General features: G+C 60.3%; 77 protein-coding genes and 8 pseudogenes. 41 read left to right on the forward strand and 44 right to left on the reverse strand.

Annotated elements, in window-relative coordinates; genetic code table 11:
- Positions 1–142: 142 nt before the first annotated feature.
- The 11 genes and pseudogenes from NKH49_RS22475 to NKH49_RS22525 all read right to left on the reverse strand — a co-directional run bounded on the left by NKH49_RS22475 (position 143) and on the right by NKH49_RS22525 (position 24,089).
- Entirely contained in the window at positions 143–793 is a 651-nt protein-coding gene (locus NKH49_RS22475) for a hypothetical protein (RefSeq protein WP_352502906.1), read from the reverse strand.
- Positions 794–825: 32 nt separating this feature from the next.
- Entirely contained in the window at positions 826–7,287 is a 6,462-nt protein-coding gene (locus NKH49_RS22480) for an RHS repeat-associated core domain-containing protein (protein ID WP_352870998.1), read from the reverse strand.
- A 25-nt stretch (positions 7,288–7,312) separates the two neighbouring features.
- Entirely contained in the window at positions 7,313–10,150 is a 2,838-nt protein-coding gene (locus NKH49_RS22485) for a leucine-rich repeat domain-containing protein (RefSeq protein ID WP_352685414.1), read from the reverse strand.
- Positions 10,151–10,215: 65 nt separating this feature from the next.
- Entirely contained in the window at positions 10,216–12,333 is a 2,118-nt protein-coding gene (locus NKH49_RS22490; protein ID WP_352871000.1) for an RICIN domain-containing protein, read from the reverse strand.
- A 19-nt stretch (positions 12,334–12,352) separates the two neighbouring features.
- Entirely contained in the window at positions 12,353–14,398 is a 2,046-nt protein-coding gene (locus NKH49_RS22495) for a hypothetical protein (protein ID WP_352612577.1), read from the reverse strand.
- Positions 14,395–15,735 carry a hypothetical protein gene (locus NKH49_RS22500; RefSeq protein ID WP_352502901.1) on the reverse strand — a complete coding sequence of 447 codons (1,341 nt, stop codon included), beginning with the start codon at positions 15,733–15,735 and terminating at the stop codon, positions 14,395–14,397. The genes NKH49_RS22495 and NKH49_RS22500 overlap by 4 nt, the downstream gene beginning before the upstream one ends.
- On the reverse strand, positions 15,732–19,580 hold the full coding sequence (locus NKH49_RS22505; protein WP_352871002.1) for a coiled-coil domain-containing protein: 3,849 nt from the start codon (positions 19,578–19,580) through the stop codon (positions 15,732–15,734). The genes NKH49_RS22500 and NKH49_RS22505 overlap by 4 nt, the downstream gene beginning before the upstream one ends.
- Entirely contained in the window at positions 19,577–20,905 is a 1,329-nt protein-coding gene (locus tag NKH49_RS22510; RefSeq protein WP_352927927.1) for a hypothetical protein, read from the reverse strand. The genes NKH49_RS22505 and NKH49_RS22510 overlap by 4 nt, the downstream gene beginning before the upstream one ends.
- Positions 20,902–22,032 (reverse strand): hypothetical protein, encoded by a 1,131-nt coding sequence (locus NKH49_RS22515; RefSeq protein WP_352502898.1) that lies wholly within the window; start codon positions 22,030–22,032, stop codon positions 20,902–20,904. Before NKH49_RS22515 ends, NKH49_RS22510 begins: the two co-directional genes overlap by 4 nt.
- A 374-nt stretch (positions 22,033–22,406) precedes the next feature.
- Positions 22,407–23,042, reverse strand: a complete 636-nt coding sequence (locus NKH49_RS22520; protein WP_352927930.1) for an Lcl C-terminal domain-containing protein — start codon at positions 23,040–23,042, stop codon at positions 22,407–22,409.
- A gap of 225 nt (positions 23,043–23,267) precedes the next feature.
- A pseudogene (locus NKH49_RS22525) lies at positions 23,268–24,089 on the reverse strand (IS5 family transposase).
- Between the two features lie 363 nt (positions 24,090–24,452).
- On the opposite strand from NKH49_RS22525, the gene NKH49_RS22530 reads away from it, so the two are divergent.
- Positions 24,453–24,623 carry a hypothetical protein gene (locus tag NKH49_RS22530; protein ID WP_352612588.1) on the forward strand — a complete coding sequence of 57 codons (171 nt, stop codon included), beginning with the start codon at positions 24,453–24,455 and terminating at the stop codon, positions 24,621–24,623.
- Between the two features lie 713 nt (positions 24,624–25,336).
- Here the strand turns inward: NKH49_RS22530 and NKH49_RS22535 are convergent.
- Together NKH49_RS22535 and NKH49_RS22540 are read right to left on the reverse strand one after the other, a co-directional pair.
- Positions 25,337–25,642, reverse strand: a complete 306-nt coding sequence (locus NKH49_RS22535) for a hypothetical protein (RefSeq protein ID WP_352612590.1) — start codon at positions 25,640–25,642, stop codon at positions 25,337–25,339.
- 669 nt (positions 25,643–26,311) lie between these two features.
- Positions 26,312–27,205 carry a hypothetical protein gene (locus NKH49_RS22540; RefSeq protein ID WP_352685419.1) on the reverse strand — a complete coding sequence of 298 codons (894 nt, stop codon included), beginning with the start codon at positions 27,203–27,205 and terminating at the stop codon, positions 26,312–26,314.
- 652 nt (positions 27,206–27,857) lie between these two features.
- Here NKH49_RS22540 and NKH49_RS22545 point away from each other — a divergent pair.
- Positions 27,858–27,983 carry a hypothetical protein gene (locus NKH49_RS22545; RefSeq protein ID WP_352927935.1) on the forward strand — a complete coding sequence of 42 codons (126 nt, stop codon included), beginning with the start codon at positions 27,858–27,860 and terminating at the stop codon, positions 27,981–27,983.
- Positions 27,984–28,215: 232 nt separating this feature from the next.
- On the opposite strand, the gene NKH49_RS22550 is transcribed toward NKH49_RS22545, so the two are convergent.
- The 3 genes from NKH49_RS22550 to NKH49_RS22560 form a co-directional block, all read right to left on the reverse strand.
- Positions 28,216–28,434, reverse strand: coding sequence for a DUF3072 domain-containing protein (locus NKH49_RS22550; protein ID WP_352502879.1), 219 nt, complete (start codon positions 28,432–28,434; stop codon positions 28,216–28,218).
- Between the two features lie 425 nt (positions 28,435–28,859).
- Positions 28,860–29,108, reverse strand: a complete 249-nt coding sequence (locus NKH49_RS22555; protein ID WP_352927938.1) for a helix-turn-helix domain-containing protein — start codon at positions 29,106–29,108, stop codon at positions 28,860–28,862.
- A complete protein-coding gene (locus NKH49_RS22560; RefSeq protein WP_352927941.1) occupies positions 29,062–29,649 on the reverse strand; it encodes a cyclic nucleotide-binding domain-containing protein in 588 nt (195 codons plus the stop codon). The genes NKH49_RS22555 and NKH49_RS22560 overlap by 47 nt, the downstream gene beginning before the upstream one ends.
- A gap of 503 nt (positions 29,650–30,152) precedes the next feature.
- Here NKH49_RS22560 and NKH49_RS22565 point away from each other — a divergent pair.
- A pseudogene (locus NKH49_RS22565) lies at positions 30,153–30,445 on the forward strand (GSU2403 family nucleotidyltransferase fold protein).
- Between the two features lie 218 nt (positions 30,446–30,663).
- On the opposite strand, the gene NKH49_RS22570 reads toward NKH49_RS22565, so the two are convergent.
- Together NKH49_RS22570 and NKH49_RS22575 are read right to left on the reverse strand one after the other, a co-directional pair.
- Positions 30,664–31,050 carry a type II toxin-antitoxin system VapC family toxin gene (locus NKH49_RS22570; protein ID WP_352612595.1) on the reverse strand — a complete coding sequence of 129 codons (387 nt, stop codon included), beginning with the start codon at positions 31,048–31,050 and terminating at the stop codon, positions 30,664–30,666.
- Positions 31,050–31,307 carry a type II toxin-antitoxin system VapB family antitoxin gene (locus tag NKH49_RS22575; protein WP_031195575.1) on the reverse strand — a complete coding sequence of 86 codons (258 nt, stop codon included), beginning with the start codon at positions 31,305–31,307 and terminating at the stop codon, positions 31,050–31,052. The genes NKH49_RS22570 and NKH49_RS22575 overlap by 1 nt, the downstream gene beginning before the upstream one ends.
- A gap of 517 nt (positions 31,308–31,824) precedes the next feature.
- Between NKH49_RS22575 and trbB the strand changes: the two genes are divergently transcribed.
- The 16 genes and pseudogenes from trbB to NKH49_RS22655 all read left to right on the forward strand — a co-directional run bounded on the left by trbB (position 31,825) and on the right by NKH49_RS22655 (position 47,650).
- The gene (gene trbB, locus NKH49_RS22580) at positions 31,825–32,841 is read left to right on the forward strand and encodes a P-type conjugative transfer ATPase TrbB (protein ID WP_352502876.1); all 1,017 of its coding nucleotides are present in this window, start codon (positions 31,825–31,827) and stop codon (positions 32,839–32,841) included.
- Positions 32,842–32,915: 74 nt separating this feature from the next.
- Positions 32,916–33,179, forward strand: a complete 264-nt coding sequence (locus tag NKH49_RS22585) for a TrbC/VirB2 family type IV secretion system protein (RefSeq protein ID WP_352612738.1) — start codon at positions 32,916–32,918, stop codon at positions 33,177–33,179.
- Entirely contained in the window at positions 33,179–33,442 is a 264-nt protein-coding gene (locus NKH49_RS22590) for a VirB3 family type IV secretion system protein (protein WP_352685422.1), read from the forward strand. Before NKH49_RS22585 ends, NKH49_RS22590 begins: the two co-directional genes overlap by 1 nt.
- A gap of 11 nt (positions 33,443–33,453) precedes the next feature.
- On the forward strand, positions 33,454–35,961 hold the full coding sequence (gene trbE, locus NKH49_RS22595) for a conjugal transfer protein TrbE (protein WP_352927946.1): 2,508 nt from the start codon (positions 33,454–33,456) through the stop codon (positions 35,959–35,961).
- A complete protein-coding gene (trbJ, locus tag NKH49_RS22600) occupies positions 35,958–36,707 on the forward strand; it encodes a P-type conjugative transfer protein TrbJ (RefSeq protein WP_502901235.1) in 750 nt (249 codons plus the stop codon). The genes trbE and trbJ overlap by 4 nt, the downstream gene beginning before the upstream one ends.
- Positions 36,708–36,719: 12 nt before the next feature.
- Positions 36,720–37,088, forward strand: a complete 369-nt coding sequence (trbK-alt, locus tag NKH49_RS22605) for a putative entry exclusion protein TrbK-alt (protein ID WP_352685424.1) — start codon at positions 36,720–36,722, stop codon at positions 37,086–37,088.
- Positions 37,085–38,455, forward strand: a complete 1,371-nt coding sequence (gene trbL, locus NKH49_RS22610; RefSeq protein ID WP_352772991.1) for a P-type conjugative transfer protein TrbL — start codon at positions 37,085–37,087, stop codon at positions 38,453–38,455. Before trbK-alt ends, trbL begins: the two co-directional genes overlap by 4 nt.
- A complete protein-coding gene (gene trbF / locus NKH49_RS22615; protein ID WP_352612605.1) occupies positions 38,452–39,138 on the forward strand; it encodes a conjugal transfer protein TrbF in 687 nt (228 codons plus the stop codon). The genes trbL and trbF overlap by 4 nt, the downstream gene beginning before the upstream one ends.
- Positions 39,135–40,199, forward strand: coding sequence for a P-type conjugative transfer protein TrbG (trbG, locus tag NKH49_RS22620; RefSeq protein WP_502907918.1), 1,065 nt, complete (start codon positions 39,135–39,137; stop codon positions 40,197–40,199). Before trbF ends, trbG begins: the two co-directional genes overlap by 4 nt.
- Positions 40,196–41,410 carry a TraB/TrbI/VirB10 family type IV secretion system protein gene (locus NKH49_RS22625; RefSeq protein ID WP_352502870.1) on the forward strand — a complete coding sequence of 405 codons (1,215 nt, stop codon included), beginning with the start codon at positions 40,196–40,198 and terminating at the stop codon, positions 41,408–41,410. Before trbG ends, NKH49_RS22625 begins: the two co-directional genes overlap by 4 nt.
- Positions 41,407–41,514, forward strand: a pseudogene (locus NKH49_RS22630) (DUF2274 domain-containing protein); the annotation flags it as partial. The gene NKH49_RS22625 and the pseudogene NKH49_RS22630, both read left to right, overlap by 4 nt.
- A gap of 41 nt (positions 41,515–41,555) precedes the next feature.
- On the forward strand, positions 41,556–41,843 hold the full coding sequence (locus NKH49_RS22635; protein ID WP_352502869.1) for a DUF2274 domain-containing protein: 288 nt from the start codon (positions 41,556–41,558) through the stop codon (positions 41,841–41,843).
- 303 nt (positions 41,844–42,146) lie between these two features.
- Positions 42,147–42,905 carry a Tll0287-like domain-containing protein gene (locus NKH49_RS22640; RefSeq protein ID WP_352502868.1) on the forward strand — a complete coding sequence of 253 codons (759 nt, stop codon included), beginning with the start codon at positions 42,147–42,149 and terminating at the stop codon, positions 42,903–42,905.
- Complete coding sequence (locus tag NKH49_RS22645) at positions 42,902–45,679, forward strand: ATP-binding response regulator (RefSeq protein WP_352927955.1); 2,778 nt, start codon at positions 42,902–42,904, stop codon at positions 45,677–45,679. Before NKH49_RS22640 ends, NKH49_RS22645 begins: the two co-directional genes overlap by 4 nt.
- A gap of 12 nt (positions 45,680–45,691) precedes the next feature.
- A complete protein-coding gene (locus tag NKH49_RS22650) occupies positions 45,692–46,063 on the forward strand; it encodes a response regulator (protein WP_352502866.1) in 372 nt (123 codons plus the stop codon).
- Positions 46,064–46,087: 24 nt separating this feature from the next.
- Positions 46,088–47,650: an adenylate/guanylate cyclase domain-containing protein gene (locus NKH49_RS22655; RefSeq protein WP_352685429.1), complete on the forward strand. Its 1,563-nt coding sequence runs from the start codon at positions 46,088–46,090 to the stop codon at positions 47,648–47,650.
- A gap of 446 nt (positions 47,651–48,096) precedes the next feature.
- Here the strand turns inward: NKH49_RS22655 and NKH49_RS22660 are convergent, their stop codons facing one another.
- The 13 genes from NKH49_RS22660 to NKH49_RS22720 form a co-directional block, all read right to left on the reverse strand.
- On the reverse strand, positions 48,097–48,489 hold the full coding sequence (locus NKH49_RS22660) for a hypothetical protein (RefSeq protein ID WP_352473010.1): 393 nt from the start codon (positions 48,487–48,489) through the stop codon (positions 48,097–48,099).
- Positions 48,490–48,720: 231 nt separating this feature from the next.
- The gene (locus NKH49_RS22665) at positions 48,721–49,359 is read right to left on the reverse strand and encodes a ribbon-helix-helix domain-containing protein (RefSeq protein ID WP_352473009.1); all 639 of its coding nucleotides are present in this window, start codon (positions 49,357–49,359) and stop codon (positions 48,721–48,723) included.
- Entirely contained in the window at positions 49,356–49,658 is a 303-nt protein-coding gene (locus NKH49_RS22670; RefSeq protein WP_352473008.1) for a beta-barrel domain-containing protein, read from the reverse strand. The genes NKH49_RS22665 and NKH49_RS22670 overlap by 4 nt, the downstream gene beginning before the upstream one ends.
- Positions 49,659–49,852: 194 nt before the next feature.
- Positions 49,853–50,431 carry a hypothetical protein gene (locus NKH49_RS22675; RefSeq protein ID WP_352473006.1) on the reverse strand — a complete coding sequence of 193 codons (579 nt, stop codon included), beginning with the start codon at positions 50,429–50,431 and terminating at the stop codon, positions 49,853–49,855.
- Complete coding sequence (locus NKH49_RS22680; protein ID WP_352473004.1) at positions 50,428–51,018, reverse strand: L,D-transpeptidase; 591 nt, start codon at positions 51,016–51,018, stop codon at positions 50,428–50,430. Before NKH49_RS22680 ends, NKH49_RS22675 begins: the two co-directional genes overlap by 4 nt.
- Positions 51,002–52,165, reverse strand: a complete 1,164-nt coding sequence (locus NKH49_RS22685) for a CpaE/TadZ family protein (protein ID WP_352502863.1) — start codon at positions 52,163–52,165, stop codon at positions 51,002–51,004. Before NKH49_RS22685 ends, NKH49_RS22680 begins: the two co-directional genes overlap by 17 nt.
- The gene (locus NKH49_RS22690) at positions 52,162–52,797 is read right to left on the reverse strand and encodes a TadE/TadG family type IV pilus assembly protein (protein WP_352473002.1); all 636 of its coding nucleotides are present in this window, start codon (positions 52,795–52,797) and stop codon (positions 52,162–52,164) included. Before NKH49_RS22690 ends, NKH49_RS22685 begins: the two co-directional genes overlap by 4 nt.
- 2 nt (positions 52,798–52,799) lie before the next feature.
- Positions 52,800–53,333, reverse strand: coding sequence for a TadE/TadG family type IV pilus assembly protein (locus tag NKH49_RS22695; RefSeq protein WP_352685437.1), 534 nt, complete (start codon positions 53,331–53,333; stop codon positions 52,800–52,802).
- Complete coding sequence (locus NKH49_RS22700) at positions 53,333–54,886, reverse strand: TadE/TadG family type IV pilus assembly protein (protein ID WP_352473001.1); 1,554 nt, start codon at positions 54,884–54,886, stop codon at positions 53,333–53,335. Before NKH49_RS22700 ends, NKH49_RS22695 begins: the two co-directional genes overlap by 1 nt.
- Positions 54,883–55,149, reverse strand: a complete 267-nt coding sequence (locus NKH49_RS22705; protein ID WP_352472999.1) for a hypothetical protein — start codon at positions 55,147–55,149, stop codon at positions 54,883–54,885. Before NKH49_RS22705 ends, NKH49_RS22700 begins: the two co-directional genes overlap by 4 nt.
- A 10-nt stretch (positions 55,150–55,159) precedes the next feature.
- Positions 55,160–56,605: a type II and III secretion system protein family protein gene (locus tag NKH49_RS22710; protein WP_352472998.1), complete on the reverse strand. Its 1,446-nt coding sequence runs from the start codon at positions 56,603–56,605 to the stop codon at positions 55,160–55,162.
- 55 nt (positions 56,606–56,660) lie between these two features.
- The gene (gene cpaB, locus NKH49_RS22715) at positions 56,661–57,698 is read right to left on the reverse strand and encodes a Flp pilus assembly protein CpaB (RefSeq protein WP_352502861.1); all 1,038 of its coding nucleotides are present in this window, start codon (positions 57,696–57,698) and stop codon (positions 56,661–56,663) included.
- 83 nt (positions 57,699–57,781) lie between these two features.
- Complete coding sequence (locus tag NKH49_RS22720; RefSeq protein WP_352472996.1) at positions 57,782–57,955, reverse strand: Flp family type IVb pilin; 174 nt, start codon at positions 57,953–57,955, stop codon at positions 57,782–57,784.
- A gap of 531 nt (positions 57,956–58,486) precedes the next feature.
- Here NKH49_RS22720 and NKH49_RS22725 point away from each other — a divergent pair.
- From NKH49_RS22725 to NKH49_RS22775, 12 genes and pseudogenes are all read left to right on the forward strand, one after another.
- Positions 58,487–59,869: a TadA family conjugal transfer-associated ATPase gene (locus NKH49_RS22725; RefSeq protein ID WP_352472994.1), complete on the forward strand. Its 1,383-nt coding sequence runs from the start codon at positions 58,487–58,489 to the stop codon at positions 59,867–59,869.
- Entirely contained in the window at positions 59,869–60,840 is a 972-nt protein-coding gene (locus NKH49_RS22730; RefSeq protein WP_352472993.1) for a type II secretion system F family protein, read from the forward strand. The genes NKH49_RS22725 and NKH49_RS22730 overlap by 1 nt, the downstream gene beginning before the upstream one ends.
- A gap of 21 nt (positions 60,841–60,861) precedes the next feature.
- A complete protein-coding gene (locus NKH49_RS22735) occupies positions 60,862–61,803 on the forward strand; it encodes a type II secretion system F family protein (RefSeq protein ID WP_502902738.1) in 942 nt (313 codons plus the stop codon).
- Between the two features lie 54 nt (positions 61,804–61,857).
- A complete protein-coding gene (locus tag NKH49_RS22740; RefSeq protein WP_352472992.1) occupies positions 61,858–62,409 on the forward strand; it encodes a tetratricopeptide repeat protein in 552 nt (183 codons plus the stop codon).
- A 9-nt stretch (positions 62,410–62,418) separates the two neighbouring features.
- Positions 62,419–62,925 (forward strand): prepilin peptidase, encoded by a 507-nt coding sequence (locus NKH49_RS22745; RefSeq protein WP_352472991.1) that lies wholly within the window; start codon positions 62,419–62,421, stop codon positions 62,923–62,925.
- Between the two features lie 147 nt (positions 62,926–63,072).
- Positions 63,073–63,948: an MBL fold metallo-hydrolase gene (locus NKH49_RS22750; protein WP_352472990.1), complete on the forward strand. Its 876-nt coding sequence runs from the start codon at positions 63,073–63,075 to the stop codon at positions 63,946–63,948.
- 23 nt (positions 63,949–63,971) lie between these two features.
- Positions 63,972–64,483: pseudogene (locus tag NKH49_RS22755) on the forward strand (IS630 family transposase); the annotation flags it as partial.
- Positions 64,484–64,604: 121 nt separating this feature from the next.
- The gene (locus NKH49_RS22760; protein ID WP_352472989.1) at positions 64,605–65,402 is read left to right on the forward strand and encodes a sterol desaturase family protein; all 798 of its coding nucleotides are present in this window, start codon (positions 64,605–64,607) and stop codon (positions 65,400–65,402) included.
- A 19-nt stretch (positions 65,403–65,421) separates the two neighbouring features.
- The gene (locus tag NKH49_RS22765) at positions 65,422–66,051 is read left to right on the forward strand and encodes a methyltransferase family protein (RefSeq protein ID WP_352502859.1); all 630 of its coding nucleotides are present in this window, start codon (positions 65,422–65,424) and stop codon (positions 66,049–66,051) included.
- 53 nt (positions 66,052–66,104) lie between these two features.
- Positions 66,105–67,058, forward strand: a complete 954-nt coding sequence (locus NKH49_RS22770) for a phosphatase PAP2 family protein (protein ID WP_352927965.1) — start codon at positions 66,105–66,107, stop codon at positions 67,056–67,058.
- 79 nt (positions 67,059–67,137) lie between these two features.
- Positions 67,138–67,337: pseudogene (locus tag NKH49_RS34950) on the forward strand (hypothetical protein); the annotation flags it as partial.
- Positions 67,338–67,838: 501 nt separating this feature from the next.
- Positions 67,839–68,094, forward strand: a pseudogene (locus NKH49_RS22775) (helix-turn-helix transcriptional regulator).
- A 173-nt stretch (positions 68,095–68,267) separates the two neighbouring features.
- Here NKH49_RS22775 and NKH49_RS22780 read toward each other — a convergent pair.
- From NKH49_RS22780 to rhuM (NKH49_RS22800), 5 genes and pseudogenes are all read right to left on the reverse strand, one after another.
- Positions 68,268–69,074: a methyltransferase domain-containing protein gene (locus tag NKH49_RS22780; RefSeq protein WP_352472985.1), complete on the reverse strand. Its 807-nt coding sequence runs from the start codon at positions 69,072–69,074 to the stop codon at positions 68,268–68,270.
- A 77-nt stretch (positions 69,075–69,151) separates the two neighbouring features.
- A pseudogene (locus tag NKH49_RS22785) lies at positions 69,152–69,643 on the reverse strand (RNA polymerase sigma factor); the annotation flags it as partial.
- A gap of 1,526 nt (positions 69,644–71,169) precedes the next feature.
- Positions 71,170–71,490, reverse strand: coding sequence for a sunset domain-containing protein (locus NKH49_RS22790; RefSeq protein ID WP_352503919.1), 321 nt, complete (start codon positions 71,488–71,490; stop codon positions 71,170–71,172).
- 168 nt (positions 71,491–71,658) lie between these two features.
- Positions 71,659–71,946, reverse strand: coding sequence for a RhuM family protein (gene rhuM, locus NKH49_RS22795; protein ID WP_352503918.1), 288 nt, complete (start codon positions 71,944–71,946; stop codon positions 71,659–71,661).
- A complete protein-coding gene (gene rhuM, locus NKH49_RS22800; protein WP_352927969.1) occupies positions 71,888–72,463 on the reverse strand; it encodes a RhuM family protein in 576 nt (191 codons plus the stop codon). The genes rhuM (NKH49_RS22795) and rhuM (NKH49_RS22800) overlap by 59 nt, the downstream gene beginning before the upstream one ends.
- Positions 72,464–72,634: 171 nt before the next feature.
- Here rhuM (NKH49_RS22800) and NKH49_RS22805 point away from each other — a divergent pair, with 171 nt between their 5' ends.
- The 3 genes from NKH49_RS22805 to NKH49_RS22815 all read left to right on the forward strand — a co-directional run bounded on the left by NKH49_RS22805 (position 72,635) and on the right by NKH49_RS22815 (position 75,265).
- Positions 72,635–72,874, forward strand: coding sequence for a hypothetical protein (locus NKH49_RS22805; RefSeq protein WP_352503479.1), 240 nt, complete (start codon positions 72,635–72,637; stop codon positions 72,872–72,874).
- 439 nt (positions 72,875–73,313) lie between these two features.
- A complete protein-coding gene (locus NKH49_RS22810) occupies positions 73,314–74,213 on the forward strand; it encodes a GHMP family kinase ATP-binding protein (RefSeq protein WP_502901248.1) in 900 nt (299 codons plus the stop codon).
- On the forward strand, positions 74,210–75,265 hold the full coding sequence (locus NKH49_RS22815; RefSeq protein ID WP_352472983.1) for a cysteine synthase family protein: 1,056 nt from the start codon (positions 74,210–74,212) through the stop codon (positions 75,263–75,265). The genes NKH49_RS22810 and NKH49_RS22815 overlap by 4 nt, the downstream gene beginning before the upstream one ends.
- Positions 75,266–75,305: 40 nt before the next feature.
- Here NKH49_RS22815 and NKH49_RS22820 read toward each other — a convergent pair whose 3' ends face one another.
- The 6 genes from NKH49_RS22820 to NKH49_RS22845 form a co-directional block, all read right to left on the reverse strand.
- Positions 75,306–76,037 (reverse strand): amino acid ABC transporter ATP-binding protein, encoded by a 732-nt coding sequence (locus NKH49_RS22820; RefSeq protein ID WP_352927973.1) that lies wholly within the window; start codon positions 76,035–76,037, stop codon positions 75,306–75,308.
- The gene (locus tag NKH49_RS22825) at positions 76,034–76,690 is read right to left on the reverse strand and encodes an amino acid ABC transporter permease (RefSeq protein ID WP_352472982.1); all 657 of its coding nucleotides are present in this window, start codon (positions 76,688–76,690) and stop codon (positions 76,034–76,036) included. Before NKH49_RS22825 ends, NKH49_RS22820 begins: the two co-directional genes overlap by 4 nt.
- Positions 76,691–76,797: 107 nt before the next feature.
- Entirely contained in the window at positions 76,798–77,544 is a 747-nt protein-coding gene (locus NKH49_RS22830) for a substrate-binding periplasmic protein (RefSeq protein WP_352472981.1), read from the reverse strand.
- A gap of 167 nt (positions 77,545–77,711) precedes the next feature.
- Positions 77,712–79,004, reverse strand: a complete 1,293-nt coding sequence (locus tag NKH49_RS22835) for a threonine synthase (protein WP_352472980.1) — start codon at positions 79,002–79,004, stop codon at positions 77,712–77,714.
- On the reverse strand, positions 79,001–80,194 hold the full coding sequence (locus tag NKH49_RS22840; protein WP_352503482.1) for a M24 family metallopeptidase: 1,194 nt from the start codon (positions 80,192–80,194) through the stop codon (positions 79,001–79,003). The genes NKH49_RS22835 and NKH49_RS22840 overlap by 4 nt, the downstream gene beginning before the upstream one ends.
- Positions 80,184–80,975: an IclR family transcriptional regulator gene (locus NKH49_RS22845; protein WP_352685962.1), complete on the reverse strand. Its 792-nt coding sequence runs from the start codon at positions 80,973–80,975 to the stop codon at positions 80,184–80,186. Before NKH49_RS22845 ends, NKH49_RS22840 begins: the two co-directional genes overlap by 11 nt.
- A 140-nt stretch (positions 80,976–81,115) precedes the next feature.
- Here NKH49_RS22845 and NKH49_RS22850 point away from each other — a divergent pair, with 140 nt between their 5' ends.
- The gene (locus NKH49_RS22850; RefSeq protein ID WP_352472977.1) at positions 81,116–81,382 is read left to right on the forward strand and encodes a helix-turn-helix domain-containing protein; all 267 of its coding nucleotides are present in this window, start codon (positions 81,116–81,118) and stop codon (positions 81,380–81,382) included.
- 28 nt (positions 81,383–81,410) lie between these two features.
- Here the strand turns inward: NKH49_RS22850 and NKH49_RS22855 are convergent, their stop codons facing one another.
- Positions 81,411–81,626, reverse strand: coding sequence for a helix-turn-helix domain-containing protein (locus NKH49_RS22855; RefSeq protein WP_292654544.1), 216 nt, complete (start codon positions 81,624–81,626; stop codon positions 81,411–81,413).
- Positions 81,627–81,756: 130 nt separating this feature from the next.
- Here NKH49_RS22855 and NKH49_RS22860 point away from each other — a divergent pair, with 130 nt between their 5' ends.
- The 6 genes from NKH49_RS22860 to NKH49_RS22885 all read left to right on the forward strand — a co-directional run bounded on the left by NKH49_RS22860 (position 81,757) and on the right by NKH49_RS22885 (position 86,416).
- The gene (locus NKH49_RS22860) at positions 81,757–82,506 is read left to right on the forward strand and encodes an autoinducer binding domain-containing protein (protein ID WP_352685964.1); all 750 of its coding nucleotides are present in this window, start codon (positions 81,757–81,759) and stop codon (positions 82,504–82,506) included.
- Positions 82,507–82,579: 73 nt separating this feature from the next.
- Entirely contained in the window at positions 82,580–83,212 is a 633-nt protein-coding gene (locus NKH49_RS22865) for an acyl-homoserine-lactone synthase (RefSeq protein ID WP_352503485.1), read from the forward strand.
- A 699-nt stretch (positions 83,213–83,911) separates the two neighbouring features.
- Positions 83,912–84,118 (forward strand): hypothetical protein, encoded by a 207-nt coding sequence (locus tag NKH49_RS22870; protein ID WP_352503486.1) that lies wholly within the window; start codon positions 83,912–83,914, stop codon positions 84,116–84,118.
- 406 nt (positions 84,119–84,524) lie between these two features.
- A complete protein-coding gene (locus tag NKH49_RS22875; protein ID WP_502907919.1) occupies positions 84,525–85,199 on the forward strand; it encodes an RHE_PE00001 family protein in 675 nt (224 codons plus the stop codon).
- A gap of 84 nt (positions 85,200–85,283) precedes the next feature.
- Entirely contained in the window at positions 85,284–85,967 is a 684-nt protein-coding gene (locus tag NKH49_RS22880; protein WP_352927978.1) for an XRE family transcriptional regulator, read from the forward strand.
- Positions 85,968–86,077: 110 nt separating this feature from the next.
- Positions 86,078–86,416 (forward strand): RES family NAD+ phosphorylase, encoded by a 339-nt coding sequence (locus NKH49_RS22885; RefSeq protein ID WP_352927981.1) that lies wholly within the window; start codon positions 86,078–86,080, stop codon positions 86,414–86,416.
- Positions 86,417–86,862: 446 nt separating this feature from the next.
- On the opposite strand, the pseudogene NKH49_RS22890 reads toward NKH49_RS22885, so the two are convergent.
- Positions 86,863–87,047, reverse strand: a pseudogene (locus NKH49_RS22890) (serine hydrolase); the annotation flags it as partial.

The following is an 87,047-nucleotide window of genomic DNA, read 5'->3' on the forward strand; positions in this document are numbered from 1 at the left end:
GCCACATCGGCCACCTCGTTGAAACGATCGAGGCAACCGAATGCAACAACTACTTCGCAAACGCCGGCTACGCTTCCATCAAAACGTGAAAGGCTCTAGCCCTTCGTCGGCGCCAGATGTTGCTTGCTACCTCGCGGCTAGCCTACCGCAGGTCCAGCTGCAACAGGCCGCTATAATCCTCCGTCGCCAGGAAGAAGCCCTCGTCGATCGCCTTGGCTCTGAAAGCGGGATCGTCGCCGAGGTTGCGAAATTCCGGCTTCAATGTGCCTGATGCATCGAAGTAGCGATCTCGAAAGGTCGCCCGGTCAAGCCCGGCATAGTCTTTACCCTGACCTGCGACCGTGCAGGATTTCAGTTCGGTTTGGTCGGCAGCGTCCGCCGGGAAACTCTTCCTTGCAAAATCCATGGGACCGATGCCTGGAGCAATGCTGCGGGGGAATTGCGTGACGCACCGCTTCGTCGCGTCACCCGCAGCGATCGTCAGATCGAAATAGGGAGGCCTCAGCCCCTTGGTCGCGAGGTAGGCAAAGGCACGAATGCGATTGGCTGCCTTCAACGTATCAAGGTCGGTCGTCTCCAGAATGCCGCCATCGATGGTGAGCTTTCCCGACCCGCCAAGTGCGGCAATTTGCTTCTGCAGCCAGTCTGCGTCACGATCGATCCAGGTCAGGAAATCGAGTGGCATCGCTTGCGGCTCCTTCATCTGCGGGTTCATGGATTGAGCGAGGGCCGCCGCAGTGATGAGCATCGCCAGCCCGGCCAGCGCTGCCGTAGAGAGAGGGAAGTTACGCATGTCATGCCTCCGTCCTTCTGCGTTGCCGCGAATCAGTTGTAGTGGTTGCGCGGCTTGATACCGAGCATGTCGCGCAATTGGTTCTCCGTTATGTCGTCAGGCCGCGGCGTTCCGCCGACACCGACGGTCCGCGCTTCCTCGTCCATGGAGGTATGTGGCTTTCCATCAAGCCCGTTGTAGGTGGCTGGACCCATGCCGGAAATCTGTCCCGCCTGGATGTGGGAGGCGTGGATTTGCTCATGGGCGAGCACGATGCCGGGATCGGCCGGGTTTGTCGCGACCGTGCCGGTCGATTTGTCGAACTCGCTCGACGTGCGGATACGGGCTGCCGCCGGATCGTAAGAGATGACCGCTCCTCCCGGTGTCGTCGTCGGATCCTTCGTGTGATCGGCGAGATCGGTTCCGGTGCGGCCGGCCACGTTCTGGATCGTCACCGTTTCTGGGCTGTCGACAATCCTCTTGGTGAGTTCGCGCCCTGTATCCATCCCGGTACCGGGTACGAAGAAGTCCTTGACGTCGAGCCAGGCGCCGTGGAGCCAGCTTTGCGAAACCTCGCCGGTCTTGCTGTCGACTCGGGCAGTCGGGTCTGTGCGTTGGATATCCTCCTCAACTTGCCGCCGATAGGCGGCATCGCCGGCCACGATCTCCTTGAGACCTGTCGGGTCGATATAGGCCATCGGATTATTGTTGGCATATGCGAAGAGATTGCATGATGTGGGGTTGCCGGTGCAGCGCTCAGGATCGCCGACATACAGCGGGTCGGGTGAGACGAAGCGGCCAAGGGCCGGATCGTAGTAGCGGGCACCGAAGTAGTAGAGCCCGGTATCGTCGTCGAGATATTTGCCGGTGAACCGATGGTGGGTTTTTTCGCGCGGCAACTCGCCCGAAATATCCGTCAAGTGATCGGCCCAGGCAGGAGCCAGTACTTCCGGCTTGTGCTCGGTTCCGTATGCGCGATAGAGCATTTGCTCGACCGGGGCGCCGCCCGAGGCGATCACATAGTCGCTGCTCTCGATATGATCCTTGAGGTAATAGAACCATTTACCGGTGCCGTGCTCGAGCCGCACCAACTTGGTCGAGGCAATGTTGACATAGCTCTCTTCGCCCTTTGGGCCGACCTCGAATGTCTCCACTGGATAGAGATAAAGCTGGTCTGGCTTCGATCCGTCCGGAGTAACGATCTTCTTGTATAGGCGTCGACCGGTCTGGTCGTAGCCGTAGAAGACGTCGTTGGTCACGGTTTGCGCTCGGATGAGCCGGCCGTTGATGTCAAAGACAGTGCCGGTAAGGTTCGGCGACGTCGCCAGCTGGCCGAAGCCATCGAAACCATATGGCTTGGACGCGCTGCCGGCCGGAATGAGGCCGGTCGCGCTGGCTGCCGCCGGGACAATCCGTGCTCCGGGATCGAGCTCGTCATTGCGGGCGAAGGTGCCGGCAGGCGAATAGCCGAATTCGGCATGTTTGCCATAGCGATCGATACTCACGAGCTCGTTCTTGAAGTCATAGTGAAAGGTGCCGGAACGGTCGACATGGGTCGCGTCGCCGGCGCCACTGCCCAGCGCATCGACGATCTGTGTGATGGAGCCGTTCGAGTTGAAAGCCATGGTCAAGTCCTGCAGCGGAACGCCTCCCGCTTGCGAGACGATATGCGTCAGGAACAGCGTCGTCGGATCGTAGGTCATCTGCGTGAAGGCGCCGAGCCGGTAGTTGACGCGCTCGACCCGTCCTTCCGGATTGTACGTGATGTTCTCGATCACTTTCTGCGGGCCGGCGAAGTCCGGATGGGATACCGTCACGGAGCGGAGATTCTTGTCCGGTCCGAGCGCGAATTTCGACGTCAGGCCGCGTGGGCCGATCGATGAATCGATCCGGCCATCAAGCGTGTGATGGAAGCGATCGGCATACTTTGCGTGGTTGATCTCCACCTCGTTGGCGGTCATGCGGCCGTTCGCGTTGTAGGCGTAGCGTTCGGCCGCATCGAACAGGCCGTTGGGATCGTGGATGATGACCTCGGTTATTTTATCGAGCGGCAACGCGATCGGCACTTCGAACCCGGCCGCAGAGGCTATCTCGACGCCCCGGTCGTAGCGGTATTCGAGATGGAGGACACCGTCGTCAACCTCTGTGAGCTTGCGGTTAAGGAAGTCGTAGGTGGACGTCTGCACGGAAGCTTCGCCGTTCACGCCGACGCGCGCGATCGCTGATTGCCGCCCGCGCGCGTCGTAGAAGGCGTACCGGTCGCCCATTCCGGGGATCGACTGGAATTCGATGTCGCCGACCGAATTGTAGATCAACCGTCGAGGCGCAGTTTCGCCCGGCAGCCAAATCTCGCTCAAATAGCCGAAGGAATCGCGCACGAAGCGGGAAATTTGCATCACGCCGTCGCCATTGGCGGCGATGAAGCCGGTCACCCCGTTCTCGTTGCTGAGCGAATATTCCTCGCTCCGCACCGTACCATCGAACTGATCGGCATAGGTCGTTATTGTGTGCGTGCCCCAAGGCCCGAAGGTCATCTCGGAAACCTTGCCCGACGGGTAAGACTCACGCACCATGCGGCCCGTTGCGTCGTAGGTATATGTGTTGCCGATTTCGTGATCCGGACGCGGAACGTCGCCCAGCTCGAAGACCTTCTGCAGGTTCAGATCGTCGATACCGCCGAAGCTCCTGACGACGAATGGGGTCCAGCGGAAGACCAGTTTCTCGTTGCGATTGTAGAGCGCGAAGTTGCGGACCCGCACGCCCCCCTCGGCAACGCTTTCCAGGTCGGCGATCTGGTTGCCGCGGGCGTTGTAGGCGGCGAGCTCGGCAATGAATTCGCTTTCGCTTTCCGGAGTTTGGGCAGCGCTTGCGTAACGGCGCTTCGATGTCAAGATCAGTGAGGGCAGGCCGCTCTCGCCGATCTTGTAGCTGTAGAATTTCTCCGCACCGTCGGCTGCCACCTCATGGATCCTACGGCCGAGCGCGTCATAGTCGTTGGTGACGACCATGCCGAGGGGAGTCGTCATCGTTCGCACAGCTCCGGCCCGTGGCCCGTCGTAGGTCATTGACGTGATCTGGTTGAGCTCAGGCGCACCACCCGCCATCTTGGTGTGGCTCATCGGCGAGGTGCCGGTCTGTTCGTAGAGAACGGCCTCTGTCTGCCCAAGGTCGTCCGACAGCGCGGTGGTGTTGCCAAAGACGTCATAGCCCATTCTCTTGGTGAGGGTGCGGGTGGCGTTGCGGAACTGCTCGAGCGACGCCGGCAAGTTGCTGAGGCCGGAAAAGACTTCGAGTGTCCGGGTGCCCATGCGACCGCCCGCGTCGGCTAGATAGGTGAAGCTTTCACGGCTGAGCAGTCGCGTTCCGGTTAGGATACGGCGCTCGGATGCGGCGTTGACAATGCTGAGCGCGGCGAGATCGGCACGCGACTGCGCATACCCGGTCTGGGTGGTGCGGCTAAAGCCCTGAATGGTCAAATCCGCGGGTCCCGGGATATCGCGAACCTGCACAGTTTCCGAGGCGGGCATATTGAATTCGTCGAAATCGGCATACGTCTGGACCTTCACCGGGTCCTTACATTCGGGATCGGCCGGGTCCTGCTGTTCGGCGTCGCCGGCGGAACCGGTCAGCGTCTCCTTGACCTTTCTGAGATAGGACGAGCCGTCGCCACGCGAAAACGTCTCCCACACCGACGACTCACACTTCAACATCATCCCGGTCGTCGGCAGCTTCTGGGTGCGCGTGGCGGTCGACAGCGAGTGCAGCGCCGCCGCCGACGGATCGAGCGTCTCGGTCGTCTCCGCGCTCGCGACGAGCGTCGCCTCGGGCTTCACTTCATAGGTCTTGCGGATCTTCAGTTTGCCGGCGAGGTTCAGGTCAGCCGCCGTTTCCGCGAAGGTGTAATACTGTTCGCGATCGAGGCTTGAGCGCTGCGTGACCCGCTGGCCGGCCGCGTTCTCGTCGCCGTACGCGATCCTCTCGACGTCCGAGAAGCCGATAAAACGGCGATTGATCACATCGTAAAATGGATTGTGGTAGAAATATTCGTCCGTCTGCACTTGGGCGCGAACCTGGCCGGGTATGCCCTGCGACGTGACGAGTTGCTTGGCAACGACAACGGGAAAATGCAGGTTGCGCGTCGGCTGGCCGTTGGCGCGGTCGCGCAGCATCTCGTCGATCGAAGTCGCATAGCGAATGTCGTGCCGGCGGCCGGAATCGAAGTCGACGACCGTGAGCAGGTTGGCCTTGACCAACTGCACCGTGTCGGTGCGGTTGAAGTCAATCACGACGACGGGCTTCACCTCGTCGCCGGACGGCTTCTGGAACACGATGATTTCGCTCTGGCCGTCGCCGTCGATGTCTGCGACGCGCGAAGCGAAGGTCTGCGTCGACGCGCCCAGTTGAACCCGCAGATTGAGCGCGATGCTGAGCGGATCCTTCAGGTAGGTCCCGTCGCCGAAGCCGAGCCAGACGCGCATCTGGTCAGTGCGCTCGCCCATCGACGCGAAATCGATGATGCCGTCGCCGTTGGCGTCGATGTACCACATTGTGGCGAGGTTATCGCCGGGCTGCATGCCGCCAATCTTCGAGAAGCTGCCGTGACCGCAGACCGGATCGTTGATCGCGGCGTCGCCAAACAGCAGCGCATTCGGGTCCTTCGAGAACATGTCGCCCTGGTTCTCATAGAGGCAGAAGCCCTGGTCAGCCGGGCGGATGACGACGAGATCGGGCAGCCGGTCGCCATTGATGTCGACCATCCGCACATTGTTGCGGCCGAGTATCTGGCCGTCCTGACTGTTGAATGGGAACGCTTTGGTAAGCGCTCCGAAATTGACGTTGTAACCCCCATCGGCCTGCCGCCGGGTGAGATTGAGAAATATCCGCCATTCCGTGCGGCCATCAGCATTGAGGCGCGTCGTGACGATGTCGGACAGGCTGTCCATATTAACGTCGGCGAAGCGGCCGTTGCCGCCCGCGAATGTCGTTGGCGAGACGCCGGGCAGCGGGATCGAGCGGCCGAGATAAGGGAAGGTCCCGTCGGCTTTGCCGTCATAGACGTGCATCAGCCCGTCTTCGATTTCGACGATATCGACGAAGCTGTCGCCCAGGATGTCGGCAAAAGCGAAGCGATTGTCGGTGAGCCGGGGGGCGATCTGGCGCATTAGTCCAGCCTCGGTCGGACGCGACAGCACGAGTTGGCTGGTGTCGCCGAAGGCGCTGTTCAGGTCGCCGCTTCCGAGATGCACCGTCGCGCCGTCATCCTTGGTCTGCACGATGTCGACCAGTGCATCCATGTTGAGGTCGGCCAATTCGAAATTCTGCGGCGGGATGTCGCCGGCGAACGCCATTTTCGGCGCTTCGAACACGACGGGGCGCGACGCCAGTTCGGCGCTTGTCCACGACGAATAGCCGAAATGGATGTCCGGGAACTTCAGCGTCGATTGCGCCAGCGCCTCGCCGCCGGTGTCACCATACCGGTAGAGCACGCGCAGCTGGTCGAGCACATTGACCGACTGCGCGTCGATGAGCGGCGTGAGGTCGGCCTGAGCCTTCGCCAGGCAGTCCGGATGCGCCCGGACGACGAACTTCGACGTGTCACTGGTATCACGGCCGACATATCCCATGCACCATTGGGCGTAGACGGTGTCTTTGAACTTGGCCGTCACCTTGCCGTAGAGCCGGGCGTTCTCCTGTTTGCTGCCATTGGTGTGGCTTACGAGCGTCGATTGCGTCTCGATCAGCTCGAACTGATAGCTGCTCTGACCGCCGGCGAAGCTGGCCTTTGTCAGGTAGCTGCGTCCACCGAAACGCTGGTACTCGTAGCGGATGGCTTCGCGGTTGGCATTGAGCTGCAGCACCAGGGGCCATTTCGTGACATAGGGCGCGGCTACATCGAAATTGCCCTCTGCCACGGAGGAATCGCCGCTGAAGATCAGCCGTGTTCCGTTGGCGTTGATCACCTCGAAACCGGAGGAGATGGTGTCGGTGTGTAGGCCGCCCGTCAGGTCGAGCGAAAGGACGTCGAACGCGCCAGTGTGGTAGAGGATCTTGACGAAATCCTCGGCATATTCGGGCTTGTACTCCCAGACGCCGTTCTGGTTGCCGAGGAAGATGAGCCGCGCGCCCATATACGACAGGCGGGAGAAGAAATCGCCGCCTGGCTTGGTGCCGGGCACGGCCGTGCCGAGATCGTCATTGACGGCGATCGCCTGGGTATTGAACTGCCAGCCGATACCGAGCCCGTTGCCGGTATCGCCCGCGAACTGGCTGTAGGTGAGGCTCAGTTGCGGCCCGAACTGGCCGCGCGTCGGCAGGGTGGGTAGCGGCACGGTGAAGTTCGCCGATCCCGTATTGTTGTTCAGCGTGAAGCTGCCTTCCTCCTGCGTGACAGTGCCGCCCGCAGCGGGCAACTGCACAATCGACGTCGCAGATTTGTCTTCGGCGCGGGCCGGTGAGCCGAGTACTGCGGCGCCAGCGGCCAGGGCTGCGAGGGCGGTAAGGGTCTTTATGAACATGGGACTACCTCTCCGGATGCAGGCACTACTGATGAATTTGCGGACCCACGATGATGAGCTGTAAGCAGTTCGGGCGCGGACAGATGACCGAGGGCTGGACGGCGATCGCGTCGTGCAAGTGAATGTTTCCATCGAAGATGCGCCACGGCTCGCGGTTGCAGGCTTCGGCGACTTGAGGGAGGAGCGGCTGCGGGAAGGAGCAGACCGGATTGTTGCCCAGATAGGTCTTTCCGATCACCGGATGGACGCTAGCGAAGTTCTCGATCCGATTGCCTCTCAGATCGACGACTGACAGCGCCGGAAGCGAGCCAAGCGGCAGCGCATCGAAGACCCGGTTGTTGCGCAGATCGATATCCGACAGTGCCGGCATGTTCGATAGATTGCCGACATTGGTGATCTGGTTGTCGTTCAGGTAGATGTATTTGAGCCCGCTCGATCCGAAGCGCGGGATCGCGGATAGCCGGTTGGTGGCGAGGTTCAGTTTCTGAAGTCCTGTCAGCGAAGCGATCGGCGACGCGTCGGTGATCACATTGTCGAAGAGGTTAAGTTCGCCCAGCGCCCGGAAATGGACCACCGGGTTGACGGCGATGATCGATTTCTTGTTCAGAGTCAGGCTGGTCAGTGACTGCGCCCAGTTCTGCGCTGCACTGCAATCTGCGCTGTCGACGTGGTCGGCCTGCATGCGGCTGTCGAGCGCCGCCATGAAGCCGCGGGCGTCGCCGAGCGCAATAGAATCGAACCGGTAGACGATGCAGTATTCAGCGAAGCTGGCGTATTGCAGTGGCAGATTGCGCATGCCGGCATCCTCGAGCAGCGGCAGGTCTGCCAACGGCGTCACGGATTGTACGTGTGTGTTCGAGAAATAGAGCTTTGTCAGCTTGTTGAGCATTCCGATGCCGATCAGGTTCGACAGGGGATTGCCGTCGATGTTCAGTTGTTCGAGGCGGCGCAGCTGGAGGATGCCCTGGATCGAGGGGATCTGGTTGTTGCGGATCCAAAGCTTCGTCAGCCCCGGTACCGCCGACAGCGCCGAGACGTCGGACAACTGGTTGTCGGACAGGTCGATGGAGGTCAGATTTCCCATCACCGGGAAGAGCGAGACGCTGGTCAACCCGCGGTTCTTCGCATCGGCGAACTGGCGCGAACTGAGATCGTCATAGGCTCTGCCGCAAACAGTCTTGCCCGAGATCGATAGCAGCGCGTTCACTTCCGCGGTTTGCGCGGGCGTTAGAAAGTCGGTCTGGTTCCGCATCAGGCATGCCGACAGGAAGTCGCTCGCCTGCACGGGATTGTCGGAAAGATCGAGACTGATCAGGCCCGACAGCGCTGCCAGCGGTCTGACATTGGCGATCGAATTCTTCGACAGGTTGAGTGTGCCGAGATTGGTCAGGCCGGCAAGCGGCGAGACGTCCGTGATGGCATTGTTGGACAGGTTGAGCGAGGTGAGTTGCGGTAAGGTGGCGAGCGGACGCAGATCGCTGACGATCTTCGACGACAAATCGAGTGCGGTGGTCGCCAGCAGCTTGTTGCCGACCACCAAGCACGTCCCGCCACCCTCCAGTTCGACCATGGCTCGTATGGTTTGCCCAAGCGGGGTCGCCGCGTCGCGGTGCAGCACGCACAGGTCAACGAAGCTCTGCCCGCCATTCGCCACGATTGGATTGCCGCTGAGATTGATGGCCAGCGTCGAGGGGAAGCTGCCGAGATTGGCGAAGGTTTCGATCTTGTTGTTGGCGAGGTTGAGACTGGTCAGGCCGCCGAGCGCGCTGAGCGGATCGAGCATGTCGCCCGTGAGGCCATTGTTGGCGATGGACAGGATCGAGAGCGCCTGCAGGAATTGCAGCGGCTCAAGGCTGGCGATCTTGTTGTCGTCGAGTGTGAGGTTCGTCAGCAACGCCAGCGCCGACAGCGCGCGGATGTCGGTGATGTCGTTGTCGGAGACGTCGGCCCGCGTCAGCGCGATCAGTGGCGCCAGGGCGTTGATGTTGCTGACGTGATTGCCGGAAATATCAAGAAAGGTCAGTGTCTTGAGCTTGGCCAGCGGCCCGAGTTCGGCGATCGAGTTGTTGCCGGCGATCGACAGGCTGGTGAGGTTCGTCAGCACCGCAATCGGCTCGAGTGATTGCACGCCCTTGCCGCTCAGGTTCAGCGTCGTGATCGATTCCAGGAAGGTCTGTGCGGTGGCGCAGGCGGCCGGGTTGCCGAGCGCGGAGACTCCGCCGGGCGTTGAATCGAGCACCGCCATCACGGTCGCCGTTTCAGCCGGCGTGCGGTCGCCCTTGATGCACCATTTCGCGAAGGTGGTCGGCTTGTTGACCAGCGGCGCGCCCGAGAGGCACGTGATGGTGTGGATCTTGCCGGCGAAGAACGGCGTGGGGTCGGCGTTCAGCGCCTGGTCGAGATTGAGCTTCAACTCGGTGACCAGCGGTGCGCAGGATGGAATGTAGAGCCGGTCGGAAAATGTCGTCGCGCCGAAGTCTGAGGGAAATTGCAAGTAGTAGATGAGGCCGCCGCCATTATCGTACGCGAACACCTTTATTGGGTATGTCTCGCCCGAGGGGCACAGCAGCGGATTGGCGGCCGGATCCGCGGCGACGATCGCGCTGTCGACGGCGGTCAACACCTCCGAGGGAACCGTCGCGAAGCCAAGTCCGCGGATCACTGCTTCCTCGTCCGCCTGGTCCTTGCAGCGGATGCGGTAGCCGCGCCCGTCGGAGATAAGCAACGGATAATGCAGCCGGTTCGCCTCCAGCGCCGGATCCTCGAACAGCACAACCTTCGGCTCGTCCGCGCGGGCCGGGCCGGCGGCGGCGGCCACGAGCATGACCAGAACAAGGAGCAGCGATTGGCCGATGCGGTTCATCTGGTTTCTCCTTTCGAGGCTCAGGCTGATCGATGCGGCTCAATCAGCCCGAACCAATGGCAGCGCTACATCTCGTCCGCGGTCTTGATGGTCCAAAAGCTCGACGGCTCGCGATCGCAAGTGAACTGAAGGGCCGGGATGTTGTTCAAGTTGCTAACCCCGCCGGCAATGATCAGGCACTTGCCTGTCTGGACGTTTTCCGCCTGAACTCCGTCGCGCGTCTCGACAAGGTTCCAACGACGCGAAGGATCGCTGTCACAGTTGAACTGCAAGGCCGGGATGTTGTCTTCGGTACTGAGTCCGCCGGCAATCGTCAGGCACTTGCTTGTCCGGACGTTGGCCACCTGGAAGCCATCGCCCGTCTCGACCAGCCTCCAGCGCTGCCATTGACTGCCGTCGCAGTCGAATTGCACCGTCGGTGCATTGTTGTCGGTTCGTCCTTCCGCGACCGAAAGGCACCTTTCGGTTTGCCGGTTCACCAGCAACACTTCCGGGTCGGCCGCCCGGATGCTCCAGAACCGCGACGGATCGCGGTCGCAATTGAATTGGAGGGCAGGGACGTTGTCATCGGTGCTCACCCCGCCGGCAATGGTCAGGCATTTGCTCGTCTGCATGTTTTCAGCCTGGAAGCCGTCGCCGGTTGCGGTCAGCTTCCAGCGCCGCGACGGATCTCGGTCGCAGTCGAATTGAAGGGCCGGGATGTTGTTGTCGGTGCTGACACCGCCGGCAATCGTCAGGCATTTTCCGGTCCGCACGTTCTGTAACTGAAAACCGTCATTCGTCTCGACCAGCTTCCAGCGGCGCCACTGGTCGCCGTCGCAGTTGAACTGTACGGCCGGCGCGTTGTTGTCGAGGCGCCCCTCGGAAACTGCCAGGCATTTGCCGGTCTGCATGTTTGCCAGCACCACGTCTCCCTCCTTGATCGCCGTGATGCAGGCTTCGAAAATTTTCCCGGTGGCCGCGGTCGATTGCTCCGGTCGACTGATGCAGACCGGATTGCCGTCCAGCGAAGGCTTGAATGGCAGGATGGCGCTGACGGACTGCACCGTGGCCAGACGGTTCGCGCGCAGGTTAAGAGAGGTGAGTTCGGTAAGGCCCATCAAGGCGCGCGCATCCGTGACGCGGTTTTTCGACAGGTCGAGCGCCGTGAGCTCTTGCAGAAACCGCAACGGCGACACGTCGTCGATCTTGTTGCTGGCCAGAACCAGTCGCGTCAGCGCCCGCGCCGAGGCGAGCGGCCGCAGGTCGGCGATCTGGTTGGAACTGAGGTCGGCGTCGGCCAAATCCTTCATCACGCCAGTCACGTTGATGTTGCTGATCCTGTTTCGCGACAGATCGAGAAAGGTAAGCTTGGTCAGCTTTTCCAGATCGCGCGTGTCGGCTATTTCATTGCCGGACAAGGTCAGGCGCGTCAGATGGGTAAGTGTCGCCAGCGGCTCGAGATTTGTCAGCCGTCGCCCGGCAAGGTCGAGCGTCGTGCTCGACGCGAGAAAGTCCTGCGCGCTTGCGCACGCCGCCGGATTGCCCAACGCGGAGGCACCGCCGGGTGTCAGCTCGAGCAGCTCCTCGACCGTCGTCTGCTGGGCAGGATCAAGGTCGTTCTTGATGCACCAACTGGCAAAGGTCGTCGGCCGTCCGACAAGCGGCGGGCCCGCCAGGCATGCGATGGTATGGACCTTTCCGGCAAAGAAAGGGGTGGGGTCGGCCTCGATCGCCTGATTGAGGTTGAGCTTTAACCCTTCGACCAACGGCGCGCAGCCGGGAATGTAGAGTTGGTCGGAAAAGGACGTTGACCCGAAATCGGTCGGGAACTGCAGGTAGTAGACGAGCCCGCTGCCGCTATCATGCGCAAAGACCTTGATCGGGTAGTGCTCGTCGGATGGGCACAACAGCGGATTGGCGGCTGGGTCGGCCGCGATGACCGCATTGTCGACGGCGCTCAGCATTTGCGACGGGAAAGTTACTAAGCCCAGTCCGCGGATCACTGCTTCCTCGTCCGCCTGAACACTACAGCGAATGCGGTAGCCGCGTTCTTCGGAGATGAGCAGGGGATAGTGCAAGCGAGTGGCGTTCAGCGTCGGGTCCTCCAACAGAACGAGCTTCGGTTCCTCGGCTCGGGCCCGACCGGCGCCGATCACCGCAAGCAGCGCCAGCAGGAGCAGCGATCGGGCTATGCGGGTCATCTGGTTTCTCCTTTCCGCTCTATTCGACCAGGCTGAAGCGGCCTGGCCCGCAGGCCCGGCTGGTATTGTCGTGTGCAATGTCGTTGCCCGGCAGCAGGAAACTGGCGCTGGAGGCGCTGTCGGCGAAACTGACCGCGCAGCGGAAGCCGGACACCGTCGAGGTGGTGAAATTCGCCGACGAACCGCGCTCGAGCTGGATGGCGGAGCCGACCGTAAGGCCAGCGGCCATGGGCGCGAGCCCGTCCGAGCGACCCGCCACGACCGCGCCGCGCAGAACTAGCGGATTGGCGGCGGCGATGTCCGTGAAGGCCATCCGCATCAGGCTGTCGGAGGTGAGCACCGCGCCGAAGCGTGCGCGCACAATGCTGGAGCGGGCAGGCGCTTGGGCCGAGATCAGCAGCCGTGCCCGAACGCCTTGGATCGCCAGCATGTCTGCTTCGACCCTGAGCCCGCGCGCATAAAGGTCCGCCAGGCACAGCGACGCGCCCCGCGCGATCGGCGACAGTCCGTCCGCCACGGTGCCGATAGTCACATCGTCGAGCGCGACCGCGCCATTCTGCGCGATCACGGCGACGACCTCGTCGGTCGTTTGAGCGGCTGCCCGCGCCAGATCGATCCGCTCGAGTTCGAGCCGCGGCAATCCATCGGCGACGATGATCACGCCTGTGGCTGACAGGATGCATGACGACGTGCCGGCAGGCACTCGGTTGGCGGTGCCGACGAGCCGCGTGCGGGCAACGCCGGGGGCCGGCGCCATGTGCACGGTCTTGAACGGCAATCCCTTCAGGATTAGCGTCTGCGGCATCTGGACCGATGCGGGCAGTTCGAGCCTGAGATTCGCCCGCCCGGCGCAATCGCCCTCGGCAGAGAATTGCGCCAGCGTCAGCGTGCCGCCATCATTGATGCGGCGAAGGCACGTATCGCCGGCCGAACCCCGACAGTCGAACCCGGTACCCGGCGCCGGAGCGGCTGTCAGCGCGCGATCCGTCTCGCCCATCCAGTCGCCAATGCCGGGGGCGGAGAGGCCGAGCGCCAACGTCAGACGCGGGCAACCCGTAAATGACAGGCTTCGCCCCTCCGCGAAGATCCAATCCAGCCGCGCATTGCCGAGGGAGTCAAGCGAGGTGATGGACAGGCCGGCTGACAGCGGCGTCAGGCCGAGGTCGATACCCGGCTGCGCGAAGGTCGAGTGCTCGCGCTGATAGCCATCGCAATTCGACAGACACAGGTCGACGAAGGGCGCCGAACGAAGCGCCGCCACCGCGTCGGCGCCGAGCAGGGTTACGGCCTCGGCCTCAGCGATGCCGAAGAATGATCGCAGCTTCTTCTCCGCCGCTTCCGCTCCGGCTGCATCGGCAATGATGTCGCGCGTCGCCTTGCCGTCAAGGCGCACAATCGGCAGGTAGGAGGGCTGCGCACCTTCGCCCGGCGGCGCGTAGCGCACGACATAGATCGTGTCGCCAATGCTTTCGGCGCTGAGGAAGGTTTCAAACCGGTGCAGACTCCAGCGCGCCGCACTCGCCACCGCTACATTCGATGTGCCGCCAAGATCGGCGCGCCCGCAATCGAACACGAAGGGTGTCCCGACATCGGGCGGCGCGACGAAGCCCTGCAGTACGCCAGGGAGTTGCAACCGCTCGCGGATAGCGAGCGCTGCCTTGATCTCCGCGCAGGCGGCGGGGACGGCGAAATAACCGCTGCCCGAGACGGCGGGGAGATAGTAGTTGCCCGATGCCTCGACATCGGCCCAGATGGCGGTCGTCGCCGGCCAGTCGATATCGAAGGCCGTGCCGGGGCATGGCAAGCGCGGCTGCGCGCCGAAGCCGTTTTCGGTCTGAAGCTTGGCGAACGTTGCCTCCGAGACGATAGCGGTGTCAGGCAGGTGCAGCAGCCGCTTCGCCTGGCCGGCGCTGGCGCAGCCGGCAAGCTCCACCGCCTTGCCGTCGAAAAGCGCGACATAGACGTCCTTGTTCTGATCGGTGACGAAAGCGTCAAGCTGCGGCTCGGCGGGGGCCACCGAAGTGCTGGCGAGAAACAGGGTGAGCAATGCGGCCGCCTGTCTCATCTCAGTTCGCTCAGGCAGCTTGCCGCACGGGTGGGCTCCATATTGACTTCGGTCATCAACGGATCGAGGCCGGCCGACTGGCACAGCTCCTTGACCGAGATCGAGTGCGGCCCCTGGAAATCGACCTTGAGAGTTCCATTGCTCATCTGCCCGTTCTGGCCGATGCACAGCGGATTGTTGGCGAGCGCCGGCCGACGGCAGGTGCGGATGACGTCGGCCATTGCCCGGCGGTTGGTCAGTTCGCAGAAGTAGATGCGGCAAAGCGCGGCGACTGCGGCGCGGTTCTCGGCGTCGGCATTGATGATGCGCTTGATGTCGGTGATCAGGCCGCTCGCCTTGGCTGCGAATGCTAGGCCTTCGACGCGAGTTTTCTCGCCCGCGATCTCGCCCGACCGTTCGGTGATCTTCGGCATCAGGTTGATGTTTTCCGAGGTTATGAACAGGCCGCCTTTCCAGCGGTCGAACTCGTCGAGGATCGAGGTCGCCCTCAGGATCGCTTCGCGGTAGGCGTTGTAGATCGGCCCCATCTTGGTGTCGCGCGCCGCCTCGTAAACCTGGTTTAGCGCAGCGTATTCCTTGTTCACCGCGTCGGCGCCCGCCTTGATACCGTCGATGCCGGCGCGCGAACTCTGCACCAGACCCTCGGCACGCTTCAGCTTGCGGGAAAACATCGCCGTAATCGGGCTCTCGACGCTGGCGAAGTAGTTTTCGATCACCTTGCCGGCCGCTCCGTCGGCGAAGGCATTGATCTCGGTGTCAGACAGATTGGAGATCAGGCCGCACTGGGCGTCGAAATCGGCGCTCAATGGCCCGGCCTGGCAGGCGCTCATCTCCGCCAGTCTCTGATCGAGCGTCCGGTTCGAAGCGAGCCCGTCGGCATACTCGAACAGCGCATGGTTCCATTCGATTGCATTCAAGTCAGCCTGGCTGTGCCGCCGGTCGCGGCAGAACAGCGTCTGCTCCATCCGGCTCTGGTTCCCCGAAGCGCGGTAGGCGTCGAGGTGACGCGTCGCCTCGGCGCAGGTCGCCAGACCTGAAATCAGCCCGGCAAGCTGCTGGTGGACGGGCGGCAGTCCGCGTGTCTGCGCCTCCCGCATTAGATTGGCGGCGCGTTGGCTGTCTTCGGGACTGCGGGCCGGGCGGTGGAAGACGCAGAGGCCTTGCTCGAAGGTTTTCAGCGTGCCGTCCGGAATGGCCGGCCCCTCGCAGTTTGGAGCGTCGAGAACACGCGATTCGATCCTATAGCCGGCAAGATTGTCGACGAAGAGGTCGCGCGCGGCCGCTCCCGTCGCGCCAAGCGCCATGCCGAGCGCCGCTGTGGCGATGATCGCTCTCATGGCGCGCTCGCGAAGATGAAATAGAGGGTGAACACAGCGCCGTCGAAGGGGCAGTCGCTCGGCTGCAGCGACAGCCGGTATGAGCCGATCAGCGGCGCGCCGAGATAGGGCAGGATCAGGCTGGTGTCGTTCGACGGTCCGGGTGCGCGGGGGAACTTGCGCGCCTGGTAGCGATCCTGAACCCAATAGCGGATGATCCGGCTGATCTCGTCGCCGCTGTCGGCTTGGTTGAAAAAGGTCTGCAAGGCGACCCGCTCCGGCCCGACCGAAATGTCGGCGCGGACCTCGTTCGACCCCTTGGTCAGCGGCTTGAACACGAAGCCGCTGCCGCGGTGTTGCAAGGCGAAGCGGTTCCACTGCGCGCCAGTGCACTGGTAGTCGGTGCCGACGAAGACATCGATCAGTGTCAGATTCTTGCGCTCGCGGAATTTGTTGGGCGCCCATAGCGCGAAATAGCCGTTCGCTTTCATCAGCCCGTCGGTCGATGCGAAGGGCGAAACCTCGAACTCGACATTCTCGTCGAGCGCCAGCTTGCGGGCGAAACCGGAATTGGCGGGCACTACGATCTGGGCGACATCGATATTGATCTGCCGCTCGTCGAAAAAGCGCTTGGCGACAATGTCGTCGATCATTGCCTGCAGCTGGGTTGCGTTGCGCACATAGACCTCGGGCACAGTCGCGGCCTCGCCGGTGAAGGCCTGCACCACTTCAAAGCGGCGGCGCATCAGGTGCATCAGCCGGTTGGCGGTCTCAAGCACGCGCCGCTTGGTCACCAGATATTCGGGAATGCCCTTCATCAGGTCGGCTACGGTGTCCTGGGTCGCGATGAACAGATTCTTGCCCGTCGCCGGATCGTCGATTTGGGTAACGAGCTTGGTCATGTCTTCTTGCTGCTTTGTCACCTCCGCCTGAATATTGCCCTGGAACTTCAGGATGCTGTCCTGGAGCGCGCGGCTCTTGAGACCGAGATCCTTGGCCTGGTTCAGGCCCGCGACGAGTTCCTCGGTGTTGCCGCGCGACTGCGTGATGCGCTGCTCGACGAAGGCGAGTTCGGCATCGTTCAGTGCCAGCATCTTGTCCCTCTGCCTGTCGCGTAGTTCGTTGATCAGGTTGGTCGAGGCATTTGATTTCTCGGCGAGGCCGGTAACGGTCGTCTGCGCAGCGCGAACGCGCTCGATGCGGCCGTTGGTTGCCGCGACCAGTTCGGCAACACGTGCATTGTCCTCGTTGAGCTGAGCTTCCGACAAGGACAGCTTGTCGAGTTCGAGATTGAGGATCGCGATCTCATTGGTCAGCCGGTCGATCGTGCGCTGCTGGTCGGTGATCTGGAAACTGAGCATGTCGTTTTCGCGCGCCTGAAGATCGAGTCCGGCAAGTATTCGTTCATGGTCGGACGTGAGCCGCGCCACCTGTTCGTCGATGCCGAGATCCTGGCTCTGGCAGTCGACCGCCGCCATCGAGCCCTGCAGTGTCAGCTCCTTGATCTCTTCGGCCCCTTGCGCCAGCCGGCCGGCGAGTTGGAAATGCGTGTCGATCAGCGCCCGGGCCTTGAGCGCCTTGTCGAGGTCGAGTTCCTCATTCGCTTGGCGCAGCTGCGTGATCCTCTGCTGCAGGCCGTTGATCTGGTTGATGTTCTCCTGCGTCACCCGCCCGGTCGCGATGATCGTCGACAAGATCGACTGTGCCGCTTCGAGCGACGCCTTGACGACCTTGGAGGTGTCGATCTTGGTCGCCGCGCCGCTGGCGAGCCCGCAGGCGCAGACGTTGACCTCGGGTATCGCCGCGGAGATCGCGTAGGCGGCCTGGATGGCGGTGAGCGTGATCTGCGCGGCCTGCGTCGTGCCGTTGAACGCAGCGAACCAGGCGATCACTTCGGTCAACTGGCCGTCGACCTGGTCGCGGGCTTCCTCAAGGTCCGCCTTTTTCTTGGCATAGGCGTCACGCTCGGCTTCATAGAGCTTCTTGGCGAAGTCGGTTTCCGTCTGTGTGAACGAGCCGCAACTGACGTTCGCCAGTTCCTGCGGCAGCGAGACGTTCGACGTGATCATCTGCTGGTCGGACATCAGCGGCTCGACGTCGGCGAAATCGGCGTCACCGATGACGCACTTCATCAGGAAAGCCCTGGCCTGGGTCTGTGTGGCCAAGAGCTGAGCCCTGAGGCCCGACTGTCCATCAGGGCCGCACATCTGGGCGACATACTGGTTGCGCGTGAAGGCCGGCGTCACTGTCTGGCACGGCTGTTCGCCCGCAAGCAGCGGGGTGAATGGATGGGCCGGCGCCTCTCCGATCAGGGCGAGCTGGTTCTCGATGCCGCAAAGCTGTTCGCGGTCGACGGCCCGGCGGCGCTGATAGAGATCGGTCTGGCGCAGTTGCAGTTCGGTGATTGTGTCGTTGGCGCGGGCGATCGCACCCTGGTTGTTGGTGATCTGGGTTTGGAGGATCTGCCGCTGGCGAACCGCCTGTTCGAGCTGGTTGGCGTTGCGCTCGGTCTGGCGGGCATATTCGGTGATCTGGCTCTCGAGCGAGGAAATCTGCAGATCGAGGTTCATCTGAGTCATTTCCCAATTCAGCAGCCAGCGCAGTTCGTTGCGCCGCTCGACTTCGGCCTCCTTGGAGAGGACGATGAGATCGAGTTCCTGCCTGTCATTGATCTGACGGCGCTGGTTCTCGAACTCGGCGATCTTGGTGCCGAGCTCGATCTCCAGCGACCTGATCTGCTGGCGATAGCCGAACGTGTCCTTCTCGGCGTCGACCGCGTTGATCTCTTGCTGGACGGTGGTGGCGAAGGTCTGCGCCTCGTGCTCCAGCTTGCCGATTTTGTGGGCGATCAGGTTGACTTCCTGGCTGCGGATCGTCCGCTCCTCATCGATCGCGCGGGTCGCTTGGCCTTCCTTGTTCGCGTACCACCGCTCAACCAGCGCCTCGACATTGCGCTCGACCTCGGTCAGTCGCTGTTCGCTTTCGGCCAGGGCCTGCTGCAGTTCTTCGAACGGGATCGTGGTGAACTGCATGGGGTCGATGTTGAGGAACAGGAAACCCTTGTGCACGCTGTCCATGCGGGCATCGAGGTCGCTGTGCTGCAGCAGCAGGTCGGCGCGCAAGTCGTCGTAGGTGGACTCGCCCGGAATATCCATCTGCGTCTCGACCAGCACCCACATTGCGGCCTCGTAATTGGTGTAGGCCTTGGAGAGGTTGGGTTGGCTGTCGAGGCCGGCGCCTCCGACAGCGCCCAACGTATCGTAGACCAGGAAGTCGAGCGCCTTGACGCGCGCCTCCGAGAGGGTCTGGTACCAGACGTCGCCGGTGTTCATAAGCAACTGGATCTTCAGCGAGGACAGCGCCGTCAACTGCCGCACGAAGCTGCGGTAACTCGCATCCGCTCCCGCCGCGGCTCCCTGGTCGTTGCCTTGTTGCCGCGCCAGAATGCGAAGACCCCTGTCGACGATCTCGATGCCTTGCCGGCCGAATTCCTGCGCCGCCTGCGGCGAAACCGGCGTATCGTTTCGGCTGACACCGCTCGCCGACGACAGGAAGGGCATGTCGGCCGCGAGGAACAGGCGGTAGCGCCCGAGTTGCAGATGGCAGTCGAAATCGCACACGATCGCCAGCCGTCCGGTCGCCTCGTCGCCGCAGGTCGTCAGGAACTGTTCGAGTTCGGTGGCGACTTCACCCATATATTTTACGTCGGCGCGGAAATTAGCGATCTTCAGCAGGGTCGTCAGCTCGCCGGCATGGCCGGCCGCCGCGTCGACGTCGAGCGCCATGCAGTCCTGCGCGCGCGCCATTCCCGCAGCGCCGAAGACGACGCCGGCAACCAGTCCGCAAAGCAGGAAAAACCGTCTCATGGCTGCCCCGTCGTCAGAAGAACCTCGGAAATCTGGCGCACGTGCCGGGCAAGTTCGGCCATCTGCGCCTTGGAAAGCGAAGGATTCTGGAACCGCCCGACCACCGCCCGGGCATGATTGATGCAGTCTTCGTAGGGCCCATTGATCTTCGCAGTCAGCGCGCCGGTGTCCAGCGTGAGGTCGAGCGTCGAATACGCGCCGGCCAGTCCTGCGCAGGAAGAAAGCTCTGACGTGATCGTCGGATCGTCGACGACATGCGCGAGGCCGGACAGAGCCGTCATCACCCCTTCGATTTGTCCGACGATCTGTAACATCCTTGCCTTACCGTCCTCGAACTCCTTCAGCGAATCCGGCTGGTTGAGGCTGGAGAGATCGACGGCCTGCAGCGTGGCGATCGTCTCGGCTGCTTTCAGCTGGTCCTCCTTGACAAGCACCATGTTGGCCTGAGCGTTGCCGAGTACTCGCTCCAACTCCATCACCTCGGCCGACTTGATCGTCACGTCCATCTCGTTGACCAGCGACTGATATTGGGTCGAAGCGGCGTTCATCAGGTTGAGCGTGTCGTCGACCTTCGTCCTGACCGCCTTGACGATCTGTTCGCGCACCCGCGTCTCGATGAGGCCGGTCGTCTCGGCCCGCCCACGCACTGGCTTGGCCGAACAGACCAGCTTTGCCAGCGCGTCCGAGCCGAGCCGTGCACGCACCGCCCCAACGATCGGGAATAGCGGGCGCCAGGCAGCAGGCAGCGCATCCGCGCTTGCGCCCGACAAAGGTCCAGCATCGATCTCGTTCATACGCGTCAGATGCCGGCATTTCTCCTGCAAGTCGGCCCCGGAAAAGTAAAGCCGCCCGGTGATCAGGTAAGCCTCGATCGCGGCTGCGTATTGTCGCCCGACGAGGGCGGCGAGTTCTTCAGCGTTATCGGTCGAGACCGGGGCGAAGAAGCGGTAGCGGCTGAGATAGATCTCCGCCCAGGCGAGGCGGCGCATCAGCACCGAGGCGTCGTCGGCCGAAAGCGGGATGACCGGAAAGCCGACGCTGCGGCTGCCGCCCGAGGGGGCAGATGCCTCGCCGATCACCTCGCCGGCGAAGGGCAGGCCGAAATCGGGCTGCGTCGCCTCGTGACTCGGTTCGACGGCGACGGGGCCGGGGGCGAGCAAGCTGAACCGGGTCGTTTCGGGCGTCGCGTTCGAGAGCGTGGCGTTCCAGAAGCCGTCAAGTTTTTCCGATGTGTAAGCGCGCTCCAGAATCGATGCGCCGCCGGCTTCGCTGGCCAACACGCAACTGACGATGACGAATAACACGGTGTCTCGGAAGCTTGTCATCGGCAGTACCACACCCTGTCGGCTGCGCCTGCCTGGGCGCAGATGCCGGTCGCAGCGCCGTGCGCCTTCCAGTCCGCCTTAATCTTGGTGAGATCATTGAATGCGCCCTGTGCCGCGTTGTCGGCATGAACCTCGGCATCCAGTCGCCAGAAGGGCTTTGCCGGATCGGTCGGGAGCAGCACCCCGATCATATTGATGTGGAAGGCGGAGACTTTGAGAAAGTCCTCAGCGCTAGCGACGGTCTTGCGATTAAGATTGGCGTATTGCTCAGGCGTTACGTTGCCGAGCGCCCGCTTGAACTCTTCCTCCGAAACTTCGACGGAGCGCAGCATCTGCGTCGTCTTCGCTGCCAACCCGTCGAGGATTGAGGTGTTGGCGACCAGCGTCGCGCCCGCACCGCTCACCGGTCCGAAGATCTCCGCGAAAATGGCGCGGATCGCCTTCAAGTGCGTGTCGGCCGACTTAATCTCGACGCGGCGCAGCGCGATGCCCGTTTCGAGGTCTGACGCCCGACTGACGAAGCCACTCAGCGCGCCTTGCAGCGTTTCGAACGAGGAACGGGCTTCCGGCGGCGGCTGCAGGAACACCGAGCGCGCATAGCGTACGGCCTCACTGCGGGCGATGTCCTCGACGGCGGCGCGTGTGAGTGCCGATTCCGGGCAACCGGTTACGCTGCCGAGGTCGGTCAGCATCTGCGCGGCATGATAGATTTGATCCATCTGTCGCACCGTGCCGAAGGAGCCGCTGGTGGTGAACTCGGTCTCGACGCCGGACAGATAGTCGGTCAGGTATTCGCGCGCGAACTTCACCATCTCGCACTGCACGCCGGCGGCACGTTCGCGAATGTGGCGGCCGTAGAATGAGGCGCCGACGAAGTATTTCTGGTCGGGCGTCGGTTCGAACCGCTCGACGAAGAGCGACTGGATAACGGTATCGTATTCACCGCACGCATAGGTGCGTTCAAGGCATGCGGGGTCGGTCTGCAGGTCGCACTGCGATAGCGCGGGGCCGCAGATTTGCTGGGCTGCAGCGGGGTCAATTCCTTCGCCGTGCACAAGAAACGCCGCGACGATGATCGCTCGATTGAAGATGTACCTCTTCAACATAACGACCAAAGGAAAATGCACAAAAGCCTCCCCCACCGTCGAAGCGGCGGCCTCATTGCTCTTTACTGGCAATATGCTAGCAGGCTACTTTTGGTATTTGTTCGCTACAGCGGAAATTGGCCGCCGAAGGCGTGGCCAATTCAAATTCAGCTTCGCTTTAAAATGCACTGCTAAAGTAAGATAGAACGGTTTGTCTGTCGATACACGTGGCTTTTTGCATTCCGTTACGGAAATGCGTGCCTAAGTGTTGATGCAGTTAACGCATCGTAAAGAGTTGTCTTTTCCGCTCTCTTGGCCCCGTCCAAGCATCGTTCGGCGCCCACGGTTCGAATGCGGGAGGTCACGATCTGGCCTTGGGCCCTAACCTCAACCAATCTGCGCGGGCTGCCAGGCAGCTAGTCCAAGCCTGTGGCGGGCGCCCCAAAAACGCACCATACGCCTGCCTTCTTGGACGCTTCAAGCGGACGCACCAGAGTGGTGGGGGCACTGAAGGCAACGACCGCAAAGGACCCTGCCAGGCCCGGCCATTCAGTGCGGGTCCAGTATTCGGTTTCGCTACGTGCGAGCGGCGGCAGCTTGTATTGCGCGAACGCCTCGCGCTGACTTGGCCAGTCTGCCGAATCGAGGCTCGTCAGTTCCGCCATCGTCGGAAGCTCCCAGCCCATGTCGCCGTGCGGCCCGCCTTGCCCGAGCGTGGCGCAGTACCCCATCGCATCGCTCAGCGTTGCGGGTTGATCAAGCCTGTCTAGCCGGGCAACAAGGCAAGTGCGTTGGTCGACGAAAGCTTTGCCGTCATGTTCAGCGAGCAACCAGAAATTTTGATCACTCAGCGGCTGGCGGGCTTGCTTGTGCACGATACCGCAAGGTGCAGCTTGGGATTGTGACGTTGATATGGTTGCAAAAAAGGCAAGCCCTATGCTGAAAGTCGCAAGAGTGGCGATCCGATGCATGCCTTCCTCCTCCTTGGCCGCGCGTTCGACATGGCAATCGGAAGCGTACTTGAACCGGCGAATAATTGAAAGTTCCTGCACTTGCCGGGTTGCCTTGTAAATGATCGAAGCATTGGTCCACCAAGCGAATGCGTGCAGTAATCCTCGAGCCGAACACCGATCGCTTTAACCTTTCATCGAGCAACCGGGAGTATTAGCTTGTGCTCATATGCGCCGAACGATCAATTCTGGTCTGGAAGTAATCCTCGGTCGTTTCTGCGCCGTCGAGCCAGAGAACAAGCTCTAAGAGCCTGACTCGAAATTCGGTTACGCACGACGCGGAGCTGCCATGCGGCGAAGCATGAGGCCGATCGAGGCGATGAAGATCCACGCCTCGGCGCTGGCGATGGTCGCCTCGAAGTCTTTGGCGAGCCGGCGACAACGTCCCAGCCAGGCGAAGGTTCGCTCGACGACCCATCGTCGTGGCAGCATCTCAAAGCCCTTGGCCGCGTCGGAGCGCTTGATGATTTCGATGGTCCATGTGCCGAGATTGGCCAGAGCCTGCGACAGTTTTTCTCCGGCATAGCCGCCGTCGGCGAACAGATGGCGCAACCAGGGATAAGGCCGTCGAATGGAGGCGATGACGCCGACTGCCCCATCCCTGTCCTGGAAGTCGGCTGCGTGCACCCTCAGCCCGACCAAGTGTCCCTCGCTGTCGGTAATGATATGGCCCTTGCGGTCTTTGACCTTCTTGCCGGCGTCGTTACCGCGCAAACCGGCAACGTCCGTGGTCTTTGCCGATTGGCTGTCGATGACACCGGCGCTCGGGCTCGCCTCGCGACCAGCGCAGGCGTGCCGCAGCCACCAAGTGCAAGTTGATGGTCTCCACAGCCCGTTGTCCCGCCAGGCATAGAACTAGCGTTGAACCGTCGAAACCGGCGGGAACCGGTCCGGCAATGCCCGCCATTGCCAGCCGGGCCAGGCGATGTAGAGAAGCGCGTCCACGACCGCCCGAAGTTCTGTCGTCCGCGGTCGTCCCGTTGTCTTCGTTCCCGACAGGAACGGCTCGATCAACGCCCATTCCCTGTCCGTCAACGCGTTTGCATCTCGCTGCCCCGCGCGGCAATATCGCCGGCGGTCTCCGTCCAACCCATGTCGTGATCCCGTTCAAGTCTAGACAACTCAAACGAATCACAACGGACGGGGCCACTCAACCGCTTCCATCCCCCTCGGTATTCGTCTCCACAGTCGATCTCGGCCAGCAGTGTGCGTTGCCGAATTGGAGGTCTTTCGACCGCGCATGCTTGGTTGAATTCGAGCCTTGCCGCCGGAGGAAAAGGTTCTTGCCCGTGCCGTAACCAAAGGTTGCAGATGATAATCACTTTGAACAGCCCGGTGGGACGGCATCGCTGTCAAAACCGGACATCGGACCCTTTCCTTAGGCGCAATAACTTTGAAACAAATCCTGCCGGCAAGCGTTCCAGCATAGCGGGCGGGTTGCCGGAGGACCCAATGCCCGACGATGATATCGTCCTTCCCCAAGACCACGACGCTTCGCCACTTCGGGAGGAGGAGTATTATGTCGTCTGCCCGGCGTGCGGCCAGGCGTTCGATATCAGGTGTATGGCAGAGGCGCTTCATCACAACGAGCTGGGCCACGAGCCCTACGACCTCGACTCGTAGTCGGCAATTACCGACGGTCGTCGACGAACGTCAACCCTGATCGAGACCAACACCGAGTTCTCGCTCATCTGGCCGGCGTTGCCGTCCGGTCGGCCTACAACGAATCCCGGTCGCCAGGGCGGAGCTTCGCCGGCACGCTATGTCGTGACAGACACCTTGCGGGCTTTCAGCGACGACTTGATTGCCGTTGCGGGCGTTGTCGGTGCGGTCGTGGCCGCCACTGACCGGCATGGCCGTCAGTGGCCGGGTTCTTAACCCAGGGGGCTTGCTCCACCGCAACATGTCGCCCAGTTGCCTCGCGACGCTCCGAAGCAGGCCTTTGCCGGCATCGCGGCCGGGACAATCATGTGATCTCCATAATGCGCACCAACCGGAGCCTATCGCGATTGAAATTGCTGATCGGCGAACAGGCGCTCGTTGCAGAGAAAGGTTACGATCGATCGCGATGCCCGCGTGCCTTCACGCGAAGGCACATGCTACGCGTCTTGGACGGGCGGGCCGCCTGTTGCCGAGAGCGGACGGCAGGTGAAGCGCGCTTGCGATGGCCCGAATCTGACTTGCTTCACCAGTAACCCGGAAGACGCCAGGGACGCGCTGCGCTGGACGCGTGCCCTAGCCGTCGAGCTCCCATCTATCGGACGGCGCCGCACCCTTGGGCTGTTCAAAGGCGCTTGCATCTTCCCTGCGCCGACGCTGGCAGTGTATCCGGAGCGTCAACCCGCTGAAGTCCGGTTGCGCTTTCTCAGCCGAGTAATCGCCGAATTGTCGACAGTGATCACCCCGCCGCAGTCAATCCGCACAGTGAGTTTGTTCACCCCGCGATCGACGCGGGTGACGTCCCCAACAAGAACCACTCTGTCGCCGGCCCGGACTTTCGGTGGCGGATCAATCGTATAAGGATGGTCATACGAAGGAATGCTCACCCTGGCGCGCCCACTGGGGAGAATCGCGATCACGATACCTGCCAGCGCCACCTCATCGCCGACCTCAAATTCGCGAGGCATGTTAACGTGCAGCATGGTCTTCCTCCCGATGCCTTCCTAATTCACGCTTTGCTAAATTAATGCCCGGCCAGCCAGGTTGGTTGCTTGCAATCGACTTCGTACGGTTCCGCACAATTCCAAGCTGGTATGCACTCCCAGTTGGCCTCGGATCGGCCTTGAGCGTCAAAATTCTGCAGAAACGGTTTGACGTTCAGGATGACCTTGGCGCGCCCGCCACACGGTAGCGGAGCGGCGGACTTCATCGCAGTCCGGCGATGGCATAAACGCTGAGCGTGAAGCGGACATGAATCTTTCGCGTTCAGGTACATCGTTCTGGCAAATTCGAGCAACGCCACGCCGGAAGCAGGAATCGTGTGCTGCTCCCAAGCTCCCTCGGAAGGCAAGTTGACCACCCGCCCACCGTTAGTCTAAGTCCCGCCGGTGCGTTCCAAACGTCATAGAAGCCGGTCGATGGCTTTACTGCCACGCGGGTTATTGGAGCCGGATCATCGATGCTGGTGTCGTGCGCCTACGCGCACGTCAAGTCGGTTTCATGCATGGGACCTTCAAGGCCAGCGACGTCATCATCGAGCAATGTTCAGCCAAGCCGTATGTTGTTCGCAATCGTTGCACATGGAAGGCTCCGATCGGGGTGACATCTCAACACTAGGGCAACCGGACAGACGGTGGAAAACGGCCCCAGCTTCAAAAGCTAGAACAATGCCATAAGCCTTGTGCCCTTCTTCGCGCCAGGCTTCGAGCTATTTGGCGAGCTATCCTGAGTTCGGCCAGCGTCGGTTGCCACCAGCCTCGCTGCCGTTCCGGTAATCCGGCAGCACGCCGAGCGGGCCATGTTCTAATCAATTCAGCCAACGTCGCCGGACGCCATCGGCCCCAGATGTGGTCGACGTTCGCCTCGATCAAATGCGGATAGAACGCTGCTATCTGCGAGGTGTCGACGAGTTCACCCGAAATCTCGGTGAAGACCACGATACCGTATTGCTCCGTTGCCACGGCACGGCCAAGCCGGGGTAAATCGTCTGGGGGCAGTGGATAGCGACGTCGCCTGCGTTCGGCATACCGCAATCTGGCGGCTTTATATTCCTCGGAATCTTTGGACGCTTCTCGTCGCCGTTTCCTCTCCTCCGGTTCTGCGCGGCCTGCGGCCCTTTCGATGCTTGGCCAATGGCGCTTCAACTCCTCGTACGAGCGGAAAGGCACCCTCCAGGCCCGCAGTTCGTCGTCCCAGCTCGCCCATGGAACGGCTCGCAGTTCCTCAAGAACCGTCCGCGAATAAGGCGTGCGAATGCGCAGGTCGTCCGCGACTTCCAGATACCGGCTCGACAGGGGATCGAAGGCGAAGGCATCCCGTCCCTTGCTGTCATCATGTGCTGCTCGCAAATCCGCCTCTTGCGCAAGCCAGCGCTGGATCCGCCGCTCTGCAGTCTTTCCTGGCACGAACCAGGTTCTGCGCTCGTCACTCCACCTGGCGCGCGGGAATGTCTGTCGAAACCGCTCAACCGCCGCACGATCGTACGGAAAGCGCGCTTCGGCACCAGGAGCTGTCTGCGGTGCAGCAGGGGCGTCGGATTTTTCCATCAGATTGCGAAGCACAGCATGCGCGCAAACAACGCGGTGCAGCTCATTTGGGTCCAAGAACATCAGAACGCCTGGTTAGACCTGCAAGAGGAAGCCGACGAGGCGATCGGTGAAGGCGCTCCCGCCTCACATATGGCGCTACGGTTGACCAGGATCCGCGCAACCTCCAACGTGAGAACTTCACGTTTGTGCTCCGATTGGCACCGGGTCCTGACAGCATCGTGCTTTCGGTTGTTCTGTGGTTCCTCGACCGACAACAGGACGGCGAGCCCGCGTCGCCGGAGGATAAGAACGACGCGGGCCGATCGGAGATATCCGATCTGGCAGCAAAAATATGAGGGAAAGAGTTTGCTGCCTGGGCAGAACTTTTCCTGCGCGCCGGTGTTCCATCGCGTGAGGAAAAAAGCCCGCCGCACAGGTTGATGCGGCGGGTCGATCAAACGCTGTTGCACCGAGCGGGGGGTCGGACATGCCCGGTGCGCGCGGACCACGCGAACTTTAGATGCACCAGCTGCGATTCGTCCACCAACCGACGGTTGGAGTTTCATTCCGAGAACTGTCTCACAGTGCGAAGCGGGCAAGTAGTTTATCGGGAACCCAGCCTTGGCACAGCACGTTGCTCAGTCGCTGACCTTCGCAAAGGAAGCATACAATGGCGAAAGACATATCTCGCGAGGAAGAGCAACGCGGCACCGAAAAAGTTTTCTTCTGGGGCGCTGTAATCGCCCTTGTCCTGTTTGTGTCTTTGGTTACCATCGCCCTCGTCGGAAGGGCCTGATCTGTTCGACAGTAGGATTGGATCGGCGGGTGCGAGGTCTCGGTGGGTTTTGGGGCGAATGCGGGCTGTTGTACCCTATGAGCCGCTCCCATCCGCCGTTTGTCGTCTCGATCGCCGGTCGAGCCACAATGCACTGAATTCAGAAGATTCATCGCGGGTCACCTGCAGCAAACTGTCCCAATCCAATCCGATCGGCTGTCCTTTGCTAGAGACTAAAAGCCACGGGCGGACGCTACAGGCCTAACTTTTCCCGGAGTGCACCAATGCGTTTAGAAGCTTCCGCCTTGCTAAGGCCGTCGGCATAGGCCTCAGGGTCGTCGGCCTGTTCGGCCAGAGTTTTCAGATATGAGGCTTGTGCGGGAGTCATTGGGTCATCTCCGCTGACCCAATCTTCCGGGTCTTTTCCGACATTTGCCGATGCCTCGATTTTTGGGTTGTGCCGGTCGCCCATGGTCAATCTCCCTTGATTGATCAGCACAATGAGAAACGATCATGATTTGTTCCGCCACATTTGGTAGGCTTTCTCAGGCCGTTTGCAGGGCTGCTCGTCACCGACCTGGTCAGTGTGTGGGATCGGTCGGAGTAACGTCGACGCTGGCCGGGACCCGGACAACACGTCGACTGCGGCTGGATGGTGGTTCCCGCGCCGGACTGGCAGCCATATCCTGCTCTGGTCGCCAACGGCGCTGACAGAGCCTCCGGTCTCAACATATCAATTCTTTGCGGGAAGGGAGAGACTCGGCGTCCCTCACTCAACGGTCGCAACCAGCAGGGGTTGCCCTTCGCGAATCGAGACCCCCCGCCCAGCATTAGCGATGGCCTGCCGCTTTAGGTAGTTTGTCTCATCCCATCGGCGGACTTCGATATTGGCGCGGATCATGGAGATGCCTGCTCGCCGATCAGGCGGGCATATTCCGCCTCCGGCTGGCCATATGAGCTGTTTGCCAAGGTGATGAGACCAGTTCGATCACGGAGGATGACCTCGCCACGATTTGACCTGATCAGGCCGCGGCCTTCCAGCATTTGAAGTGCCACGGTGACGCCCGGCCGTCGTACACCCAACATGACCGACAGGAATTCATGGGTAATCGGCAGCCGGTCGCCTTCTATGCGGTCGTTGCACATGACCAGCCATCTTGCCAGCCGTTCTTCCAGTTTCAAACGCGCATTTGGCGAGGGCGGTATAGCTTGCCTGGATCCACGCGTAGTGCACGTACCGCAGCAGAAAAAGCCGCAGCGTCGGGCTGTCGGAAAGCGCCTTTGTGAATGGCTCGGCGTCCATGCTGGCAACCTCGGCATCCGCTTGAATGTAGCAGTCGTGCGGCGATCGATCGCCGCCCATGATCAGCGCCGAGCCGGTCATGCCCTCGAAACCAATGACTATAACTTCGGAGTCGACCTCCGGCCGGAGTTTCGCCACCATCGAGCCGATCCCCGTCTCAAAGAAGTAGACGGCCTCGATAGCGGCGTTTGCGGTTTCGAGCTGCGTCCTCAATGGCAGAAAGCTACTGTGAAGGTGAGGCCTGAGCAATTGAAGGTCGGCCGGAGACATGCGCCGCAGCAGTTCGTTTCTGTATACAGGCTCTGGGCTAGGAATTGGCTGTGGCGCCCGATCGCGGTCTTCTGAGTTTGCGACGCCAATTTTGGAGGTGTTGGGGCTGCTCATGGCTCCCTCCCGAATTGGGGCGGAAGCACGATGCTCGCTCACAGCCGGCGATGCCCTTAATGTTTATCACCGATCAAAGCAGAGTACGGCTTTCAAACCGGCGAGTCCCGAGAATTATCCGTCGGTCGATGCGGCATGTCCACCTCTCCGGGCCTCCGCGCCCCTGTCTCATAGCAGAGGAACAACCGCACTCGCATCCGTTCGGCACCGCCAGAACCCTCCGGCTGAATGTCTCTTCGGTGCCGCAAATGGAGATGTTGCATGGCTCGATCCGTAGAGCACGTTTTCAGACCATCTGAGGCTGCGTTCCGCGGGATCTCGAGCAGAATCTCAGGCACAGTTATGCCGACGTCGTTCTCTTGGTCGCGAATCCGAATCTGGTGGGCCATGATGCCGCGCGCGTATCGTCCAAACACCTGCGCGGCCAATTGCCCGAAGGGGAGTTCAAGTACCTCTCAAAACAGGTTCGCGGTCCCACACACTGCTGATCTGGTCTGGCATGGTTGGAAAATGCCCCTGCTTTCGAAGCAATCGCCATCGATGAAAAAGGCGGACCGTTACGGCTCGTGGTTCCCGATCCGCGTATTTTTGCTGCTCACAATTCTGGGTCTCAAAACGAGCTGATCGCGAGCCAGTCAAGCGCGGTCGTGACTTGGCCCAAGCGCAAGTGGTTGTCCGGCTGACGACGCAGTATCTCGAGCATCTCACGTACCAAGCAAGCGAGCTTCGGGCTCTCCCAAGGGCTGTTTTCGACGAGGCCCATCATCTATTCGTGCAGCCAGCGTCGCGGCCGTGAATGTCTGAGTTACAAGTTGGCCGGCTGGATTGGCCCTCAACTTCCAACCCATCCAAGACGCGGCCCAGCAGCGCCAGATCGGAAGGACGAAAGACGCCAGCTTGCTGACCAAGTTGGCATGAGGCCCCTTGATGCAGGCCCAGCCGACAGGGCCGAAACTAATTGGGCGCTATTACAGGTTCAAGCTGGGGACAGCCGATCATCTTACAATCTCGTGCTCATGCCGGTTCGATATCCGTTTGGCAGAAGTCTTTGCCGATGAAAAGCAGCGGTTCGTCTGCACGCTTTGCCAAAGCATAGGAGAGGCAATCGGCAAAATTCAGCGCCGCCGGGTGGTGGCCCTTGCCGTAGGTCAGCCAACCCTGGGTCGCAAGATCAACCAATTCGGAGTCGACAGGAATGATGTCGGCCTCGATTTTGCGCAGCCAAAGATCGATCTCAGCCAACGCGTGTTCGCCGCGCCTGCTGACCAGCACCATGCGTACCTCGAGCACGCAGGTTGCCGGGATCAGACGGATTGGGTCGGAGACCAGCGCTCGTTCCAGCCTTGCTGCCTCAGGCTCGCTCCGAAGGATCGCTACAACAGCTGAGGTATCGATCACCATCAGTTAGGGATTCCATGCTCGTCATACCCGATGATCTCCTCGTCGCTGCGACTATCCAGTTCAGGCAATCGTGCCACTCTTTCTCGGATGGCGCGCAATTCTGCCAGCAGACGCTCCTGAGCGGTCTCTCCAAAGCCCAAGCGGTGCAAGCGCTCGCTAAGGGCCTGATGAATGGCTGCTGTCTTACTGATACCCTGGCGGCGTGCGAGTTCATCGGCGAGAGCAACGGTGGCTGGATTTTTGATGTTCAGGGACACGAGAAGCTCCAAAAATCTACCTTTCTGGCAATTTCTACCATAGTTCTCTAGGCTCTTCAACATACCTGCTAGCCTCGCCTACCCGCGCCGGATTGACCACGACAATCGCCAGGCCGACGCCTGCCAAGCGGCGACCGCAGTCTCCCGAAGCTGCCTGTCGACTCCAATCCGACGACGGCCGGCGAGGAACTCTACAGGGGCCGCGGTAAAGAGCGTTCCGGCAGCGGTCCATAGAGCGTGAAAGCAGTCCCTTCATCCTGTCAGACGCACCTAACGAGGCGCTGATCCTCCGTCGCGATGCCACCTCTTGAATATAGCCGCCTGTTCTGCTGGAGCGGCGATGGCCAGTCGGGCACCGGGTTGCTGAGCTGTCGCGGTCGCGGCACCGCATTTCGCAAGTCTCTGCAGGTCATGCCACGATCGCCGGTTTTGCTTGTTGCAAGGCCGGCGCTCCTGCCTTTTCTAATGATCCCCGACCGCGGCAAGAACCAGTTCGTGGCGAGAAACGGGAACCCGCATGGCGACCAACTATCATGCCAGTAAGGGAGCGGTATCGCGCGGCGCGCGCATGCTGCGCACCGCCCTCGGCCCGGCGGTCGCAGGCTTCCTTGACGATCCAGCCATTGTCGAGGTGATGCTCAATCCCGACGGTCGCCTGTGGGTTGACCGTCTCAGCGAAGGACTCGCTGCAAGCAATGAAACACTGATCGCGGCAGACGGCGAACGGATCGTCAGGCTGGTCGCGCACCATGTCGGTGCGGAGGTGCATTCGGGCTCGCCGCGCGTTTCGGCTGAACTGCCCGGGACCGGTGAACGGTTCGAGGGCCTTTTGCCGCCTGTCGTCACGGCACCAACATTCGCCATCCGCAAGCCGGCAGTCGCGGTGTTTACGCTTCAAGACTATGTCGCTGCCGGCATCATGACCGAAGGCCAGGCTGACGTCCTGCAGCTTGCCGTGGAGACACGCAAGAACGTGCTGGTGGCCGGCGGTACATCGACGGGCAAGACCACGCTGGTCAACGCGCTTTTGGCGGAGGTGGCTAAAACCGCCGAGCGCGTCGTGCTGATCGAGGACACACGCGAGTTGCAGTGCGCTGCGCCCAATCTTGTAGCGCTGCGCACAAAGGATGGTGTCGCCTCGCTCTCCGATCTGGTGAAGTCATCATTGCGGCTTCGGCCCGACCGCATCCCGATAGGCGAGGTACGGGGCGCCGAAGCGCTCGATTTGCTGAAGGCCTGGGGCACCGGCCATCCCGGCGGCATCGGCACCATTCACGCCAATTCTGCCATTGGCGCACTGCAGCGGCTGGAACAGCTCGTACAGGAGGCCGTCGTCACGGTCCCGCGCGCGCTGATAGCCGAAACCATAGACCTCGTCGCCGTCCTCGCCGGCCGCGGCTCCGCGCGCCGGCTCGTCGAAATCGCCTTTGTCGACGGGCTCGATGCGGCCACCGGTGACTACCGCACCCTGGAAGCAAATGTCGAGACCACAATGACCGTGAATCACCACTCGCCCTTTGGAGCTTCAGAATGACCCCGATCCGCTTCAATTCATCGGCTATCCGCAAACTTGCCGTGGAGCTGTCGTATGCGACGACCGCCGCGATCATGACGATTGAGCCCGCCCATGCTGCCGGTTCCTCCATGCCCTGGGAGGAGCCCCTTCAGCAGATTCTCGAATCGATCGAGGGGCCAGTCGCCAAGATCGTGGCGGTGATCATCATCATCGTCACTGGCTTGTCGCTCGCTTTCGGCGACACATCGGGCGGATTTCGCCGGCTGATCCAGATCGTCTTCGGGCTGTCGATCGCTTTCGCGGCAAGTTCGTTTTTCCTGTCATTTTTCTCCTTCGGCGGGGGGGCGCTGATCTGATGGAGGAGGAAGTCCGTGGCTTTTTCGCGCCGGTGCATCGCGCGCTTACTGAACCGATCCTGCTCGGCGGCGCGCCGCGCGCGGTCGCTATCGCCAACGGCACGCTGGCAGGCGCGGTCGGGTTGGGTCTTCGTCTGTGGATCGCGGGGCTCGTCATCTGGGCGGTCGGGCATCTCGCCGCCGTCTGGGCGGCAAAGCGCGATGCGCAGTTCGTCGACGTGGTTCGCCGGCACCTGCGCTATCCCGCGCATTTCGGCTGTTGAGGTTTTTCGCCATGATGAACCTCGCGGAATATCGAAACAACAGCGCCAGCCTCGTCGACTATCTGCCTTGGGCCGCCCTGGTGGCGCCGGGCGTGGTGCTCAACAAGGACGGCAGTTTTCAAAGAACGGCGCGTTTTCGCGGGCCGGACCTGGACTCCGCCACGCCGGCGGAGCTGGTCGGCACGACCGCACGGCTCAACGGCGCGCTGCGCCGGCTCGGCTCCGGCTGGGCGATCTTTGTCGAAGCGCAGCGCAATTCCGCCAGCGGCTATCCCGACAGCCGGTTCCCGGATTGCGCATCCGCGCTTCTCGACGTCGAGCGGCGCGAACAGTTCGAAGGGTCCGGCGTGCTGTTTGAAAGCAGCTACTTTCTCACGTTCGTGTGGCTGCCTCCGGCCGAGGAAGCGTCGCGAATGGAGAGCTTGCTCTACGAAGGCCGGCAAAAGACCGGCGTCGATCCTTGGGAGCTCCTGAAGAGTTATGTCGATCGCACGGACCGCGTGCTCAACCTCATCGAAGGCTTCGTTCCCGAAGCTGACTGGCTCGATGATGGCGAGACGCTGAGTTACCTGCACTCAACAATTTCGACCAAGCGGCATCGCGTTCGCGTGCCGGAAACGCCGATGCATCTCGATGGCCTGCTTGTCGATCAGCCGTTAGCCGGCGGGTTAGAGCCGAGGCTTGGCGATGCGCATCTGCGCACACTCACCATCACCGGGTTACCGACCATGACCTTCCCGGGGATTCTCGACGACCTTAATCGGCTTGCCTTCCCCTACCGCTGGTCCACGCGAGCGATCATGCTCGACAAGACCGACGCGACGAAGCTGGTGACGAAGATCCGTCGCCAGTGGTTCGCCAAACGCAAATCGATCGCCGCAATTTTGAAGGAGGTGATGACCAACGAGGCGTCAGTCCTCGTTGATACGGACGCCGCCAACAAGGCGGCCGATGCGGACGCGGCCCTGCAGGATCTCGGTTCAGATCAGATCGGCGAAGCCTATGTCACCGCCTCCGTGACGGTCTGGGATGTTGATCCGGCAATTGCCGACGAAAAGCTGCGCCTGGTCGAAAAGGTCATTTCAGGCAGGGATTTCACTTGCATCGCCGAAAGCGTCAACGCGGTCGAGGCTTGGCTCGGCAGCATCCCCGGCCACGTCTACGCCAATGTCCGCCAGCCGCCGATCTCGACTCTGAACCTCGCCCACATGATTCCACTTTCGGCGGTCTGGGCTGGACCGACTGAGGACGAGCATTTTGGCGCCCCGCCGCTGTTCTTCGCCAGAACGGAAGGCGCCACACCGTTCCGGTTCAGCCTTCACGTCGGCGATGTCGGCCACACCCTCGTCATCGGCCCGACCGGTGCCGGCAAGTCGGTCCTGTTGGCGATGATCGCGCTGCAGTTCCGACGTTACGAGCACAGCCAGGTTTTTGCCTTCGACTTCGGCGGCTCAATCCGCGCGGCCATGCTCGCCATGCATGGCGATTGGCATGATCTCGGAAGAAATGCCGGAACTGGGCAGGGGGCTGACGATCCGTTGCCCTTGCTCACTTTAGCCGATCTGTCGGACGACGTTCAGACCGTTTCGCTACAGCCGCTCGCCCATATTCATCATACGCCAGAGCGAGCCTGGGCGGCCGACTGGCTTGTCGACATCCTTCTGCGCGAAGGCGTGTCCATCACGCCGCAGGTAAAGGAACATCTGTGGTCGGCGTTGACGTCGCTGGCCTCTGCGCCCGTCCACGAACGGACGCTGACTGGCCTGTCCGTATTGCTGCAATCTTCGCCGCTGAAGCAGGCGCTCCTTCCCTATTGCATCGGTGGCCCTTATGGCGGCCTGCTCGATGCCGAGCACGAGCGGCTGGGCGAGGCTTCGGTCCAGGCGTTCGAAACCGAAGGCCTGATCGGCACAGGTGCAGCGCCCGCCGTGCTCGCCTATCTGTTCCACCGCATCGAGCAGAGGATGGACGGCCGGCCGACACTGCTGCTCATCGACGAGGGCTGGCTCGCGCTCGACGACGGCGGTTTCGCTGACCAGCTGCGCGAATGGCTGAAGACGCTGAGGAAGAAGAACGCCAGCGTGGTCTTCGCCACCCAGTCGCTTTCGGACATCGACGGATCGCCAATCGCACCGGCCATCGTCGAAAGCTGCCCGACGCGGCTGTTCTTGCCGAACGAGCGCGCCGTCGAGCCACAGATCACAGAGATCTACCGACGCTTTGGTCTCAACGATCGCCAGATCGAGATCGTCGCCCGAGCGACACCGAAGCGCGACTATTACTGTCAAAGCCGCCGCGGCAACCGCCTGTTCGAGCTGGGGCTTGGTCCGATCGCGCTGGCGCTCTGCGCCGCATCGTCCAAATCGGACCAGGCCGCGATCGACCGGATAATCGCCGAGGCGGGGCGAGACCATTTCCTCGAAGCCTGGCTTACGAACCGTGGTCTCTCCTGGGCGGCAGACCTCATTCCCAATCTCACTGGCGTGATCGACCAATCCACAAAGGAGCTTCCCTCATGAATTCCGTTCTTGCAGGTCGGCGTATCCGTCGCATGGCGGCAGCCGGCGCAATCGTCGTCGCGACGGCGCTGTCATCGGCACCGGCATCGGCACTGATCGTGTTCGACCCAAAGAACTACGCCGAGAACCTGCTTTCGGCATCGCGTGCGCTGGAGCAGATCAACAACCAGATCAGCTCGCTTCAGAACGAAGCGCAGATGCTGATCAACCAGGCGAAGAATCTCACCTCCCTGCCAACCTCGCTGCTTGGCCAGATCGAGGCCAATTTTTCCGAGATGAAGAGCCTGCTCGGCGAGGCCGACAAGCTGGCCTATAGCGTCCAGGAGATCGAGAGCCAGTTTACCTCCGCTTACGAGAATTTCGGTTCGGAACTCTCCAGCCAGCAGCTTGTCGACGGCGCGCGTCAACGCTGGCAGACCTCGGTGTCGGCCTTTGAGCATTCGCTGAAGACCGGCGCCGTCGCAGTAGACAACATCGCAGAGACACAGGAGCAGACGAGTGCGCTGGTTGGTGCCAGCCAGTCCGCGGTCGGCGTGCTTCAGGCGACGCAGGCCGGCAACCAGCTTCTTGCCGTACAGGCCAAGCAAGTTGCCGACCTCACCGCGATGCTGGCGGCACAAGGACGAGCCGACGCCCTTGAACAGGCGAGGCGGGCGGCCGCACAGGAGCAGGCGCGGGAACAGTTCAGCCGTTTCATGACGGGCAGCAGCTACAGCGCGTCATCCGTAAAAATGTTCCACGACTGAGGCGAAGACCGCATGGATCTCAAGATCGCCGCCCGGATAACAGCCGTTCTTGCCCTTGGCGCCGCCATGACCGCCGCCTCCATGGCGCTGCGCGGCGGCGGCTCGCAGGACGCGTCCTCCCCGCGCTCCGCATATCCGGGCGGCGAGCCGGCAAGTGTCGAGCTTGCCCGATGCCGGGACATCGGCATGGCGGCGATCGATGACGACGCCTGCAGGAAAGCCTGGGCGGAAGGCCGCCGACGCTTCCTGCGGCCATCCCGCCCGATCATGCCAAACGTGGCTCCGTCGATCGAAAAGGACCCGACCCGGCTGCCGCCGCTCCAACCGCCAACGCCGCCTTTCGCGGAAGACCGGCCCTATCCCGAAACGGTGGCGCCATGAACGACACCGGCGTCATCGACCGCTTCCTCGAGACTTTCACTCGCTACATCGATTCCGGCTTTGGTCTGCTCGGTGGGGAAGTTGCGTTTCTCACTTCGACCCTGATTGTGATCGACATCACACTGGCCGGCCTGTTCTGGGCATGGGGTGCTGATGAAGACGTGCTGCACCGACTGGTGAAGAAGACGCTCTATATCGGCTTCTTTGCCTTCATCATCGGCAACTTCAACCGTCTTGCCGGGATCGTCTTCGAGAGCTTTTCCGGGCTCGGCCTGAAGGCTGGAGGCTCGGCACTTTCAGGCTCGGCATTGCTGCAGCCGGGCCGCGTGGCGCAAGTCGGCATCGATGCCGGCAATCCGATCCTCGAGGCCGCCAGCCAGCTGATGGGCTACGTATCGTTCTTCGAGAATTTCGTCCAGATCGTAGTGCTGATGATCGCCTGGGCGATCGTACTGATTGCGTTCTTTCTTCTGGCCGTCCAGATCTTCGTCACGCTGGTCGAATTCAAGCTGACGACGCTTGCCGGGTTTGTGCTGATACCCTTTGCGCTGTTCAACCGGACCGCCTTCCTTGCCGAAAAAGTGCTCGGCAACATCGTTGCCTCCGGCGTGAAGATACTGGTCCTTGCCGTCATCGTCGGCATCGGCTCGGGCCTGTTCGGCGAGTTCACCCAAGGCTTCGGCGCCGAACAGCCCACAATCACGGATGCGCTGTCGCTTGTCCTGGGCGCTCTGTCGCTGATGGGACTGTCGATCTTCGGTCCCGGCATTGCGACGGGGCTGGTCTCCGGTGCCCCGCAACTGGGCGCAGGTGCCGCTGTTGGCACGAGCCTCGTCGCTGGCGGCCTTGGCGTGGCTGGTGCTATGGGTGCTCGCGCCGGATTGAGCGGCGCGGCAGGCGCACTCAATGGCAGTGCGCGTATGTCGGCAGCAGCCGCACGCCGCGGCGCGCATCTGGCCGGCAGCACTTCGGCCGCCTGGGAACTTGGCGCAGCGACATCTGGAAGAGGTGGTGCAGGCTCGGTCGCCGCCGGCGTGGCGGGTGTCGCCAGGGCCGGTGCCAGCGCTGCCGTTCGACCGGTGAAGCAGGCCATGTCGCGCGCCGCGTCGGCGCTGTCCGACAGCTATGAGGCCGGCCGCTTTGCGGCTTGGAGTGCGACGAGTGGAGAGCGATCGTCGGGAACGGCTTCCTCGGGTGACTGGTCGACCTCCGAAACCAGTTCCGACGCCCCGCCCGCATGGGCAAAACGAATGAAGCGTAGCCAGGTCATGAGCCATGGCGCCAGCGTCGCCGCGCATTCAGTTCACTCGAGTGATGATGGGGGCGGCTCGATGAATGTTTCCCTCGATCAGGACGACCGCCGATGACCCCCCTTAGACGCCCTTTCGTTCGTTACGCAAAAACGCCCCACCCCGAGACGCCATATCAGCGTGCAGCCCAGATTTGGGACGAGCGCATCGGCTCGGCTCGCGTCCAGGCGAGAAACTGGCGGCTGATGGCCTTCGGCTCTCTCGTCCTGGCCGGCGGTTTTGCATCCGCATTGGTGTGGCAGTCAACACGCGGCTCAGTGGTTCCCTGGGTGGTGGAGGTCGACAAGTTCGGTGAAGCGCAGGTTGTCGCTCCGGCCGTTGCCGACTATCGGCCGACCGATCCGCAGGTCGCCTGGCATCTGGCCCGCTTCATCGAACAGGTCAGAAGCATTCCGGCCGACCCGGTCATCGTCCGCCAAAACTGGCTGCGAGCCTACGACTACACCACAGACCGCGGCGCCATTTCCCTCAATGATTACGCCCGGTTGAACGACCCTTTTGCCAAATTGGGCAAACTCCAGATCGCCATCGAGGTTTCCAGCGTCATCCGTGCTACCCCCGATTCGTTTCGCGTCGCCTGGGTCGAGCGCCGTTACGAGAATGGCAACCTGGCCGGCACCGAGCGCTGGACCGCAATCCTCACAATCGTGATTCAGCAACCCCGCGACGCTGACCGGCTCAAAGCCAATCCGCTTGGCGTCTATGTCAACGCCATCAGCTGGTCGAAGGAGTTTTCATGATGCGTGCAGCACCAACAAGAACGTCGGCGAAACCGGTCACGCACAATGCGCCCGAGGCACGTAGGCTTGCCCTGGCACTGCTGTCGGCAACGGCGCTCGCCGGCTGTGCATCGAAGAAATACATTCCGCCGGAAATCGCCTACGACGATGCGGTGCCTGCGGTGCGCAGGGTCGAGCCGCCTGGTCCGGTCAAAGTGGTGGAAGTGCCGAAACCGCTTCCGCTGCCTGGTCAGTTGAAACCAGTCGACGCTACGAAGGTGGAGCCGGAGCCGCCCGATCCGAAGCAGCGTATCAGCCAGGCGAACGAGGCAGCGAGGATGCAGCCGGTTCGCGACGGGTTCGTCAATGCCATCCAGCTCTATCCGTGGAGTGAGGGCGCGCTCTACCAGATTTATGCCGCGCCCGGCCAGGTCACCGACATCGCCTTGCAGCCGGGCGAGCAGCTTGTCGGCTCCGGGCCTGTGGCCGCCGGCGACACGGTGCGCTGGATCATCGGCGATACGCAAAGTGGGGCAGGGGAGCGCCAGCAGGTCCATATTCTTGTGAAGCCGACACGGCCGGATCTGCAGACCAATCTCGTCATCAACAGCGACCGCCGCACCTATCATCTCGAGCTGCGCTCGACCGAAAAGACCTACATGGCTTCGGTCTCCTGGCAGTACCCGCAGGACCAGCTGATTGCGCTGCGGCGCCAGAATGCGCAGGCTTCCGCCGCACAGCCGGTCGCGTCCGGCGTCGACATCCAGAAACTGAATTTTCGCTATCGGATCGAAGGCGACATGGCGCCCTGGCGGCCGCTTCGCGCCTTCGATGACGGTGCAAAAGTTTACATCGAGTTCCCGTCGGGCATAAGGCAAGGTGAAATGCCGCCGCTCTTTGTCATCGGCCCGTCGGGCGGCTCGGAGCTGGTCAACTACCGTGCTCGCCAGAACTACTACGTCGTTGATCGGCTGTTTGCCGCCGCTGAATTGAGGCTCGGCGACAAAACAAGCGAACAGCGCGTCCGCATCGTGCGCACGGACGGCAAACGAACCTCGCCCAGCACGAGGCTGTTCCGATGAGCGACCCTGCAAATGCACCCAACCAGGACATTCGAGCGGAACTGCGCCTTCGGCCCGAACCGGCCAGGGTCACGCGACTGTCGCGCAAGGTGCTGATAGGCGTCGGTGGAGTTGCCAGCGCTGCGATCCTCGGCACGTTGATTTGGGCGCTCGACACCAGACAGCGCGGAACCGAACAGCCGCCTGAGCTCTTCACCACCGAAAACCGCTCAACGGCCGACGGGCTACAGAAGCTGCCGAAGGACTATGCAGGTGTTCCGCAACTCGGCCCCGCGCTGCCTGGCGATTTGGGCCGGCCGATCTTGCGCGCGCAGGAGCGCGGCCAGCCGATTGGGGCGTCCAACGTCAGTGGACCGCGCGCCGATCCGGAGGAGCAGCGCCGACTGGCCGAGATCGAGGCCGCACGCGTGGCGAAGCTCTTCACCGATACGAACACGAGACCTGGTCCCAGACGAAAGGATCCTGGCGGCAGAGTCATAGAACCGGACACCCAATCTGGTCTGATTCCGCCGCTGGGGCCGCCACCGATCGATCCTGGCGCCGCGCAAAACGGGCAGGATCGCAAGCTGGCCTTCGTCAATGCCGAGCCAGACCGTCGCACAGTCAGCCCCGATCGGCTCGCCGCGAAGGCCTCGCCCTATGTGGTGCAAGCCGGCAGCGTCATTCCAGCTGCCCTTATCACCGGCATCCGCTCCGACCTGCCCGGCGAGATCACCGCTCAGGTCACGGAAAATGTCTATGACAGCCCGACAGGATCCCATCTCCTGATCCCGCAGGGTGCGAGGCTGATCGGCCAGTACGACAGCCACGTCGCCTTCGGCCAGTCGCGCGTGCTGCTGGTCTGGAACCGGCTGATCATGCCTGACGGCACCTCGATCGTCCTGGAGCGCCAGCAGGGCGCAGACGCTGAAGGATTTTCCGGGCTGGAGGACGAGGTCGACCGTCATTGGGGCCAGATGTTCCGGGCCGCAGCACTCTCAACATTACTGGGCATTGGGACATCGCTTGGGTCCAGCGACGACGAAAGCGAAATCGCCAAGGCCATCCGCGAAAGCACGCAGGATTCGGCCTCCGATATTGGCCAGCAGCTCGTGCGCAATCAGCTCTATGTCCAGCCTACGCTCACCGTGCGGCCCGGTTTCCCGGTTCGCGTGATTGTCAATCGCGACCTTGTTCTTGTGCCTTACGGCACGTCAAAGGATTCATCATGACCAAGCTGAAACTTTCCGCCATTCCCGATGACCGTCCGGTCAAGATCACCGTCGAACTGCCTGCCGCCGTTCATCGCGACGTCGTTGCCTATGTTGATTATCTGAACAGTCAACATGTCCTTGTCTCACAAGCAGGAGGTGAACAATGCCTGATCTGAGGCTCGGTCGGCTGCCGAAGGTTGGTGTCGTCCGCATGACGATCATCCTGCCGGAGCCCCTCAAGGAGGAACTCGACCAGTATGCGGCCGAGCACAGCCGGCTCTATGAACCCGTGGACACCGCTGCCCTGATTCCGCACATGCTGGAAGCGTTCGTCGGTTCGGATCGCGGCTGGCGCAGCCGTAAGGCGAAGGCCGGCCGTGCCCGTCAACGAGCGGCGTCTCCAGCCAGCAGCACGACGCGAAGCGGTGCTGAAGGTGATGGCTCTGCCTGAAGCTGTCCTGGTGGCTTTACCCTGAGCGAAATGCCGGTTCCGACCTAAGCGGAAGCTCGCTTGCTCCGGACCAATTCACGGCCATCACCCGAAGCCGTCATCCAGTTGGTCGAGGCTGTGGGTTGGCAATGGGGGGGCAATGGGGTGTAAGGGACGTTCGGCGGAGACGGGTTACACGCCAGGGACGCTTCGGAACAGATGGCGAATTTCGTTCCCTCCTTCCCTGAGCTTCGAAGTTTGTCGCTGCCTCCCCGGCTTTTATCGTGCTATGCTGCTAGTGGCCTTCCTGGAAGGGAAACGGAAATGTCCGGCATGTCAACGTTGACGCGGACTTTCATTGCCGCTGTTCTTGTCGGCTGCGCGCTCGCCGTGTCGTCTGCCATCGGAGCGGGAGTTACCGAGGATGTCGCGACGGGAACGCGACTCGCGGAATTGCTCCGTGCGGGGCGACGTATCATCTCGAACTACCAGACGCTCATCAATGATCCTGCTCTTGGCGACAAGCACCTCGACGGTGAGCGCATTACGAGAGAGGCCATCGCCGAATACTCAAAACACACCGGCAACGACCCGCTTTCCGGCGAATTGACCGAGCGCGACCGGCGTCTGCTTGAGGTCCAGATTGAGGCGATGCGAGAGGTGGTGGACGAACAGCAAGATAACATCAACCGCGCGGGAATCGCATTCAAGGGCTTCGTGCCAGCCGTGTTTGCGCGTCTGATGAATGACAAGTTCAGCGCCAAGGCCGGCAACGAAGCTCGGGTGCGCGTGACTGCGCCAGAGCAACTCGTGCGCAACCGCAAATCGCTTCCAGACGCCTGGGAAGCACAGATCATCGAAAAGGTCTTGGTGGATCCGCAGAGAGCGAAGGGAGCCTACACGGACGTCACAGAGGCGGATGGACGCCCGGCATTTCGAATGCTGCTGCCCGAATACTATACCGGCTCGTGTCTTTCCTGTCACGGCGAGCCGAAGGGCGAGATCGACGTGACAGGATATCCTAAGGAGGGCGGCAAAGCGGGCGATCTGGGAGGCGCGATCAGCATCGTCTTGTTCAAATGAGCGCTTTGGAACAATCACCGCACCAAGTGGAGGCCGTATCGGCGCCGGCGAGGCCACTTGCGCGTAGCTTCGCCAATCTACCGATTTCGGCCCGCATAGCTGCGCTGACAGCGGCCGGCCTTATCAGCCTCATCGTATCGTCCATCTTTCTCACGCAGGCACTTTATCGCAGTGCAGATCGAACCGCGGAGACCAAGGCATTTTTCGATGTCGCATCCACTGCGGCTGCGGCCCACGTAACATTCGGCGAATTGCGCTACTGGCTGACTGATTTGTCGGTTAGCTTGTTGATGAATTCCCAGCGCAATGCCGAGCAGGCGCGCGAGCGACTGCTGACACATCTGGACCGCCTTTCGAAATCATCACCGGATGCGGTCAGGGAAATCCGCGTTGAGATCGATTCCTATGTCAAAACGGCGTTACGAGCGGCAGACAGCTATACTCAAGACAACCGCATCATCGGCAACACTCTCCTCGCCGAGGCGCGCACCCACAGCGCAAATGTGGATGCCGCGCTAAACAAACTCGTCGAACGAGCGAGCGCCGAGGCAGAAGCCGCTCGCAACGAGGTCGTAACGGAAACCCAGAAAACGGCGACGACCGCTGCCGTGCTGGTGGCCATCGTGGTGATGATCGGGTCGCTTCTCACCATCCTTGTTCTTCGCTCGATCGTCGGCCCGTTGCGGCGCTTGAACCGGGTGATCGGAAATCTGACGGAAGGACGCTATGACGTCGAAATACAGGCAGAGGGAGGCGACGAGCTCGGCGCGATGGCGCGGACGCTTCGGCTTTTCCGGGCGAGCGCAATTGAAAAGCAAAGACTGGAAGATGAGGCGGAGCGGCAAAGACGGACGATCGCAGCGGCACTCGAGGCGATTTCTGACGGATTTGTCCTGTTCGATTCGGAGGACAAGGTCCTTCTTGCCAACAGCAAATACTGCGAAATCTTTCCCGGCAATGAGCGAGCTACTCTTCCTGGGCAAAGCCTTCAGGATATTCTGAAAGGACGCTTGGCGAGCGGGCACGTCGACCTTGAGGGCGCGTCGCCGGAGGAATGGATTGCGGAGAGGCTGCGCATCCAGAAGGATCCGGCAGGCTTCGTCCACGAGGGTCGCTTCGGAGAACGCTGGGTCCGCGTCAGCAAACGAAAGACCCCTGACGGCGGGACCGTCGCTGTTTACACCGACATCACGGAACTGAAGCAGAGAGAGGTCGAACTCGAGCGGGCCAAGAGCCATGCTGAAGCGGCAAATGAGGCCAAGAGCAGCTTCCTCGCGTCCATGAGCCACGAGCTACGCACTCCATTGAACGCGATCATTGGCTACAGCGAGATGCTGATCGAAGAGGCGAGTGACGAGCAAATGAACGAGTTCGTCCCAGATGTGGAAAAGATCGCAGGGGCCGGTCGCCATCTCCTCGCGCTCATCAACGACATCCTCGATCTGTCGAAGATCGAGGCAAATAAGATGGAAAATTTCCTGGAGACTTTCGACGTCGCCGACTTGTTGCGCGATGTCCAGGCCACAGTCGCGCCACTGATGGCGAAAAACAGAAACAGTTTCGTGCTGGACCTCGCGGGCGACCTTGGGAAAATGCATTCGGACCAGACGAAGTTGCGTCATAACCTCTTCAATCTACTCAGTAACGCGGCCAAGTTCACCGAAGTGGGCCGTGTAACGCTGGCGGTTCGACGCAACAGGAGATCGGATCGCGACTGGCTAATATTCATAGTGTCGGACACCGGGATCGGGATGACGCCAGAGCAGCAAGAACGGCTCTTTGACCCTTTTACGCAAGCAGACGCGTCCACCACTCGCAACTATGGCGGAACGGGATTGGGCCTTAGCATAACCCGGAGTTTCTGCCGAATGATCGGAGGCGTTGTAACGGTCAAGAGCGAGCTCGGAAAAGGCTCGACCTTCACAATGGAGATTCCAGCCGAGTGCAACGAGGAACCTAGCGAGCAGCGATCCGCCGAACCGCTGTCGTCGCGGCCGTCGGACAAGGCGGTTCTGATCATCGATGACGAACCTGCCGCCCGAACCCTCATCGCCAGGGCCTTGGCAGAGGCGGGACTGGCGTCGATCGAAGCAGCAAGCGGCGAGGAAGGAATAGCCGCTGCGCGAGCGCATCGCCCCGTCGCAATCGTTCTCGACATTATCATGCCGCATCAGGACGGCTGGTCAGTGCTGCGCTCGCTGAAAAGCGACAAGGAGCTCTGCGAGATTCCAGTAATCCTTGCGACGATACTTGCAGATCGCGAACTCGGCCTCTCACTCGGTGCGGTCGAATACCTGACGAAGCCGATCGACACGCGGAAGCTTGTTCGAACGATAGAGGCTTGCGGCAGTGGCAACCGCGACGTGCTTGTTATTGATGACGATCAAGCCTCGCGCGATTTCCTTCGGCGTATTCTGGTCAAGAAGGATTGGCGGGTTCACGAGGCAAGCGATGGCCTGCGCGGCCTCAAGCTGATGAAGCGGTTGTTGCCGCGTCTGGTCCTGCTTGATCTGCTGATGCCCGAAATGGACGGATTCGAGACCTTGAACGAGATGCAGCAGGTGCCCGAGCTGCAGAACATTCCGGTCGTCGTCGTGACTTCCAAGGATTTGTCGGCCGATGAGCTCAAATGGCTTCGCGACAGGGCGGTCGCGGTTGTGACCAAGGGCGCAAACAGTCGGTCTCAGTTGGTCGAGGCCCTCGAGCGCCAGATATTCCCGCTTGGATCGACAGGTGCCAGCATTGCCGATCGCGGAACCGCCCCCCATGGCTGAAGGAAGCCGAGAATGACGAGGATCCTTCTCGTAGAAGACAACGAATTGAACCGGGACATGCTCTCGCGGCGGTTGTCGCGGCGTGGGTTCGAAGTCCTAATTGCGGAAAACGGACAGTCGGGCGTGGAACTCACCCTTTCGGAAAGGCCGGATCTCATCCTCATGGATATGAGCTTGCCGGTCATGGACGGGTGGGAGGCGACCAGGCGGATCAAGGCTGATCCGGCCACCTCCGGGATCCCGATCATTGCGCTTTCTGCGCACGCGATGGCCAGCGATCGCGAAATGGCGCTCGAGGCCGGCTGCGATGACTACGATAGCAAGCCGGTGGACCTGTCGCGACTTGTCCAGAAAATTGAACAATTGCTCGCCGGGAATCGATGAGGCCCAGGCCGACGGTTTGAAAACATGACTGCCAAGAACAAGTTCCAACGCCATGCGATCGCCGTCCATCTGGCACAGCAGCTCGCCGGACCGGCGCGGGCAATCTCAGGATTTCAGGAGTTGCTGACCGAACAGGTGCAGGACCTCGGTCTGATCCACATGACACCGGATCTGGAGAAGGTCAGCGCCGCTGCTTGCGAATTGAATGGCCTGATCGACAGCTTGATCCATGGAAAAGCCGACAATCAGAACCGGGCAGGGGTCGAGATCGAGGCGAAACTGCGCCACGACTTGCGAACGCCGCTCAACGCGATCATCGGCTATTCCGAAATGATTCGTGAAGAAGCCGAAGAATTGCACGAATACGCGCTGGAAGAGGATGTCAGGGTGATGCTCGCCGCGGCGGCCGAGTTGTTGGCGCATGTCGATGCAATCGCCGGCCTCTCGCGCGCACCCGACAGCGAGGAACCGCGGACCACGGATCAGGCTGAGATCGATGCGGCAGGACTCGAACGGGCACTGATCAAGACGGAGCACCCCGTAAGCTCCGGCTGTGGCCGCATACTTGTCGTCGACGACATCAGCAGTAACCGCGGTCTCCTCTCCCGCCGCTTGCAACGTGACGGTCATCAGGTAGTCACTGCCGAGTCCGGTCTGTCAGCGCTGGCTCACCTTGCGGAACACGAGTTCGACCTGGTTCTGCTGGACCTCCTGATGCCGGACATGAACGGCATCGAGGTGCTCTCACGATTGAAAGCGGAGCGCCGATGGCGGCATATCCCTGTCATCATGATATCGGGGTTGGACGAAGTGGATGCAGTGGTCCGCTGCATCGAGGCGGGGGCCGACGACTACTTGCCTAAACCTTTCAATCCAGTCCTGCTGCGCGCCCGGATCAACTCGAGTTTGGAGAAGAAGCGTTGGCTTGACCGCGAGCACCAGTATCTTCAGCAGATCGAGGTGGAGAAGGGGCGGGCTGACTCGCTTCTTCATGCGATCCTGCCCGGTCAGATCGTGGCACGGCTGCATCGGGGCGAAGAGTTCATCGCCGACCGGTTCGATGAAGTGACCATTCTTTTTGCCGATATTGTCGGTTTCTCGAGCATAGCGGCAAGGTTGCCGCCGTCGGACCTGATCAAGCGCCTCGACAGGCTATTCGGCACGTTCGACGTCTTGGCGGAGAAGCATTCCGTCGAGAAAATCAAGACCATCGGAGACGCCTATATGGCTGCGAGCGGTGTTCCCGAACCGGCAGCTGACCATGCCGACAGGATCGTGGCACTCGGGAAATCCATGCTGGACGCGTTGAAGCCCTTAGCTTGGGGTAACGATAGTTTTCGGATCCGCATTGGCGTGCACACGGGACCGGTGATCGCGGGCCTGATCGGCCGGCATCGGTTCGTCTACGACCTCTGGGGCGAGACCGTGAATATTGCAAGCCGGCTCGAGTCCCAGGGCGTGGCCGACCGCATGCAAATCTCGGAGGCAACCAAGCAGGCCCTGCGCACCTCCTGGAAGCTCGAACCGCGCTGTAATCTAGAACTGGCAGGTGTCGGCAGGATCGAAACCTATCTCGTTCAACACTGATCGGAACAATGTCTGACTGCCCTTAGGGAAATTTCGTGAAGCGATGCTCTGGGTCGCAGGGATCGGCGGTGTGTGCTCGGACCGCCGGCGCTCCGCAGCGTGGCATCAAAAGCGGCCCCTGGCCAGTGCAAACACTAGGGTTAGCCCTGTGACGAGGGCTACATCGCCACACCTGCTACCCGAGATGAGATAGTGGGTTTGAGGAGCGCTACCGCCTTTCGGCTTCGGCTATTCCAACACGGCATGCGTTGACGGAAGGGAGAGTGTGAGTTTGAAGACGCAGACTTCTCAGTGGCACTCCGTCTGGCTTCAACCTGAAAATGTCTCAATCGATCAACGCTCAGCAGTGAGATTCGCGGCAAGTGGTCTCAAGACAGTCAACTGTCAGCGGCAAGCTGGGTCTCGAGATCGCCTTCTGAATTCGATATCAGGCGAGAGAACACTCGTTAGTCCGAATTGGCGGGCGCGGAGGAATACTGGTTTTTGCCTGTTGCCCTTGCTCGGCCCCGCCAATGCGATCCGTCGGGAAGTTTAGCCGATAATTCGCCTTGAGTCAGTGCGGCGATAAGTAGAGAGCAATCGAGTTCCTCAAGGAACGGAACCTTCAGGTCACTCTGAGCTGCCATCCGAAGCGATCTCAATCTTGCTGTCTTTTCGCTACGTTCGGCATGCTCAGCCTCGGCAATGACTTTCGCGGAGCGGATAAGCTTTCTATTTTCCAGCCAACACATGTGTTCGATCCTGCGAAATTTCTTCTTGGACCTTGCCGCAGCTTTTCCGCGCGGATTTGCGCGGCGATCAGCCCAGTTCGGATCCAATCCCGTTTTTCTGCTCGCCAAGCCTTCTCTGGCGCCAATACGTCGTCTTGCCCTCTCTCTTCGAGGTTGTCGCCCTTCATTGTAATGAATCCGGTTGATTGGTGATGGTGCCGCTCCCGCCAAACGGCGCGGGCCGTCGGCTGGCAATAGCGGTCGGGCCTAATCGAAGTCTCGCAGACAGTTCCTATTCGCGCTAAATGACACGAAGGATCTTCAGCCCGGATTGAGCCTCGCTCACCGGAGGCCGCAGTTCTAGCTGTTGACGAACGCCATCAGCAATTCCGGTTCGGGTACGGGCGCCCGTACTACATTCAATTGACCTCGGTACCGGCGTTCGCCAGCCCCGATTACAAAGCCGCTGGCGATCGGTACTTCGCCGTTGGCGTCGAGTTGGGCAAAAATGTCGGCGACAGGGAGATCCAGCGCCAGCTTGAGATCTAGTCGTGCATCATTGTTTGGTCCGATCGGCAACTGACGCTTGACGAATTGCTGGAACGAAGCATTGAAAGTCAGGATCTTCTTCGATGACGCCAAGGCAAAAGCGGGCGAGGGGCAGGCAAGCAATATGGCATTGATCGTCCTGATCGATGCAAGCTTCCGCAGGGCCATGTTTTCATCCGCCAGCCCGTGTATGCAAGCCACCCGAATCGCCGATGTCAGGTTACCAGTCTTGGTCGGGCTGTCGGCGATCTCCTCGATCAGCATGCCGATTGTGCATTTCCTACTTTCAGCCATCTGCTTCAGAGATATCCAGAAAGCCTTTTCCAGACGAATGCCGCGGCGTATGCCGCCACGCGCGACGACCCGGAATTCCAGCCCGAAATCCTCTTTTGTGATCGTTAGCAGCCGCCGATCACGATTGATGGGAGGAGAGGTGGCGCTAGCGCTCACTCATGGTCTCCTGACGCGCCTTGTTGATCGGCTTTAAAAGGTAACTCAGAATCGCCTTGCGTCTTGATGTCTACTGAGCACATTATGCCCGGGATGGTTGAATAAGTCTCGCCATCCCTCGCGAGCGTCGATTTGTCCGCCGCGACACGAACCTGGTAAAAGGCTCCCCCGTTTTTCTGATCGACCAAACTGTCGGCGATCATGCTAGAGACCTTGCCTTCGATGCCGCCGGAGATCGAGAGGTCGTAAGCGGTGACCTTTGTCAGCGCCTCGCGGTGGTCGGGACGAATAGACGACATCGCGTAGCGAGACCCACACTTCGATCAGCAAGGTTTCGTGGGTTGGCACGATGTCAGCCACGAGCACCAGGCTGGACGAAGGCACCGTCGTCCACCCGACAAAAACGACGAAAAGCGCCGAATATGGACGCCGACGCGCAAAGCGGCGGACGATCTTCTCTGGCAAGCATTCTCCACGCCCCCTTACCCCGCTTCTAATCGATCTTGCGGTAATAGACCTTGCCGTCAGGCTGCTCTATGCGCCGGTAGGAGGAGCTTGGGGCAGGGGGCACCGCTGCTGCGATCTTCCTTTTGGGCGGGCGTGGTGCTTCGACGATACTGCGTTCGGTCGCTTCTTCACCATCGAGATCGCTGACCGGCTCCGCCGTGGCGCTGGTCGTCTCAACAAAAGGCTCCGCCACGGTAGCCAGCGGCAAGTTCTGTTCTATCCGAGCAATGCTGCCGTTGATCTGGCTGAAGCTACCCTGCAGTTGATTGTCCAGTTTTTCGAACCGGCTTTGAAAGCCGTTATTGACCATGTCGAGCCGGGCCGCAATCCGTTGCTCGAACGATCCGAGCTGTTCCAGCCTCCCTTCGACAGAGCGCAGGTCGTTGATGCCGCGGAAGAGATAGACCGCGGCTATTAAATTTGCGGCTGTGATCAGCAAGGTGCCTGCAGCAACAACCCCGATCATCCTGGCATTGCTCGGTTTCCCAGCGACAACTTGCTCTATAGCTTGGGTCGCCGGCCCAATGTCGATCGCCGGCATGTCCGGGTCGCTAATCATCGTCATTGGACCACCACCTTTGCACCGACCGAGACGCGCCTGAAAAGATCGATCACATCGGTGTTGGTAAGACGAAAGCATCCCGATGTGCCGTCGAAGCCAACGCCTGAAGGGTCGTTGGTGCCGTGTATGCGATAAAGCGTGTCGTGCCCGTCTCGGGATAAGTAGAGCGCCCGTGCGCCGAGCGGATTGTAGGGACCGGCCGGCACCATCTCCGGCAGCTCCGGCTGGCGCGCGCGCATTTCTCTCGGTGGGCGCCATTCCGGCCATTCGGTCTTCGCCCCCACTTCCACGGTGCCGGTCCAGCCAAATCCGTCACGCCCGACGCTGATTTGATAGCGCAGCGCCTCACCCTCTCGGGTCACAAGATAGAGCGCCTTCTCCTGCTTGCGGATAATGATCGTGCCCGGCTGTTCCGCGGTTTGGAAAAAAACGAACTTGCGCAGGCTGGGGCCCATGGCTGGCAGCGGCGGCTGGTCCGATAGCCCGGATCGGGCATGGGCGCAGTCCCAGGACGATGCCGCCAATGCCAGGCCCATGATGCAGGCGCCCGCAAGCGTTGGAACGAAGCGATATCTACCGGGCAGTGTCATCGAGCCGCTCTTTGAACATCCGCTTCAGATCCTTGTTGAAGCGTGCCCGCCCGTCCACTTCGGAAGGCATGATGGCTCGGTTCAGCGCATCGGTCAGCAGCGCATTGTCCAAGGCAACCGATTTGATGTGCGGTACCTTGAATATCTTTTCGAGTTCGCCGCGCGAAAAGTGATTGCCGAACCATTTGCTCTTGTGCTTGTTGGCGACCAGCGTGATGTTCACCGAATTGCCGCGCAAATCGCGGATCTTCTTGTAGAGCCGCTTGCCCTGTCGCAGCGAGGCGACGTTGAGCTCGAACACGATGAAGATCGCGTCGCTCGTGGAAAGCACAGGATTCTGCCAGGGAGTTTCGATGTTGGGCAGGTCGATGACGATGTCATCGAAGCGATAGGCGACGAGGTCCAGCAGCCGGAACACGAAATCCGCGCCCTGCGGCTCGAATGGCAGTTGCGGCCTTTCGAAGGCGTACAGCGTCAGGCCGGACGGGCGCGAGAGCTTGATGACATCCATCAGTTCGACATCGAGCCGTTCCGGCTGGCCGATGATGCCGGCAAGGTCGAACTGGTTGAAGAGGTTGAGATAGGCGCCACAATTGGCGCTTTGGAAATCGAGGTCGACGAGGCAGGTCGAAGCTGCACGTTCGGTGGATTTCGAGGCCAGGAACTCCGCCGCTGACAAAGCGAGCGTCGTAGCGCCGGCGCCGCCGCTAGCGCCGATAAAGGTGATGATGCGGCTCTTGGTGCCCTGGTTGCCGGTGTCGTGGAAGGTGACCGCGTTCAGAAGCTCCTTGGCATCAAGTGGTTTGTGCAGCCAGTCCGAGGCGTTCATTCGCACCAGGACGCGCGTCTGTTCAGAGGTCAGTTCGTCGGAAACCGCAATCAGCGGCACGGCCGCCCACAGGGCGCGCGCCTCGACAATGCCAGGCTTGCCAAGCAGTTCGCCAATGGCAAGGTCGAGGATTACGATGCCCGGCCGCGTGTCGGGGGTCGGGCCTTTGAGAAAATCATCCGTTTCGGAAATCCGGACGTCATAAATCGCCAGCGCATCGAGCCGCGTCGCCACGTCATGCTTGAACTGCGAATCAGACGAGAACAGGGCGACCTGCTTTCGTTTGGTTGGGAGAACCTTCGTGTTGATGGCGTTCATGGTGATGTGCTCTTCAGGTCTTCGCCCGTAACCGTGCTTAGCATCGACGGCATGGTGAGGTTCGCAAAGCCCATCAGCCCTTGCAGAAAGAAGAACTGAAAGGTCACGTTTTGAAGACTTACGGTGATTGTTGGCACCGGTCCGCCCAGCCGGGTCTGATAGCTCAAGCCAGTGGCGCTGTAGGTGACCACCACGTTATCGCGGCGCAAGCGCGGAAAGAAATGGCACATCCCGGGCCGTTGATTTGCTGCGAGTGGGGGACAGGCATCATCGTTGGTGTTTGCCGTGTCCCCGCGGAAGATACGGCTGAAGTTGGCGGCATTGAATGTGCCGCCGTTGGTGCAAGCTCCTGTGCCAGCAGTATATCTGCAGACGAAGGGGCCATATGCCGCGGCAACGACTGGCGCACCCGGTGTCGTCGTCGGCGCCGCAGTTGCAAGAGCCGTCGCAATTGGGTCTGAAATCGAGGCCAGCCGGGCGCCGAGTTGGACCGCCTTGGTAGCAGCGTTCCATTGGTAGAAGGCGTGACCGAAATCGATGAAACCGAGGACAAGGGCAAACAGCAGCGTCGAAACGATGGTCATTTCGACCATCGCCGCGCCGTCGTCCGAATCCGCAAAACGCTTGAACATGGTCAGAACCGGATCAGCCGCTCCTCGTGAGAGCCGTTCAACGTGATCGGGCCGATGCCGATGATCGATAGCATGCCGACCCCGCCGTACGCCAAGGTACCCGCAGCCCTGACGATACAGACCTGCGCGGTGGTTGATCGATATTGCGCGACGCCGGCAACCACAGCGTCATGGCAGGAACCGGAGGCGGCGATTGTCACCGTCACATTCGATTTCTGCCAGCCGCTGACGCGTGCACTGCCTGTTCCCGCGGCATTGCCGAACACGGCGATGTTTGCAGCGATGTCGGCGCAGTTGATCGCCGCAAGCCCGGCTTGTGTATACAATTGGCTGTTGCAGCGCGCGGCGAAGCGGCTTGCATCTGAAAGTCCGGCCTCCATCAAGAGTTTTTCGTGAATCAGATTGCCGAACTCGAACACGCCACCCGCCAAAATCAGCATCAGCGGCGTGATCAGCGTCATTTCGATGAGCACTGCACCGCGTTGATCGCATCGAAATCTATCGAGATGACGCAATAGCATTCCAATCATCGCCATCACCGGTAAAGCTGAGCTTCGTCGCGGAGGAAATTGTCTAGCGTGCCCTGGCCGCCACCCCCAGTAATGTCTACCAATTCAACCATCACGGATGCGTCTTCCGATGCCGACGCAACCGGTTCAGTCAGTAAAAAGCTTCCAAAAGCTTCCACCGGCAGATCCGTGCTGTGGCCGGACAGATCGCTGCCGGCAGCTTGGAGTGCATTGCAGTTCAGGATCGCACCGTAAATCAACCGACGGTCAACCGTCGTGACAGGGGGTTGGCAAGTTGCCGACGGGGTTCCGATCTCTCCACCAGTCGACGCCATGCCTACCAACCCGGCTGATATCTCGTAGCGGTAGACCTGATAGCGCGTCGGCTTGGTCGTATTCCATGAAGAGGGGTAGGCAGCGGAACCAAAGTTGGTGCTCCAGTAACCAGAGAAATTCCAATTTCCATCGCCCATTCGGCCGCCGAGGTATGGAGTGGTCGCGTCGCGTGGAAGGCCCATTGTTCCAGCTTGGGTGAATGAAAGTTGGTTCATGGAAGGACATTGGTTTGCGCTTCCTCGGGTCTTGATTGCCCCTTTGCGGACGTTCGCGGCTGGACCGTATTCAGCACTATTGAAATGGTTGCCGCTGGCTGCAATGCCGAAACGAACATTGAAGGCGTCTTGCACTGGGCCGGCGTTCTGGCCAGTTTTCGTGCTAACGTTGGCGGAACTGTAGCAACCAATCGGCCTTGATGTTGCAATCGTCTGAGCGAGGGCTTGAGCACCGTTCCCCACACCGGCCGGAGGTTCGAGGAAGCCGAAGTTACCAGGGCCAGCGGCAGCCCCATTTCCGACCTTCCTCAGTTCGATCAGTCGACGATGTACAGCCGGGTTGGAGACGGCCTGCTCAAGTGTGAATCCGCCCGCTGCATTCGTCCCGTTCACCGTCTCGTAAGGGTTGCACATAAAGACCGGCGTGAAATCGCACACGCCGGAAGTGAAGCCCGCCACAGCGACTGCACCGACATTGAAATTGTTGCTGGCGCTGGGTGACAAGAAGGAAGCCGGGAAGATTGCAGCAAACCCGACCGGGGCTACAGTGACTTCAACAAAACGGGCAAGTTTGGCGTCATTCAGCTCGTCGGTGATCACATTGGCCGGCACAATCGGGAGATTGTCGGTGGCCGGCAATGAGCGAAGATATCGGCGTGTTACTCCGGCGGAAGCGAGCGTTTGAGGAGGGCCGGCGGTCGAGAAGGTGTATCGATTGCGTACCAGCGTGGCGATCGCCCTATCAGCACGGCTGATGGAGTCCGACGTCCCATCCAGCTCAGCCGCGCCTGCCAGGGCAAACGCATCAGCCCCCTTCTGTAGATCGTTATGCAGATTGTTGAGCCGGCTCATGTCGATCACCAGCAGAGAAAATCCGATGATCGCCGGCAGCATGACGCTTACCAGTATCAGCGCTATTCCCCTCTGATCGTGCCAGAACGCGCGAATAATACGCAGCATGGCCTTGCTCTTTTTGCTCCTGGACGCCAGGATTCCTTGTTTACCTGACGCGCTGATCCTTCTGTTCAATCCGCCGTGTCTTGCGGCGTCCCGACATTGACCGTGATGGCCGGCGGCGGCGGTGGTGGCGGTGGAAATTTGTAACTCTGGGCAAGAGCAGCAGCGCGCGCGCCATCCCCTTCAATGGCGGTCTTTTTCGACGCCGGATTGAGCGGATCGACCGTCTGCAGAAGCGAATTGTATTTCTGGGTGTCGCCTGCGGCCAGTGTCACCGTGTCGTAGCGGTTTAGATAGTCGGCGCAGCCCGCCAGCCCGCTGGCACACAAAAGCATGATCAACACCCTATTTCTTGACATAGATCATCTTGTCCTTGGATTTCAGGTCGAGCATGTGGCCATAGGGGCCGACGACGCCTTCGCCCAGTTCATATTTGCGCACCATGTCCTTGGTTACTTCCAGTTGGCCGAGCACGAAAAACTCCGGGTCGTTGGCCGGCCGTGTCTTGTCGAATGGGGTCGCCAGTTGCTCGCCGGGTTTCGCCGGGCGCACGATATGCGGGGTGACGATGACGACCAGTTCGGTCTCTTCCTTCTGATTGCTTGAATTGTGGAACAGCGCGCCGACGATCGGCACTTGGCCCAGCCATGGCACCTGCCTCTGGATTTTGGTATTCTTGCTGGACAAGAGCCCGCCGACTGCGAAACTCTGGCCGTCGCGCAACTCGACGACGGTCGCCAGCTTGCGGGTGGTGAAGATCGGGTCGCCAGCCGGCGTGAAGCCGTTCAGGTCGCTTACCTCCGGCGCTAGCTTGATATGGATCTTGTCGTCGTTGAGCACGATCGGCGTGAACTGCAGATTCACGCCGAACTGCTTGTACACAATGTTTATCTGGCCGTCCCTGTCGAGGCTGCGGATGGGTACTTCACCGCCGGCGTTGAAGCTGGCCGGCTCGCCGGAAAGCGTGGTGAGATTGGGCTCGGCCAACATGCGCACGACACCCTTTGCCTCAAGCGCCTCGATGATCAGATCGACCTTGATGTTGCTGTCGATGACGCGAGTGATCAGCGCCGCGAACGGATTGGTGTTCGAGAGCAGGCCAGTGAGCAGACCGCCCGGTCCGAGCACCACGTTATCTTCATCGACGGCGGCAATGCCCGTTCCAGTTCGGGTCGTTCCGCTGTTGTTCGTGCTCCTGATCGACACACCAAGGTCGCGACCGGCATTGCGCTTGGCCTCGAGCACGCGCACTTCCAGATTCACTTGCTGGCTGTCATCAACGGTAACGGCATTGATAATCGCGTCGGGACCGTATTGCTGGGCCACTTCCAGGATCGACGCCAGCGTCGCGCCGTCCTTCACATGCCCGCCGAGCCGGACCTTGCCATTGACCGAGCCGATATCGATCCGCGATCTAGGCGCTACCTGCCGGATTGCCTGCGCCATATCGTTGACGTCGACGCCGACCTCGATCTGGATTACGCCAAGCGAGCGCTTGTCTTCGGAAAAGAGATTGACGGTTGTGGTACCGGCGCCCTTGGCAATGACGTAGAGCGTCTTGTCGGTCATCGGCTGGGCATCTGCGATCTTCTCGTCGGCGACGACGATATCGCCAAGAGTGGCATTCACCTCAATCGTCAGCGATTGCGACATGGGCAGGAAGACACGATGGACCTTGGGGTTCGACACGTCGATACGGCGATCGGCTGCCGTAGCCTCAAGGCCGATCGGCAGTAATATCACCGAACAGGCCAGCGCGGCGGCTGCCAGTGTTTCCCGGACCGTTCGCATCTACATTCCCCCCTTTGGCGGCCCTTCGGACGCTCTTTATCTCAACATACCAGAGTTATCTTTGTCGCGGCACGTCATATTTTTCGAGCTTCACGCCCCGAAAAACGCCGATAGTCGCACGGGCTGACGGCTCCGGCTGCACATATTTGATCACTTCCTTAACGACCTCTTGCGCTTCGGGTGCCGAGGTCACGGCCGGAGCAGGCTTTGCTTTGCTCAAGTCGTCGAGCCGGTTTCCGACCTGTTCGACGGCCCGAGTCAGGCCATTGATCTTGTCGTCCGCGCGCTTGCGCTCGGCTGCCGCAGCAGCATCGGCCGTCGCCTGCCTGGCGAGTTCGGCCTGCCTGGCTGCGACATCGGCCGGCGTTTCGCCGGTCAGGTCGGAAAGCGTGATGCGTTGGGTGATCTCGTCCTTGCCGGCGGCTGCCTGGCGAAGCGCGAGCGACAACTGGCCGGCGCCGGCGGCCAGCGTCAGCTTCTGGGCGTCCTTGGTGCTAGCCTCGACAGTCACCGATTTCACCACCGTCGGGCTGTCGGTGCTTTCATCGGCGACCTGGTCGACGGCGAGCACCTTCATGCTCTGCAACAGCACGTCGACGAAACTCTGGTCTGCATCTCCAGGGTTGCGCACGGTGCGCGTCAGGAGCACATCGACCCGATCACCTGGGAAAACGAATCCTGCGACGCCGAGCACATCGTTGACTCTGATGGAAACAGCTTTCATGCCTTCGCCGAGCACCGCCGAAAGCGTGGCGCGCTGGCCGGGGCCGGTAATCTTGGTGGCGAGAACGGGTTCATTGGCGCCGATCGCCTGCAGCGCCTGCTTTGTGCCTTCGCCAGCGAGTAGATCTTTTGTCGTCTTGAAAGCCCCGGCCGGAACCGCGCCCGCCGGCCATGTGATTTCACGCAGCTTGTCGGCCGACAGCGTGTCGCCGAATTTCAAAGATACGGCCGCCACCACGACGGTATCGCGCGGCACGTCCGTCTTCGCCATAGCGCTGCGTTGGCTGGTCAGCCAGATATTGGCGAGAACCACTGCGAGCACGCCGAATACGCCGGCGAGAACGATCATGATGACAGTGTTTGCACGCACTTTCTTTTCCCGCCAGACTCCGTTCACCCACCACCTGGATCGACGCCGGGGACCTCCCCGGCGTCGATGATAGGACTAAGCTATCACGGCAACAACGCGTAAAGCCCCGTCCATTGGGTGCTGACCCAGCCACCGACAAGAATGATCGTGGCGATCACCGCCACGGTGATGATGCCGAGCAGGATGGTATATTCGACCATGGCGGCGCCGTGTTCGTCGTCGCGGAACTGCCGGGTCATCGTCATGAGCTTTTTCATGCCAATTTCTCCCTTTGGGGTTCAAACCCTGACGAGACGAGCCAAGGATGAAATCGCATACCTGAGCATCCTCCGTCGACCTAATCCTAGGGGCCGATAAAAAGCAGAGTCAAATATGCTAATGGTTCTTAAACTTATTTATACCTGTGCTATGCCTGAAATGGTAATATCGTTTCGAGGTCTCTCTGCAGCAAGACGTTGATTCTGCCTGCTTTTCGCCCGTCTTTGACCATCCGTTCACAATTTCGCCCCGTCTGCGGCAGAAGCGAGGCGATATTAGCAGATGGGCATATGCCATTATATCCAAGGGCTTGCCAGAGCCCGTAAGGGCCATCATGGCCAAAAAGACGCAGGGCGATGTTTTGGCAGGGCCCTTGTATATTTACGGCCGGACGCCTCGTTCGAATAGATGAGATGTTTTTTCGACCTGGATGTTAAACATGCAAGAAGTATTGAGTTCGGGAACGTGCTCGGTGCCTGCCGTCTTGCGGGGGTATTCCCCCCAAGGCGTGTCCAAAGGGGTAGCGCAAAATGCTGGGCCGATTCACGAAAGGGCCAAGCGAGCCGCGGGTCGAGCCGAAGCTTGATCCGATCGTGCCGGCAGTCCCCGTACTGTCCCGTTCTGCGGAATTCGAATCGCCGGGGGACGATTTCCTTACGCTCAAGGTCGAGCTCCACCGCCACTTGATTGATCGCTTCAACCTGACGGCCCTTGAAAGTGCGTCCAAGGAGGAAATCCTGAACGAGATCCGCCCCATAGTGCGGGAATTCGTTCGTGCTCGCAACGTGCCGCTTAACGCCCGCGAACTTGACCAATTGACCAGCGACACCGCTGACGAGATGCTCGGGCTGGGTCCGATCGAGCCTTTGCTCAAGGATGATTCGATTTCCGATATTCTGATCAACACCCATAAGCGAGTCTTCATCGAGCGGCGTGGAGTAATAGAGGAGACGGCGATCCGCTTTCGCGATGAAGCCCATCTGCTACGTGTCATCAACAAGATCGTCTCGGCTATCGGCCGGCGCGTCGATGAATCGGCGCCAATGGTCGATGCGCGGCTGGAAGATGGGTCGCGAGTCAATATAGCTGTGCGGCCGATCTCGGTGGATGGCCCGCTGGTCTCGATTCGCAAGTTCTCCAAGAACCCCTATTCGCTCGAACGTCTGATGGCGTTTAATTCGATCCGGCAACCGATGGTCGACCTGTTGCGCATTGCCGTGCAGGCCCGCAAGTCGATCCTGGTTTCGGGCGGCACAGGCAGCGGCAAGACGACCCTGCTCAATGCCCTGTCGAGCTACATCCCAGCCAGGGAGCGCCTGATCACCATCGAGGACGCAGCGGAACTGCAACTGCAGCAGCCGCATGTGGGCCGTCTCGAGACGCGTCCGCCCAATGTTGAGGGAAAGGGCGAAGTTCGCCAGCGCGAATTGCTAAAAAATGCGCTTCGCATGCGGCCGGATCGCATCATCGTCGGCGAGGTGCGCGGCGAGGAAGCCTTCGACATGCTGCAGGCTATGAACACCGGCCATGAAGGTTCAATGACCACCATTCATGCCAACACGCCCCGAGATGCGATATCGCGATTGGAACAGATGGTCGGTATGGCCGGCATGCCGATGAGCCACGATTCAATACGGGCTCAGATTGCCTCGGCCATCGACATCATTGTGCAGACGCAACGGCTTTCCGATGGTGGAAGGCGGGTTGTTTCCATATCAGAACTCACCGGTATGGAAGGCAATGTCGTACAGGTTCAGGAACTTTACCATTTCGTCCGCCGCGATGTGACTGCCGAGGGCCAGATCGTTGGTGAATTTCGGGCGACCGGCATTCGTCCGCGCTTTGCCCAGGAAGCGGCGACCCTTGGCCATCAGTTCGCCAAGGACGCGTTCAACCCACAGGTCCCGCTCTAATGTTGACCGGCCAGACATTGCTCTACTTCATCTATGTACTGGCGGCTGCGTCGCTCATCCTCGCGGCCGAGGCTCTGTATGTGACTTACTCCAAGCGGCGCTCAACGGTCAGCACGATCAACCGTCGACTGAAGCGGCTCGCCGACGACGCTCCGGCCGAACAGACCTTGCAGCGATTGCTGCAAGAACGTGGGCTTACCAGCTCGGGCGACTTTCTTTTCAATGCGGTTGGCCTGAACAGGCTGTACACGCAATCCGGCGTTACCGGAAATCCGCTGTCGTTCGTCGCGACATTTGCTCTCGGTGGACTGGCCCTGGCACTGGTATTTGCGTTCCTGCTGCACTTCTCCGCCGTGGCTTCGTTTATCATCTTTCTGCTCATCGTATTCCTCCTGCCGTTTCTGGTTCTCCGCCGCGCGCGCGCCAGGCGAATCCAGAAATTCGCCAAGCAATTGCCGGATGCCCTTGAGATGATCGTGCGTTCGCTGCGTGCCGGTCATCCGACTTCCGTGGCTATAAGCCTTGTCGCACGAGAAATGCCTGATCCGCTGGGCACCGAATTCGGCATTGTTTCCGACGAGATCACCTTTGGCCTCAGCCTTGAAAACGCGGTGCGAAAACTCTCGCAGCGCGTCGGTTTCGAAGGTCTGCATTTGCTGTCGGTGTCGCTGTCGATTCAGGCCAAGACCGGCGGCAACCTTACCGAAATTCTGTCGAATCTCTCAGTGGTGCTGCGCGAAAGGCAGAAACTCAGGTTGAAGATTAGGGCGCTCTCTGCCGAGGGGCGAATGTCCGCGTGGATCATTTCCCTGTTTCCTCTTTTGATGCTCGCCATCCTCACGGGCCTAGCCCCCAGCTACTACGGTGATGTATGGGGCAGCCCGTTGATCATGCCGGTGTTCTTGGTTTTCGGGTTCTGGGCGCTGCTCGGCGACTTCATCATGTACCGTATGGTCAATTTCGATTTTTGAGCGATCGGAGCTATAGAAGTTGTGACCCAGGATCTGAGCCTTCTGGTGTCCATCGCCGTCTTCCTGGCGGCCGTAGCGCTGTTTCTGGTGGGCGCGCTCGTCGTCTTGCCGGCGCTGCAGACGAGGAAACTGGTTGCGCAAAGCCTGCTGGCAGAGGGCATTCCCAACCGCCGCTCGCTTTTGGGCCAGGAAGAACTGGCCAAGATTTCAGCACAGCGGCCGGTCGACGCCTATTTCAGATCGATCGAAAAGGAACGTGACGAGCCCAGCGCGCTAGACGCAAAACTCTTTCGCGCCGGCTTCTATCAGTCAAGCGCGCCATTGATCTATACTCTGTCACGCCTTGGCGCGGTCTGTCTTGGCTTTTCCGTGACGTATGCGCTCCTGTCGCGGATGTTGCCACCCGAACTTCCCGGTCTTGTCGCCTTTGCAGGCTCTGCCCTGCTTGGGCTGGGATGCATCGTGATTCCGAGCATCGCTCTCGATCGGTTCGAAAAGGGACAAAAACAGATATATCGTCGCGGCTTTCCGGATTTCATGGACATGATGATCACCTGTGCCGATGCCGGCATGAGCCTCGAAGCGGCTGTCGAGCGTGTCGGCAGCGAACTGGCTGGCACCCATAGATGGCTCGGCATCCAACTCGCAATCATGAATCTTCAGTTGCGCGCGGGCAAGCCGTTGCGCGAGGCCCTGCGCGAATTATCCGACCGCGTTGGACTGGAGGAGGCGCGCGCGCTGGCTGTGCTGTTCCGTCAATCGGAAGAGCTCGGTACCAGTTTGACGGACGCCTTGCGCGTCTACAGCGACGAAATGCGGGGACAAAGAATTCTCTTCGCCGAGGAACGCGCCAATGCTTTGCCTGTCAAGATGATGATACCGCTGGGGCTATGCATCTTTCCTGTTGTGATGATGGTCGTGATGCTTCCGGTGATCATTCGAATGAAGGGCATTTTCTTCTAGACAGGGATGTGCTTTGGTCAGGGGACGGGATCGGCAAGATCCCTGGGGGATAAAATGAAAAGGCCAATGTGCCTCGTTGCCGCTGCCAGTTTGCTGGTTGTCGTGCTTTCCGGTTGTCAGTCGACTGCGACGGACCCAACGGGGGTCGTCCGCACTAACGAGCCGGCGAAAGTGGAGCTTACTGCCTTCGGCGATGCCTTCGACGGACTGAAGACGGTCAGCGACGTCGAATATTATGCCTCCGACCAAGCCGTTGCCGAAGCCAAGAACCAGTTCCGCTCGGAAAATTATGGCAATGCGGGCGCCCTGTTCTACAAGGCGACGCAACTCGCCCCCAACGACGGTGCCGCATGGCTGGGCCTCGCCGCCTGCAGCGACCGCATCCACCGCTTCGATCTCGCCGACAGGGCCTATGGCCAGGCCTTCCGGCTCATTGGGCCAACGCCCGAATATTACAACAATGTCGGCTATTCCTATCTGCTGCGCGGCAAGCTGCAGGACGCGCGCAGTAATTTCCTCAAAGCATACGAACTGGCTCCCAATGACCCGACCGTCGGCAACAATTTGCGACTCCTGTCGTCCAGCGTGAAGAATCTCGAACGGTAAGGCGCTAGCATGTTGCTTGCCGGAGCGCTGCTGATGAAGGGGCTAGCGGTTCCTTTGCTGGCAAGGATTGCATGGCTCGACTTCACGACCCAAAAAATATCTAACCGTGACGTGCTGCTGCTTTTGTGTCTTGGGCTGGGTTCGCTGCAGGTTATGTCGATCCTCAGCGGGTCGTGGTGGGACATGGGCCTGAGCGCGGTTGCCGGCCTACTGCTGTTCGTGGCGCTTTTCTTGTTGTGGGCCATGCGCAAGGTCGGCGCTGGCGATGTCAAACTGATGGCGGTGGTTTCGTTTCTGATCGGCGGCGGCGGGCTCCTGGTGTTTTCCGTGCTGTTGCTGGTCTTCGCCTTTGCGACCGCGTTAGTCGTGAAGAATCCCTTGATGCTGCCCGAAGGGGCCTTCCGCCTCTACGTTCAGCATCTGGACCGCAAAGGCGTCGTCCCCTTCGGCGTGCCGATCTCGATCGCTGCTATCTGCACGCTGGCGCTACAGATCTATGGCAACGCACGGTTCTAGTGGTTAAGATCTAACGATTGGTACCCGATCGTAAGCGCGGCCACATCGCGAGCGCCTCCGTCTTCCTATCGGAAGAAAGGTCTGACGCCATCTTGCCGCAAATGTTATATCTAGCGATCCGTCCTCGATCGAAGAAGGATCGCATCAATGGACGATTGGAGAATCGGGAATATCTGGGTAACCAGAATTCTGGAGATGTGCGACCCTCTGCGGACGCCGTCGGAATGGTTCCCCGACTGCACCGACGAAGCACTCGAACCGCATCTTCATTGGCTCACGCCCCGATTGATATCGCCGGCAACCGGCCGGCTTATTCTTCCCATCCAGAGTTTTCTGGTTCGTACCGGCCACCACACCATTCTGGTCGACAGTTGCGTCGGCAACGACAAGACGTGCGCATACTTCCGGCATTGGCATCGCCGCAATGACGGCACCTTTTTGGCGCGCCTGGCGAATGCAGGTGTTGCTCCCGAGCAGATCGACTATGTGCTGTGCACCCATCTTCATATCGACCATTGCGGCTGGAACACACGATTGGTGGACGGGCGTTGGATACCGACATTCCCGAACGCCCGCTACATCATGGCGCGGCGCGAGTTCGAGGCCGCACAGGCCGCCTCCGGCGATGCCGACGAACGGACCTATGAGGACAATGTGCTGCCAATCGTCGAGGCTGGTCGGGCTGTGCTTGTCGATATGGATTATGAACTCGATGGCGAAGTGTGGCTGGAGCCGACGCCGGGCCACACCCCGGGGCACGTAGCCATCGGCCTGAGATCTCGAGGCGTAGGGGCAGTGTTTTCCGGCGATCTCATGCATTGGCCGATGCAATGCATATACCCCGACTGGAGCTTTCGTTACGACACGGACCCTGACCAGGCACGTCGGACGCGGTGGGCATTCCTGGAGGCTTGCTCGGACAATAGACGTATCGTCATGACATCGCATTTTCCCTTGCCGTCGGTGGGAACTATCTCGCGACGCCAGTCATCATTCTGGTTCGAGGATCATCAGCCGCCGTAATCGCCGAGGACGCCGACCACGCGCTCGGACCCGAGGTGGCCGAGCGCGTGGTGGCGCTGACGCTTGTCAATCTGCCGGACGAGACGACGCACTGGACCGCCGACATGATGGCGCAAGCGGCTGGCATCAGCGCAAGCGCTGTGCGTCGCATCTGGAAGGCGCACGGGCTGCAGCCCAACCGCTGGCGCCAGTTCAAGCTCTCCAACTATCCCCAGTTCGTCAACAAGCTGCGCGACGTCGTCGGCCTCTATGTCGATCCGCCGGCTCACGCAATCGTGCTGTCGGTCGACGAGAAGAGCCAAATCCAGGCGCTCGACCGCACCGGTGGCTCAACGCGGTCGAGGGTTTCTTCGCCAAGTTGTCGAAGCGTCGCCTCAAGCGCGGCGTCTTCCATTCCGTTCTCGACCTCCAAGCGGCAATCAACCGCTTCGTAGAGCACAACCAGCAACCCAAACCCTTCTCTTGGGTCGCCGACCCCGACAAGATCATTGCCGCCGTCAAACGCGGGCACCAAGCGTTAGATTCCATCCACTAGGCGGGCTCTCAGCCTGACATGTTTGGCACGCAAATTACCTTTTCAACTAATCTCCGAGAACCATTAGCTTGCGCTCAAATTGGCGAAGTGCTTGGATTGCGTCTTGCCGGCGGGACGCCGTATGGACATTCTGAATATCAAAGCGCTCTTAATTGCGGTTCTGATCTTCGTTCCGATCGAATACCTGTTCGCTCTGCGCCCCCATCAAAAGATACTCAGGAAAGCCTTTTTCAACGATCTCATCTATGCGCTGTTTAATGGCATCCCGATAAGCCTTGGCCTGATCGCGGCTATCACGCTAGCAACGAGTACGGTGGGGCGGCTGGTGCCGGCCTATGTCGGCAGCGCAGTATCATCGCAACCTGTTTGGCTCCAGGTATCAGAGATCATTGTCATTGCGGACGTTGGCTTTTACCTGGCCCACCGCACCTTTCACGCCGTTCCCTTTTTGTGGCGCTTCCATTCGATTCATCATAGCATTGAAGAACTGGACTGGTTGGCGGCGCACAGGATTCATCCTATTGACCAGGCTCTGACAAAGAGCGCGTCGCTCGTGCCTGTATATCTGCTGGGTTTCAGCAGTCCGGCGATCGCCCTGTTTGCAATAATTTTTCACGTCCACGGACTTTTGCTGCACGCCAACGTCAGGCTGAACATCGGCCCGCTTCGGTGGTTGATCGCGTCACCCCAGTTCCATCATTGGCATCACGCTCACGAGCGCGCGGCATACGACAAGAACTTCGCAGGTCAACTTTCATTGATCGATGCGCTCCTCGGAACCATGTACCTGCCCGGTAACGCTGTCCCGGAGCGCTATGGCGTCGATGATCCGATTCCATCAACTTACGTCGAGCAACTCGCCTATCCAGTGATCCCGAAGGGCAGAATCAATGAAGCTCCCTCCACCAGAGATACGTGATTTCGTCGGGCGTGCAACGATGACACTCTACTTCACGTTCTGCGCGACTTTGAAGGCCGAAACGTTCTTGGTAGCTCTTGCCGGCGCAGAATGGACAGTGGCGTGGATTATCGATCTCACCGCAGATGTCGCCGCTGCCGGCTTTCTCGTGCTCATCGTTGGAATGACAGTGGCGCGTCTTCCGCCCCTGGGAACAGCGCAGGGAATTGAACCGCGAATCTCCGCGCTCATCGGATGCTTTGCCACCGCAACTTTGATCGCGGTCCCTCGCATCCAGGCAGCTCCGCAGATCGAGTTTGTTGCGGACCTGACCACCATAGTTGGTTTCGCGCTTTGCATCTTGTGCCTGTGGTGGCTCGGCAGATCCTTCAGCATCACTGCGCAGGCCAGACGGCTCGTCACGGCAGGCCCTTACCAGATCGTGCGCCACCCGCTCTATGTCTGCGAAGCGATCGTCCTGCTCGGCATTCTTCTCGGCAATGCGACATGGGCAACCGTCGCAATCTGCGCCATTGCCCTCGCTTTCCAATATCGGCGGCTCGTGAACGAGGAGAGGGTCTTGCGAGCGGTGTTCCCCGAATACAACGCGTATGGGCAGACCACGCCAATGCTCATTCCATCTTTATCCTCATTGTACTGGTGGCAGTGACTGTGCCCCATGCTGATCCGCAGTCTACTCGAAACCACTTAGTAATTATTGCCTTGGTTACAGCTCTTTTCGGGTTGATTGACATTTTGTGGCTGCCACTTTCTACAGTCGATTTTTCACCGAGGAACTGGATTGATATAGGCAAGGTGGCCCTTGTCCTCAGTGCATCTTGGATGGCATCCGCAGTTGCGCTCCATAGGGTGCGATCTGATACAAGCCCAATTGCGAGCGTAATCAAATATCTTTGTGGCTGCCTGAGAATTGTGGTCGTTTCCGCAGCAGCTTTCATTCCGCTCGCCATCACCACGACCGTCTTCATGTACCTGGCGTCGGCCACCTCAAGGCCTCTGGCGGACCCGGTTCTAGCTTCTATCGATTCCGCCCTCGGTTTCGACTGGCAGTGGTTCCTCGCCACGACCAACAAGCCAATTACAGCATCCGTCCTGGTTTTTGCTTATCACGCGCTCGCGTTCCAAATGCCGTTCGTTCTGTTATTCCTCGCGGTGAGAAACCAACGAGAACGAGCACTGGAGTTTGTCGCTCTTCTAGCGGTTGCTTCGGTCTTCACGGGCGCGATGATGGCTTTGGCGCCAGCAGAAGGCGCTTATGCCTATTTCAAGCCGGCGCCGGGGCAATTTTCGAACTTCACCACTAATGCCGGAATGTGGCACCATCATGTGCTTATGGCGCTGCGATCAGGCGAGCCGTTTGATCTGATTATGACTAAAGGCACAGGGCTCGTAACGTTCCCGTCGTTCCACACGGCACTTGGATTGGCAGTGGTCTATGCCGCGCGGACCATCCGGCCACTCTTTGTCGTGTTGGCTATGGTGAATGCCGCCATGATCGTGGCCACTCTGCCTGAAGGCGGTCATCATTTAATAGATGTAATCGCCGGCGTAATCATCGGCATTCTCTCCATCATTGCAGTCAAGATGCCTAGCTATGCGCGCGGAAAGGTCGACCGCGTTGCGAGATCAGCCGTGGGATCGGACGCGGACTACTGAGTTGGCCACGGGCCGTTGCCCTCCGGCTGCCTGGCAATGACGTGGCGGCGGCGAGACACAAGGAGAAGGAGCGCCGCCCTGCGGCGGCATCTGCATGCACAGCAAGAAGATCAACATCTCCACCGTGCTCGCCGGCCAGAGGCTCGGAATCACGAAGTCGACGACGGCATTTGGCTCGTCTCCTTCATGCACTATGATCTCAGATATATCGACTTGGAACAGAGGACCTTGCAGACCTACGACAACCCCTTCGGCACGAGGGTGTCACCCATGTCTTAGGTACAACCGTTACCCATGTCTCCGGGCCGCACGGTTTGAAGATGGTAGCGGAAGGCCGCTGCATCGCAAGACGCCCCCATTGAGAAGGCATTCTTTTGCTATCGGCCAAGCGGCCTGACAGCAAATCGAGATCGAGCACCACGAAACTCGGAAGCGAGTCGGGACGATGATGGACTGGGCGGAAACAAATAATTAGCGAGCGATGTGCACATGCCGTGCACACGGGTTTGCACCTTTTCTTTTGTTTCTGTTTCGTCGAAACACCGAAACACCGAGCCAAAGCGTGATGAGCACTCGATGATTGCCGCAGTAGGTGCCCCGTCACAGCCGCATGGCCAATTGACCACGCAGCACCACTTCATAGTGCGACGGCGAGTAAACTTGTCCGGGGGCGTGTGCAGAGAGGGCGCAACCAGCGGCGATTGGAGCATTCGCTAAATTGTAAGCCTCTCCTCGGCGCACCTGCATCTGGTGCGAACAGAAAGGAGAAAACATGTCACGATCAGACACCTTCCCCCTCGTCTGCTCAAGACGGAGGAGGCCGCCAAACTTGTCGGCCTTTCCCCCGGACGCTTGAAAAGCATGGCACGTACGGCACCGGACCTGCCTATCCAAAGTTGGGTGGTCGCGTGGTCTATGCCCCGCAAATCCCCAAGAATGGGCCGACAGGGGGTTGAAGTCATCGGCCTCTGATCCGGGTGTCGGCCGCGTTTATCCGGCCAAGCCTACAGGTCGAGTGAAGTCCAGGAGGGGATAGCTTGTGCAACCTGCGGTGGAGCATGACACTGCACTCGCAGGCGCCAGCGCCCGACATCGAGGGCGAGAGCTGCCCTCCGAAGGCAGAGGTCACAGGTGATGCGCCTGCCCACAGTAGCGATGATCGCCACCAAGGATGGCGTCGGGAACGTCGCGCTCTCAATCCGAATTGTGTTACTCGGGCCGTTCGGCAATAAAGAGAGTATCGGGGAGAAGCCCAAGACGCTCGCGATCGGCGGCAGGTATACGGTCTGAATGTATTCGAGCGACCGTAAAACCCACGTCCTCGATACGTTCCTTGATATCGGGTCCGTAGGCTCGCACGTGATCTGATCCGCCGAAGCGCTCGTCGCGCTCGCTCCGTGACATGAATGGCGGCGCTTCGAGCGTTTGACGATAGATAAGCGGTACTTGGATCCAGACCTGTCCTCGAGGCTTAAGGGATGACCAAATTTGCCGAAAAGCATGCCGATCGTCAGGTACGTGCTCCATGACATGACACAAGACGACAATATCGAGATCGCTGATGCCGTTCATGTTCATTAGGTCAACCTGCACGGTATCGGGGCCGTACCGTCCGGGCTCGATATCGCCTTTAATGAGGTTGCCCGCCTGAGATAGTCTCTTTGAAAGCCCCTTCTCGCTCGGCGCAATCTGGAGAATTCTAAGCGGCCCCGCCGGAAGCCGGAGAAGCTTACGGTCTAGAGCACAAATCAAGAACCGCTCACGATCCAGAGCATGACAAAGCGGGCAAATAAGCGTGTATCGCCCGAAACGGTAAAAAGCCGCCACACCGCGATCGCAGGCATTGCAGTGATGAGCCTTCCTCGTCGGGAAGAGTGTCAGGGTGAGGGCTCTCAGCCAATCTCCGTACGAATCAAGTTTGCGTGTGACCCGCCGCGTTGTGATACGATCAGCATAGCTGCGAAAAAGAGATAGAAGTCGGCTTCCTCGAGCGTTGTTCCACGATGGTTTCAGCATGTCGGCCTTCTAAGGTTTTTGACCCGAGGACCGATAATTAGCGCCCCCTGATATAACGTCGAGTCAGCGGAGCAGCAGGAGATTCGCCCCGTCATGGCATCGACCCTGATATCGAGCAGACCGGCGATCTCAGCCAGCGGCTCGTCAAGCACATCCTTCAGGATAAAGACGCTGCGCTGGAGGATCGGGAGTTCCGTAAAGCGAGACACCGCAGTTTGGATCGCTGCATCAAAATCTTCACGGGGTCCGGAGCGGCGTCGACAACGACTTCAAGGGCCGCCTCGATAGGCTCTGCTGCGCGGATCGCACGGCTGCGCAGCAGGTCCAGCGCACGGGTATGGGCAATCCGGAAGAACCAGGGTCGCAGCTGCGGAATCTTGCACACCTGGTCGAGCGCAACGAGGGTTCGAGCAAAGATCCTGCACAACGTCTTCGCCGTCGATGACCGACCCCATGAGACGCGAGCAATAGCGGTGCAGTTCAGGCCCTAACGAGACGGCAAGGGTGAGGAACCCGGCGAGGAACTCCTCCCGACGGTCGCGGTCCATGGTAGATCCTGCATCGATCAAGGCGTCGCCACCCTGTGCCTCCGTCATCACCCAACCGAGTTGGTCGTGGTCTGCCGAGACCAGCCAGCCACACGCCCGTGATTCCAACCTGAGCCGATGTGCCAATCAGCAACCTTCGCCGGTCTTTTTCACCTGGCCCGGCGCGGCGGTGTTGGCTGCCGTGTTCTGCGCTGACTAGGCGCCGCCTGCTGCGCGCTGCCAGTCTGCTGGCCGGGCGCGCAGTCCCTGGCCGAGTTCGGATTTGTGGTGCCGCTGGTGGTCGTCTTGTCGGTGCCCTGATCGCCGGACATGTTGGTCCCGCTGTTCGTCGTGCCGGTGCCCTGATCCGTCGTGCTGGGCCTGGTTGTCGTGGTCGAGCTTCCGCTCCTCGAGGTTCTTCGGTGCGCGAGGGAAGTGAGACGGACGCGACCGCGTAGAAAGACGTCCACGTTTGCCCATAATCTACCGCGAACAGCTCCTTTGCCGGGGCGGCGGGCCCGATTGCGTGCTGGGCCTGCGCCGGTCTGCTATCTGCCAACAGGGGTCGGCCCGTCGTTTCCGCCGACTGCCGTGGTGCCTATGTTGGGAACCAGCGGCGCCTCCGCTTCTTCATCAAACGGCAAAATTTGAGTTCGTCGATCTGGTAATCGCGCTGCGAGATGCGGCCCCGGAGGTTAGTGATGCGCTCGGTCAAAAAAGTGCCGAGCCATTTAGTAGCGTGACCTGCCAGGTCGTTCACAACGGGGTCCGCGCTAGCCTACTGAACGGCTCTTTTGTGCAAGAGGTCAGTGGAGAAGTACCCAACTCCCGAGCTTGCGAATCTTGATTGGGCATACTCGTTCGATGTCGATATCACTGAGGGTACCGGCGCCTATTATAATCCGCGGTCCGCAATCAATGGCGCTCCGGGAGTTCTAACGGATGGGCCCTACACGGCTGTGTTGAGCGATTCGCATGTTCTGAAAATATTCAAGTGAAGGTGGCGTGCTGTGAACAATGAAACCATCGCGGGCGTTTGGGCCCCACTCGTTGTGCTTCCTGATCGCGGGCACTACGGCTGCCGAGGCGGAGTTGGCGTACAGTTTTGCGGTATTATGGCGCAACCGCCACAAGAATTGGCCCCGATCTTGGCCTACCTTTTGGCCATGGATCACAAACCAGCGCTCTAGGCGCTAATCCGCCTTCACGGTGAGATCGGCGCGAAAATCAGGCGCGACGAGAAGCAGGCCGCGAAGCTCATTGAAGAGATGAAGCATGTCGAGGCGGTCTTGCATCTGTTGGAACCTGGCTTCAATGCCCCGCGCCATCTCCGTCAAGCGTCGCAACAATCCAAACCCGCTGTTTCATGCGTGCCGCCGTCGACGTTCTGAGGACCGCCACGGCGCCAATGAGTGCTGAGGAGATAGCGCTGGTCCTACTCCGCGCAAAAGGCATCGAAGCGCCCACAAAAGCGGAAACGCATTTGATGTATGGTGCGGTGAGCGCATCGCTTAAGATCAACAAAGATGTGACCTTGCATGATGGGCGTCCGCGCGTTGGACCCCTGTCTAAACCCTGGATTTCCGCCATCCCGCTTTGCGCGCGGCTTCCTCCGAGCAAAACCAGCGCTCGCCTTTCAGCAGATTGATGCGCGTCTCCCAATAATATTCCTGTCCCGGAACGTGATAGATTTTCTCGCCAGTGTTGTAGCTGATGTTGCCCTTGATGCCGCAGCCTACAGCGGCGGAACCAAATTCAAAGGCAAGCAGGCCAGCCAGGATCGTGCCGCCAGTCGCGATCTTTGCCCATAACGGCGTGTCACGCGAACGATGGCGCCTGCCATACCTTCGGCGATTGTACTCATTGTCTTGATAGCGACGTTTGCCCACGCCCCTCTCCCCAAGGGGAGAATGCGACCGTAGCAAATTTAAGTCCAGCCATTTTGGCAGTCGTACCGGCGAGGAAACCGCCGCCTCAAGGAAAGCTACCCCGAAGGCGGCGGGCCGACAGGTTATGCGGTTGGACGCGGCAACCGGATGCCGGTTTTCTTGAACAATTCAAGTTGCGTCTTCGCGAACTTGTCTGCGTCTGGCCGACGTGGACCGCCACTTTTGTAACCAGGAAAGACTGACTGGAAATTCGTACTGTGCGACGAGTTCCTTCAGCTTTTCCAGAAGCCGCAGCATCGATACCTGCTTGCCTTGGATCGCCATGCCTTCGGCATAGAGCAGCCAAGCCTCTCCTATGAGTTCCATCTTGCGGAGTTCATCCGGGGAACAATAGTTCTTAGCAATCGTCACATCCGCAGCTGTCGGCTTGCGGTTGCCTAGGGCTGTCAGGCCCATGTTTTGGCTTGGTCGCGTCGGCTCTTGACATGATAATTTGGACAGCTGTCTGCTCAGAAGCCGCGAAATGAAAACTGTCCTGGCTGGTTGCGAAGAAAGTCCGCGCCGCCGGATCATCCTGATCGTAGTCTGTAGAGCACTCCGCGAATGTCTCGCGAACCTGGGTGTAAAGGTTCGTTTCGGAAGTCCGGATGGCCCGGACCTCTCGGGCCAACTTCAGAAGCGCCCTCGGATCGCTATTCAGCCGCTTTCCGTTAAGCGCGTAACCGTCCTGAATGTAACCCTTGAGAACGGTGGCCGACCACTTTCGGAACTCCGCCGCCTTCTTGCTGTTGACCTTGTAGCCCACCGCAATGATGGCATTGAGATCATAGAGGCTCGTTAGATAGGCCTTCCCGTCTGCCGCAGTTATCCGGGATTTCCGGAGAACTGTTTCTTCGGACAACTCGCCCGACTTGAAGAGGTTCTGGAGGTGTTCGCTAATTGTCTTCAGCGAAACACCAAAAAGCTCAGCCATTTGCGCCTGAGAGGAAAGGACTTCCCAAATATCCGCCAAGTGATCACGACGCCCACCGCTAGGTGGTGAAATTAGGCCCGGATGTGCGCTAACACGTCCGGGCCGCCCAATGTCTACCGACGCTATTTCCGGTACAACTGGAGTAGGGTCTGGAGTAGGGTATGGTCTGCAATGGCGATCGATGATCCATCACGACCGTCATCACGCCGCTTATGTGAATGCAATCAACTCGTGCCGCTTTGGCCCGAGCTCGCCAGCACGCCGATGGACGCTATTCTGGCAGATCTGGGCAAGGTCGCCACAGCGGGCATGCTGTCCAGCATCTCGGTCAGTTCAGTGCTGATGCGACGTTCAATCATCCTTGCAATTATGGAGTATAGTTCCAGTTTTGCAAGGACACCCGCAGCCTAGCGGGCAAGACGCGCAGAGGCAAGGAGCTAAAAGCGCCGACGCCTGGGTGAGGCCGCTGTGGGCTATGGCCAGATCTCAGTATTGACTCAGGCTGAGCAATCCAACCCTCCTTACAAGAGCAATACTGAAAACACCGTGCATGGCCGCACTCGTTTCGGAATGGTTGGCCGCAAGGCCAACCGTTCCCGAAACGAGTGCTGCTGTGTCTACTCCAGTATTGGAGGCTCCAATTGGTGGGGGAATCTTGTCCGTATCTTTGCATGATGTGCTTGCCAATGGCACTACCAAGATTTGGCGAGTGACAGCACGGGTCAGTCGCACGCATCATCGCCCAGTGCCATGCTGAGGAGATGATGCGGTGACACAGACAAGCACACCGAGATCCGGCCAGCAGACACATTCGAGCAACATCAAAAACGAGACTGTCGCATGGCCTCTGGTGGTAGGAGTCGGTCGGGCACACGCCCACCACGGGGAATTCCTCCAAGGCGTCTTTGAAGCGGACAAGGGACGGCTTTGTCGCGGACTCGTCACGCTTCCGCTGACGTCGCAAGGGTCGCTAGCGACCTTCTGGCCGGATGAACAAGATGGCATTCGGCCGCGACCCGCAAACCGGATCAAAGCGGCGCGCGCGGCGGCCCTCACGCTCGAGCATGTCGGGGTAGCTGGAAGAGGGGGAGAATTGACGATCGAAAGCTCTATCCCGGTAGGGCACGGCTACGGTTCCTCCACGGCAGACGTCATTGCCTCGATCCGCGCGGTCGCGGCTTCGGCGCGCGTCACGCTGCGCCAGTCAACTGTTGCGCGACTGGCCGTTGCCGCGGAAAGCGCAAGCGACGCCATCGCTTACTGCGATCAAGCTCTCCTCTTCGCTCACCGGGAAGGCCGTACAATCGAACATTTCGGAGGCGAGTTCCCGCCCTTTCTCGTGGTGGGTTTCAGGGACAGCAATGCCCGGCCAATCGACACGCTAGGCATGCGACGAGCACGCTACGATAGTGAGGAAATCGGGCTGTTCCGTGTTCTGCGCGGATTGGCGTATCGCTCAATCCGGCAACAAGATCCCCGCTTGCTTGGACGTGTCGCGACCATCAGCGCCAGTATCAGTCAGAAGCACCTGCCGAAGGCATCCTTCAACACCGTTTTGGATATAGCGCGGGCGCATGACGCGTGCGGTGTGCAGGTGGCCCACAGTGGCACGTTGATCGGCATCCTTCTGGATGCGACTGCGCCCAGGGCGGCCATGCGCGCTGCTGAGCTCGCAAGGCAGGTGAGCGGCACAGGTCTCCAAGGCGTCCATACGTTTGCCCTTAATGCCGAAACGAGGCTAATCCAGTGAGCGCGGCGCAAGACTATTTACGCGCCTACGAGACGCCGCGTTTTGCCCAACTCGCACCTAACCTCAACGCCGCCTGCTTTTCCCTTATGAAGCTGATGCCCGCCCGATTCATGGTCGATCAGGCGGAAGCGTCAGGGCGCCTCAGGCGGGAAGGTCACATCATCGAAACGACGTCGGGCACGTTCGGCCTGGCCATCGCCATGCTGGCTGCCGCCCGTGGCTATGGGCTTACGCTCGTCACGGCCTCCAGCCTCATCGACCTGAAACTCAGGCGACGACTGGAACAGCTTGGTGCCAAAGTCATGGCCATCGACGATCCTCAAGGAGACGGCAATCAGCGCGGTCGGCTCCAGTATCTTCAGCAGACGCTGCAAGATAGCCCGGGCACGTATTGGCCTCGGCAATACGACAGTCCGGAAAACCGCCTGGCATACGCGCGCCTGGCCGACCTCGTTGTTCGATCATTCGGCCGTATCGATTGCCTCGTCGGCTGCGTGGGCACTGGGGGATCGCTTTGTGGAACCGGAGGCTTCCTTCGTGAGCTCTTTCCTGATCTCAGGATGATTGCAGTCGATACCCACAGAAGCATGCTCTTTGGCCAGCCTGTCGGACGTCGCATGTTGCGCGGGCTGGGCAACAGTGTTTTGCCGGAAAATGTTCGTCATGAGATGATCGACGATATTCATTGGGTGGGCGCATTGCCGGCCTACGCAATGGCGCATGGGCTGTTTCGCGATCACGGGCTGTTCATGGGGCCGACCAGCGGCGCCGCAGCCTTGGTCGGCGCCTGGTTCGCCAGGCACAATCCGGAAGCCTCCACCGTCGTGATAATGCCAGATGAAGGGCATCGTCATTCAGATACAGTCTACAACCCCGACTGGCTCGCCGGTTTGAAGGATTGGCCAATTTCAATTCCACTTGACCCAACGGTTCTCAAGCGAATTCATCCGGCCGAGGAGACGGCCTGGACCAGATTTCCTTGGGACCGTAGAACTCTAAGCGGCGTTCTCGCAGAGTTTGAGGGCCCGTCCCCTGCGGAGCGACAGGTCTGAATTCGGAGCCTTGACGCGACAAGGCAGCGCTGGCCAACACTCAGACGGGGTGCATAACCCGATGAAGAAAGTCCTTAGTGCGTTCGTGTCTCGGATTTCGAAGCAGTTCCTTGGCCGGACCTTGCTCAACGATCCGGCCGCCGTCGAGAAAGAGGACGCTATCGGAAACCTCGCGGGCGAACTGAATTTCGTGCGTAACCACGAGCATGGTCATGTTCTCGTCTGCGAGCGCGCGCATGACCTGCAGGACCTCGCCGACCGTTTCCGGGTCAAGTGCGGAGGTGGGCTCGTCGAAAAGAATGGCGTGTGGGCGCATCGCCAGGGCGCGGGCGATGGCCACGCGCTGCTGTTGGCCGCCCGACAATGACGCGGGATAGGCATTCGTCTTATCGGCCAAGCCGACGCGATTGAGCAATGCCGTGGCCCGCTCCCGGACCTGGTTCCTATTTTCCTTCAGCACGTAGAGCGGCCCTTCCATGACATTTTCCAGGGCTGTGCGGTGCGGAAACAGGTTGAAACGTTGGAAAACCATGGAAACGCGGGTGCAGATGGCGTGAACCTGGGGCGAGGCGGCATCGACCACGGTGCCGTCGATGCTGATGCGACCGCGCTGATAGGTCTCAAGCCCGTTGACACATCGCAGAAGCGTCGATTTGCCGGAACCCGAGGGTCCAATCAGACATACGACCTGTCCTTTGGCGATCTCGGCGTTGATCCCCTTGAGGACTTCGTGGGAGCCGAAGGACTTGTGCACGTTTTCAAAGGTGATCATCCCGCCGCCCCAAGATAGCTTTCGATTCTACGCATAAACAGGTTCAGCGGAACCGTCAGGCACAGGTAAAGCAGTGCCACCAAGGTAAAAACTGTCATGTTGTCGAATGTGGACGACGCGAGCATCTTGCCCTGCATGGTCAACTCCTGAACCGAAATCACCGAGACAAGCGAGGAGTCCTTCAGCAGCATGACCATATTGTTGGCGTAAGGCGGCAGGATGATCTTGAATGCCTGCGGCAGCACGACGCGGCGCATCATCAACGGACGCTTCATCCCGATCGATTTTGCCGCTTCGACCTGACCCTTATCGACCGCCTCGATGCCAGCCCGGAAGGTTTCCCCGAGATAGCAGGAGTGAGCCAGCGCCAGCCCGATCGTGCCAGCCTGGAGCGCAGTCAGGTTGATGCCGATCTCGGGCGCGACAAAGTAGATATAAAAGAGAACCACCAACAATGGTATGCCGCGCACGAAGTCGACAAGGAGCCGCGTCGGCACGGCGAGACAGCGTATCCCCGATGTCCTGAACAGCGCCCAGACAAGGCCGAGCGCCGTTGCAAGACACAGCGCAAGAAGGGTTATCATGACGGTCAGCCAAACGCCGTTAAGAAGAAGCGGCAAATATTCCGTTGCATGCGCGATGAATTTGGTCATGGCCGGCTTCCTCTTGGCACGTACCCCGGCCGTCAAAGCCGGTCATTCCGATGCGATCCTTTGGTCCTGCCAGCCGGCGCTTCTGTCGAGGTCAGTGCGGGTCGGCCTCAAAGGCCATATTTGGCAAATATTCGGCTTAATTCGCCGCTTTCCTTCAGCTTGGCGATGGAGGCATTCACCTTTTCGAGAAGCAGTGGATTTTCCTTGGCAACCGCCAACGCGACCTCGCCTTTTTTCATCGGCTGATAGCCGTCGACGAGGCGAACACCCAGGCCGGGATTCTTTGAAAGCTGATATGCGACGATCGGGGCGTCACCGAAACCGGCCTTGATGCGGCCCAGAACCACATCGCGCATCATGTCAGCGATTGAGTCGTAGAGCTTGACTTGACCGAAGACGCCAAGCGCTTCCAGAGCATCAGCATAGGTCGAGCCGATCTGCGCCCCGACGGTCGCACCTCTGAGTTCCTCGATCGTGTAGTTTTTGCTATCGCCGGCAGCAACAAACATCGCCTCGCCATAGGCGTAAACCGGCGTGCTGAAATCGATCACCTGCTTTCGTTTGTCCGTTATGAACATGCTGGCGGAAATCAGATTGATTTTGTCGGTCGTCAATGCCGGGATCAGGGCTGGAAAAGCGTTTATTTGAAAATCGGCGGTCGTGCCAAGGCTCGCGGCAATCGCACTTGCCAGATCGACCATCGCGCCTGTCGGCTTTTGGGTTGCGGTGTCGACAAACGTGAACGGCACTCCGGTTGGCGTGACGCCGACTCTGAGCGTTTCCTCAGCCATCGTCTGAGTTGCCATTGCGACACTGAGGGCTGCGAGCCAGCCGATGAGCGTTTTCCGAAGCATGAACATTCCCCTTACATCATGTTTGAATCGAGATTCCGCTCGCTAAGCGAGTTGAATTTGCCTCTCCTGGATAGCTTTTAGGAAGTCGCAATACCGTCCAATGGTGGACGAGATCATCAATCGATCAGAAAAAATCGCATCCGTTCATGATCGCCTCTATCTTCTCTTCAGGACATCTTGGTCGCGCGCCGTTCAAGTGAGGGCGTGAAATAGTCACGGCCCTCGGCAACGTATTCCCACGCTTCGGCAACTGACTGAAACGATGGTTGTGCTTTGTTCGGACCGGTCGAACGATCCAAATCCTTGAGGCCGCTCGCTGTCACGATGGCAACGACGCTGTCCGACCGCGCGATGGTGCCTTCTCGCCTCAAGGATTCGATAGCTGCAAATGGCGTCACCGAGGCAAGCTCGGCAAACACACCCTCGGTGGCCGCAAGCTGCTGCTGCATCGCTATCAAGCCGATATTGCCGACCGGCATTGCCGTGCCGCCAGATTCACGCAGGGCGTTGAGCGCCTGAAACGTGCTTCGTGTGGTGCCGATCGAGATGGCAAGCGTGTCGAAGCTTGCGGGGACTTCGGCAACCAGATCTCCCTTGCCGGCAAGGGCTCTGGCCAAAGATCCATGCACTTCCGCCGCCACGAGTCTCGGCAACCGCTCGATCTTGCCTTGGCTGAGAAGATCCTTGAATCCGGCCCACAGGCCGGCAAGCGCGTCCCCGTAGCAAACAGGCAAGGCGCACCAGTCCGGCACTGCACCGTGCATTTGTTCGACGATTTCGTAAGCCAGGGTCTTGTAGCCCTCGATCCCGACAGGATGACTGCCCACCACGGGGCTGTGAAACGGTGACGTTGCAAACCATCCGAGGCGCTCGGTACCAGCGGCAAGCAGTGGCCAGCGATGGGACTTGTCGGCCAGGGATACGACGCTTGCGCCGTATTTGCGGATCTGCGCCAACATTGCGCCGGCGGTGCCTGAGAATGTGACAACGACGCATTTCAGGCCCGCCCGTGCAGCATAGGCGGCAAGTGAGGCCCCGGCGTTCCCCGACGAAGCAGTCGCCACCACGCGTGCGCCACTCAAACGTGCCATCGACACCGCCACCGTCGAGAAGCGGTCCTTGTGGGACCAGGTAGGGTTTGCGCCCTCGTCCTTGATAAGCAGCTTGGGGACGCCGAGCTGCTTTCCCAGCTTCTCGGCGCTCAGCAACGGCGTCAGGCCCTCGCCCAAGGAGATTGCATCGCTGAGTCCACAAGGAAGCATGTCGGCATAGCGCCAGAGCGAGGGCAGGGCGGCACCCGCTGCGGAAGCGGCCGATGTAGCTCCGGACGGATCGTAGACGACCTTAAGATTGGCCGGTGCTTCGGCACAGCATTTCGGGCAGCCGCGTGAGTCGATTTTGGTATCGATCCGGAACAAGGCGCCGCATCGAATACAGGAAAACCCTGCCGCGCGGCTCATAACGGCACCCGCGTGATTGCATCGTGCGTCTGCGTCAGCCGCTCCACTCCGCGCTCGCGAACAACCACCATGTCCTCCACCTGGAGTCCCCAGCGGCCGATTTCGTAGTAGGGGGTCTCCACGCACAGCACCATTCCTTCTTCAAGGATGTCTGTACTGCGCGCCGAGAGCGTCGGCGCATCATAACCATCAAGGCCGATGCCATGTCCGACGTGATCGCGCTCGTAGCGGGCAATTCCTTCGCGCCTCACCACACGCACGACCGTCTCGAAGAGCTGTGCTGCTGCCATGCCCGGACGGATAATGTCGCAGGCATGCTGAACGCCGCGCAGCAGCGCTTGCTGAAGTCGATGCGCCTGCGGCGGCGGCTCGCCCAGCGTGGCGATGCGGGCAATGTCGGCGCGGTAGTGCCGGAACCGGCCACCGACGTCGAAGCGGATGATTTCTCCAGCGCGCAACCTGCGGTCAGACGGCTGGACGTTCATGAGCGCGCTGCGCTCGCCAAAGCCGATGCATCCCAGTACGGGCAGGGCGCCTTCCTCGACCGTCCTGACATGAAAAGCGCGCGCCAGATCTGCTTCGGTGGCGCCTTCCTGAGCAACGCCGAGTGCTGCTTGAATGGAGCGTTCGGCAATCTGGGCAACTTGGCCGAGCCGTTCGATTTCATCTGCCGTTTTTACGGCACGAACCTCGCGAAGCAATGCGGTGGCTGGTAGGAACGACGCATTGGGAAAATGGGCTCTGAGGGCTTCCTGGTATCCTGGTGCGAGCCCGGCCTCGTCTATGCCGATCCGCCCACGGCCGAGCTGAGCTTCTTCCAATGCGGCGACCAAAGCCGCGATGGCATTGCCATGCCTCGGCAGGTCTCGAAGCTGGAGGTGCCGTTCATTGGCGAGGTCCACGGTCGTCGAGGAACCGACATCGGCGTAAAAGTCGCCGTAGCGCCGAACCTTGCTTACCCACAGTTCCTGATCGGCTACGAGGTCGAGCGTGCTGGAGCTGGCGATGATTTCAGGCGTGCCCTTGTCAGGAGCCGGCCACACCACATAAGCCTGCGGGCCGCGACGGATCCATTGCGGCAGAGCCCAGAAGCCGCTCATGTAGGTCACGTTTTCCGGGGCAGTCGCTATAATTGCGTCAAGCCCGGCTGCCGTCATCCATTGTTTCAGGCGCGCTTCGTTAAGCAGCATGATGGGAATCCCGGGCCTGTTTTGCTTCCAGAAAGCCGAGGCCGGCGGAAATGCGCGCCGCAGCCGCCATTACTGCCTCCCCAATCTCAGCGATCTCCACATGCGGTCCCACTGACCGGGGGTAGGCCGCACTTATAGCCGCGATGATTGTGCCTGATGCATCGCGAAGCGGTGCGCCGACCGCAATCAGCCCGGTAAAGTTCTCGTCCAGGGATGTTGTGTAACCAATGGGCTCGGACGCTCTGATTTGAGCAACGAGCTTGTGCGGATCGGTGACTGTGCGTACGGCAACCTGCTCCAGTGGACCTCGTCCAAGAATCGCAATGACCGCCTCGCCGCTCAGCTCCATCAGGAGCGCCTTGCCCAATGCGGTGGAGTGCAAGGGGAAGGTCTCGCCAGGTGAAGAACGAATGACGACCGGACTCTTGCTTTGCACGGTCAGAAGATAAATTCCGCAGCTGCCCCGCCTGATACCGAGGAATGCGTTGAAGCACCCTTCGGAGGCCAGCGCCTGCAGTTCGATTTCAGCCAAACCAACCAGGCGATCTCTGCCCAGGACCTTCCGCGCCAGCGCCAGCACGGAGTGACCCAGCCGGTAACGTCGCGAGTCTGGCGACTGCTCGACATAGCCCTGCTCTGCCAGGGTGTTCAGAATTCGCTGCACGGCGGGAGCACTCTGCTCAAGCCGGCGGGCGAGTTCGCGCACCCCGACAGCTTCGTCCGCTCCCTTGAGGACATTGAGAACCGCAAGCCCACGTTCCAACGAAAGATTTCCTGTCACTGGCGTTCCTTATTTCGGAATGGCGTTCCTTAATATGATGAGAAAAGCAGCAATGGCCGCGCCTGTCAATGACGAATGTTCATTATAGTGTGTCGTCCTAAAGTGTGCCCATCGACGACCATGCCGTCATGGACCTACGGTTGGTTGTCGGCCTCAACGTACAGAGGATTCGGCGCGCACAGGCCCTCTCTCAAGAGGAACTGTCGTTCCGTTCAGGATTCACGCGCGCCTATCTGAGTGGTCTCGAGGCCGGCCGTCGCAATCCCACACTCCTGTCGCTCGCAAAGCTTGCCACCGCTTTGAGCGTCGACATCGAGGAGCTGACGAAACGGCCCGGCAAAAACGCCCGAGCCCCAGCTGGTGATTGTGCTGTGGCGCCGCGTGAGCGGCGCAAGGGAAAATCCTGATGCTCTCGGCGGCCTGCTGACCAGCGCATCACGGCGCGTTTCGACGGATGAGCTGCTCCACGTCAACTTGCAATGCCAACGCCAGTACCTCCAGCGTATCGACGGTCGGTGAGTTTTCCTCCCGCTCGAGCTTGCCCACATAGTTGCGGTCGAGGCCGGCAAGGTCCGCGAGCTGCTCCTGCGACAAGCCGGTGCCTTGGCGAAGCAACCTCAGATTGCGAGCAAAAACAGACCTCAGCCTCATGCAGCGAGGCAGTCAGAACGCGCCCTTTAGTGCCACCTACTATAGTAGTCAAAAGTCATGCCGGACGTTGCGGTCGGACCTAAGTTATTTATTTTGTTTTCTTTGTCTCAGTACATTGAAAGGGCCTACAATGGCGGCGGTTCACGGGGGCGTCTTACAGGACCAGCTAATACAAATCTTTGAAGCAACCGCGCAGATTGACCGTGCAACCAGCGCCCCCGAGATCATTCGGCAACTGCGCAAGAGCATCGAATGTCACGGCTACGCAGCCTGTCTCGTCACCGAATTGCCACGCCAGGACACCGGATCACTGGATGGACACATCCTTGTTAACGGTTGGCCGCAGGAATGGTACGACCGCTATATGGCTGCCGGACACTATCGCCATGACCCTTGTGTTGCTGTGTGCCGTGGTGCGATCGGGCCCTTCCTCTGGCGGGACGTCCATCATGGCTTGACGGACCGAAATGCCAGGAGGGTGATGGATGAAGCGAAAGAGTTTGGGCTTTGCGACGGGATCTGTATCCCGATCCAGCCCGCGTTTGGCGATCCGGCCTGTGTAACGGTTGCCGGAAATGAAATTGATTTGGCGCCGACGGTGCGCTGCACCATTCATGCCCTTGCGCGCCATGCCTATTCGGCTGCCGAACGCCTCGTTGATAACTCGCGCAGGCGGCCGAGACAAAAGCTTTCCCAACGAGAGCGTGAAATCCTGCAGTGGGTCGCGGGAGGAAAGACCGCGTGGGAGGTTTCCCGAATACTTGGCATCTCGGAAAACACTGTGACGACCCACCTGCGCAACATCAAGCAGAAGCTCAGTACCGCCAACGTTGTGCACGCGATCGTCGAGGCGTTTCGCAGGCACGAAATCGAACTTTGATCCATCCCCAGATCTGGGTATTTCCCGGGCAATCGTCGCGTGGTCGGATGGGGTTCCATCTCGAGGAACCGCAATGATTCAGGTCCATGTCGTCGACGCGTCAAACAGCTTTGCCTATCGAGGGGATCTCGACAGCTACTTCCGCCTGCGGCATGAAATCTATGTCGATGAACGTGGATGGCAGGACCTGAGACGCCCCGACGGTCGCGAGATCGACGCGTTTGATACTCCAGAAGCGATTCATCTGCTCGGCATCCAGCCAGGAAGAGGCGTCGTTGCCGGATCCCGTTTCGTGCCGAGCCTTCGGCCCCATCTGATGAGCGAAACCTTTCCGCAACTCGCCGAGGGCGGCGTTCCGCGCCGACCCAATATCTTTGAATGGACCAGGTTCTTCGTGGCGCGGGATCTTCGTGAGCCCGGCCGACCTTGCCAGGCAGCCGGCGTGATCTACTGCGGAATTCTGGAATTCTGTATCCAGCGACATATCAGCAATCTGACAATCGTGTGCGAGGAGTACTGGTTCGACCGCCTCGCATCGATTGGCTGGAATCCGAAGCAGCTTGGGCCTGCGCTCGCACATGGTGATATGACGATCATCGGTCTGATGGTTGATGTCAGCCCGTCAGCCTTGATCGCGACGCGACAATTCTACCGCATAACCGAGCCTGTGCTTTGGGCCGAAACGCCATTCAAGCGGCTGGCCTGACCGCGGGCCGTCCGCTTTTGGGCGTCACGCCTCGAACGAACATGCTGCCTGACACTCGCAGAGGGCGGCGATGTACTATCGCGTGCAAATCGGCTGTCTGCCTCGCGCCATAACGGCCATTCAAAGGCGGAGGTGTCCAAGACGGGCGCGCGCTGAGGCGGGGCAAGCGGTACCAGCCTTGGCATCGAAATCGAGAAGAAGGTCGGGGAAAAGGACACACCGGATCTTGGAGAGTACGACTTCTCCTTCGATCCAGTTCCTTTTTTGGGCAGTTCACGCCCGAGAGCCTGGTGAAGGCGACGGACACAATTCTTGAGGGCCTGGCCAAATTTCCCGATGCGTCGCTGTTATCGTGCGGGCTGGCTTGGGACCCACTGGCCGCATCCTCGCAGGCCTCCACGTGACCGCCAAGGGTCGCGGTGCGGCAGTGCTCGATCGCCATGATGGACAACACAGACATCAAGGCAGGTGAAGTCAAGATCGGCGAGCTGAAGGGCAACATGGACGCGATCAACGCAGCCCGACGAAAGGGCGGCTGTGTTGCCGGCACTCTGTAAGCCGCTCCAACGTTAAAATTGTCGGCTTGCTTCCCGCCCTCGCGACTGCGGAGTGATCGTTCCATCGATTGACTCGCGTAATGCACAGGCAGTTAATCTCCCCGCAAGGGCAAAAGAGGGGCTATGAAACTGGGAGAAAACGATGACTGTCCAAAAAGAAGACTATCGAACCAACAGAGCCGACTTCGCCATAGCTGCCATGCATAGCCGAGCGACCCCTGAGGGCGATCGTGACGATTTGGTGGCGAGGAAAAAGGCCCTGTGGGTAACAGATCGGCGATCTGCAAAATTGGCTGCAAACCCGTCCGAAAGCTCGCCAGAACCCAAGGCAAAAGCGCGCGGTAAGTGAATCGTGCCAGTCAATTTCTTACTGCCGAGTACCTCGTTCACATTGTTCGATTACATTACATTTATCTAATGTACTAACCAGCCAGTCGGGCATTCCCGAAGGCTCGCTGGTCAGGCTCAGCGGCCCCCCTAACCCAAGCTGCTGGGCCGCCTGCTAAGGAAGTGCGTATATCGCTGATACGGTCGTCGGTGACCCCCCTCCGTACCGCGGCCGGGATCGCAACCACGTCACCGACCGGACTGGGCGCTCAGCCGCGACGGTTTTTTGGCGCTGGCCGGCCCAGGGGTGGCGCCCTGCCGGCGGCGGAACAAAAAAACCGGGAAGGCGGGGGGCTGGAAACAGCGTAGTTGAAGCCGATGTTCGGGACGATATTGAGGACGAGCTTCTGGCTGAGGAGTTTGCCGAGATCGATGCTGTCTTGGCACGCTCATCAAAGATCCTCAGCGGCGCAGACGTGCCTGGTCGAAAGGAGGAAACGTCAAGACGTGACCGGCCGGAGCCGCAAAACGGCCTGATCTACGATCTCGACTGGAATAAAGAAGAACGGCTGGCCGAATGGCAGGCCGTGATTGCCGGGACGAGCGATCAGCCCATCGTTCTGCGCGGCGCAATCCTGCTTAAGGCCTGGTCCGACAACATCGAGGTGCTGCAGCATGCCGCATGGCTTGGGCCACTGCTGATTGCCGCGCTGCTGCGCCAGGAAGGTCTTGCCGCCAACCATCTCGCCTGCCAGCATCTCGGTGCCAAAAACATTCCGCGCGAGCGTCGGCGAGCACACAATCGCAGTGACCGGTTGCTGGCCTCCCTCGATGCGATCCATGACGCCGCACTCGTGGGGCTGAAGGAGCACAACCGGCTGGTGATGGCGAAAAGCCAGATGGAGCGAAAACTCCGCGACCGCCGCGCCAGCTCGAAACTGCCCGACTTGATCGAACTGGTGCTGTCGCGGCCACTTGTCTCGACAGGCCTTATCCAGGACAGCCTGAACGTGACAAAACAGGGGGCGCTCAATCTTGTCGGCGAGCTCGGCCTGCGCGAGATGACGGGCAGGGGAAGGTTTCGCGCCTGGGGGATTGTTTAGTCCGCTTCCATGATTTTACGAAATTATCGAACTTGACGAACTTGCGCTCTGTAACCATATTGGTGACAGCAGGAGGTTCTCATCATGGCCGCTCCAAAACGCATCAATCATAGCGGGACCGCATCGCATGCGGGAGTCGCCGCCCTGAGCTTCACCACAAAGCTGCCGGCACAGGCAGACTTCAAGAAGGTATTGCTCGAACGCTATCAGGAAGCGATCGCACGCAGCCGCAAGATCGGCCACCGCGTATCGTTCCGGGTAGAGGTCGATCCGGCGGCTGATGCGCAGACGATCACGCCGGTCGAAGAGCAACCGATCGCTTCGGATGTGTTTCCCGTCGAGGATACAGGCATGCCCGATGCCGAACTCGAGGCGGCTCTCGCCGAAGCGCGCGCGCGTGGCCACAAGCGTGTCGCCGAAATTGTCGCCGGCGAGGAGATGCTGAGCGCTGAAGACTTCGCCAAGCTGCTCGGCACGTCGCGGGTGACCGTCAACGCCAGGCGGCAGAGCGGGCAGGTGCTCGGCATCGATGGCGCCAAACGCGGTTTCCGCTTTCCTGTCTGGCAACTCGACAAGGACGGTCGTCCCTTCGGCGCATTGCCGGCGCTGCATGCCATGTTGGGCAACAGTGCCTGGGCCGTCTATCGATTTCTGGTTTCGCGCCATGGCGCCCTCGATGGCCGGACGGGCCTTCGAGCCCTTCAACAAGGCGACGATGCCTCGGTGTTGGCCGCAGCGGAAGGCATGGCCAGCGGCGATTTCGACTGAGTGCCCGGCGTTCCACCTCCAGCCGATTTCGGGCGCGCAAAGCTCGAAATCGAGACCGTATCGCCGGACGGCCATTCGGCCGGATCTACTAGAGCACCTATCCTGATCCATTGGGGTACGGGAAGTCGCCGAGCCGGTTCAGCGATCCTCGACGCCGTCTTGATGCCAACCGGTTTGGCGTTCTGTACCTCGGTGACTCTCTGAAGGTGTGCTTCCTCGAGACCGTGCTCCGCGACCGCCGCGAAGCAATCCTTGCCGATCTTCCAATAGAGGAGGTGGAACTGACCCGACGGCGCTATGCGCAGATCACGACCACAGCGGACCTACGCCTGGTCCACCTCACAGGCGACAATGCCCATTCGGATGGGTGTGCCGACCGATGTCGTTCGGGCACAGCGCCAGAACCTGGCACGCCGGTGGTCACTGGCGTTTCACGAGCACCCATCTGAGCCCGACGGGATCATTTATCCCTCGCGCCTCAACGAGGCGACCAATCTTGCCATTTACGATCGCGCGGTACCGAAACTTCAGGCGAAGCGTGTTATGACCCTTCTCGGCGCGCCAGGACTGGCTCAGGTTCTGGAGGATTCAGGGTGGGGTTGGTGTGAAGATGCAGCACGTATCCGTATCGCTTGGCGAAGATGGCTGTAGCGCCAGAAGCGTCCACTAAGCCGGAGCAACGGAACGACCGACCGGGAGCCGTCGGTCTGCTTCGGATCAGCGGCTGGCCAAAGCCGACGTAGCTCGTCGGAAGCTCGCGAGCAAATGCCGGCTTGCTGATTTCCACGCCCGGAAGCGAACCGTCACACAAATCCGCATCTCAGGCATCACCTTGCAGACGGCCGGTTCGCCATTTCGACGGCATAGGGTGCATGGAGCACCCGACGCCCCACCCCTACCTCTGAAAATGCCCCAACCCGTTCTCATTGAGATAGTCCACCGTCATCACCCGCGCGCGAATGCCGCCGGGGGAACCAACGAACTTCACCGATGACAGCGAGCCGGTCGGCGCGTTCTCTCCGCGGGGCGTGAGGGCGTAGGTGTCGCCGTCCCAGTGCTCGAGCGTGAACTGCATGGGCT

Source organism: Mesorhizobium sp. M1088 (assembly GCF_040318575.1).
Taxonomy (GTDB): Bacteria; Pseudomonadota; Alphaproteobacteria; order Rhizobiales; family Rhizobiaceae; genus Mesorhizobium.

Bases quoted from the DNA above. Each gene is read 5' to 3' on its own strand.
- rhuM (WP_352927969.1), bottom strand. From the start codon at position 72,463: ATGGCTGAGCTTTTTGGTGTTTCGCTGAAGACAATTAGCGAACACCTC.
- NKH49_RS22840 (WP_352503482.1), bottom strand. From the start codon at position 80,194: ATGCTGCTTAACGAAGCGCGCCTGAAACAATGGATGACGGCAGCCGGG.
- NKH49_RS22670 (WP_352473008.1), bottom strand. From the start codon at position 49,658: ATGTCGTCTATTCGTCCCGACCACCGCGAGGCGCTGACAAAGGTCACC.
- NKH49_RS22860 (WP_352685964.1), top strand. From the start codon at position 81,757: ATGGCGGCGGTTCACGGGGGCGTCTTACAGGACCAGCTAATACAAATC.
- NKH49_RS22505 (WP_352871002.1), bottom strand. From the start codon at position 19,580: ATGAGACGGTTTTTCCTGCTTTGCGGACTGGTTGCCGGCGTCGTCTTC.
- NKH49_RS22830 (WP_352472981.1), bottom strand. From the start codon at position 77,544: ATGCTTCGGAAAACGCTCATCGGCTGGCTCGCAGCCCTCAGTGTCGCA.
- NKH49_RS22695 (WP_352685437.1), bottom strand. From the start codon at position 53,333: ATGGCGATGATTGGAATGCTATTGCGTCATCTCGATAGATTTCGATGC.
- NKH49_RS22625 (WP_352502870.1), top strand. From the start codon at position 40,196: ATGAGCGACCCTGCAAATGCACCCAACCAGGACATTCGAGCGGAACTG.
- NKH49_RS22740 (WP_352472992.1), top strand. From the start codon at position 61,858: ATGAAAAGGCCAATGTGCCTCGTTGCCGCTGCCAGTTTGCTGGTTGTC.
- NKH49_RS22730 (WP_352472993.1), top strand. From the start codon at position 59,869: ATGTTGACCGGCCAGACATTGCTCTACTTCATCTATGTACTGGCGGCT.
- NKH49_RS22555 (WP_352927938.1), bottom strand. From the start codon at position 29,108: ATGTGCAACGACCGCATAGAAGGCGACCGGCTGCCGATTACCCATGAA.
- NKH49_RS22535 (WP_352612590.1), bottom strand. From the start codon at position 25,642: ATGCTGCACGTTAACATGCCTCGCGAATTTGAGGTCGGCGATGAGGTG.
- NKH49_RS22635 (WP_352502869.1), top strand. From the start codon at position 41,556: ATGCCTGATCTGAGGCTCGGTCGGCTGCCGAAGGTTGGTGTCGTCCGC.
- NKH49_RS22500 (WP_352502901.1), bottom strand. From the start codon at position 15,735: ATGAGAGCGATCATCGCCACAGCGGCGCTCGGCATGGCGCTTGGCGCG.
- NKH49_RS22545 (WP_352927935.1), top strand. From the start codon at position 27,858: ATGGCGAAAGACATATCTCGCGAGGAAGAGCAACGCGGCACCGAAAAA.
- NKH49_RS22690 (WP_352473002.1), bottom strand. From the start codon at position 52,797: ATGTTCAAGCGTTTTGCGGATTCGGACGACGGCGCGGCGATGGTCGAA.
- NKH49_RS22485 (WP_352685414.1), bottom strand. From the start codon at position 10,150: ATGAACCGCATCGGCCAATCGCTGCTCCTTGTTCTGGTCATGCTCGTG.
- NKH49_RS22710 (WP_352472998.1), bottom strand. From the start codon at position 56,605: ATGCGAACGGTCCGGGAAACACTGGCAGCCGCCGCGCTGGCCTGTTCG.
- NKH49_RS22650 (WP_352502866.1), top strand. From the start codon at position 45,692: ATGACGAGGATCCTTCTCGTAGAAGACAACGAATTGAACCGGGACATG.
- trbL (WP_352772991.1), top strand. From the start codon at position 37,085: ATGAACGACACCGGCGTCATCGACCGCTTCCTCGAGACTTTCACTCGC.
- trbF (WP_352612605.1), top strand. From the start codon at position 38,452: ATGACCCCCCTTAGACGCCCTTTCGTTCGTTACGCAAAAACGCCCCAC.
- NKH49_RS22855 (WP_292654544.1), bottom strand. From the start codon at position 81,626: ATGAGGCTGAGGTCTGTTTTTGCTCGCAATCTGAGGTTGCTTCGCCAA.
- trbJ (WP_502901235.1), top strand. From the start codon at position 35,958: ATGAATTCCGTTCTTGCAGGTCGGCGTATCCGTCGCATGGCGGCAGCC.
- NKH49_RS22540 (WP_352685419.1), bottom strand. From the start codon at position 27,205: ATGGAAAAATCCGACGCCCCTGCTGCACCGCAGACAGCTCCTGGTGCC.
- NKH49_RS22865 (WP_352503485.1), top strand. From the start codon at position 82,580: ATGATTCAGGTCCATGTCGTCGACGCGTCAAACAGCTTTGCCTATCGA.
- NKH49_RS22720 (WP_352472996.1), bottom strand. From the start codon at position 57,955: ATGAAAAAGCTCATGACGATGACCCGGCAGTTCCGCGACGACGAACAC.
- NKH49_RS22825 (WP_352472982.1), bottom strand. From the start codon at position 76,690: ATGACCAAATTCATCGCGCATGCAACGGAATATTTGCCGCTTCTTCTT.
- NKH49_RS22550 (WP_352502879.1), bottom strand. From the start codon at position 28,434: ATGGGCGACCGGCACAACCCAAAAATCGAGGCATCGGCAAATGTCGGA.
- NKH49_RS22870 (WP_352503486.1), top strand. From the start codon at position 83,912: ATGACTGTCCAAAAAGAAGACTATCGAACCAACAGAGCCGACTTCGCC.
- trbE (WP_352927946.1), top strand. From the start codon at position 33,454: ATGATGAACCTCGCGGAATATCGAAACAACAGCGCCAGCCTCGTCGAC.
- NKH49_RS22510 (WP_352927927.1), bottom strand. From the start codon at position 20,905: ATGACAAGCTTCCGAGACACCGTGTTATTCGTCATCGTCAGTTGCGTG.
- NKH49_RS22780 (WP_352472985.1), bottom strand. From the start codon at position 69,074: ATGCTGAAACCATCGTGGAACAACGCTCGAGGAAGCCGACTTCTATCT.
- NKH49_RS22675 (WP_352473006.1), bottom strand. From the start codon at position 50,431: ATGACGATGATTAGCGACCCGGACATGCCGGCGATCGACATTGGGCCG.
- NKH49_RS22570 (WP_352612595.1), bottom strand. From the start codon at position 31,050: ATGGTGATCGATACCTCAGCTGTTGTAGCGATCCTTCGGAGCGAGCCT.
- trbB (WP_352502876.1), top strand. From the start codon at position 31,825: ATGGCGACCAACTATCATGCCAGTAAGGGAGCGGTATCGCGCGGCGCG.
- rhuM (WP_352503918.1), bottom strand. From the start codon at position 71,946: ATGGGCCTGACAGCCCTAGGCAACCGCAAGCCGACAGCTGCGGATGTG.
- NKH49_RS22835 (WP_352472980.1), bottom strand. From the start codon at position 79,004: ATGAGCCGCGCGGCAGGGTTTTCCTGTATTCGATGCGGCGCCTTGTTC.
- NKH49_RS22725 (WP_352472994.1), top strand. From the start codon at position 58,487: ATGCTGGGCCGATTCACGAAAGGGCCAAGCGAGCCGCGGGTCGAGCCG.
- NKH49_RS22530 (WP_352612588.1), top strand. From the start codon at position 24,453: ATGCCCGACGATGATATCGTCCTTCCCCAAGACCACGACGCTTCGCCA.
- NKH49_RS22640 (WP_352502868.1), top strand. From the start codon at position 42,147: ATGTCCGGCATGTCAACGTTGACGCGGACTTTCATTGCCGCTGTTCTT.
- NKH49_RS22880 (WP_352927978.1), top strand. From the start codon at position 85,284: ATGGCCGCTCCAAAACGCATCAATCATAGCGGGACCGCATCGCATGCG.
- NKH49_RS22745 (WP_352472991.1), top strand. From the start codon at position 62,419: ATGTTGCTTGCCGGAGCGCTGCTGATGAAGGGGCTAGCGGTTCCTTTG.
- NKH49_RS22765 (WP_352502859.1), top strand. From the start codon at position 65,422: ATGACACTCTACTTCACGTTCTGCGCGACTTTGAAGGCCGAAACGTTC.
- NKH49_RS22685 (WP_352502863.1), bottom strand. From the start codon at position 52,165: ATGAACGCCATCAACACGAAGGTTCTCCCAACCAAACGAAAGCAGGTC.
- NKH49_RS22495 (WP_352612577.1), bottom strand. From the start codon at position 14,398: ATGAGACAGGCGGCCGCATTGCTCACCCTGTTTCTCGCCAGCACTTCG.
- NKH49_RS22475 (WP_352502906.1), bottom strand. From the start codon at position 793: ATGCGTAACTTCCCTCTCTCTACGGCAGCGCTGGCCGGGCTGGCGATG.
- NKH49_RS22760 (WP_352472989.1), top strand. From the start codon at position 64,605: ATGGACATTCTGAATATCAAAGCGCTCTTAATTGCGGTTCTGATCTTC.
- NKH49_RS22820 (WP_352927973.1), bottom strand. From the start codon at position 76,037: ATGATCACCTTTGAAAACGTGCACAAGTCCTTCGGCTCCCACGAAGTC.
- NKH49_RS22680 (WP_352473004.1), bottom strand. From the start codon at position 51,018: ATGACACTGCCCGGTAGATATCGCTTCGTTCCAACGCTTGCGGGCGCC.
- NKH49_RS22560 (WP_352927941.1), bottom strand. From the start codon at position 29,649: ATGAGCAGCCCCAACACCTCCAAAATTGGCGTCGCAAACTCAGAAGAC.
- trbK-alt (WP_352685424.1), top strand. From the start codon at position 36,720: ATGGATCTCAAGATCGCCGCCCGGATAACAGCCGTTCTTGCCCTTGGC.
- NKH49_RS22490 (WP_352871000.1), bottom strand. From the start codon at position 12,333: ATGACCCGCATAGCCCGATCGCTGCTCCTGCTGGCGCTGCTTGCGGTG.
- NKH49_RS22655 (WP_352685429.1), top strand. From the start codon at position 46,088: ATGACTGCCAAGAACAAGTTCCAACGCCATGCGATCGCCGTCCATCTG.
- NKH49_RS22750 (WP_352472990.1), top strand. From the start codon at position 63,073: ATGGACGATTGGAGAATCGGGAATATCTGGGTAACCAGAATTCTGGAG.
- NKH49_RS22645 (WP_352927955.1), top strand. From the start codon at position 42,902: ATGAGCGCTTTGGAACAATCACCGCACCAAGTGGAGGCCGTATCGGCG.
- NKH49_RS22585 (WP_352612738.1), top strand. From the start codon at position 32,916: ATGACGATTGAGCCCGCCCATGCTGCCGGTTCCTCCATGCCCTGGGAG.
- trbG (WP_502907918.1), top strand. From the start codon at position 39,135: ATGATGCGTGCAGCACCAACAAGAACGTCGGCGAAACCGGTCACGCAC.
- NKH49_RS22480 (WP_352870998.1), bottom strand. From the start codon at position 7,287: ATGTTCATAAAGACCCTTACCGCCCTCGCAGCCCTGGCCGCTGGCGCC.
- NKH49_RS22705 (WP_352472999.1), bottom strand. From the start codon at position 55,149: ATGCTTTTGTGTGCCAGCGGGCTGGCGGGCTGCGCCGACTATCTAAAC.
- NKH49_RS22805 (WP_352503479.1), top strand. From the start codon at position 72,635: ATGGCGATCGATGATCCATCACGACCGTCATCACGCCGCTTATGTGAA.
- NKH49_RS22590 (WP_352685422.1), top strand. From the start codon at position 33,179: ATGGAGGAGGAAGTCCGTGGCTTTTTCGCGCCGGTGCATCGCGCGCTT.